We start from the raw sequence: 112,927 nt of genomic DNA, 5'->3' as shown, positions 1-112,927 counted from the left end.
GCATCAGGCACTTCAGCTGGGGTATCCGGTTGCGCAGCTCGCGGCACAACTCGACCCCGTTGCCGTCCGGCAACCGCACGTCGAGGATTGCCACGTCGGCGTCCGCTGGGACGGTGGCCAGCGCGTCGGCCACCGAACCCGCCTCCCCGACGATGTGCAGATCGGGATGGTCGGCGAACAGCTCCCTGATTCCTCGCCGCACGATCTCGTGATCGTCGACAAGAAACACCCGGGTCATGCCCACCTCCCGTGCGCGGTCCATTGCCACACAGGCGACGGTATGCCGCGCGGCTCGCCATGACCAGCCCGAAGGGCCCCGACCGGAAGGGCCTTTCGGACGTTGTCCGCACCGGGGCCGAGCCGACGGCATAGAAGGGTGGCCCGACGGGTGATCGCGCGACGCGCGGAAGCCGCCGCAGCCGGCGGGTAGGCTCGGCGGTGACCAGGGGGCGGGCGCAGGAGGCGGCAAGATGATCGAAGTCTTCGTGGTGGACGATCACGAGATCGCCCGGCTCGGCGTCGCGAGCCTGCTCGAGGAACAGCCGGACATGACGGTGACCGGGCAGGCCTCGACCGCCAGGCAGGCACTGGCCCGGATCCCGGCACTGCGGCCGGACGTCGCGGTGCTGGACGTGCGGCTGCCCGACGGGGACGGGGTCGAGCTGTGCCGTGAGCTGCGCGGCAAGCTGCCCGAGCTGAAATGCCTGATGCTGACCTCGTCCACGGACGAGCAGGCGATGCTGGAAGCGGTACTCGCCGGGGCCGCCGGGTACGTCGTCAAGGACATCCGCTCGGCACGGCTGGTGGAGGCGATCCGGCTGGTGGCCGCGGGACAGTCGCTGCTCGACGCGAGGGCGTCGGCCGTGCTGTTGCGCAGGCTGCGCGGGGACGATGCGGACGCCGGTCCGCTGAAGGACTTGTCCGACCGGGAACGTGAACTGCTCGAGCTGATCGGCGAGGGCCTGACCAACCGTCAGATCGCTGAACGCATGTACCTGGCCGAGAAGACGGTGAAAAACTACGTCTCGCGCCTGCTGGCCAAATTGGGCATGCGGGGACGTGCCCAGCTGGCGGCACTCGCGGTGCGGCAGCGCGGCGCCGCGGGCAAGCCGCCGCCCGGGCTCGGCTGACCCGGCGCGCGGCGACACCACGACATCAGACCCCATGATCACGGGCCGATCGGCCGGGCCCGAAGGCCCGGTGCCGGGTGCACACTTGCGGTGACGCACCCATCAACGCACGTCAGGACGGTGAACGATGACGCAGCTTGCGATCGCGGTGACCTTCGTGTGGCTGGGCATGGTGCTGGCGATCTCCTTCCTGGAGGCGCCGCTGAAGTTCCGGGCGCCGGGCATCACTGTGCCGCTGGGCCTGGGCATCGGCCGGATCGTCTTCCGCGCCTTGAACACGGTCGAGGTCGTGCTGGCCGTGGTGCTGGTGGTGGCTGCGATCGTGGCCGGGATCACCGGGCTCGAGCTGGCGCTCGGTGTCGTGGTGATCGCCATCCTGGCCGTCCAGCTGCTCGGCGTCCGTCCGCGCCTGACGCGCCGTTCCGACCAGGTCCTGTCGGGCAAGTCCGACGGCTCGCAGCGGTCCCGCACCCACTACGTGTACGTCGCGTTCGAGGTGGCCAAGGTCGCCGGGCTCATCGCGCTGGGCGCCGCCCTGCTGGCCTGAGCCGCTCCGCCAGCCCCGTCACGAAGCTTGCGCCGAGTCCGGCACCGAACGCAGCCGGTCACCTACGTGGCGTGTATCTCAAACCATCGTGGGACACCCGTGCTAGACCGAACAGCCCAGCCGACTGCTCTGAACGGGGTAGCGTGGCCACGCTACCCCGTTCGGCACGGCAAGGGAGTTCGGACTCCATGGCTTCGGCAGTCAGACAGCGCAAGCGGCCCGGGCGCGGCGAAGGGGTGATCGCCGATCTGCGCGACATCGCCCTGCGCAGCGCTCCCGCGCTTCTGCTGGTCATCCTCGGCGAGTTCGTGCTTCCCCGGCGGCAGCCGGTGTGGTCGAGCACGTTGATCCGGGCGCTGGGCGAATGCGGCGTGGAAGCGGTCGCGGCGCGCAAAGCCATCCAGCGCACGGCCGAGCGCGGCACCATCACCGACGTCCGGCACGGTCGCAAAGTGCGCTGGATGCTCACCGGCACCGGGACCACCATGATCACCAAGGGGGCCGAGCGGGTGCTCGGCTTCACCGGCGAGACCAGGGAATGGGACGGCACGTGGCTGATCGTGAACACCACCGTGCCCGAGTCCCATCGCAATCTCCGCTACCACCTGCGCACCAGGCTCACCTGGGCGGGCATGGGATCCCCGGCGCCAGGGACATGGATCAGCCCGCACGCCGCGCGGGCCGACGAGGTGGCCGGCATCATCACCGGCCTGGGACTGGCCGACTGGTCCATGTCCTACGTCGGCCGGTTCGGCCCGGTCGGGGACGAACGCCGCACCGTACAGCGCGCGTGGGACCTGGAGGATCTGCACCGCCACTACGCCGAGTTCCTGCAGCAGTTCCGGCTGGCCGCGGTCGACGACGAGGCGTCGGCCTTCCGGCAGCAGGTCGAACTCGTCCAGGCGTATCGGCGGTTCCCCTACCTCGATCCTGCCCTGCCCGCGGCGTTGACGTCCGGGGGATGGATCGGCGTGGAAGCGGCGAAGCTGTTCCACAGCAAACGCAGCGAGTGGTCGGAGCAGGCGCACCGCTACTGGGAGCGGTTGTGCGCGGAAACCGAAGGCGGCTAGCCCGCAGCCGGCGGGCGGGCGACGGGTGCGTCGGTCGCCCGCCGGTTCCGATAGCCTGCGGGCATGGCGGGTGCATCAGCCGAGCACACGAGCGGGCCGGCCGTTCTGGTGATCCAGCCCGACGACATCGTCGGCATTGCGCGGTTCGGACGGTGGCTGGCCGATGCCGGGGTGGAGTGCCGGATCGTCCGGCCCTATGCGGGCGAGCCGGTGCCCGACCGGATGGCCGAGCACGGCCTGCTGATCCTGGGCGGGCGCATGAGCGCCAACGACGACCACGACCATCCCTGGCTGTCCGACGTCCGGAAGCTGCTCCGGCACGCGGTGGAGTCGTCGACTCCGACACTGGGCATATGCCTGGGCGGGCAGCTGCTCGCGCGCGCCATGGGTGGCACGGTCGAACGCGGCGACCGCGGCATGGAAACCGGTGTGGTGCGGGTGCGGTGGCGGCCCGAGGCGGATGTCGACCCACTGGTCACCGGCTTGCCGTCGCCGCTGACCGCGGTGTCGTCACACCGCGACATGGTCGCCGTGCTCCCGCCGGGCGCCAGCTGGCTCGGCAGCAGCGAGATGTATCCGCACCAGGCGTTCCGGGTGGGCGCCCGGGCCTGGGGTGTGCAGTTCCACCCGGAGGCGTCGATCGACGACTACCGGCGCTGGCGGGCGGTCAGCACGGCCTCGGACCCGGAGACGCTGGAGCGGATGCGCGTCGGGGAGCGTGAGCTCGAGCGGCTGGACGCCCAAGTCGCGGCGCACTGCAGGCAGCTGGCGGCCCGGTTCGGCGAGCACGTTTGCGCGCGGTGGAGGCAACGAGACGCGGCGCAGGCGTGATCGCTGCGAGGTCACGGCCGGTGATGCCCAGGGGCCTGTAGGGGCGGTTGGCCGCGTCCGTCCCCGTCACGACATCGCGGGCGGTGTCAGGCCGGTCTCAAGGGCGGCGAGCCGCCCACGCCATCCGCTCGGCCCGGACGGCCAGGTCCGGTCGGTGGCACACGCAGCGCGGGCCGTCCTGATCGACCAGGTCGTCGAGTGCAGCAAGATCTTCGGCCGGCACGAGGCCGGTCACTGCTTGCCGCAGGCGCCGCAGGCTCACGAGCGCGTACGCGCCCACCGCGGGGCGGCCGGCTCCGCTGACCTCGATCGTCAGCGATGTGGTGTCCTCGATGCGGAATCCCGCCGCGGTGAGCTTGGCCGCCCAGTCGGCACCGATGTGGGGAAGCCGCTCCGCCTGCCGGTGCTGGTGCGCGGCGTGGCATCGCTGCTCGAGGCCCGGACGGAACTCCGGGCCGTCCGGCGGCAGGAAGCGGGCGAAGCGAGTCAGTTCGACGACCGCGAGCAGCCCGCCGGGGGGTGAGCATCCGGTACGCCTCGGCCAGGGCTCGGTCCGGATCCGCCAGGTGGTGCAGCGCGTTCGCCGCCCACACCAGGTCAGCCGGGCCGATGTCCGGCCACACCGCGTCGAGGTCGGCTTGCACCAGGCGGACCCGGGTAGCCACGCCACGGGCGTCGGCTGTGCGCTGCAGGTGGGAGAGGTGGTCCTCCGCGGAGTCCACGGCGATGACACGGGCATCGGGGAATTGAGCCAGCAGCGCGAATGTCCCGGCGCCGGTGCCGCAGCCGAGGTCGACGATCGTGCGCGGGGGAGTGGACACGGGTAGCCACGCGGTGATCTTCGCGGTGTGGTCGGCGAAGATCTCGGCTTGCAGGGCAAGCATCTCGGCCGAGGGGTCGGCATGGCCGGAGTGGTGGGCGTCGTGCGTGCCGTGCATGCGTTGCACGGTAGTCGCGGCAGTGCCTTGCGTACGTGGCGTCCGCGGCAAGCGAACTCAACGCGGCGTGATCCACCCCGGCGTGGTGGCTCGGCGATCGCGGCGGTCTCGCCCCGGCCCGGCCACAATAGTCATCCGTGGTCATCCGTGGGGATTCGCCGCGGTTGCTGACCTAGGGATGCTCCTTGAGCAAAGCGGCAGCTTCGTCGGTCGCCACCACGGAGCCGAAGTAGCGCATGATGTCCTCCAGTGAAGCCCGCTCGAGATGCTGCCGATCGGAGTTGGTCGCTTCGCGGGGAACCACCACGGCGAAGCCGTGCGCGAATCCGTCCTGGCAGGTGGCGCGGACGCACACGTTGGTCTCCACTCCGGCCACCACGATGCGCTCGATCCGCTGCTCGTGCAGGGTCAGTGCCAGGTCGGTGGCGAAGAAGCCCGAGTACCGCCGCTTCGGCACCACCAGCTCACCCGGCCGGTCGACGGGGTGAAACCCGGGGTGGAAATCGGCTTCGAACGATCCGGCCAGGCAGTGCACCGGAATCTTCGGCTGTTCGGCGTCCGGCACGTTCGGCCAGTGCCGTTCGACCGTGTGCACGACGACGGCGCCCGCGTCGCGGGCGGTCGCCAACAAGTGCGTGAGCGGCTCGACCGCCTCCCGCACACGCGGGTAGTAGTGCGGCCCTGCGGGGTCGAAGAAGGCGTTGATGACGTCGACGAGGATGAGAGCCGTCTTGCTCATGCCTGGGCGCCCTCCGCAGTCGGGTCGTGGCCTGCTTGTCCCTGCCGCGGCAGGCGTCGTTGCCCGTACGTCGGCACCTACCAGGTGTACCGCGTGAAAGGCCGCAGCCCAGCACCGGCCAGGTGATCAGCCGAGGGCAAGGGGCCCGTCCGCGGAAGATCAGTTCGGCGGGGAGCGGGTCGCGGAAGATCGTGCTACGCGCGCTGCATCGCCAGCCACGCGGAGACGCGGTCGACGATGTCGTCGACGGGAAGGTCGAAGCGAAGCGTGATCCCGGCTTCGTCGGCGGCCAGCGGCTCCAGCGTCGCTTGCTGGGAGTCCACCAGCTCCGCCGGCATGAAGTGGTTCGTACGCCGCCGCACCCGTTCCCGGGCGATCTCAATGTCGCCGACCAGGTGCACGAACACGGTGGTGGGCGACGAGTCGCGCAGAACGTCGCGGTAGGCGCGGCGAAGTGCCGAACAGGCGACGACCGCACCGGCCTCGTGGCGCGCCAGCCAGGCACCGATCCGGTGCAGCCACGGCATCCGGTCGCTGTCGGTGAGCGGGGTGCCACCGGCCATCCTCGCTTTGGCCTGCGGGCTGTGGAAATCGTCGCCGTCCGCGAACGGCACAGCCAACCGGTCGGCGAGCGCCCGGCCGACGGTCGACTTGCCGGAACCGGTAATGCCCATGATCACCACCACGGGTGCCGATCGGCTGGGCATTACTGGTTCTCCCTCCGTCGCGGACGGCTCGAGGCTATCCGACGACGGCGGGGTCCGGTCGTTCGCCCGCTGAGACGAAGGCCCTGCGACGAGGCCTGGTCAGCGGGCGAGAAGCGTCATGCCTCCGGGTGGTCGGCGTCCCCGGGCGCGGCCTGCGTGCCGAGCACGAAGCTGGCCTGGCCTTGCTCGTCGACGGTGGCGTCGAGCACCTTGTCGTCGAGCATCATCGCGGCCTGCGGGTCCAAGAAGACCCGGGCCCCCGAGCTGTCCACCAGCTGGTCGTCCGCCTCAGGCGCTGCCGCGATCTCGACGTGCAGCCCCGGAGCAGGCGCGTCCGGGTGCGACGAAATGCGCAGGCCTGCGCCTTCCTCGCCCACCGCGCTGGTGAGGTTGTTGACCACGGCGACGGCGGTCGGCGTGAGTACGAGCATGTGTTCCTCCTGCTTCGGTTTCGTGGAGTCCGCCAGGGTAGCCGGGGCCGGGCGGGTTCGCTCGTTCTGTGACGAGGCGGGTGTCATCCGGACACCTGCCCGGCGGTCTCCGACACCGGATGCCCAGGACGCGCACAGCTGAAACGTGGCGACGGCAGCCGTCGGGGCCGGACGTCGGGGTGATACTCGAAGTGCCACCACTCGTTGTCGTACATCCGGTACAGACCGTGTTTGCCGCCGTGCCGGTCCAGCCAGTGAGCTCCGGCCGGTGGCCGGACGTCGACGGCGATGCCGCGGACGTGCGCGGACTCGTCCGGCGGGAGGACGCGGGTGCGGGCGGCCCACGCCGAGCCGGTCCGGTGGACCTCGCGCCGGAACAGCAGGCGTTGCTGGTCCAGGTCCCGGTATCCGGAGGTCACGCCGATCAGGACGCCGTGCCGCCACAACGCCTCACTACGCGCCGCCTCCAGCGCCTGCCTGGTCCGCGGCGTCAGGCCGTGCAGGGACTCGGTGGGGAACCGCAGCGCCAGCGCCCAGTTCGCCGCCACCCGCAACGGGTGGCCGGGGCTGCGCAGCGCGGCGACCGGCACCAGGAGCACGGCCAGGGCGTAGGTGAGCACCGCGAACAGTCGTTGCCGGGCAATGGAGCGAGCGGCCAGAACGTGTGATTCGGTCATGGTGCCCACGCTCGGCCACCGATGTCCGGTCGCTGCGTCCGTCGAGTGATCACGCCGCATCGGATGTGTCATCATTCGGCACGTTGGCCCGACATTCCGCCCAAATCAGACGTATTGCCGTGAACGGCGAGGCGGTCGCGGCAGTGTCGTGCGGTGAGGAGTCGTGCGGTGAGGAGTCGTGCGGTGAGGACGCCTGCAGGAGCGGTTCCCGGCCGGTGCGCAGTTGTGACAAGACGATGACATTCCTCGCACCGAACACGGACATCGCGCAGCGAAGATCGAGATGTGCTGACCGAAACCGCAACTGCCGTGACCACACCGTTGAAGCAGCCGCTGTCCCGGCCGAGCTGGTGGGGTGTCATGTGCGGGGCGATCGGCTGCGCGGTGGGGGTGGCGCTGATCTGCGTGGCGTTCGTGCGCACTCCTCTGGGGCAACACGTGGACGACGCGCTGATGCCCGAAGCGGCGCGTGGCGGCTATTACGCGGGAACGTCGGATGCCTACCAGGCAGCCAGGAGTGTCCTTCGCCTGGTGGGCAATCCCGTGCACATCGCGATCTTCGTCGCCGTTCTGGTGGTCGCGGGCCTGCTGGCCCGCCGGGTCGTCGTGGCGGTGGCGGGAGTGGGAGTGCTGTTCGGGTCGATCGGGGCCGCGCGGGTGCTGAAGGCGGAGATCGTCCGGCCGGACTTCGACGTGATCGGCACGTCCGCTCACAACAGCTTCCCCAGCGGGCACGTGGCAGCCGCGGCGGGAATGGTGTTCGCGGTGGCGTTGCTGATCCGTGCGGGGCACCGTCGGTGGATGCTGCTGCCCGGGGTGATCGTGTGCGCGGTGGTCACCGCGGCGACGATGGTGGCGGGATGGCACCGGCTGTCCGACGGCCTCGGGGCCGTTCTGGTGGCGGGCACGCTGTACTTCGTGGCGGTTGCCGTCGATCGGGTGATCAACCAGGACCTGGCTGACCTGCGATAGTGGGGGCCATGTCGCGCGTACTGCTGATCGAGGACGACGAGGCCGTACGAGACGGGTTGACCCTGGCGCTGGAGCGGCAGGGTCACAGCGTGGACGCGTTCGACAACGGTGAGCAAGCGCTGGCCCGTCTTGGCGCGGTGCAGCCGGAAGTCGTCGTGCTCGACTTGATGCTGCCCGGCATGGATGGCTTCGAGGTGTGCCGCCGCATTCGCGCCGACGGCAACCTGCCGATCATCATGCTGACCGCCCGCAACGACGACATGGACGTCGTGGCGGGCCTGGAGGCGGGGGCGGACGACTACGTGGTCAAACCGGTCCAGCCACGCGTGCTGGAGGCCCGGATCAGGGCCGTGCTGCGCCGGGCGGTGAGCGAGCCGAAGCAGCCGCAGGGGGTGGAGGTGCACGGCGCGCTGACCATCGACCGGGTCGGCCTGGAGGTGAGCAAGAACGGCACGCCGATCGCGCTGGCGCCGACCGAGCTGCGGCTGCTGCTGGAGCTGTCCCGGGTCCCTCGGCGAGTGCTGAGCAGGCAGCAGCTGCTGGAATCCGTCTGGCAGCACGACTACCTGGGCGACTCCCGGCTGGTCGACGCGTGCGTGCAACGGCTGCGTGCCAAGATCGAGGACGACCCGGCCAAACCCGTCTACGTGCAGACCGTGCGTGGCTTCGGGTATCGCTTCGGACCTGTGTGACCACAGTGGATCGCGCACCCCAGCCGGATCCGGCCCGGCCACCGGGCCGGATGGGCCTGCGCACGCGTCTGTTGCTGGCGTTCGCCGCGTTGGCCGTTGTGACCACGACGATCACGGCCGGGGTGCTGTACTGGCGGGCCCGGTCGGCCGTCCTGCAGGCCACCCAGGACGCCGCAGCGACCGCGCTGACCGACCGGGTCAAGACGCTGCTGCCGCTGTCGTCGGTGCCGCCCCGCCGCGCCGACCTGGAGGAGCTGGTCGAGGGGCTGAGCGATCGCGGGTCCGGGGCGGTCGTGCTGTTCCGCGGCCAGCAGGCGTCGTCCGGAATGCACCCGCAGTCGCTGCCCGCCGAGCTGCGGTCGGCGGTGCGCTCCGGGCGCGTGGTGTGGCAGCGGGTGATGTGGGGGGACACCCCGACGCTGCTGGTCGGAACCGAGCTCCGGATCGGAACCGGGATGGGGGACAGCGTGCCGAGCGGGCTCGAGGTCTACCTGGCGCGGGATCTGCTGGCCGAACGGGATTCGATCGAGGAGCTCACCTGGTGGGCGGGGGCGGTCGGCGCCGGGTCGCTCGGGCTGGCAGCGGCACTGGCCTGGGTGGCGGCCAGGGGGGTGCTGCGCCCGGTGCGTGAGCTCAGGCACGCTGCCCGGCGTCTCGGCGAAGGCGACCTGAGTGCCCGCGTCACCGTGCGCGGCGCCGACGAACTGGCCGAGGTGGGACGCACCTTCAACGCCACCGCCCAGGTGCTGGAGCACCAGGTCAACGAGCTGCGCCGGATGGAGGCCGACGCCCGGCGGTTCGTCGCCGACGTCTCGCACGAGCTGCGGACCCCGCTGGCCGCGATGACCGCGGTGACCGACGTGCTGGACGAGGAAGCCGGCGACCTGCCCGGAGACGCCGGGCGGGCCGCCCGGCTGGTCAGCAGCGAAACGGCCAACCTCACCCGCCTGGTCAACGACCTGATCGAGGTGACTCGCTTCGATTCCGGGTCGGCGGCGTTGGCGCTGGACGATGTGGACGTCGCCGCCATCATCCGGGCGTGCTTGCGCTCGCGCGGGTGGCTGGACCAGGTCGAAGCCGACCTTCCCGAGGGCATCACCGCGCGGCTGGACCCTCGACGGCTGGATGTCATCGTGGCCAACCTGGTCGGGAATGCGCTGCGGCACGGCGAGCCTCCGGTGACGGTCCGGCTGACCGCCGACGAGGCGTGGGTGATGGTGGACGTCGAGGACAGCGGTCCCGGCATGGACGACGCCGTCCTGCCGCACGTGTTCGACCGGTTCTTCAAAGCCGACACCGCCCGCAGCCGATCCCAAGGCAGCGGGCTGGGCCTGGCGATCGCCTGGGAGAACGCCCGCCTGCACCGGAAAGGCGACCGGGTCGGCACGTTGACGGCGGCCAACCGGCCTGGCGGGGGCGCGGTGTTCACGCTGGCGCTGCCCCGCTACGGCGAGGGAACGGGGGAGAAGCGGTGAAGCGGGCCGTTGTCGGCTGCGTGCTGCTGTTGGTGACCGCGTGCGGGGTACGGCCCAGCGGGGTGATCGCCGGGGGTGCCGCGCCGGAGGGCCCGATCCTGGCGCCGGTGGTGTTCTTTCTGGTCGGCGACTCGCTGGCGCCCGCCGTCCGGCGCTCGGAGGGCGTCGATTCCCTGCTCGGTTGGCTCACGGCCGGGCCCACGATGCGGGAACGCCAGGAAGGGCTGCGCAGTGAAGTGCCGTCCGGTGTCACGCTGCGCGAGGAGGTGCGGGACGGCCGGCGGGTGATCACCGCATCGGTCGATCCGCGCACTCTGTCGCCGCTGGCGCTCGAGCAGATCGTGTGCACCGTGGCGTTCGCCGTCGACGGCGCCGGGCCGGTGATCATCGCCGGCGAGTCCGTCACCTTGCCGCCGCGCTGGTGCGGCGACCAGCGCTCCCGGCCCGCGGAGGAACTCCCCACGGGCCGGGTGGCGCCACGATGACGTCGGCCGGCGCGGTTGGTGCCGGCCGAGGACGGCTCATCGCCCGAAGACCTCGATCAGCGTCTGGACGTGCTGCGGCTCGACCGCCTTCAACATCGTCACGCCGAGGTCGCTGTAGGTGCGCAGCGGGCTGACGTAGTGCTTGCCGTCGACCTCGACGGTGACCACGCCGAGGCTCTTGGTGTAGAGGTTCTGCACGATCTGTGCCACCGCATCGCTCGCCTGCGGCGGCATGCCCTCCAGCTCGGCGCGGATCATCCGGCCGAGGTCGTCGGCGCACATGCCCTGCTGCCTGCCGTTCTGGATCACGGTGTAGCAGTCGCCGTCCTTGACCAGACCCACCTGCTGCGGGCCGCTGCCGGTCTGCACGGTGATCTCGAGTTTCCGCAGCGTCAGCCGGGTGCCGCCGGTGACCTCCTCTTCGTCGGTCTCCAGCGTGGTCACGTCGAACGGCAACGGAGCCTGCCCGGGCGGGCCCGCCTCCTCGACCAGCAGCTGGCCGACGTCGTGCAGCACCGCCATCTCGTCCGGCGGCAGGATCTCGATGACCTTCTGCACGTCCTTGGTGCGGATCGCGTCGATCAGCTTCATCAGGGCGGCGTTCGGCGAGTCGGCGCCGACGGCCGGAATGGGGTTGGCCGGCCACTCCTTGCCCGCGTCCTGCACCGCGTAGTAGGCAGCGGTGTAGAACAGGCTCGGGTACCACTTGCCGTCGACGTTGACCGTCGCGATGTAGAGCGGTTGGCTCCTCCGCTTGACCGCTTCGCCGATGTCGACCGTCTGGTCGATGTTTTCCTTGGCCAGCTCGGCCCGAGCGGCCGGGGTGATGACGGCGTCCTTGAACGACTTGGCCAGCGGGACATCGTCGAAGTTGCTGCTCACCCGCAGCGTGCCGTCGACCAGCGCGGCCATCGTCAGACGATCGTTGATCTTCTTGGCCCGGCTGTCGTCGAACACCAGCTCCTCGGTCTCCTCGATGGTGACGCCGGAGACGTCCTCCGGGTCGGCGCTGGAGTCGAGCACCTGGATCCGCTTCAGCTCGTTGACGTAGTCGGTGACCATGTCGGACAGCACCGCGGCCTCGGCGGGCGCGAGCGAGTCCATCATCCCGACGACGTCACCCTGCTGCATCGCGGCGAGCATGGTGTGGGCCGCCTCGCCCGGCGAATCCGCGCCGGAGTCGCCACCGCTGAGCGACAGGGCGATCCAGGTCGCCACGCCACCCAGCACGGCGACCAGCGCCACGACCAGCCCGATGATCAGGCCGCGCTTGCTCTTGCGCTGCTGCGGGCCCTGAGGTCCGCCCGGCTGCCCGCCGGGTGGCACCTGCTGGTACTGGCCCTGCCCCTGGTACTGCTGCTGGGGGAACTGTGCGGTGGGCTGGTACTGCCCGCCCTGCGGGGGCTGGCCGCCCGCCTGCCACTGCTGCTGGGGCTGCTGCCACTGCTGCTGAGGCTGCCAGTTCTGCCCTGGTGGTGTCGGCTGGCCCGGCCCTGACTGCTGCTGCCACTGGGGATTGTTGGCCGGGTCGTTCGGGTTCCCCTGTCCTGGATACGTCATCCGGAGGTCCTCTCCTCGAGCCGCGGGCTGCCCGGGGCTGGTAATGTGCTCGGGATCAAGCGATGCCGGACGGGCGGCCTCCCCGCCGTCCGAGCAGCGCTCCGACGGAGCCGGCGAGGGCGACCGCCGCACCGATGCAGGTGGTCAGCGGGCCGGTGCCGACGACGGCGACGGCACCGGAACCGCCTGACCCTAGGACGTATGTCGCCAGAGCGACGGTTCCCGCTAGCAGGGAGACGATTATCGCCGATGCGGCGGCCGACCGGAGCAAGCCGAGGGTGAACAGGCCGACGCAGATCACACAGACGAGTGGAATCGCCACCCAGCACGCGAACATCACGTCGAGTATCGGGTACGCCCGCGAGCCGAGTCGTTCCGCAATGCCCGCGATTTCGAAGCTGGAGCGCACCACCAGGCCCGAGCGCACCCACGGCAGGAAACCGCCGATACCGACCGCGAGCAGGCCCGCGATCGCGACGATCGCGCTGACCAGCGCTGCCGGCGGATATCTCGACGTCAACACGGCTGGTACTGACCTCCCATGAAGGCGACGGCGGACCCGGGACCCGCAACGACAGTAGCCGGACCGCGGCCCGCCGTACCGGGGCACGCCGTGCCTGCCGACGGTGCCCGTCGTGTCCCTGCCGATGACGTGCTGTGACGAATGTGCTCGGTCGTCCGCGCGTGACAAGTGGTGCCAATGGGCCGGATGTGGCACAGTCAGCCTACTGAGGCAGGCGGTACACGCGGGTGGAGGGCCGTGTACCGCCGACGGGAGGTGGAGACCGTGACCACGCAGTCGTCCACGCACGCTCGGGGGCGTAGGTGGCTCGCCGCACTGGCGGTGGGGGTCGTGCTGGCCGCCGGTCATCCGGCGGTGGGGCAGGCCGTGCCGCCACCTCCGCCGAATCCCAGCGACGAGGAGCTGAAGAGCAGCCGCTGGCAGGCGCGCAAACGGGCCGGTGAGGTCGGTGAGCTGACCAACCGGCTGGCGTGGGCGACGGCGCGACTGAACCGGCTGCGGGACGAGGTCGCGCGGAAGCAGGAACTGGCCAACAAGGCCAGGGTCGACGCGCAGCGGGCCAAGGAGAAGGCGGCGGAGGCCAAGCGGGAGGCGAAGAACGCGCGCAACGCGTCCCGTGCGGCGGCCAGGAAGCTCGCCATGGCCGAGCAGGCCAAGGACGAGTTCGTCGCGGGCAGCTACCGCCAGGGCAGCACCATCGGCGGGCTGTCGGCCTACCTCTCCTCGGACAATCCGGGGGAGGTGCTGGCGCGCGCCCAGGTGCTCTCTGCGGTCAGCGCCAGCCAGCTGGACGCCATCGAGAAGCTGAAGAAGGCCCGCATCGCCAAGGCGAATGCGGATGCCGCGGCGCGCAAGGCGCTGCAGGTGGCCGAGCAGCGGAAAGCCGAGGCCGAGGAAGCCGAACGTGCCGCGCAGGCGGCCTTCACCGAGGCCGTCGAGGCCCGCAAGTCGCAGTACTCCCGCACCGCCGAGCTGCAGGCGGAAAAGCAGCGGGTGGCCACATTGCTGTGGCGCGCCCAGCAGAAGGTCCGCGGGCTGGAGAACCAGCGGCAGCGCTACGAGGAGTGGCTGGCAGCCAAGCGCCGCGAGGAACAGTTGAAGGCGCGGCAGGCGGCGCTCAACGCTGCGGGCAATGGCGGCGGTGCGGCCCCGTCCGGCTCGTCGAAGTCGTCGAACGCCCTCATCGAGGAGGTCGTCGCCAGGGCGATGTCGCAAATCGGCGTGCCGTACGCATGGGGCGGTGGCAATGCCAACGGGCCGACCTACGGCATCCGCGACGGCGGCATCGCGGACGCCTACGGCGACTACAAGAAGATCGGGTTCGACTGCTCGGGCCTGATGATCTACGCGTTCGCCAAGGTGAAGCCGCTGCCGCACTACAGCGGCTACCAGTACCACGCGGGCAGGCAGGTGCCGCTGTCCCAGGCCCGGCGCGGCGACATGCTGTTCTGGGGCAGGAACGGCATCCACCACGTGGCGCTGTACCTGGGCAACGGGCAGATGATCGAAGCGCCGCAGTCGGGCATGCACGTCAGGGTCACTTCGGTGCGCTACGACGACATCCTCCCGTACGCGACGCGGTTGATCGAGTAGCCCGGCCCGGCGCGGCCGGCCGGGCACGGATACTGGGGGCATGGCTGACCGGCCGCTGCACGCGGTGATCCTGGCCGGTGGCGCAGCGAGGCGCATGTCCGGCACGGACAAGCTCATGCTGCAGGTGGGCGGTAGGACGTTGCTGGAACACGTCGTCGCGTCGGTGCGAGCGGCGGCGGAGATCGTGGTGGTCGGCCCTCAGCGCCCCGCTGTGCCGGACGTGCGCTGGACCAGCGAGGAACCCGCAGGCGGCGGTCCGGTCGCCGGGTTGGCCGCCGGGCTCGCCGCGCTTCCCCGGCTGGCGGGCGCGCACGTCGCCGTGCTGGCCGCTGACCTGCCCGGGCTCCGCGCCGACACGATCGAGCGGTTGCGGGCGGCGCTGGACGCGAACGAACACGCCGACGGAGCGGTATTGGTCGACGAGAGCGGCCGGCGGCAGTGGCTGACCGGCGTGTGGCACGGGTCCGCCCTGCTGGCGGCGGTGCCCGGCGACCCGGCCGGGCGCTCGGTGCGGGCCACGCTCGGGCCATTGCGGGTGGTGGACGTGGCGGCGCGGGCCGGCGAAGCGGCCGATGTCGACACGCCGGACGACCTGATCCGGCTCCGGCGCCGGTGATGTGCTTTCACAGCGGTCACACCGGTGATCGCGCACCCTGGACGATGCAGCGGTGGACAAGGAGGCAGTAGTGATCGATCCCGGCCAGTCGTCCGACGAGCGGCAGCCGACCCCCGCGCTGGACGCCGAGCAGCTCGAGCGCACGGTGTTCGAGGTCAAGCGGGTCATCGTCGGCCAGGACCGGCTGGTGGAACGCATGCTGGTCGGCCTGCTGGCCAAGGGGCACCTGCTGCTGGAGGGCGTGCCGGGCGTGGCCAAGACGCTGGCGGTGGAGACGTTCGCGCGGGTGGTCGGCGGCTCGTTCTCCCGCGTGCAGTTCACCCCGGACCTGGTACCCGCCGACATCCTGGGCACCCGCATCTACCGTCAGGGCGAGGAGAAGTTCGACGTCGAGCTCGGCCCGGTGGTGGCCAACTTCGTGCTGGCCGACGAGATCAACCGCGCGCCGGCCAAGGTGCAGTCGGCGCTGCTGGAAGTGATGGCGGAGCGGCACGTGTCGATCGGGGGCAAGACGTTTCCGATGCCGGACCCGTTCCTGGTGCTGGCCACGCAGAACCCGATCGAGAACGAAGGCGTCTACCCGTTGCCGGAAGCGCAGCGGGACCGGTTCCTGTTCAAGATCGTGGTGGACTACCCGACGGCGGAAGAGGAACGCGAGATCATCTACCGGATGGGGGTGGAGCCGCCCACTCCGGCGCAGGTGCTCACCCCGGCGGAGCTGGTGCGCCTGCAGGGCGTGGCCTCCCGGGTGTTCGTGCACCATGCGCTCGTCGACTACACCGTGCGGTTGGTGATGGCCACCAGGACGCCTGCCGAGCACGGGCTGTCCGACTTGGCGGGCTGGGTGTCCTACGGTGCGTCGCCCCGGGCGAGCCTGGGCATCATCGCCGCCGCGCGGGCGCTGGCCCTGGTGCGCGGGCGCGACTACGTGCTCCCGCAGGACGTGGTCGACGTGGCTCCGGACGTGCTGCGGCACCGGCTGGTGCTGTCCTACGACGCGTTGGCTGACGGCGTGCCGCTGGACCACATCATCACGCGCGTGCTGCAGACGGTTCCGCTTCCCCAGGTGTCCGCACGGCCGCACGGCAACGGCGGGGCGAATGGCCCCGGGCAGCCGTTGCCCAGTCCCGCGGGACGGTAACGCGTCGTGGCTCGGCGAGGAGAGCATCCGTGGGCCCCGCCGGTGCTGCAGGGCGACCGGCTGGAGGCGGGGCTGCGCATGCTCGAGCTGGAGGTCAGGCGGCGCCTCGACGGGCTGTTGCAGGGCAACCACCTCGGCCTGGTGCCCGGCCCTGGTTCGGAACCGGGGGAGGCGCGGCCGTATCAGCCGGGTGACGACGTGCGCCGGATGGACTGGGCGGTGACCGCGCGCACGACCGTTCCGCACATCAGGGACACGGTGGCCGACCGGGAGCTGGAGACGTGGGTGGTCGCCGACCTGTCGGCCAGCCTGGATTTCGGGTCCGCGGTCTGCGAGAAGCGGGACTTGGTGGTGTGCGCCGTCGCGGCCATCGCGCACCTGACCGGGGGCGGTGGCAACCGGATCGGGGCGCTCATCGCCAACGGGGAGACGACCAAGCGCATCCCGGCGCGCGGTGGTTCGGCGCACGCCCGCGGCCTGGTCAAGGCGGTGGCCCAGACCCCGCGCGCCCCGGAGGGCACCAGAGGGGATCTGGCGAAGGCGATCGACCAGCTGCGCAGGCCGCCCCGCAGGCGTGGGCTGGCCGTGGTGATCTCCGACTTCCTGGGGGATCTGAGCTGGCAACGTCCGCTGCGGGCGCTGTCGCAGCGGCACGACCTGATCGGTGTGGAGATCGTCGACCCGCGGGACGTGGATCTGCCGGAAGTGGGCACCGTCGTGCTGTCCGATCCGGAGACGGGCAAGCAGCGGGAGGTGCACGCGTCCGCCCTGTTGCGCCGGGAGTTCGCGGCGGCGGCGCAGGAGCACCGGGACAAGGTCGCCAGTGGCTTGCGGCGAGCGGGTGCGGCGCATCTGGTGCTGCGCACCGACTCGGATTGGATCGCCGACGTGGTGCGGTTCGTCGTGGCACGCAAGAGACGCTGGTCAGGAGCGGTCCGATGAGCTTGTCCGACTTTTCCTCGCCAGGCTGGTTCCTGCTGCTCGTGGTGGTGGCAGCGCTCGTCGTGGGCTATGTGCTGGTGCAACGCAGGCGTCGCAAGCGGACCTTGCGGTTCGCCAACCTGGAGCTGCTGGAGAAGGCGGGCGCGAAGTCGCAAGGGCCGATCCGGCATCTGCCCGCCGCGCTGCTCACCGTGTCGCTGATCCTGTTGATCACCGCGATGGCAGGGCCGACCGCCGATCAGAAGGTCCCGCGCAACCGGGCGACGGTCATGCTGGTGATCGACGTGTCGCTGTCCATGGAAGCCGACGACGTCAAACCGACCCGGCTGGCCGCCGCCCAGGAGTCGGCGATCTCGTTCGTGCGCAACATGACACCCGGCATCAACCTCGGCTTGATCTCGTTCGCCGGCACGCCGAGCCTGCTGGTTCCTCCCACCACGGACCGGGAGAGCGCGGTCCGGGCGATCAAGAACCTCAAGCTGGCCGAGTCCACCGCGACCGGGGAGGGCATCTTCGCCGCGCTGGACGCGATCGAGGGGTTCTCCGCGGTCACCGGCGGGGCGTCCGGGCCGCCTCCTGCCCGGATCGTGCTGATGGCCGACGGCAAGCAGACCGTGCCGACGACGGACATGGACGACCCGCGCGGCGCCTACACCGCGGCGCGGGAGGCGAAGAAGGCGAACGTGCCGATCTCCACCATCTCGTTCGGGACCGAGCACGGCACGGTCGACATCGGCGGCCGCACCTTCGACGTCGAGGTGGACGACGAGGCGATGCGGCGGATCGCGGAGATCTCCGGCGGTCAGTTCTACAAGGCGGCGACCGGGGAGGAGCTCAAACGGGTCTACGCGGACCTGGGCGAGCAGATCGGCTACGAGATCAAGAAGGCGGATGCCAGCAGGCCGTGGTTGATGCTCGGCACGCTGCTGTTGATCGGGGCCGCGGGCTCGTCGCTGCTGATCGGCCAGCGCCTGCCGTAGGTGCCCGGCGGGCGGGTGGCCGCTGCTGTTGGTGGCGGACGGCGCCGTTGCCACCGTCGTGCCGGATGCCCCTGATCGAGCGCACGGACTGCGTGCAGCAGCGTGCCGTCAGGCAGAGCGCTGAACGGTCTCGTGCTCCTCGATGCGTACGAGGCCGGCATCGGGCACGCGGTACCCGACCCCGCGCACGGTGTCGATCAACTCCAGGTCGTCGCCGAGCTTGCGGCGCAACCGCCGGACGTGCACGTCGATGGTGCGAGAGCGATACGGTGCGGAGAGCTTCCACACCGCTGCCATGAGCGCGTCCCGGTCGTGCACCCGGCCGGGATTGCGGCAGAGGAAGAGCAGCAGGTCGTATTCCAGCCGCGTCAGCGGCACCTCCTGGCCGTCTCGCAGAACCCGGCGCTCGGCGGCGATGATGCGCACGCGTGGCTCGAGCTTGAGCCGCGTGGGCGGAGCGAACGAGGCCTCGGCGCCACCGGTGCCCCGGTCGCGCACGGTCAGCCTGGCGTTGCCCAGGGCCGCCACAGAGCGAATGGCCTGGGCGATCTGAGCCCCGACCAGGTCCGCGCGATCGGCGTCGATCGTCACCTGGACGACGACGGTCAGCGTGGCATTTGTGCTGCTCACACTCTGACACTGGCAGTGATCACCACAAGTGGAAAGATTTTCCATAATATGGAAACAGCTGGCAGGGCAGCTGGCGTTTACGACGCGGCAAATGTGTCGCAGAGATACCAGCCGTGTTGCCGGCGTGGACCCGGAGCTCTTCCATGCAGTGGTCGATTCCGCTCGCACCTGCCGGAACTGTCGGCCCACGGGCCACGAACGGCAAACGATCCGGTCGCGCACGTCGACGTGAGCAGGCGGGGTAGAACACCCGCGGGTGATGCGACGGGCGTAGTCGGCGCGCGACGAACAACTCCGGTGGCGGCGCTGCCACCGCGCCTACCCGAGCCATTGGAACAGCTCGAGGAGGGGTGTCTCCGTTCGAACGGGGCTGCGGGCACGGTCGATGAGAACGGCCGCCCGACCACGCGGTGTCTCCGTTCGAACGGGGCGGCGGTACCCGCGTGAACCACTCCGGCGGGCGGGTGCGGCCCGTCCGCGGGCGCAGCTGTGCCAGGATTGACCCGTGCCTGATCAGCGCCATCGCACCGGAGCCCAAGCCATCGAGCGCGCCATAGGCGTGCTTCGCTGCTTCGAGACGGCGACCGACCTGGGCATCACCGAGATCGCCCGCAAGCTGGGGCTCAGTATCAGCACGGCCCACCGGGTGACCAAGGCCCTGACCGAGGGCGGCCTGCTGGCCCAGGATCCGAAGACCGAGCGGTACCAGCTGGGGCCGACCCTGGTGGTGCTGGGCGACAAGGCGGCGCGGGGCCTGGGATACGAAGCGGCGTTGCCGTCGCTGCGGGCGCTGTCCACGGACACCGGGGAGTCGGTGAACCTGGGGATCCGTGCGGGCACGGACGTGCACGTGGTGCTGGACGTCGCCTCGCCGCAGCCGCTGCGGTTCTCCCAGCAGCCGGGGACCAGGGTTCCGCTGCACACGTCGGCGATGGGCAAGTGCCTGCTGGCGTTCGCCGGGGACATCGAGGCGGAGATCGCCGGGCTGGGTGAGCTGGCGCCGGTCACCGAGAAGACGATCACGGACCCGGAAACGCTGGCGGAGGAGCTGCGCCGGGTGCGCGATCGCGGGTGGGCGCTCAACGACGAGGAGCGGCATGCCGGGGTGCGCACCGTGGCCGTTCCGGTCATGGGATCAGACGGCCGGGTGGTGGCCGCCATCGCGGTGCAGGGCCCGACGGTCCGGATCACCGAGGACAAGATCAGCGCACTGGCCGAGCGGTTGCAGAGCGCTGCCGAGGAAGTCGGTCCGCTGCTGGTCGCCGCGCGGTAGCGTCGTCCGCCACCGACACCTGGGCCCGGACGATTCCCGGGACGGACTCGGCCACGACACGGGCGATATGCCGGTCGATGGGATCGTCGAGCACGTCGGTGATGGTTGCGACCCCGTTGTGCACCGCCACCGTCCAGCGGCCACGGCCGCCGTAGCGCTCCAGCCGGCGGCGGATTTCCTGCCGTGCCGCGGTCTGGTCGACGTCGACGGTCCGGACGAGGTCGCGGCGGGTGATCACGCCGACCACCCGGGAGTTCTGTACGACCGGCAGGCACCGGACGCCGCGGTCGAGCATGGTGGTCACCAGATCGGCCAGATCGGTGTCCACCTCGGCGGCGACCGTGGCCGGGGACATCATGTCGGCGACCAGCCGGTCGTCCTGCCGAGCCGACTCGCTGGCCACAGCGGTCAGGCCGGCCACGGAGACCACGCCCACCAGCAGATCACCGCTGCCGACGACGGGCACCAGGGGAAACCCGGACTCGGCCGCGAGATGAGCGGCGGTACCGACCGGGGTGTCCCGGTGCACCGTCACTGCCGGGCTGGTCATGATGTCTCGTGCCCGCATGCCGCGCTCCCGAGTGCTGCCGACGCTGGACTCCGAAACGTGCTGCCGACGCTGGACTCCGAAACGACGATGCCGATCGGAGCTCGACAGCGCTGGGGTCTTTGGTCCTCGCCGACGCCGACGGTGGTCACCGGTGGGCGTGGTGCGTGATCGTGGCTACCGGTCGCGGTCGGTCATGTCCCGCGCGGCTTCCTTGATCTTGCTCGCCGCGTCCTTCACGGCGTCCTTCGCCTTGGCGACACCGTGCTGGGTGCGGCCCTCGTTCTTCAGGTCGTCGTCGGTGGCTTTGCCGACGCCTTCCTTGGCTTTGCCCGCGACCTTGTCGATCTTGTCTCCGGCGGCCATCGTTCGTCCTTTCGTTGGATGGCATCGGCTACCCGGGATCGGCACGGCCGACACTTGCCCACCCGTGCGGCAGCGGCGCGGACCCGGGCCCAGGTCGCTCACGGGATGGCCCGTCCCGCCGGTCAGAGCTCTTCCAACGTGATGATCCCGTCCTGGATGGCGCGCACGACCAGTGCGGCCTTGGTCGGTGCGGGACGGCCGACGTTGGCGTACTTCACCCGCACGCGATCCAGGTAGGTGCCCACGGTGTTGGGGGTGATGCCGATGCGCCGGGCGACCGCCTGCTTCGACTCGCACTGGAACCACTCGATGAGCACTTCCTGCTCCCGGGCGGACAGCTGGGGCCGGTGCGACTTGGTGTCCGCGGCGAACGCTCCGGCCAGGGCCGGCGCGATGTACGGCCGGTCGTGTGCGGCGGCGATGGTGGCGTCCACCAGGTGCTGCTGTCCTTCCGCCTTGGTCAGGAAGGTGAACGCGCCCAGCTCCAGGCAGGTGAGCGCCACCTGCTCGTCCTCGCGCATGGTGTAGACGATGACCCGCCGTCCGGCGTCGGCCAGCCTGCGCAGATCGCCGTAGCACTCCGGATGCTCCGGGGCCAGCAGCAGATCGAGCACCACGACGTCGGCGTCCCGCCCCGGCGGGAGCCAGGCGGTCTGTGCGGTGCTGCCGGACGCCACGACGCGGATCGGCGGATCACTGGCGGCGTACCAGGCCTGAATGCCTGCGGCCACGGCCGGATGGTCGTCGATCACGGCGACAGTGATCTCTCGGCCGATCTCCCGGCCGCGGTCTCGGTCCGGGCCGTTCGGCCCGGTGCCTCCGGTGTCTCCGGTGGGGCCGTGGTCGATGTCCGTGCCGGTGGTCGAGCCGGTGTCGGCGGCCATGTCGCCTGGACCCACAGGGCACCTCCTTCGGTGTCGGTGCTGATGTCGACGTCCGGGTGCGACGGCGGCGGGCCCGCGGTGTGCACCGCGTCGTCGCAGTAACTGCTCAACCGGACGTGCGTTCCGGTGCGCAACACGGTGATGCGCGCGGAGGTCCGTGCGGTGAGCACGCCGTTGAGCACAGCTTGGATCAAGGTTCTGCGCACGTCCCGTGGGATGGCCAGCGGCTTGCCGCGCACCGCCAGGTGCACGGTCAGGCCGCGTCGCTCCGCCACGTCGATCGCTGCGCGAAGTTCGTGGATCAACGTGTCGTCTGCCGCGTCCCGCTCGGCGAACAACACCCGCATGCGGGCCGCCTCGATCGCGCACCGGGTGCGCGTTTCCTCGGAGTTCGGATCCAGCGTGCCGTCGGCGAGCCCGGTCAGCAGCGGAACCGCCTCCCGGCTGAGCTCGGCGTAGCGGCGGGTGTGGTCGGCATGGGTGTGCGCGGCGACGGCGGCCTCGCGCCGCATCGCCTCGTCGCGTTCGGCCAGCTGCGCGGCCTCGGTGGCGGAGCGCCGGATCAGCACCAGCGCGGCGGCGACGGCGAACTGGAACCCGGTCACGCCGACCGGGACGAGCCCGACGGCGGCCAGATCCTGCGCGCTGCCACCGTGTACTGCGACCAGGGCCATCAGCCACCCGGCGTGCGCGGCGAGCACGACACCGATGACCGGCAGGGGGAGGTCGAGCAGCAGCACGATCACGAACCAGCCGACCAGCCCGACGTACCAGTGGGTGCCGAGCAGAACCGGATCGTCCGGCACCGCAGGCGTGATCACGACACTCGCCGCGCCGATGGCCACCAGCCCCAGCCGCCGCAGCGGCCCGGCGATCGGTCGGCCGGTGACCATCGACACCGACAACCCGGCACCGACGACGGCGAGCAACGCCCAGGCGGCGAACCCGCCCATCCCGCCGTCGGCGATCTGCTTGACACACGCCACGACGAGCTCGGTGAGCACCACGCACAGCAGACCGGCGCGATACCCGTCGAACATCCGCTCCTTGATGAACCTGGCCAGGTTGTTCGGTGGCCGCGCGGGAGCGTCCGACCCGGCGGCGTCGACCTCCCAGCGGATCGTCGTGCCTCGGCCGGGCGCCGACCGCACCGTGGCGGTCGCCCCGGCCATCGCGCAGCGGCCTTGAATCGAATCGGCGATCCCGCGATGCCGGGCGGGAAGCTGCGCGGGGTCGAACCCGCGGCCGTTGTCGACCAGCTCCACCCAGACGGTGTCACCCGTCCGGCCTGCGCGCAGCCGCGCGACATCGGTTCCGGCGTGCTGCGCGACGTTGACCACGGCTTCCCGCACCCCGTACAGGATGGCCGAGGCGGCGCGGGCGGAGGTGGGCAACGGGCCGGAGATGCCGGCCGCGAGCCGGACGCGATGGTCGAATTCCGCCTCGTGCAACATGTCCGCGAGATCGACCACGCCGGTGATCTCGGTGCGGCGGCGCAGCGCGTCCAGATCGCGTCGGGCGCGCGCAGGCAGCCACGAGGCGTCCGACTGGGCAGCGCCGGTCGAGACCATCATGAGCGTGGTGCACGCCGTGTCGTGCAGGGTGGCCAGCGCCTCGCGTTCGGCGAGGCGGCGCGCGGTGGCGACGGCGGCCTGCCGTTGCTGTTCGGCGATTCGCTCGTGCGCGTGGTCCACGGCTCGAGCGGTGGCCCGGAGCACCACGAACACCACGCGTGCCAGCGCCGTGTGGATGGTCAGCAGAGCGGTGAGGCCAAGCGCCTCCGGCAGCGGGCCCACGGCCACGGTTCCGGCGGCGTACCCGCCGATCGCGGCGAACGAGACCGCCCACGCGGCACGGGCGCTGCGAGGCCAGTCGTAGTGGGCGACGACGGCGCAGAGGAACGCCACACGCGCGCCCCAGCTGATCACGGTCGGTGGGCCGAGCCAGAAGGCACTGAGGCCGACCAGGGCGGCCAGCGCCACGTCGCCGCAGAGAGCGATCGCGTCCGGCAGGCCGCGCAAGCGGAGCAGCAGCCACACCACCAGGCTGGAGCCGATGACGGCGATGGCGGTACGAGCGCTGCCCGTCGTCGCCACCACGCCCAGCACCGTGCACAGACCGACGGTGACGAGCTTGGCCAGCAGCCCGAACCGGACCGCGACGGCGAACAGGCGGCTCTCGCTCGATCCCGGTGACCGGATGTCACCGACCAGCGCTCGCCACATCAGTCCCTCCGACCGCGGACCGCCCGATTCGGGCACAGTACCGCGCCCAGTGGCAGCCGCGCTGGTTCCGAGTCGGATCCGCCAGGCCATAGGGTGGTCTGGCCGCTGAGGTGAACCGCGTGCGCCGGAGCATGCGTGTCCCGGAGCGGCACCCGACCGACCGCGAGGAGTGATCGTGCCCGACAAGCTCACGGTGGACCTGCACCCGTTCTTCCGCAACGAACGGGACATCGACCGAGCGGTGCGTCAGCTGGTGTTCCGCGCCGCCCAGAGCAAGGTGCCGGTCGCCGAGATCATCGTCGGCAAGGGCAAGGGCCAGCTGCGGCATCGGGTGCTGCGGATGCTCGACGCCAAGCACATGCGCAACCTCTACCGTTCGGTGGAGGTCGACCCGAAGAACTCCGGGCGCATCCTGGTGCATTTCTGATCGGTGCCGGGCGCGCAGGTCGAGGCGACCGTGGCCGCTCATCGGCCCCTCCCGGTGCGGTGCCGCCGGGTACTCCCCGTGACCGCGACGTAGCGACCCCGGACGTCAGCCATGCTCCGCCGCCGTCGGGCTGCGCCAGAGGGGTGCCCAGGTTCGCGAGGCGCTGGCGCCGCGCTTCGGCGACGGAGCCTCGCACCGACGCCGACCAGGAGCAGGCCGTCCGCCCATGTGTGTCCCCCTCGAGCCGGGGGTAGTTCCGAACCAGACCGTGTCACGGTGCGACGCCGTGACCGGGGACGGACATGCCGGAACGCGACCGGCAGACCGGTCCAGGCCCGGTGGCCGACGACGGAGGTGGGCGAATGGTGGAAGTACGGCGGTTCATCGCGGCGGAACCCCAGAAGGTGTTCGACGTGCTGTCCGACGGCTGGCAGTACGCGAACTGGGTGGTCGGCGCGGCGCACATCCGCGCGGTCGACCGTGGCTGGCCGGCCGCAGGCTCGCGGATTCACCACAAGATCGGGGCGTGGCCGGTGCAAATGGCCGACGTGACTCGCGTGCTGAAGCTCGATGCGCCTGCGCTGCTGGAGCTCGAAGCCGAGGTTCGCCCGCTCGGTACCGCCTGGGTCAAGATGGAGCTGTCGCCGGTGGACGGCGGCACCGAGGTACGGATGACGGAGCGGATCGTGCACGGACCGATGGCGGCGATACCGATCGGGGTGCAGGCGTTGCTCCTCAAACCGCGTAACGCCGAGTCGTTGTCCCGCCTGGCCGATCTGGTGCAGGGCCGCATCGCCCTGGCCGACGCGGCGACCGCAGCTCCCGGACAGTCCGGAGTGTCATGACGGCAGCCGCCGACACCGCCGACGCAGTGGTCGTCGGCGCGGGCCCGAACGGGCTCGTGGCAGCGAACATCCTGGCCGACCGCGGGTGGGACGTGGTGGTGCTGGAAGCCACCCCGAATCCCGGCGGGTCGGTGCAGACCGCCGAACTGACCAGGCCCGGTTTCCGCAGCGACCTGTGCAGCGCGTTCTATCCGCTGGGAATTGCCTCTCCAGTGCTGAACGCACTGGACCTGCAGCGATACGGGCTGCGGTGGCGGCATGCCCCGGACGTGCTCGCGCACATCCTGCCCGACGACCGCTGTGCCCTGCTGTCCCGCGACATCGGCAGGACGGCGGAATCGCTCGACACGTTCGCGCCCGGTGACGGCGACGCGTGGCGTCGCTGCTACTCGGAATGGCAGCGCGTTCGCGACGACTTGCTGCATGCTGTCACCGGTCCGTTCCCTCCGGCGAAGGCGGCCGCTCGCCTCGTTCGTCGCCTGGGCGCCGCCGACATGCTGCGCTTGGCGCGCATGGTGACGTTGCCCGCCCGCCGGTTCGGGACGGAGAACTTCCGCGGCCTCGGCGCGCAGGCATTGGTGGCTGGTTGTGCCCTGCACACCGATCTCGGTCCGGACAGCGCGGCCAGCGGGGTGTTCGGCTGGTTGCTCGCCATGCTCGGGCAGGACGTCGGATTCCCGGCGCCCGAGGGGGGAGCGGGGTCGTTGACCAAGGCGCTCGTCGCACGGCTGATCGACCGCGGCGGGAGGGTGTATTGCTCGCGGCCGGTGTCCGAGGTGCTGATCGCGCGCAACCGCGCGGTCGGTGTGCGTGACGTCCACGGCGAGCTGGTGCGGGCACGCCGTGCCGTGCTGGCCGATGTCCCCGCGCCGACGCTGTACCGGGACTTGGTCGGGGAAGAGCGGCTGCCCGCACGGTTCGTCGGCGATCTGGAGCGGTTCCAGTGGGACGACGCCACCGTGAAGATCGACTGGGCGTTGTCCGGGCCGGTGCCGTGGCGGGCCCAGGAGGCCAGGACGGCCGGCGTGATCCACTTCGACGCGGACGTCGACGGGCTCGCGGATTTCGCCACCGACCTGGCCTGCGGCCGGATGCCGGAGCGTCCGTTCGTGCTTTTCGGGCAGATGACGACCACGGATCCGACCCGGTCACCCGCGGGTACCGAATCGGCGTGGGCCTACACCCACGTGCCGCACGGCACCACCGACCGCGACAGCGTGCGCAAGCAGGCCGACCGTGTCCAGGCGCTGATCGAGCAGCACGCACCGGGATTCGGTGGCCTGGTGCTCGACCGGGTGGTGTCCGGTCCCGACGACCTGCGGCGGCACAACCCGAGCCTGCTCGGCGGGTCGGTCAACGGCGGGACCGCCGCGATGCACCAGCAGCTGTTCTTCCGGCCGGTTCCCGGCCTGGGACGCGCGGACACTCCGGTGGACCGACTGTTCCTGGCCAGCGCGTCGGCTCATCCCGGAGGGGCCGTGCACGGTGCGCCGGGGGCCAATGCCGCCCGTGCCGCTCTGGCGCGTGCCGGTTTGCTCGGCGACGCCTACGGCTCGGCCATGCGATTGCTGCACGGCAAGCTGTACGAAACCGCGGCCGAGCGGCCATGACGGACCCCATCGGCTCGAGCGCGCCCGTCGGCCGGGAGGAAATACGAGTGTTCTTCAACACAAGCTTCGTCGCGGACACGGCGGCACGGCGTCCCGCCGGTGCGGTTGCAGCGCGCTGAAGAATCCTGGTCAGGGGGTTGTCCGCGGGTGATCGGGGGCCGGCCGACGGCGGGAACGACGATGAGAAGTCAGTCGCAACCACAGGCTCGCCGGTACCCCGGTGACTTACGTTTGTGGTCGTGCCCACGCCCGTGCAGTCGCTTGCCCAGGCGGATGGCGACCGGACGGATACACACCAGCACGCCGCCGACGCCGTGCCCGGTGTGGCGGGTTGGGCACGGTGTCCGCGGGAGCATGGGACGTGAGGAGTCATCGTTGACGACGACGTTGGACGACAGGCTGCTCGACGTATACCGCGAGGTGGTACGTCGCAATCCGAACGAAAGCGAATTCCACCAGGCCACGCACGAGGTGCTGGACAGCCTCGGCCGCGTGGTGGGCAAACACCCGGAATACGCCAGCGTCATCCAGCGGCTGTGCGAGCCGGAACGGCAGATCATCTTCCGGGTCCCGTGGGTGGACGACAACGGTACGGTGCAGATCAACCGGGGCTTCCGGGTCGAGTTCAACTCGGCACTCGGCCCGTACAAGGGCGGCCTGCGGTTCCATCCCAGCGTGAACCTGAGCATCATGAAGTTCCTCGGGTTCGAGCAGACGTTCAAGAACGCGCTCACCGGCCTGCCCATCGGCGGGGGCAAGGGCGGGGCCGACTTCGATCCGAAGGGCCGGTCCGACGGCGAGGTCATGCGGTTCTGCCAGTCGTTCATGACCGAGCTGTACCGGCACATCGGTGAGTACACCGACGTGCCTGCCGGCGATTCCGGTGTCGGCCAGCGGGAGATCGGCTACCTGTTCGGCCAGTACAAGCGCATCACCAACCGCTACGAGTCCGGGGTGATCACCGGCAAGGGGCTGTCCTGGGGCGGCTCGCAGGTGCGGCGGGAGGCCACCGGCTACGGTACGGTCTTCTTCGTCAACGAAATGCTCGCCACCCGCGGCGAGGACTTCGACGGCAAGCAGGTGGTCGTGTCGGGTTCGGGCAACGTCGCGCTGTACGCCATCGAGAAGGTCCACCAGCTGGGCGGCAAGGTGGTCGCGTGCTCGGACTCCACCGGGTACGTGGTGGACGACAAAGGCATCGACTTCGAGGTTCTTCGCCAGGTCAAGGAAGTCCGTCGCGCGCGCATCTCGGAATACGTCGACCAGCGTGCCGGTTCGGCCCGCTATGTCGAGGGGCGCACGGTGTGGGAAGTTCCTTGTGACATCGCCCTGCCGTGTGCCACCCAGAACGAACTCACCGGGGCGGACGCCGAGGTGCTGGTGCGCAACGGCTGCAAGGTGGTCGCCGAAGGGGCGAACATGCCGTGCACGCCCGACGCGGTCCGGCTGTTCGCCGAGGCAGGCACGGCATTCGCGCCGGGCAAAGCGGCCAACGCGGGCGGAGTGGCCACCAGTGCGCTGGAGATGCAGCAGAACGCTTCCCGCGATTCGTGGGACTTCGGCTACACCGAACAGCGGCTGGCCGCCATCATGAAGGGCATCCACGACCGCTGCCTGGAGACGGCGGAGGAGTACGGGGCGCCGGGCAACTACCTGGTCGGCGCCAACATCGCCGGGTTCACCCAGGTAGCGGACGCCATGCTGGCCCTCGGGGTCATCTGAGCCCGGCGGCGCACGGCGGCAAGCATCCACGATCGCATCGAACGGCCGGCGTGAGCGCTCCACCCCGCCACGGAGCGCCGTCGCCGGCCGTTCCGCGCGTCACGTCACCCGCAGAGTGACGATCACTGTGCGCACACCGTCTCGCGTCGGCTTCCTACGAACGGCTGTATTGATGTCGGAAATTTCCGAGTATCTTCCGGAACTTACTCGTCGTTAACCGGAAAAATCAGCCAGATCGCCCGCTCCACGGACACCATCGGGTGAGCGCGAGAAGGGGTGCCAGCATGACATCACGCAGATGGCGACCGACCGTCGTCGCCGCGGCCGCGGCGCTGACCGCCGCGGCGCTGTCCGTTCCCGCCACGGCGGCGGCCGCGCCGCAGGCCGCCGCCGCCGCGCCACCGCCGGTGAACGCGATCTCCACCGACTCGATCATCGTCAAGTTCAAGTCCTCGGCGACGGCCGGGCAGCGGTCGGCGGTGCAGAAGCTGGCCGGCGTGGTCGGCAAGGTCGCCAACATCGCGGGCACCGGAGCGATGACCTTGCGCGTCGCCGGTGACCCGCGGAAAGCGGTGGAGCGGCTGAACAAGTCGGCGGTGGTGGAGTACGCCGAGGTCAATGCGGTGCTGACCACCCAGGCGCTGCCGGACGATCCGAGCTTCGGCGAGCTGTACGGCTTGCACAACGCCGGCCAGACCGGCGGCACCGTGGATGCCGACATCGACGCACCGGAGGGTTGGGACAACGCCGGGCTGAGCGACTTCCCGTCCACCGGCGGCGTGAAGGTCGGCGTCGTCGACACCGGCATCCAGAAGTCGCACGAGGAGTTCCAGGGCAAGATCGCCGACTGCGGCGGGGTGACCAGCTTCGGCATCAGCCTGATCATCATCGTCATCGGTGCCGACCCGACCATTTCCGACGATCCGGCCAAGTGCGAGGACGATAACGGTCACGGCACCCACGTGGCGGGCACGATCGCCGCGCGGGCCAACAACGGCAAGGGCATCGCGGGCGTGGCGTTCAACTCCGAGCTGGCGATCTGCAAGGCGCTCAACTCCAGCGGCTCCGGCACGCTGGACATGGTCGCCAACTGCATCACGTGGCTGAACCAGAAGGGCGCGAAGATCATCTCGATGTCGCTGGGCGGCACCACCGGGTCGCAGACCCTGCAGGCGGCGGTGCGGAACGCGACCGACAACGGATCGCTGATCATCGCCGCGGCCGGCAACGGCGGCAACTCGACGCCGAACTATCCGGCCGCGTATCCGGAGGTCGTGTCGGTGGCGGCCACCGACCACAACGACCAGAGGGCCAGCTTCTCCACGTACAACTCCGACGTGGAAGTGGCCGCTCCGGGCGTGGACGTGCTGTCGACGTGGAACAACGGCGGGTACCGCAAGGCTTCGGGCACGTCGATGGCCACGCCGCACGCGTCCGGCGTCGCGGCGCTGATCGCGGCGCAGGGCGGCACGCCGGAGGACTGGCGCGCCAAGCTGACCGCGTCCGTGGACGACCTCGGTGAGCCAGGGCGTGACGTCTACTTCGGTTTCGGCCGGGTGAACCTGGCGAAGGCGACGTCCTGACGATCCCGCAGACGACGAACGCCCCGCAGGCAGAGCCTCCTGCGGGGCGTTCGTTCGTGTCCGGGCGGATCACTTCGCCGAGTGCTCGGCCCACCACTGCTTGCCCTCGGCGGGCAGCGTGCTGATCGGGTCGTAGTACTCGTAGCGGCGGGTCAGCGCGTCCAAGTCGTTGCGTTCGAGCGCGGTGCGGTAGTTCTTCGTCCAGTACGAGATGCCCAGCTTGCGGTCGTAGTCGGCGAGCTGGTGCACCCACCGCTTGCCCACGTACGGCACGTCGCAGATGATCCGCGGGGTGGCGTAGCCGGGCAGATAGCCCATGATGGCGTGCTGGAGCTCCTGGGCCTCCCACACCGCGAGCCGCCAGTGCTCGGAGTTGGGAATCATGTCGCACATGTAGAAGTAGTACGGGAGGATGTTGGCTTCGCCCTGCAGCGCGAAGCACAGGTCCAGCAATGCCTCCGCGGTGGCGTTGACTCCCCGCATCAGCACGCCCTGGTTGCGCACGTCGCGCACGCCGACCTCGAGCGCGGTCCTGGCCGCCTCCGCCACCAGCGGCGTCACCGACTGCACGTGGTTGATGTGCGTGTGGATGGCCAGGTTGACGCCGCGGCGGGCAGCGGTACGGGCGACCCGCTCGAGCCCTTCCACGACCTTCGGCTGCAGCCAGTGCTGGGGGAGGCCGGCCAGCGCCTTGGTGGCCAGCCGGATGTCCCGGACGGTCTCCACGTCCAGCAGCCGCATCAAGAACGACTCGAGCTGATGCCACGGCACGTTGGCGACGTCGCCGCCGGAGACCACCACGTCACGCACGCCCGGCGTACGGCGCAGGTAGTCGATCATCTGGTCCTGCCGGTCGGCCGGCTTGAGCTGCAGCTTGTGCTTGTCGATCAGCGGCGTGGAGTTGCCGACCAGGTCCATCCGCGTGCAGTGGCCGCAGTACTGCGGGCAGGTCGACACCAGCTCGGCGAGCACCTTGGTGGGATAACGGTGGGTCAGGCCTTCCACCACCCACATCTCGGCCTCGTGCAGCGAGTCGCGTTGGGCGTACGGGTGGGACGGCCAGTCGGGGTCCCGGTCGGACTTGACCGGGAGCATGTACCGGCGCACCGGGTCGGCCAGGAAAGCGTCGGTGAACTCCTTCGGCGTGGTCGGCGCGTTCGGCGCCATCGTGTTGAGGATCTGCGGCGTGATCAGCATCGACATGGTGGCCATCTGCTTCTGGTCGGCCTCCAGGTCGGCGTAGAAGCGGTCCTCGAGCAGATCGCCCATCACGGCACGGAGCTGGCGGATGTTCCGCACGCACTTGACGCGCTGCCACTGGGCATCCCGCCACTCGGCCTCGGTGACGTCCGCCCAGCCCGGGAAGCGTCGCCAGTCGGGCTCGACCAGCTCGGTGCGCCGGTAGACGTACGGCTGTTCGAGCTCGCTCGCCGGTTGGCTCGCCAGGTTCTCCGGCGGGTTGACTACGGCGGTCATCTGGTCTCCTCACGGCGTCGATCGAGTACAAGAAAACATCCTGCCACAGTGCAGCTGGCCCGTAAATCTTCCGACGAAACGGGCCTTTTGCCGGTGATACGCACAGCAGGCAGACTGCACACGTGGCATCAACCAAGGCAGCGACGACATTGCTCACCGGCGGCCGGATCTACAGCCCCGCCGCCCCGGACGCGACCGCCATGGCGATCACCGGCGACACGATCGTCTGGGTGGGGCAGGACGGGCCGGGGCGAGCCCTGCACCCGGATGCCGAAGAAGTCCCGCTGGACGGCGCGTTCGTGACACCCGGTTTCGTCGACGCCCACGTGCACGCCACGGCGTCAGGCCTGCACCAGGCCGGTGCCGACCTGACCGGCGCCCGCGGGGCGCAGGACGTCCTGGCGCTGCTGCGGAAGGCGGCCGAGCGGACCCCGCCGGAAGGAGTGCTCGTCGCGCACGGATGGGACGAATCGGCGTGGCCGGATGCCCGCCTGCCGAGCCGGGCCGAGATCGACGACGCCGTCGGTGGTCGTCCTGCCTACCTCACCCGCATCGACGTCCACTCCGCGTTGGTCTCCACCGCACTGGTGGAACTCGCTCCGCACGCGCGTGAGGCCGACGGCTGGTCAGCGGAGGGGCCGGTTCGCGCCGAGGCCCATCACGTGTTGCGGGCGGCTGTCCGTTCGGCCGTGACGCCGCAGCAACGCGATGCCGCCCAGCACGCCTTCCTGACCGCGGCCGCCGCCCGTGGCGTGGTCTGCGTGCACGAGTGCGCGGGCCCGGATCTGTCCGGTTGGGAGGACGTGGCGGCACTCTTGGACAAGGCCGGGCCGGGCACCCCGGAGGTGATCGCGTATTGGGGTGAACTGGCCGACGACGCGGTGATCGACCGCGCCAAACGTCTCGGGATCCGAGGTCTCGCCGGAGACCTGTTCGTGGACGGAGCCCTTGGCTCGCACACCGCGCGGCTGCGAGCGCCCTACCAGGACGAACCGGACCACAACGGCCGCTTGTACCTCGACGCCGACGACGTCGCCGAGCACGTGGTCGCGTGCACGCGAGCCGGTCTGCAAGCGGGGTTCCACGTCATCGGCGACGGGGCACTCGACGTGGTGATCGAAGGCTTCACCCGCGCCGAGGCCGAGGTCGGCGCTGCGGCCCTGGCCGCGGGCATGCACCGGCTCGAACACGTCGAGATGATCGGCAGGCCGGAAGCGGAAGCGCTGGCCAGGTGGAACGTCACCGCGTCCGTGCAGCCGCTGTTCGACGAGCTGTGGGGTGGGCCGGACGGCATGTACGCCCAGCGCTTGGGCAAGGAGCGAGCAGCAACGCTCAACCCGTTCAGCATGCTCGCCGCCACCGGAGTGCTGCTGGCCGGCGGGTCGGATTCCCCGGTCACCCCGGTGGATCCGTGGCGGTCGGTCCGGGCGGCCGTGCATCACCGCACCGAAGGATCGGGCATCTCACCGCGTGCGGCGTTCACCGCCCACACCAAGGCCGGCTACCGCGCAGCAGGCGTCGACGACGGCATCTCGGGGACCCTCGTGCCCGGCGCGCCGGCCACTTACGCGGTGTGGGAGGCCGGCGAGCTGGTCGTCGCGGCCCCGGACCCGCGGGTGCAGCGGTGGTCGACCGACCCGCGTTCCCGGGTGCCGGGCCTGCCGGTGCTCGAACCCGGCACGCCGTTGCCGTCCTGCCTGCGCACCGTCCGGCGCGGGGTCACGATCTACGCCGCCTGACGACACCTGACACCGGCTACACCGGGTGGAGTCATAGGCTTCGGGTTGTGACTGTGACCGCGTCAGAGGACGTCGACGTCGCGGGGCGCGTCCAGAGAAGCTGGCGCGGCGTGCTGACCGGGGTGCCGGGACGGATGGCGCTGGCCGTCGCGTCCGGCGTGGTGCTGCAGCTGAGTTTCCCGCCGCGGGAGCTGTGGTTTCTGGCACCCGTGGCGTTCGCCGGCCTCGGCGTCGTGCTGTACGGGCGGCGCTTCCGCGCCGGCTTCGGCTACGGCCTGCTGTTCGCGGTGACGTTCTTCCTCTGGCACCTGGTGTGGATCGAGGACTTCCTGGGTGCCGACTTCGGGTCCGCGCCGTGGCTGGCGTTGTCGTTCGTGGAAGGTCTCTACGTCGCCCTGGCTTGTGCGTGCGCCACGGTGGTGCAGCGACTGCCTGCCGCGCCGGTGTGGATGGCCGCGCTGTGGGTGGGACAGGAGACGCTCCGGTCGTCCTTCCCGCTCAACGGGTTCCCGTGGGGGCGGGTGGCGTTCGGCCATCCGTCGGGCCCCTTCACCTCGCTGGCCTCGATCGGCGGCGCACCGCTGGTCAGCTTCGCCGTGACGCTGTGCGGCTTCGGCCTGGCCCGGGTGCTGCTGCGCATCGGCCGCCGGGAAGTGCGCGTGATCCCGGCCGTGGCGTGTGCCGTGGTGCCGGTTCTTGCCGGGCTGGCGGTGTGGCCGACCGTCGGCGTCGAGCCGACCCGCGGCGAGGTCACCGTCGCGGTGGTGCAAGGCAACGCCCCCGACATCGGCCTCGGCCTGCTGGGTGCACGCGACCGGATCCGGGCGAACCACCTGGCCACCAGCGAGCGGCTGGCCGGCGAGATCGCCGCCGGCGGCATCCCCGAGCCCGACCTGGTGGTGTGGCCGGAGACGGCGACCGACCTGGGCAACCAGGATCCGGAGCTGGACCGCCTGGTCGACCGTTTCGATGCACCGACCCTGATCGGTGCGCTCTACACCCGCCCGGACGGGCTGAGCGAGAACTCGGTGTTCGTCTGGGAGCCCGGTCGCGGCGCAGGCTCGCACTACGTCAAGCAAGAACTCGTACCGTTCGCCGAGTACGTGCCGTGGCGGCCGGTCGCTGCGTGGTTCACGCCGTTCCTGGGCAGGACCAGGGACATGCGGTGGGGGACCGAGCCGGGCGTGCTCACCCCGGGCGGCATCCGGGTGGGCCTGCAGATCTGCTACGAGGTCGCCTACGACTACGTCGGGCGGCAAACCGTGGAGCGGGGCGCGCAGCTGCTGGTCGTGCCCACGAACAACGCCTGGTACGGGCCGGGGGAGATGACCTACCAGCAGCTGGCCATGTCCAGGCTGCGGGCGGTGGAGCACGGCCGGGCCACCGTGGTCGCCGCGACCAGCGGGGTGAGCGCGATCGTCCGGCCCGACGGGTCCGTCGTCCGCTCCTCCGGCCTGTTCACCTCCGAGATCCTCGTCGGAACGTTGCCGCTACGGGACACCACGACCGTGGCGAGTGTCGTCGGCCCGTGGCCGGAACGGGTGATCGTCGCCGCGGGAGTCGCCGCCCTGGCCATGGCAGCGGTTTCGGTAGGGTGGCGAATCCGTGACCGGAGGAGGGCCGCATGACTGATCACCGCGTGCTCGTGGTGATCCCGACCTACAACGAGCGGGAGAACGTCGAGCCGCTGCTGCGCCGGCTGCACCGGGCGCTGCCCGAGGTGCATGCGCTGGTGGTCGACGACGCCAGCCCGGACGGCACCGGTGAGCTCGCCGACCGGCTGGCCGCCGCCGACGAGCGCGTGCACGTGCTGCACCGCACGCACAAGGCGGGGCTGGGCCCCGCCTACATAGCGGGATTCCGCTGGGGGATGGACCGCGACTACGACGTCCTGGTGGAGATGGACGCCGACGGCTCACACGCGCCGGAAGACCTGCCGCGGCTGCTCGCGGCGCTGGACGAGCGGAGCGCGGACCTGGTGATCGGTTCGCGCTACGTGCCGGGCGGCAAGGTGGTCAACTGGCCCAAGCACCGGGAACTGCTGTCCCGGATGGCGGGCGTGTACTCGCGGACCGCCCTCGGCGTGCCGACCAGGGACATCACCGCCGGATTCCGGGCCTACCGGCGTTCGGTGCTGGAGAAGCTGGAACTCGACGACGTCGCGTCGCAGGGCTACTGCTTCCAGATCGACCTGACCTGGCGCACCATCCGCGGCGGCTTCACCGTGACCGAGGTACCGATCACGTTCACCGAGCGCGAGCACGGCAAGTCGAAGATGAGCGGCGCGATCGTGCTGGAGGCGGTCCTGCAAGTCGGCCGGTGGGGTCTGCGGCACCGCGTGGCGCAGCTGGTGGGCCTGCTGAAGAAGCTGACCGGCCGGGCAGGCCGCCAGGCCCGCTGACCCCGGCGACGGCAGTCGCGGCGGGAGCGAGCGCGCGGTAGCGGTCACGCATCTGCTCGGGGTGGCCGCTGGATGGCTTCCGCCGGGCCCGGCGGAAGCCATCCGGTGCCGGCCGATCGGCCGCACGCAGTGCGCGGCGGTCAGCACCGCCCAGGGGTGGATCAAGGTGCCACCGCAGAAGTGTCGGCCGCGACCGTTCTCGTCCTCGTACTGCAGGCTCATCACGAACGGGAACACGCCGTCCGGCACCGGCGTTTCGCCCACGATGTGCGGCTTCGCAGGACCGGGCGGCAGAGCGGCTGGCTCGCCTGTGCGGCCCCCGCGACGGCTGCACCTCCCACCACGACTGCCGCGGCCAGCAGGGCAATCTTGCTTCCGCAACGACAGCTTCGTGCAGTTCAAGTTGTGCCGATTCACCGTTCTTCCTCGACACGGTTCGGTGGTCGGCCTGAATCCACTGGCACCGCGTCGAACGGAACGACGAAGCCGTGCAGCGGCGATCAGCTCCCCGCCGGGCACCGGGACTGCCTGCGCGTCCAGCGCGCGCCTACCGAGGCAACGCGCAGCGCGCTTTGCGTCGTCGTGCTCATTTCGCTCGGCGCTTGCGGGCCGCCACGGCAATGGTCGGGCCGGCCACCAACAGCGCCACCGCTCTGACGCCCCCCGTCCACCACAGGGCGCGGTGCGTCGGCGTAGGGTCCTCCTCCGGAGGTATGCCCAGGTCGACGTCTTCCGGCGGTGCCGCTGTCGCCGGGTCACGGTCGGGCACGATGGTCACCGCCGCATACGGGTTCACCACGCCGTAGCCGAGGCTGTCGTGCGGCAGTGCCGTCGACGGGTGGTCGGCGGAGATCCGCAGCCGCCGGTCGACGTCCTCGGCGGGCAGCTCAGGGTGATGTGCCCGGACGAGCGCGGCCACTCCGGCGACGTAGCCGACGGCCAGCTGAGGCGAGGAGGCCACCCGATGTCCCTTGCCCTCCGGTCCCACCCCGATGAGGTTCACCGCGGGGGCGGCCAGCGTGGGTTCGGCGCCCAGGGCGGCGTTCGACGGCCCGTCTTCACCGATCGGTGCCACCGCCACCACGCCGGGCAGCCGCGCCGGGAAGGCGAGCTGACCCGGTTTCGGTGTCGCCGCTGACGCCACGACGAGCACGTCGTGGTCGTACGCGTAGTCCACCGCCGCCCGCAGCGCCGGAATGCCCACGGTGGCCACCAGGCCGACCGCGATGACCTTGGCACCTGCGTCCGTGGCTTCCTTGATGCCCACCGCGATGGCCTCGGCGAGCGCTGTGTGGTTCTGGATCTTGGGCGGGTCGTCGTCCACCCGTACCGGGAAGATCGTCGCTTCCGGGGCCAGGCCGGCGAACGGCACGTGTGGGTCCGGGTCGGGGCGCGCCGCGATCAGTGCCGCGATGAACGTCCCGCTGCCGAAGCAGTCACCGTCACCGGTCTTCACCGCGCTGCCGGGGAGCAGGCTGATGCCGGGCAACACCGCTCCGCGGAGGGTAGGGGCCTTGCCGCTGACGCCGGTGTCGACGACGCCCACGACGATCCCGCGGCCCTTGGTCAAATGCCACACACGCTCGGGCGCCATCCGTTGCTGCGCCCACGACTTCTGCTTGATCGGGATCACCGACGGCGGCGTGCACTGACCGACCACGCCGCCGTCCTGCGCGAACGCGGGCAATGGCGCCTGGGTCAGCGCCATCCCCAGTGCCGCCGCGGCCGCGCAGCCGCGCAGCCTTCTGCTCACGCCGGTTCCTCCGTCCATCCGATCTGCAGTCCGACTCCGCCCCGCCGGGTGACCAGCACGGCGCGGCCCGGCGGGAGCTGCTTGCCGCGCTGGCCGTTGAGCAGGGGCATCTCGTTGGGCGGCATGGACAGCGCCAGCTCCGGCGTGTTGGACTCCTGCAGCCGCCGGGTGACCGGTTCCATCGTGGTGCGGCTCGATCCGGCCGCGGCCCGCGCCATCACCATGTGGAAGCCGATGTCGCTCGCCTGCGGGATGAGCTCGATCATCGCCCCGAACGGCCCGCTGGCGTGACCGAGCAGCAGGTCGTAGTCGTCGATCACGACGAACATCTCCGGTCCGCTCCACCAGTCCCGTTTGCGCAGCCGGGCGGGGCTGATGTCGGAGCCGGGCACGCGGCGTCTGAGCTCGCCGGTCAGCTCCGCGACCTGATCCTCGGCGGCCGGGGCGGACACCGCGACACCGCGGCGGTACGCCTCGGGGACGACGTCGATCAACCCGCGCCGGGGGTCGACCAGCAGGATCTGCGCCTGCTCGGGCGAGCACGCCGCCACGATGGACCTGATGATCAGCCGCAGCGCCGCCGTCTTGCCGCTGCCGCTGTCGCCGACGATGGTCAGGTGCGGTTTGGTGCCGAAGTCGTGCCAGACCGGCTGCAGGTCGAGCTCGCCGAGGCCGAGCGGGATCCTCGGCCCCGGCATCGTGGGCGGCGGCAGCTGCTCGGCGGGCAGCACGGTGGGCAGCACGGTGGGCAGCATCCGCACTGCGGGAGCCCGGTCCGCACGCCAGGATTCCGCGACCGCCTCGGTCAGCTCGCGGGTCGCCTCGGCCAGGCCCTGATCGGTGCACCGTCCGTCGATGCGCGGCACACCGGACAGGAAATGCTTCAGGTCCGGCGTCATGCCCCGACCGGGGATCTGCGGGATCTCGCCCGCCTTGCGCATGTTGATCATCGAGTCGATCTTGTCGCCGAGCCGCAGTTCCAGCCGGGTGCCGAACTGGTCACGCAGTGCGCTGTGCACGTCGGACCACCGGTTGGTGGTCACCACCAGGTGCACGCCGAACGACAGGCTGCGGGCGGCCAGCTACCGCAACGACACGTCGAACTGCTCGAACTCGGAGCGCAGCGCGCCCCAGCCGTCCACCACCAGGAACACGTCGCCGTGCGGGTCGTCGGCGAACTCGCCCCCTGGCCCGCCGCTCCCGGTACTCGTTCATGCTCTGCACGTCGTGTTCGGCGAACCGGCGTTCCCGGTCGGCGAGCAGCGACTGCACTTCCGCGACGGTGCGGGCCACCCGCTCCTCCTGCATCCGGGTGGCGACCCCGCCGACGTGCGGAAGCTTCTCCAGCGGGCCGAGCGTCCCACCACCGAAGTCCAGGCAGTAGAACCGGACCTCCTTCGGCGTGTGGGTCAGCGCGATGGAGCAGATCAGGGTGCGCAGCAGGTTGCTCTTGCCGGACTGGGGCGCCCCGGCGATGCCGACGTGCCCGCCCGGCCCGGACAGGTCCACCACATACAGGTCGCGGCTCTGCTCGAACGGCTTGTCCACCACGCCCACCGGGACGCGCAACCTGCCGAGGCCCTGCCAGTCCATCGCCTGCAAGCCGGGTCCGGATCGCTGACCAGCGGGGGCAGAAGCTGGTCCAGCGTCGGCGGGTCGGCCAGCGGCGGCAACCAGACCTGATGCGCGGGCGGGCCGACGCCCACCAGTTTCTCCGCGGCCACGGTGAGCACCGACTCGCCGGTTTCCTCTCCCTCGTCCGGGGTGGCGGGTGCAGATGGTGCCGGCGCCTGGGGAAGGGCCACCCGCCCCACGTTGAACGGCACGACCTGTTGCCGCACCTCCTCCCGCCGCTGCTTACGAGTCCGCCTGCGGTAGGGCCCCGAGACGTCGGCGGCCTTGAACCTGATCAACGTCGCCACGTCGCTGCGCAGGTAGCCGTTGCCGGGCGCGTTGGGCAGCTGGTAGGCGTCCGGGACGCCGATCACCGACCGGGACTCCATGGCCGAGAACGTGCGCAGGCCGATGCGGTAGGACAGATGGCTCTCCAGTTTGTGCATCTTGCCGTCCTCGATGCGCTGGCTGGCCAGCAGCAGATGCACGCCGAGCGACCGGCCGAGCCTGCCGATCATCACGAACAGCTCGCTGAACTCCGGGTGCGACGTCAGCAGCTCACTGAACTCGTCGACGATGACGAACAGCGTGGGCATCGGGTCGAGCGGGGTGCCGGACAGCCGCGCCTTCTCGTACTCCAGCAACGAGCTGTAGCCGGTGGCGCGCAGGAACTCCTGGCGGCGCTGCAACTCGCCCTGCAGTGCGTCCTGCATGCGGGTGACCAGCGTGGCCTCCTCGGCGAGGTTGGTGATCACCGCCGAGACGTGCGGCAGATCCTCCAGGCCGAGGAAGGTCGCGCCACCTTTGAAGTCGACCAGGACGAAGTTGAGGATCTCCGACGAGTGCGTCATGGACAGCCCGAGCACCAGCGTGCGCAGCAGCTCGGACTTGCCGGATCCGGTGGCGCCGATGAGCAGCCCGTGCGGGCCCATGCCCCCCTGCGCGGACTCCTTGATGTCCAGTTCGATCGGTGTGCCGCTTTCGGTGATGCCGATCGGGATGCGGAACCGGTTCCTGGTCAGGCCCGCGCGGGCCTGCTGGGTCTGCGCCGGATCCCACGTCTCCAGATCGTCGATGCCGAGCAGCTGGGGCAGTTCGAAGTTGGCCACCATCGGTTCGGAGACGTCGGTCGTCCCGCCCAGCCGGTACGGCGCGATCGTGCGGGCCAGCGCGGTGGCCTTGGGAATGCTGAGCTGGTCCGGCACGCACATCGGGGTGCGGCTCTCCTGGCCGGTGCGGTCGGTGCGGACCATCTCGACCTTCTCCTCGGTGACGTCCAGCCGCAGGGTGGCGCGGCCAATCCCGGGCACCGAGTCGTCCAGGTCGAGCACCGCAGTGTTGCGGTACCCCGTGCCCGCCAGCCGGGACTCGGCCGACACCTCCACGCCGTCCAGCACGATCACCACGTAGGGCTCGTCCGCGCTGGGGGAGGCCGCTGCCTCGAACCGGCCGCGATCGCTCAGTTCTGCGTCCAGCAGCTCGGTGGGCGCGTCGACCCCGTCGGCCAGCAGCCGGACGGTGCCTGCACCGTCCTGCTCGACCGGGTGCTGGGAGTGCGGCAGCCACTTCACCCAGTCCCACAGCTCGGCCCTGTCCTGGCTGGCGCACACCGCGATGCGCAGGTCCTCCGGCGAGTGGAACGTCGCGAGCTGGGCCAGCATCGCCCTGGTCATGGCGCGGACGACGGAGATGTCACCGCTGAACTTCACGGTGGAGAAGCCGCGCAGAAACAGCGACGTCGGCAGGTTCGCCACCGTGCTGTGCGCGTTGATGAACCTCCGCAGCGCCCGCGCGGAGAGCGGTTCGAGGTCGGAGATCGGCTTGGAGCTGACCGGCGAGATCTGCAGGGCCAGCCGCTGGGTGCCGGTGCCGATGCGGACCTCGGCGAAGTCGCCGTGTGCCGCGCGCCGTTCCCACAGCCGCCCGGACATGGCCACCGACCACAGCCCGTTCGGGTCCGGGTGCCGCCAGGCAAGCGATTCCCGCTGCTTCTCGGCGCTCTTGCGGACCTGCACCCGGATCTGGCTCAGGTCGCCGGACACGACGACGAACTCCAACGTCGCCGGACACGAGCAACCGGTCAGCCATCATGATCGCTTGCTTTCGCGCTGCCGGATCCTCTTGCATGTGGTTCCCGGGCAGGGATGGCCTGCCAAAGTCCACCGCGGCAGGGACTTGCGGCCCTCGTCGTCGTCCTTGCGGCGGACGACCGTTGCAGTCATGGGCGAGGAGGCCAGCCACCGGCCTGCCCGGATGACCCAGTGGTTGCGGCTGCTCAGGTCCCGGAACGGGCTGGTGCGCACGGCGGACCGCATCGAGGCTGCCGTGGTGGGTTTCTGCGTGACGGCCGCGCTCGGCGCCTTGCCGGTCGTGGGCGTCATCGGTTCCACCGTGCACGCGGATCTGCTGGAGCAGGCGGATCGGCAACGGGCGGAGAGCCGACCGACGATCGCGACGCTGGTCAGCGACGCACCACCAGCCCATCCGGGGACGGTCGCCCCGGTGAGCGCCCCGGTGGAGTGGACCGCAGCCGGGGGCCGCCACACCGGAACCGCGCACGTGCCAGCGGGGTCGAAGGCGGGCGTCACAGTGACGGTGTGGGTGGACGGCCGGGGGGAACGGGTGCCGCAGCCACTCACGGACGAAGAAGCAGCACTGAATGCGGCGCTCAACGCGACGCGGATGTGGCTCGGCTTCGTCGCGCTGCTGGCGACCGTCTGTTGCCTGGGGCATTGGCTGCTCAACCGTCGGCGATATGCCGCGTGGGCAGCAGAATGGCATCGGGTGAGCCGGACGTGGGGCACGAACTGAGTCATCCACGTCCGCGGTCGGTGAGGACGATCAGCCGACAGTCAGCGCCGGAATGATCGCGAAGAGTCCTCTCGACGGCTCGGGCCGAAATCGAGCGACCGGTCAATCGTCACTGCCCGACAGAACCATGATTCCGGTGGTGTTGCCGCCGGAATCGGTGATCAGGACGCACTCGCCGACGCCGGGTTGTGATGTCGATGTGGGTTCCGCAACGATCTTCGCGCCGGTTCGGACGCCCCGCCGGGCGCTGGCTGCCACCCGAATCAATTCGCCGTCGACGGCACGAGCACGGTCGGCGCCGAAGACGAAATGCACGACGGCCTGAATCATGGCGTCGTCCTTCGACGATCACGACGTCCTGCCTGGCTGCTACCGCTGACGTTCGTGCGTATCGGTGATCGGGCTCACCGAAGCTCATTCATGACATCCGTGCCGAACACGACCACTACGACACGGCAGGTCTGGGCACGGCTTGCTACTGCCGAACGTGCCAATTTTCTGGAGCTTCCCGATCGTCCGGGGCCTGATGGCGGGAAAAGAGGTCTTCGACACCGATCCGTGACATGAGCGGCCGCGCCTGGCGGCGGCGCAACGCGCCCAAGAATCTGCGCAACCGAAAGCCGCTCTCGGAGGAAGAAGTGGCATTTTCGGATACCGCATGAGACCAGCTGCTGACAGAATGTCACCATGTCCAGGCTGAGATGGTGGGCCATCGCCACGGTGTGGGCAGTGGGGGTCGCTGCCGTGGCACACATGGTCACGGCGTTCGTGCTGTCCGGGTGGGAGACGGCCGCCATCGTCGCGGACATCATCGCCGCGATCGCGGCCGTGGTGGGGACCGTGCTCTCCGTCCACGTGCTGCTGACCAACAAGGACGGGGTCGTGCTGGCGCCGCCGAAGGCCGGCGATCCCGAACACTGGATGGTTCCGCGAGACGAGGTCGACCAGGTCGTGCACGCCGCGTGCGGGGAAGGGCGCCGCACGGTCGGGATCGTGGCCGGGCTGCACGGCGGTGGCGGTGAAGCCGAGCGGCGCCTTTCTGGCGGTCGCCTCGGCCAGCGACGTCCGTTTGCTTGACGCAGCAACCGGAGCCCTGCTGGACACGCTCCATGCCGGTAGCAGCGAAGTGAAGTCTCTGGCCTTCAGCCCGGACGGCAGTTGGCTGGCCGCCGGAGGGCACGACGGCGCCGTCCGCCTGTGGGACGCGACGACCGGGGAGTACCTGCGCAGGATCGACGGCGCGAGTGGCCCGGTGTGCTCAGTGACGCCCAGCCCGGATGCTGCTTGCATCGCTGCCTGCTACGCGAACGGATCAGTACGGCTGTGGGATGCGGCGACGGGGGCGCTCCAGCGGACCCTGCACAGCCCCGACAGCGTCGCAGAGGCGGTCGTGTTCAGCCCGGACGGCAGGCGTCTCGCCACGAGGGATGCCAGCGGATTCGTACGGTTGTGGGACGTCACGACCGGTTCGCAGTCGCGTACGCTCAGTGTGGGCACACACGCGGTGAAGTCGGTGACGTTCAGCCCGGACGGCAGCTGGCTGGCGGCCGTGACGAGGACCGGTGCCGTGGAGGTCCGGACCATGCCCACCCTGGCAGCGGCCGCCATGACACGGGTCGACGACGCGCTGGTGGGCGCGACATGGAGCCTTCGGTCGCAGACGATGTACGTGGTGGGATCCGCCGGGCTGCACAGCTTCGCCTTCGCGCCGCAGGAGGACGAGGCGGCCGACGCCGGGCCGCCCGCGGCACATGGCCGGGCAACGAGCGACGTGACCGGGTGATCAGGAGCCTGCGCACCAGCCTAGGCGTCCCAGGTGCCCTGCGTCCGCGTCCATGCCGGACGGTGCACGATCGTGCCGAGGGGTTTTCGTCCTGCCAGGACAAAGTGTGCAGCGCGGAAGAAGCGGACAATCGGCGACAGCGCATCACCCAAGGGAGGCGCCCGCCATGCCCAGCACACTCATGCGGATGTTCACCGACCGGCTCACACGCGTCGCCGACCACGTCGACGATCCGGAGCAGCTGCCGGCATCGGCGCAGACCATGCTCGCCGACATCATCGGCGACGAACGGCTTCTCGAGCGCAAGGAAATGGAGCCGGACCCCGACCACTACCGGCAGCACATCCTGCACGTGGACGAAAAGGGACGGTTCTCCGTCGTCGCTCTGGTGTGGCTGCCCGGCCAGGAGACACCGGTGCACGACCACGTCGCCTGGTGCATCACGGGCGTGCACGCCGGCCACGAGGTGGAGAAGCGCTTCGACGTCACCCGCGACACCACGGGCCGCCCGCGGTTGCGGCCCACCGGGGAGTTCCACAACGTCGCCGGAACGGTCACCGGGCTTCCACCGGTCGGCCGCGACATCCACCATGTGCGCTGCGCCGGCGACGAGATCGCCATCTCCCTGCACCTGTACGGGGCGGACATCGGCAGGCTCGGCAGCAGCATCAACGTGGTCTACGATCCCGCCGTGATCATGGAAATGTCGCGGCCGGGCGAACCGGCCGCGACAGCTTCCCGCCGACGGGGCTAGGCAGGCTGCGGCTCGCGCTTGGCCGCCAGCTCCCGGCGCACGATGCGAGCGCCGTCGGCCAGCGCCCTGAGCTTGCTCTGCGCGATCATCCTCGGCAGGTTGATCAGGCCGCAGTCGGTGGTCAGCCCGAGGCGCTCGGCCGGCACGTACTCCAGCACCTGCCGGATGCGGTCGGCCACCTCGTCGGCGGTCTCCGTCACCGTCGACTTGACGTCGATGACACCGGCCACGAACGGCTTGCTCCAGTTGTGTTCGGCCAGCGGCTTGAGGTCGTCCGGCCCGGTGCGGCCGACCTCGTAGTTCAGTGCGTCGATGTTGGCGTCCAGCACGTGCGGGAACAGGGCCCGGGCCCGCTCCGGGGCGGGGGCGTCGCTGGGCCGCTGGTCGAGCACCCACGCACCGAACTCGCGCGGGGCCTCGTCCGGGAAGTAGCCGGGCGTGCCGGAGTAGTTGCCCCAGCAGGTGTGCACCCAGAACTGGCAGTCCACACCTTCCACCGCCTTGTTGAGCGCCTCGATCTCCCAGTCGCCCATGCCGTACGGCCACACGAACTCGTCCAGCTGGATGATGTCGGCACCGTTGTCGGCCAGCTCCTTGAAGTCCTCGTTGAAGGCCTTCGCGATGGCCAGCGCCAGCTCCTTGGTCTCCTTGTAGTACTGGTTGTTGGTGGCCGCGGCGAGTACCTGGATGCCGGTGTAGGAGATCTTCACCGGCTTGTTGGTCGCCTTGCGCACCGCGCGCAGGTTGGCCAGGTGGAACGGATGCTCCCGGCGCACCTCACCGACGCAGGTCGGCGCGTACAGCGTCGAGTAGATCGGCAACCCGGGTAGGGAAGGCAAGCCCGCGCTCCTATGTCCCAGCGGGCCGAAGCGCCGGGTGACGTTGGTACCGGCAGGACACAGACGCCCCGGCTGCCGCCGCCTACGGTCGAAGGCACTACCAGCGGCGTCGTGCGGGAGGTCGGCAATCGTGGTGTGGGATTCGCCGGGGTTCTTGGACCTGCCTGCTCGCCCGGGCAAACCGCGCAGCGCAGGAGTCACCCATGTGCTCGACAGGGGCGTGCCGGTGCCGTATCTGGAGGCCGTGCTCACCCAGGCCGGTGACCTGGTCGACGTGCTCAAGATCGGTTGGGGCACCGCGTACGTCGACCCGGCAGCCAAGGACCGGGCGATGCTGTGCCGGTCGGCGGGCATCACTCTCTGCCTGGGGGGAACACTGCTGGAAATCTGCTACGCGCAGGACAAGGTCGACCAGCTCGTGGAGTGGGCGAACGGGATCGGCGTCGCCGCCGTCGAGGTCTCCGACGGGCTGTGCGCGATCGGCCGGGACCGCAAGGCCGAGCTGATCCGGCGACTGTCCACGGACTTCACCGTGCTCGCCGAGACCGGCGCCAAGGACAGCACGGTGCCGGTGGTCGCCGCCGACTGGGTGGACGAGATGGAATCCGACCTGGCCGCCGGAGCCCGCTGGGTGGTGGTGGAAGGCCGGGAGAGCGGCACCGTCGGGCTGTATCACCCCGACGGCAGCCTGCGCACCGAGCTGATCGAGGAGATCCAGACGCGCCTGCCGGTCGACCGGGTCATCTTCGAGGCACCGCGCAAGCCGCAGCAGGTGTGGCTGATCGACCACTTCGGACCGCAGGTGAACCTGGGCAACATTCCGCTGGAGGATGCGCTCGCGGTGGAAACCCTGCGGCTGGGCCTGCGAGCGGACACCGCAAGGGTGCACCGATGATCCCGCTGCCCGCGCCGAACACGATCACCCGCCCGTACCGCGGATTGTCGGTACAGGAGACGGACCTGGACCTGACCCCGGAAGCCGTGGAGGCGTGGCTGCTCGGCCGCGAGGTGTACCGCCGCACCGACTACCTGGCCCTGCGCAACGGGGACCGCGTCGCCCTGGTCGCGGTGCGCAGGGAGTCCGACGAGCCGCTGTTCTCCCCGGTCGTCGAGGCGCGCGTGCTGGCAGCGGGCCCGGAAGTCGTGTTCGTGCACTCGCCGGAGACGGACGTCGGCAACGCCACCGCCTTGGCCCGCGCCGCACAGGCGCACGCCCGGCCAGGTGCCAAGGCCTACCTGGTACAGGGCCGCCACGAGCACGTCAACTTCATCTGGCGGCCGCAGCCGGTGCGGATCGCCGTCACCGAGGTCGTGCCGCCCGAACCGCCGAAGCTTGTGGCGATGGCCGAGCAGGCGATCGCCTTCGACGAGCAGCTGCCGCCGATCGAGCTCGTGGCGGACGTGCTCGACCTGCGCACGCTGGCGGCCGAGCACCCGGCCGACACGTATCTCCTGCCCTGCCGTGGCGCGGGGACGCACATCGCCGGGCGACTGGAATTCCTCGACACCCGGCCCGCCGAACGCCTGGACTGGACGCTCGTCGGCTGTGAGCGTTCCGTGCAGTTCCATCGCCACTTCTACGGAAACGACGCGCCGCGGGTGGACATCTGTCCACGGAGCACGCACGACCTGGCCGCGACGGCGCAACCGACCCTGGCCAAGTGCTGCCTGCTGGAGCGCGGTGTGCAGCAGGTCGGCAGCTCCGTCGTCGTACCGTGGGGCTCGAATCTGGACGAGGTGCGCGGCGCGCTGCGCATGCTCGTCGGGCTCCACCCAGCGGAGCAACCGATCACGGCCGGGTGAGCGTCATGGGCGCCCACATCACCGACTCCGTGCTCTACCGGCACCTGTGGGGCACCGACGAGGTGCACGCACTGCTGGACGACGAGGCGAAGATCCAACGCTGGCTCGACGTGCTGGCTGCGCTGGCCACGGCGCAGGCGGAGGTGGGGTTGGTCCCGGCCGACGCCGCCACCGCGATCACCGAGCACGCCGACGTGGGGTTGCTCGACCTGGCGGAGGTGGCCGCCGAGACCAGGGCCTGCGGCCACTCGACACTCGGCCTGATCCGCTGCCTGCGGCGAGTGCTGCCCGAGCACGCCAGGGAGTGGGTCTACTACGGTGCGACCGTCCAGGACCTGACCGACACCTGGACGTCCCTGGTCATGCGGGACGTGACGGACCTGGTCGTCACCGAGCTCGCGCGGCTGGAGTCGGCCGCCGTCGCGCTGGCCCGTCGCCACCGGGACACGGTCATGCCGGGGCGGACGCACGGGCAGCCCGGCCTGCCGATCACGTTCGGCTTCAAGGCGGCGGTGTGGGCGGCCGAGCTGCGGCGCCATCGCAGCCGGCTGGCGGAGGGACGGTCCCGCTGGGAGATGGTCCAGCTCGGCGGGGGACTGGGCACGATGGAGTTCTGGGGCGAGCGTGCCCTGCCCCTGTTGGAGGCGTTTGCGCGGCGGCTCGGACTGGGTGTGCCGGACATACCGTGGATCACCGCACGCGACTCGGTGGCGGAGTTCGCCGGTGTGCTGGCGTTGATCACCGCCACGGTCGGCAAGATCGGGCAGGAGATCTACCAGCTGCAGCGCCCGGAGATCGGTGAGGTGTCCGAGCCGTTCACGCCCGGCCAGGTCGGCAGCATCACGATGCCGCACAAGCGCAATCCCGAGCTGTCCGAGCACCTGGTCACGCTGGCCCGGTTGGTGCGCGCGGACGCCGCCGTGGCCGTGGAGGGCATGGTCAGCGAGCACGAGCGCGACGGACGGGCATGGAAAGCCGAGTGGGCGATCGTGCCGGAGATCTGCCTGTACACGCACGCCGCGGTGAGGCTGGCCGTCCGGCTGCTGGAAGGCCTGCAGGTTCACGCCGACCGGATGCGTGCCAACGTCGACGCCGCGAGCGGCTACTTGCAGTCCGAGCGGGTCATGCACGCACTGGCCGCGCACGTCGGCAAGCACGCCGCGCACGAGGCCGTCTACCGCGCGGCGATGGCCGGGCGTGAGCGCGGCATCGACCTGCGCACCGCTCTGCTCACCGACGCCACCGACGCCACCGTCGCCACCTACCTGAGCGCCGAGGAGATCGACCGCTGCCTGGATCCGACGGCCGCGCTGGGAGCGACGGGTCAGCTGATCGACCGGGTGGTGGGGCAGTGAACGGACTGGACGCGCTGCCCCGGGTGCCCCTGGCGACATTGCCGACGCCACTGCACCCGGCGCCGCGGCTGTCCGCCGAGCTCGGCGTTGACGTCTGGTTCAAACGGGACGACTTGACCGGACTCGGGCTCGGCGGCAACAAGGCGCGCGGCCTGGAGTTCCTGGTCGCCGACGCGATGGAACGTGGCTGCGACTGCATCGTGACCGGAGCGGGGGAGCAGTCGAACTGGGCGGCGCTGGCCGCGCTCGCTGCACGCCGGTGCGGTCTCGAACCACACCTGGTCTTCTACGGCACCCCCGGCCGGCCGGTGGGCAACCTGCTGCTCGACCGGTGGGCGGGCGCGACGATCCACTACACCCGTGACGCCGAACGCTCTTCGGTCGACAGGACCATCGACGAGCTGTGTGCCCGGCTGCGGCGGGCGGGACGGCGGCCGTATGCGATTCCTCGCGGCGGCGCCACTGCACTCGGCGCGGTCGGATACCTCCTTGCCGGGCTGGAACTCGACAGCCAGCTGCACGAGGCCGGGCTGAAGCCGGCGACGCTGTGGCTGGCGACCGGCTCCTGCGGCACCCAGGCCGGCTTGGTGGCCGCAGCCCGGTGGCTGGGCAGTGCGTACCGGGTGGTGGGGGTCAGCGTCAGCCGCCCCGTCCGGGAGTGCCTGCAGCGGGTGGCGCACCTGTCCGACGGCGCAGCGGATCTGGTTGCGATGCGCGGCGAGGCGGACGACGTGCACGTGCTCGACGGCTACATCGGCCCCGGCTACGGCAAGCCGTCGGATGCCGGTGACGAAGCCACCGCCCTGGTGGCACGCACCGAGGGAATCCTGCTCGACCCGGTGTTCGGCGCCAAGGCGATGGCCGCGCTGATCGCGCACGCTCGCTCGGACCGGCTGGAGGGGCCGGTGGTGTTCCTGGTCACCGGGGGATCGGCAACGCTGTTCGCCAGGAAGGGGCCGGTATGACGACCACTCCGGACGGCTACCTCGGGGCCGACACCAGGATCGCCGCCGGGCCTGCTCCGGAACTGGTCGAGGCCGGGTATCAGGCGGAACTCGCCGACGCGCCGTTGCTGCATCGCGGGCTCGGCCTGGCGGACCTGGCGCACGTGCTCGAGCTGCACGACGTCGGGGTCATCCCCCCCATCGGACATGGCGGAACTGCTGCGGGTCCTGCTGGAGTTCGTCCGCACCCCGGCCGACGCATTCCCCTACGACGCCGTCTACGGCGACGCCTACAACAGCCGCGAACGTGAACTGGAACGACGGTTGGGCAAAGTCGCCGGCTGGCTGCACACCGGCCGAACCAGGCGGGAAGCGGGCCGGATCGCCTTCCGGATGGCCGTGCGCGAACGGCTGGTGACCCTGCACGAAGCGGTGTCGGGTTTCGTGGCCGCGCTGCGTCGGCGTGCCGAGGACGAAGCGGCCACCGTGTGGGCCGACACGACGTACCTGCAACCGGCTCAGCCGTCCACCTTCGGGCACTACCTCGCCGGTTTCGCCGTCGAGGCCGCCCGCCACCTGGACCGGGTGGAGGCCGCGTACCGCTGGTTCGACTTCTGTCCCGCCGGTGTCGGCGGGGTGGCGGGCAGCCGCGTGCCGCTGGACCGGGACCGCCTGTGCAGAGCGCTGGGCTTCGCCGCGCCCGGACCGCACACGCGCGACGTGATGTGGGCGGTGGACGGCCTGGCCGATGCCGCACTGGCGGCCACCCAGGCGGCGACCACCGCCGACCGGCTCGCCGAAGACCTGGAGATCTTCACCAGTCCCGGCTTCGGGTACGTCGAACTGGACGCCTCGCTGTGCCGGGCGTCCGTGCTGCTGCCCCAGAAACGCAATCCGTACGCGCTGGCGGTGATCCGCTCCGGGGCGAACACGCTCATCGGACGCACAACCGGGCTGCTGGTCAACCAGCGCACGCCGTCGGCCCGCACGGACAACTGGCTGCGCTCCTCCGGCGAGCTGGCAGCCGTCGTCGAACTGGCACAGCAACTGGTGTCCCTGGCAGCGAGGGTGGTGGACACGCTTCGGGTGCGGCGAGCTGCGCTGTTCGAGGCGGCGGGAAGCCACTTCACCGGGGCAGCGGATCTCGCCGAATGGCTGGTGTTGCACCACCGGCTCGACTACCGCACCGCATACCGGCTTGTCGGCCGCGCCGTGGCGGCGGCAGTCGAAGCGGGACAGGACGCGCTGCAGCCCGCAGGCCTGGAGCAGGCCGCACAGACGCTCGGGCTCACGCTCGACCTGACTGACCAGGAGGTAGCCGCAGCCATGGACCCCGCGGGGAACGCACTCGGCAGGCACGCGCTCGGCGGCAGTGCCCCCGACCAAGTGCGTGCCGTCGCCGAGCGGCTGGCCTCCCGGCTGGAGGCCGGCGAGGGTTGGCGCCGGGCCGTGCGGGAGCGGACCGGACGGGCCGAGGAGGAGCTGGTGCGGCGCGCTACAACGCTGTCCAGCCCCCATCGATGGTCAACGCGTGCCCGGTGAGATAGCGCAGCCGAGGATCGGCCACCAGGGCGACGGCTTCGGCGATCTCGTCCGGCTGTGCCACGCGCCCCAGCGGAATCGCGTTCTCCACCCGCTGGCGCAGTTCGGGGACGTCCAGGCGCCACTGCGTCATCGGGGTCTGTACGAACCCCGGGCACACCGCGTTGGAACGGATGCCCATTGATGCGTAGTCGACCGCGATCGACTTGGCGAACATCAGCGCGGCGCCTTTCGAGGCGGTGTAGGCACACCGCTGCGGGAACGCCACCTGCCCGGCCACCGACGCGATCGTCACGATGTGGCCGGAGCCGCGCTCGATCATCGACGGCAGCACTGCCTTGGTGCACAGGAACGGCCCGCGCACGTTGACCGCGATCACCCGGTCCCACTCGTCGACCGGGGTGGTGTGACAGATCGTGGCCTCGGCCGAGCCGGAGATGCCCGCGTTGTTGACCAGCAGATCGACGCGGCCGAACTCGCCGAGGACGCCGTCGATCGCAGCGGTGACGGATTCCGGGTCGGACACGTCCGCGTAGACGGCGATCCCGCGGCCGGGGGCGACCTGGTTCACGATCTTCTCGGCTGCGCCGGCGTCGACGTCGAGCGCGGCAACGGTGTAGTCGTCGGCGGCGAGCCGACGGCAGATCGCTGCGCCGATGCCCGACCCGCCGCCGGTGACCACGGCCACGTGCGCGGTCACAGGTTCTCCAGCCTCTTCCGGCCGGCGCGCAACCGGGACAGCTGGATGAAGTGCTCGGGGTTGAGGAACAGCTCGTTCATCCAGCCCAGCTCGTCGATGGTCAGGCCCTCCGGGCGATGAATGAGGTAGTCGAGGTACTGGAAGGCGTCCTTGGCCCCGTAGCCGACGTGGTGGGCGCCCAGTACCTTGCGGGAGGCGCCGTCGACCACGAGCTTCTGGAAACCGGACAGCTCCGGCTTGCGGAACGCATACAGCATCGTGCCCTCGGCGCACGGCAGCGGCAGGTTCACGGTGTCCAGCTCCGCCACGGTGGGAGGCATCTGGATGATGATGACGTCGTCGTAGCGTTCCCGCGCCTCGGCCTCGCTCAGCCCCACCCACGTGACCTCGTACGTGGTGTGCAGGAAGTCGGGGAACTCCGAGTAGTCGAATTCGCAGTGCTCGCCCATGATGGTGCGGGCCGCGGTCACGCCGGACTTGCGGGCCTTGAACATCTCCATCGGCCCGTCGATCATGTCTCCCACCGCGTAGACCCCCGGCACGCTGGTGCGCATGCTCCGGTCCACCACCACGCGACCGGTGTCGGAGACCTCGATGCCCAGGACGTCCCGGGCGTGATCGACGGTCGGCCGTTCGCCGGTGGCCAGGAAGACGAAGTCGGTCTCCAGCTCGACCTCGCGCCCGGAGGCCAGCCGCACGGTCACCCCGCTGACGTGGCCGTCGTTCGAGCGGACCGCGACGGGCTGCGCGCCTTCCAGGGTGGTGATGCCGCGCTTGCGCATGCCGTCGACGACGTAGCGCCGCAGGTCTTCGTCCACGTGATGCAGGTTCTTGGTGCGCATCAGCGGTGACCGTGACACGATGGTCGTCGGGCAGCCGGTGGCCTGGAAGAACGAGCCGTACTCCATCGCCACCTTGCTGCCGCCGATGACCACGCAGCTGGTCGGTTCGTAGTCGATGTCCTCCACGAACGTGGCGAAGTCGTAGACGCCGTGCGCATCCAGGCCGGGAATGTCGGGTTTCGTGGGGCGCGCACCCATGGCCAGCACCAGGTTGCGGGCGGTGAAGCGCCGCCCGGCCGCCTCCACCGTGGTGCGGTCGACGATCGTCGCGCGCGCGTTGAGGACGTACTCGACCTCGAGCTGTTCCTTGGTCTGCCAGTTCATGAAGGCATGCGCGCTGCTGCGGCCGGCGCGGAAGACCTTGACCATCTCCAGGATGCTCGCCCTGGCGGGATCGAACGGCGGGAAGAACATCTCCCCGGAGAACCAGCGCATCCGGTCGAGCTCCTCGGCGGCTTCGGAGAACAGATGGTGCGGTACGCAGGCCTGGTGCGGACACGACCCGCCAAGGAACGGCCAGGCGTCGACGATCAACGGCCGACCGCCCATGGCCTTCAGATAGGCCGCGCCGAAGCGCCCGGCCGCGCCACCGCCGACGAAGATGGCGTCGTACACCGGATCGGCGTCGCCGTCGATGTTGAGTATCGGCTCGGACTTCTCGTCCGCAAGGCTGGCCTCGATGAGTTCGTTCCACGCGGCCAGGTTCAGCTTCGTGTTCCTGATGTCCACCACTGCCACCGCCCGAGTCGGTCCTGAACGTGATCCCGACACTAGGGCCGCGCGCGGGCGTTGGCTCCGGCCCAGCGGGGCAAGGGTCCGGGCGTCGGTTGGCCGCTCAGGACATGGTGACCGTGGCCGGCGGCAGCACGTCCCACGCGGGCAAGCAAGCGCCGCGAGTTCGCCCCGGCAAGCCGAATCGCCCCGGCTCGAACTGCGTCAAGGTTGACCCATGACTTCACGCACCGACACAGTGACCGAGCTTGTGACGAGGGCGCGCCGGGCCCAGGAGGCGATCGCCGGCTACACCCAGGAACAGGTCGACGACTTGTGCGCGGCCGTGGCATGGGCGGTGGCACGGCCCGATCGCGCGGAAGCACTGGCGAAGCTGGCGGTGGACGAGGGTGGCTTCGGGAACTACGCGGACAAGGTCACCAAGATCAACCGCCGGGTGCTGGGGGTGCTGTCGGACATCCGCGACGTCCGCACGGTCGGGGTGATCGAGGAAGACCACGAACGCGGGCTGACGAAGATCGCCAAGCCGGTGGGTGTGGTCGCCGCGCTGATCCCGACGACCGGACCGGACGCCACGCCACCGGTGAAGACGCTGTTCGCGTTGAAGGGATGCAACGCCATCATCGTCGCGCCGCATCCGCGCACGGCCGAGACGACCGCGACCGTCGTCAAGTACATGCGGGAAGCGTGCGAGCAGGTCGGTGCGCCCGCGGACCTCGTACAGGTGGTGGCCGAGCCGTCGCTGGAGGCGACGCAGGAACTGATGCGGCAGGCCGACCTGGTCGTGGCGACCGGAGGCGCAGGCATGGTCCGGGCCGCGTACAGTTCCGGCACCCCGGCCTACGGGGTCGGTGTCGGCAACGCGGTCCACGTGGTCGACGAGACGGCCGACCTCGACGACGCAGCCGACGCCATCGTCGCGGCGAAGACGTTCGACTGGGCCACGAGCTGCCTGGCCGACAACGCGATCGTGCTGCACGACGACGTGTACCAGCCGGTCGTGGACCGGTTGCTGGCGCGTGGCGGCTACCTGTGCTCGGCGGAGGAGAAGTCGGCTCTGCAACAGGCGATGTGGAAAGAAGGCAGCTCGGTGCCCCGGCCGGACGTCGTCGCCAAGTCCGCCTCGGTCATCGCCGAAAAGGCGGGATTCTCCGTGCCGGACGGAACGACGTTTCTGATGGTGCCCGAGGAAGGGGCCGGACCGGAGTACCCGTTCTCCGGGGAGAAGCTGTCGGTGGTGCTCGCGGTGTACCGCTACCGCGGCGGGATCGACGAGTCGATCCGGTTGGTGAACGACATCACCGGGTACCAGGGCCTGGGGCACACCTGCGGCATCCACTCCACCTCGGAGGAGAACGTGCGGCTGCTGGCCGAGCGCACGAAGACCGCACGCGTGATGGTCAATCAGAATCTCAACGAAGGCGCAGGCTCCCCGCGCAACGGGCTGCCGTTCACCCTCAGCCTCAGCTGCGGAACCTGGGGCGGCAACATCACCACGGAAAACGTCAACGCCCGGCACTTCGTGAACGTGACCTGGGTTTCCCGGCCCATTCCGCCGCGCACGATCGACGAAGAGGAGCTGTTCGCACGTCACTGGGCCCGCTACGGGCGGTGAGGCTGCGCGGCCGGGAGGACTGGCTGGGGGAGACCGCGGCAGCGTCTCGATCCGCCGGCCCCCGGGCGCGTTCGTCCTGCGCGCCCGCAGCGGCCGCGGTGTCGGCCGGTCACGACCGCAGGGCTCGCAGCGTCCGCCAGGCGCGGGTGGCCAGCTGCAGGTTGAACTGCGTGTCCGGATCGGTCAGGTCCAGCCCCGAGATCTCCCGGATGCGTTGCAGCCGGTACTTCAACGTGCTCCGGTGCACGCACAACGCCGTGGCAGCCCGGTCGTACGCACCGCCGCATTCCAGGTACTGGCTCAGGGTCTCGACCAGTTCGGAGTGCCGCTTGGCGTCGTAGTCGATCAGCGCGCCCAGCCAGCGCCGTACCAGCCGTTCCACCACGGCGGGATCCTCGACCTCCCCGAGCAGCTGGTAGACCCCGAGATCGTCGTAGCTGACCGCCTGGTCCGGGCCGCGCGCGCTGCGCTGGATCTTCAGCGCGATGGTGGCCTCCCGGTACGAGCGGGGGAACTCGCTCGGCCGGTCGCACCGGCCCCCGATGCCGATCCGGCACCGGCCGCCGCCGAGCTCGGTCAGCACCGTCTCCCGGAACGCTTCCCAGTCCACCTCCCGGTCGGCCAGCACCACCACGGTGTCACCACGGGTGACCAGCATCGACCCCACCGCGGAAGCACGCATGGCGCGGCGCACCGCGTGGAAGAACATGTCGGCGTCCTGCGTTCTGCCCCGGCCTTCCAGCACCAGCACCCAGTGCGGCCGTTCCAGGTCGTAGGAGAGGGCACTGGCGCGCGCCAGCGCGCTTTCCTCGTCGGTGCCGGCCAGAAGTTCCTCGACCAGGTCGCGCCGCAGCCGCAGCTCCGTCTCGGCCAGGCTGCGCAACCGCACCAGCTCCATGGCCAGCACGGTGCCCGCGTACTCCAGCGCCAGCAGTTCCTGGTCCCCTGCGGTGGCGCTGGGGTCGATCAGTGCGACGACTCCGATCACGTCCGGCCGCGGGCTGGCCACCGCGAGCATCCTGCCGCCGTCACGGATCGGCCGTCCTTCCCGCAGCGCGCGCCGGAGCAGCTGTTCGCGCCGTGCGGGCGGGTCCTTGGGGTAGGGGATCGGCCGATGCGGCCCGGCCCAGGACTGCAGGTTCCCGTAGCGGTCCTCGATCGCCACCGGGTAGCCGGTCAGTTCGTGCAGCGCCGCCGCGATGCCGTCCCTGCCTTCGTCGGCCAGGGACACCTGGGTGAAGCGTTCGTGGATGCGGGTGGTGCGTTTCAGCGCTTGCACGGTCGCCCCTAGGCTCTCGTTCGCTGCGCGCAGCTCGGCGGCGGTGGCCCGCTCCTTGGCGTGCGTTCGCGCGTTGACGAGCGCGGAGGCGGTCTGCTGGGCGAGCGCGTGCAAGACGAACTTCTCGTCTTCGGTGGGTATGTCCACCTTTTCGTCCGCGCTGACCAGATGGTAACCGACGAAGCTTCCGACGCTGCCCAACGGCAGTGCCCACGACCAGGCACGGCCGGGAAGACGCACCGGCCCGCCGTTGCGGCCGAGTGCCGCCAACTGGGTGGTGACCGCCTCCCGGGCTACCGGATCCGACAGGGCGGCCTGGACGGCTTTCCAGGTGCCTTCGATGAGGTAGGCGCCTTCGGCCCGGCAGCGTGCGACCGACGGCACCGAGCTGGCCGCCAGGCGCAGGATCTGCTCCTCGTCGCAGCTTTCGGTCATCAGCATCGACAGAATGAGCAGGCCGCGCATGTTGGCCAGCTGATGCCGCAGCGCCAGGTCCGACTCCGCTCGCTGGGCCGGAACGACCGCCGAGCTCACCGCCGCCCCGCCAGGAACTCGTCCGGGTCGATGTAGTACGGGTTGCTCAGCAACATGCCCCCGAGGATGACCTTCGGATGGGTCTTCAGCACGTCCATGAGCACCTCGCCAGAGAACCGCTCCAGGTCGTACAGGCACAGGATCGCTTGCGGGTAGCGGGGGAGGAACCGGTTCAGCTCGGCCTCGTAGGCGATGAGCTCGTCCACCCCCGGCTGGCCGCTGAGTGACCACGTCATCTCGCCGACGGCACGCGTGAAGGCATACCCCTGGGCACAGGCTCCGCCGATGGCCTCGTCCCAGAACTCGAGCATCGCTTCGGTGGAGAACGCACCACCGCGCAGATAGGTGTCGGCCGACCGCCGCACGTCGAGGGTGCGATCGGCGACCGAAGTCGTGATGTCGATGTCGGACGCCAATGCGGCCAGCACGGCTTCCGGTTCGGTGGTGTCGACGACGCACAGGCACTTGTCGCCGTTGAGCAGCCCCTGGCGCAGGTAGGGGATCAGGATCTCGTCGCGTTCCGCCAGCCCGCGGTAGAAGACGCAGAGATGGTCACCAGCGGTGACGTGCACGCCGGGCCCGTCGAGCACGGCAGCGTTCGTGTCGAGGCCCGGCATCGTCACCACTTCCCTCCAGGGGGCCCAGCATACGGCGGAAATGTGACGCAGGATACGTCGGACTGGGTCGAGGAACCCGGAGAACGTCGTCCTGCCAGGACGAACCGAGGGCACCCGGTGGCCTCCGGATGGCGCATTCGCCAGGTGGGCATGGCCGCGGTCCGGCACAAGTTGTCCGACGCCGGTACGAGTCGGAAGAATCGGACCCCGCGTCGGGGGTTACACCGACGAGTGATTCCATGGCGTCCGACTCGTGGCGGCAGGTACGAGTCAGGCGCCGGACGTGGAGCGGAGTTGAGCAGATGCAGACCCTTGAGCGAGTGAGTGCGGTGGTCGGCCGGTGGTTCGCGCTCATCGTCGTCGTGGCGGGCGGAGTGGCGTTGCTGGCCCCGGAGACGTTCGCCGCGGGCGCTCCCGCCGTTCCCTGGCTGCTCGCTGTGATCATGCTCGGCATGGGCATGACGCTGCGGGCCGGCGATTTCGTGGTCGTCGCGAAGCGGCCGTGGGCCCTGTTGCTCGGTGTTGCCGCGCAATACGTGGTGATGCCGCTGATCGGCTACGGGCTCGCCGTGGTGCTCGGCCTGTCGCCCGAGCTGGCGGCGGGCATGGTGCTGGTCGGTTCGGCTCCGGGCGGCACCGCGTCGAACGTGATGGTGTACCTGTCGCGCGGCGACACGGCCCTGTCCGTGGCGATGACGACCGTCTCCACGCTGCTCGCGCCGCTGCTGACTCCGCTGCTCGTCCTGCTGTTGGCCGACGAGTTCCTGCCGGTCGACGCGGGCGGGCTGTTCGTGTCGATCGTGCAGATCGTGATCGTGCCGATCGTGATCGGGCTGCTGTTGCGGGCGCTCGTCCCGTCGTTCGTCGACCGGATGCTGCCTGCGCTCCCGCTCGTGTCGGTCACCGGGATCACGATCGTGGTGATGATCGTGGTCGGCGGAAGCTCGGCGACGTTGCTGTCGGTGGGCCTGCTGGTGATCCTCGCCGTCGTTCTGCACAACGGGCTGGGGCTGCTGCTCGGCTACGGGATCGCGGCCGCCTGCCGGGTCAGCGTGCCCTCCAGGCGCGCCATCAGCATCGAGGTCGGCATGCAGAACTCCGGCCTCGCCGCCGCGCTGGCCACTGCTCACTTCAGCCCGGTCGCCGCGCTGCCGTCGGCGATCTTCTCCGTCTGGCACAACGTCTCCGGTTCGATCCTCGCTTCCTACTGGTCGCGTCGCGGGGGAGTGCCTGCGACGTCCGACGAAGACCGCGAGAATCCCGTCGCCGAGCCGGAGAGCTGAACACCCCTCCGGGCGTACATGGCCGTCTCACCCGGGGCGTGCCTCGGGCAGCACCCACGGCAGGCGGCATTGTCAGTTGCCTGACAGGCGACGCTCTGCACGACATCGAGCAACGGCATGCCGTACGTGGCACCTGGGGACCGTCTCGTCTGAGACTCCGGAACACCGGAGGCTCGGCGAAACCGGCAAAGTTCTCGAAGGATGCGAGGGTAGCGGGCGGTCGCCCGGCGGACCCGATCATCCACGGACAGCGTCGCTCCAGGCTGCATTGTCCCGTGAGGTGAGTGGTCGTGTCCGGAGAAGGACATGCGTACTCGTCGCTCGGCCGTAGAGCGCTCGCGCGTCAACGGGACGAGGCGCGGCGTTCGTCGGTGGGAGACGCCTGACTCGCGGGCTTGCAGCGCCTCGCATGGACGATGCCTCCTCATCTGCGGCCCGCTCCGGAAACATCCTCGCGCCTTCGACTGTCATTGGCCGCGAACGAGTCTCCGGCCGGGGGAGCTGGTTCCGGCCGCTTTCACACTGACCGTCACGTCGTGTCGGCTCAGTTGCGGTCCGCTCCACCTTCGGCGGCAAGCCACGGACGTAAGGCACAGGCAGCATAGGCACCTTCACATCAGTCGGATCCGATCAGTTTAGTATTGCATCCAACTTAGGAAGACTGCATACTTCCGCCATGTTCACTGCTCCGCCTGACCGCCTGAGCCGCCCAGCCCTGACCGGATCGTTCGGAATGGCCGCGTCGACCAACTGGGTCGCTTCCGCCGTGGCGCAAAGCGTGCTGGAACGCGGCGGGAACGCGTTCGATGCCGTCGTTGCCGCAGGATTCGTGATGCACGTCGTGGAACCGCACCTGAACGGGCCTGGCGGAGACCTTGTCGCGCTGGTGACTCCAGCCGGCGGAGACACCATGGTGGTCAACGGGCAAGGTCCCGCGCCGCAGGGCGCCGACATCGCGCACTACCGGTCGCTCGGGCTGGAGTTCGTCCCCGGAGCCGGAGCGCTCGCCAGTGCCGTACCTGGCGCGGTGGAGGCCTGGCTGGTGATCTTGCGCGAACTCGGCACGTGGGAGCTGCGTGATGTTCTGTCGTACGTCCTGCACTACGCCGAGGTGGGGCATCCGCTGCTGCCGAACGCGGCCAGTACCATCGCGTCCGTCGCCGATCTCTTCCGCGACCACTGGCCGACGTCCGCCAAGCTGTGGCTGGTCGACGGTCAGGCGCCCGCTCCGGGGACACTGCACAAGAACCCGCAGTACGCCCGTACGTTGCGCCGCCTGCTTGCAGCCGCCGACACCGGCGCGACCCGGGAAGCTCGTATCGAGGCCGCGCTGCGCGAATGGAAGACCGGATTCGTCGCCTCCGCCGCCGCGAAAGCGGCCCAGACCCGGCACCGTCATGCTGACGGCAACGACTACGCGGGGGTGCTGTCGGTCGACGACTTCGCCGAGTTCACCGTGAAACTGGAGGAACCGGTACGGCTGACGTTCCGGGGCACCACGGTGGCCAAGGCGGGGTTCTGGTCACAAGGTCCGGTTCTGCTCCAGACGCTGGCCATCCTCGACCATTTCGACGATGCCGACCTCGATCCGTCGACCGAGCGCGGCGTGCACACCATCGCCGAGGCCCTCAAACTCGCGATGGCCGACCGCGATGCCTACTACGGGGACGCTCGCGACGACCACGGAGTCTTGCGGACCCTGCTTTCGCCGGAATACGCCAAACAGCGTGCCGCGCTGATCACGTCTCGCGCGTCGACGGAATGGCGGCCGGGAACAATTCCCGGCACCTCCCCGTACTTCCCGCCGCTGCGCACCAAAGCAGAGGTGGACGCCGCGGTGACCAATGCGTCCGCGATTGGCGAACCGACCGTCCGCCCGACCGGGGAAACCCGTGGTGACACCGTGCACATCGATGTGATCGACCGGCACGGCAATGTCGTGTCCGCGACCCCGTCGGGCGGTTGGCTGCAGTCCAATCCCACGATCGACGAACTCGGCTTCTGCCTGGGCACCCGCCTGCAGATGACCTGGCTCGACCCGGCGAGCCCGTCCGCGCTCCGTCCCGGCCGCCTGCCCAGGACGACGCTGAGTCCGACGATCCTGGAACGCGGCTCCGTCGCGGTGTCGGCGCTCGGCTCGCCCGGCGGAGACCAGCAGGACCAGTGGCAACTGCTGTATCTGCTGCGCACGTTGGTCGGCGGCTACAGCCCGCAGCAGGCGATCGAGTCGCCGATGTTCCACACCACCGCCGTCGCACAGTCGTTCTGGCCCCGGGAATGGACCCCGGGCGGACTGGTCGTGGAAGCGACTCTCGGCGCGGACGTCATCGAAGGCCTGCGCCGCCGGGGACACGCCGTCACCGTGTCCAATCCCGGCAACCTCGGCAGGTTGTCCGCCGTCGACCGGGACCCGGTCTCCGGCCAGATGCGCGCGGGTGCCAACCCGCGTGGTGCACAGGGATACGCGGTGGGGCGGTAGCCCCCGCCGTCCCGGTGCCGAAAGCCCCAGTTCGTACCGCACGTCTGACGAAGTTCACCGCTCACCCGGCACGAGGAGGCAGCACCATGAAACCGCACGGGAGCTTACGGCGCGTGCGCCGACGATTATCTGCGGCTCTTGCCGCGCTGACCGTCTTCGCCGGCTTGGCCGCCTGCGGGGTGTCCAGCGGCGCGGATTCCTCCGGTCGGCCCGATGAGCTGCATGTTCTGGTCGAGGCGATGCAGCCGGTGTTCGGCCAATGGCAGGGCGGGGTGTCCACGCAAGGCGTGCTCCTGCTGGTCAACGAACCCTTGATCCGCTACGACGGGGAAGGCTTCCAGCCGAACGTGGCCGAGTCGTTCGAACAGGTCACGCCCACCAAGTTCGTCTTCACCCTGCGCGACGGCGTGCGATTCAGCGACGGGAGCGAGCTGACCGCCGAGGACGTGAAGTTCACGTTCCAGCAGGCGATGCGCGACGACCACATGAGCACCACGCACATCGTCATGAAAACCATCAAGTCGGTCGCCGTCTCCGGCAACACCCTCACCGTCGAGCTCGCGAGGCCCCACTCGCTGTTTCTCTACACGGTCGCCCGGACCGGCATCGTCAGCAAAGCGTTCTACGACAAGCACGGGGACAAAGTGGGCACCCCGGACGTGGGGCAGCTGGGCACCGGTCCGTACCAGCTGATCAAGTTCGAGCCCAACAAGACGATGACGATCGGGCGCAACCCGCACTACTGGGGTGACGAGGCGGCGTTCTCGTCGATCACCTTCACCATCGTGTCGGACGATTCGGCACGGCTGCTGGCGCTGCACTCCGGAGAGGCCAACGCGATCTTCGAAATCCCCACCGGCCAGATCAAAGCGGTGCGGACCGTCGAGGACTTCACGTTCACCACGATCGACGGCACGTCACTGATCATGCTGATGATGGACGTGACGAAGCCGCCGTTCGACGATCCGGACGTGCGCGCCGCAGTCCGGCACGCCATCAACCGTCAAGGCCTGGTCGACTCCGCGCTGGCAGGCAACGGGCAGGTGGCCCGCACCCTGGTGTCGGTGTCCACGCTCGAACGCGTCGCGAGCAAGCAAGCGATCGAGAACACCCTTGGCAAGTTCGACAAGGCGAACGCGTTCGATCCCGACCTGGCGAAACGACTGCTGCGCAAGGCCGGGAAGCCGAATGGGTTCAGTGTGACGCTCCCTGTCGAGTCCGCCGACGCGGACGCCAGTCTTGTGGCGCAAGCGCTGGCGCAGGATCTCAAACGGGTAGGAATCGACGTCCGGCTCGAGCAGAAGGGTGACGACTACGTCGACGTCATCCTGCGCGGCAAGCACGAAGGCCTCCTGCTGTTCCAGTTCTCCAGCAACGCGCCCGACCCGGTCATGCCGATGGACTACTTCGTCCCGGCGAAGTCGCACCTCAACCTGACACGTCAGAACACCCCGGCCGCCGATGCGGCGGTGGCCCGCAGCCACGCCATCCCGGTCGGCGACCCGAAGCGTGGGGAAGCGCTCCTGTCCGGGCTGGCGGCTTACCACGCCGTGGGCGCGTCGCTGCCGCTGGCGATTCCCGACATGACGTTCGGCCTGAAGAAGCCAATGACGATCAACGGATTCACCAACTACTGGTGGATGCAGCGCTGGGATCTGCTGGTGGGGGTGAACCGATGACCACCGCCGAAGCCCCGGTAGCCGCCCGCAAACGCCCAGGCATCCCAGCAGGCTTGCTGCGCTACGTGCTGCTGCGGATCTCCGCATCGATCGTGGTCATGCTCGTGGTGAGTTTCGTGGTGTTCCTGTTCGTCCATGCCGCTCCGGGCGGACCGGAATACGCCATCGCCGGCAAGCTGGCGACCGAGGAACAACTGGCGAACATCCGGCAGATCTACGGCTTCGACCGGCCGCTGCTCGACCAGTACTGGACGTATCTCGGCCAGCTGTTGCAAGGCGAGCTCGGTGAGTCGGTGATCCAGCGCAGGCCCGTGGCCGCCCTGCTCGGCGAGGCGGCTGCAGTCACGGTGCCGCTGCTGGTGTTCACCTGGGTCATCGCGCTGGTGGCCGGTGTGGCGATCGGAGTCGTCACGGCCCACCGGGCGGGGTCCCGTGTCGACCGGTTCGCGCTGGGCATGACGACGCTCGCGGCAAGCACTCCGGCGTTCGTCCTCGGCACGGTGGTCGCGTGGTTCTTCGGTATCGAGCTCGGCTGGTTCCCGGCGCTGGGGATCGGCGACGGGGGCCTCGACACCGTCGCCCACCTCGTCCTGCCCGCGACCACCATGGCAATTGCCGTGCTGGCCATCACCACCAGGATCAGCCGGGTCCGGATCGGGCAGATTCTCGCCGAGGACCAGGCGCTGTTCGCCCGCGCCAGGGGCCTCGGACGCTGGTGGACGCTGCGCAACGTCGTGCTGCGGAACGCGGGTGTCCAGCTGATAACGCTGTCCGGCACCATCGTGGTCAGCCTGTTCACCGGGTTGATCCTGGTCGAGCGCGTGTTCAATCTGCCGGGCATCGGCAGCCTCATGGTGGAAGCCATCCACGACCAGGACATGCCCGTCATCCAAGGCGTGACGCTCTGCGCGGCGTCGCTCGTCGTGGTGGTCAATCTCGTCGTCGACCTGCTCTGCATGCTGGTCGATCCCCGTCTTCGCCTTCGATTGGAGTCCGCACGATGACCGCGGTGCCACACTCCACGCTCACGTCCAGCCGTTCTCGCGCGGCCCGCCTCCCGGTGCCGCGGATCCCGGTCCTGACCACGCTGGCCGGGCTCTTCCTGCTCGCCGTCGCGGCCTGCGCGATCTTCCCGGGCCTGGCTCCGGTGGACCCCGGCGCCATCGACGCCGCCGCCAGCCTGCAAGGGCCGAGCGGCGAGCACTTGCTCGGCACCGACCAGCTCGGCCGCGACATGTTCTCGCGGATCATCGCCGGAGCCCGGACGTCGCTGCTCGGCCCGCTCCTGCTGGCCGTCGGCGTCACCGTCGTCGGCACGCTGCTGGCCGTTGCGGCGGGCTATTTCGGTGGCCGCATCGACGCCGTGATCAGCCGAATGGTGGACCTGCTGTACTCGGTGCCCGCCCTGCTGGTGGCGATCGTGGTCGCCGGGGTCACCGGTGGAGGATTCGGCATCACGTTGGCGGTCCTGATCGTCTTCGGTCTTCCGCTGCACGTGCGCAACCTGCGCGCCGCCGTCATGGAGCGCGCGCATCTGCCGTACATGGAGGCCGCGGTCACGCTCGGCCTGCCCACATGGCGAGTCGTCCTGACGCACCTGGTACCGACCATCGTGCCGAACATGGTCGCCACGTTCTTCCTGGTCTTCACCTACGGCGTGGTGGAGTTCTCGTCGCTGTCGTTTCTCGGCCTCGGCTCCCCGCCCGGGGCGCCCGACTGGGGCCGGATGGTCTCGGACAACCGGGCGACGATCTTCACCAACGTGTGGCCCGCCGTCGTTCCCGCGGTGGCGATCGTCCTGCTCGCCGTCTCGACCAACCTGATCGGCGAATACCTGCAGCGCAAGCACGACCAGGCGAGGAGACAACGATGAACCCGACCATCGCCGCCGGCCGGCAGGCCGGTCTGGCCACGGACTCACTCAGCGTCTGGCTCGAGCAGGGCCGGGCCCGCAGGCCGATCGTGGAGTCGATCAGCCTGCGAGTCGCACCCGGGGAGTCGATTGCGATCGTCGGCGAGTCCGGTAGCGGCAAGTCCGTCACCGCCCGCGCGCTTCTTGGCCTGTTGCCGCCCGAGCTGACCAGCGAGGGCGACGTGAAGGTCGCCGGCACGTCGTTCTTGCGGCTCAGCGAGGCGGCGCGGCGACGGTTGCGGGGCAACGAGATCGCCTTCATCATGCAGGACCCGTTCACCATGCTGAATCCGGTGATGAAGGTCGGTGACCAGGTCACCGCGGCACTGCGGGGCGCAGACGGGCGCAAGCTGTCCAGGGCGGAGCGGCGAGCCGAGGCCGTGGCCAGGCTGAACGAGGTCGGCATCACCGATCCGGCCGTGGTCGACAAGTACCCGTTTCAGCTGTCCGGCGGGATGCGGCAGCGGGTGGGGATCGCCGCCGCGATCGCGGAGAACCCGCGGGTGCTGATCGCCGACGAGCCCACCACCGCCCTGGATGTCACCACACAGCAGGAAGTACTGAAGCTGCTCGACCGGCTGCGCAGGACCCACGAGCTGGGTCTGATCCTGATCACCCATGATCTCCGTGTCGCGTTTGCCACCTGCGACCGCGTCTACGTGATGTATGCGGGACAGATCGTGGAAGCGGGGCAGACGGACGCCATCCGCGCCCGGCCGCGACATCCGTACACGGCGGCGTTGCTGGCCGCCGAACCGCCGCTGGATCATCGGGTGCCGCGGCTGATGACGATTCCCGGCTCCGTCCCGTCGCCCGGCAGCCGGCCGGACGGGTGCCGTTTTGCCCCGCGCTGCCCCTACGCGGTAGCCGCCTGCACCAGTTCGCCGGTGTCACTGCGCACCACTGATGAGTCCGGGACCCATCGGGTTCGGTGCGATCGTGCCGATGAGATCACCCTGGTCACCGACGACATGACCGGCCGTCCCGCTGCCGGTGCGGAGACGGTCCAGCCGGGCGACCTCCTCGTCAAGATGCGTGGCGTCCGCAAGAATTTCCAGGACAAAGTCGCGGTCGACGGTGTCGACGTCGACGTGTACGCCGGGGAAAGCGTCGGGTTGGTAGGGGAGTCCGGCTCGGGCAAGACGACGCTGGCTCGCATGATGGTCGGGCTGACCCGGCCCAGTGCGGGAAGTGTCCGGGTGGGCGGCGTGGAGCTGGCCGCGAAGCGGGTGTCCAGGCAGCAATGGGCGATGGTGCGCGGGCTGGTCCAGATGGCGTTCCAGGACCCGATGTCGACGCTGAACCCCACCAGGACGATCGGATCCACGCTCCGTGAAGGCCTGCGCCTGGCCGGGGCGGACGATCTCGAGACGGCCACCTCCGAGCTGCTGGAACGGGTCGGACTGCCTGCCGGATATGCCCGCCGCTGGCCGGGGCAGTTGTCCGGTGGGGAGCGCCAGCGGGTGGCCATCGCTCGCGCACTGAGCCGCAACCCACGCATCGTGGTGTGCGACGAGGTCGTCTCCGCCCTCGACGTCTCCGTCCAGGCGCACATCCTGAACCTGCTTCGCGAGCTACAGGCCGACCTCGGGCTGACCTACGTGTTCATCACCCACGACCTCGCCGTCGTCCGGCAGATCACCGACCGAGTGTACGTGCTCAACCACGGCAAGGTGGTCGAGTCCGGCCCGACACCGGACGTCCTCGACCGGCCCCAGCACGACTACACCAAGCGGCTGATCGCCTCGATTCCGCGCGTCGAGCAGTAGCGCCTGGGCGGACACCGTGCCACGACCGGCAAGACGGCATCACTTCACCAATATGGGATGCAATACGTGATAAACTGGATTCATTCGTCCGGAAGGAGAAGGTCGACGCGATGAGCTTCAGCACCGTCAAGGTGGCGGAGACCGCAAACGGGCCGATCGCCTACCACGAGCTCGGCTCGGGCGAGGTCCTGCTGATGCATCACGGCGGGGAGTCCCATCGTGGCCAGTACGCCGGCTTGGCCCCGCTGCTCGGCGAGGGCATTCGCGCCATCTCGTACGACCAGCGGGACGTGGGCGACAGCTTCCGCTGCACCGAGCCCTACGAAATCGGCGACATCGCCGACGACAGCGTGGCCCTGCTGGACGCCCTTGGGATAGAGCGAGCCCACATCATGGGGTTCTCATTCGGTGGTGCGGTGTCGCTGCACGTCGCGATCCGCCACCCCGACCGCGTGCAGAGCCTGATCTGCGGAGCGGCCCCCGCGAGCTTCCGGAACGTCAACGAGTTCACCAAGGCCGCTCTGGCCCGTCCGCCCGAGGAGCGCTTCGACATCATGGTCCAGGCCATCCTCAGCCCCGCCGGCCAGTCCGACCCGGCGCAGCTGGAGCGGTTGCGCACGATGATGGCCGGGCAGGTCAGCGACCCCGATTCGTACCGGATCCAGTCGCTGCGGGCGCACGACCTGGACGAGGAGCTACGGACCATCAAGGCGCCGACGCTGCTCATCTACGGTGCCGACGACCCGCTGGTCAGGCCCGAGGACGGACGGTTCATCGCGGAACGAATCCCCAACGCCACCTTCGTCTGCCTGCCCGACGCGCGGCACGGCCTGAGTTCGGAGTTCAAGGAACCCGTCGCCCGGCTCGTCCGGGAACACGTGCTGGCGAATCGCACCGATTCGTGACCGCTGTTCACCTCACCACAGGATCGGATCACTCATGAAAGTTCTGGTAACCGGGGCCGGTGTGGCCGGCCTGTCCGCCACCATCACCCTGCAGCGCCGCGGCCACACGGTCACCTTGATCGAACAGGCACCTGCCGTCCGGACGACCGGCTCGCCGATCGACGTGCGCGGCGATGCCCTGGACATGGTCCGGGAAATGGGCATCTACCACGAGATCCGAGCTGCCGAGATCAGCATGACCGTCGGCACGGAGTACGTCGACGACGAAGGAAAACGCATTGCGGGCTTCTCCACCAGGTACGCCAACGACCGGCCAGACGACATCGAGATCCCCCGGCCGAAGTTGATGCCGATCCTGGCCGGAGCACTCGAGGAGAACACCGATGTGCGGTTCTCCACCACGGTCACCGAGCTGTCCGACAACGGCGACTCGGTCCACGTCGTGCTGAGTGACGGGACCGAGGACGACTACGACCTGGTCGTGGGCGCCGACGGCATTCACTCGCGGACCCGCGCGCTGGTGTTCGGCCCGGAAGAAGACTATGTCAACTTCCTCGGGGTCTACGTCGTCCTGGCGCCGGTCGGCCCACCCGCGCCTGCCGGCACGCCTGGGCAGATGCACTTGGCGCCCGGCCGGATGCTCAGCTTGCTGCAGACGCCGAGCGAGGAGATCGTGGCCGGGTACTTCCGGTCGCCGAAGCTCGACATCGACTACCGCGATCAGGCAGCTGTCCACGAAGTCCTGCGCAGCGTCTACCGGGACGACGTGTGGCGGATCCAGGAGCTCGTCGCGCGTATGGGCGAAAGCGATGGCCTGTACTTCGACGAATGCGGTCAGACCAAGATGCCGGCGTGGTCCAAGGGCCGGGTGGTACTGGTCGGTGACGCGGCCCACTGTGCCTCACCGCTGTCCGGGCGTGGCACATCGCTTGCCATCAGCGGCAGCTACTTCCTCGCCGAGGCACTGGAAAAGCACCCGAACGACCATGCGGCCGCTTTCGCCGAGTACGAGAAGCGCCAGCGCCCCTACGTGGACCGTGCGCAAGCCGGCGTCGAGGGGTCGATCGACCGCAACGTGCCCGCGACCGCCGAGGCCATCGCGGCGTACCTGCAGGAAGTGCGCGAACTCGAAGCCAGCAGGCTGTGACCAGACGACAAGGAGAAATCATGAACTCGACACCGCAGGGGTTTTCCACCGACCCGGGAAACGAACTGATCTTCGCCAACGAGCACGTGCGGGTGTGGGCGATGACGCTGCAGCCAGGTGAAGCGATCTTCTACCACTCGCACCAGTACGACCACCTGATCCTGTGGCCACAGCCGGGCCGCGCCGCGTCGATGGAGTTCGACGAGGAAGAAGAGTTCAGCCATGTCCAGAACGCCGAGGCGGGCTACGCGTTCTTCAAGACCGTCGGCCGGCATGGTGGCCTCAAACCGCACCGGCTGAAGAACCTCGAGGACCACCCGGTCACCCACTACATCATCGAACTGGTGCGGGAGTCGGCGACCGAGGAACCGGGCAAACCACAGTCCAACGGCCGCGGGCTGTCCGGTCGCGACCACGACATCATCGACCCGAACGACTTCGTCGAGCCCAAGGAGAAGCGCGTCACGTATGCCTGGGGCTGACCAGCTGCAGCGCAACGACGCCCGTCGCGCCGCGCAGGAACGTGTCCGGGACCGCCTGGCGGTGCTGCTGGCGGTGAACAGCGGAGCGACGGACGCCATCGGATTCCTGGCGCTCGGCGGAGCGTTCGCCAGCGTGATGACCGGGAACATGGTGATCACCGGCGTCGGCGCGGCGACGGCCGACGGGAGCCTGATCGTGCTGGCGGTCAGCGCGATCATCAGTTTCGTCGTCGGGTGCGCCCTCGGCGCACGGCTGGCGGGCTTGCCGCAATCCGGTGATCCGGTGTGGCCGGCCGCCGTCACCCGTGCGCTGGCGGTGCAGACCGTGCTGACCGTGATGCTCTCGGTCGTCTGGTGGGTCACCGGGCCCGAGCGTGGCGAAACAGTGCGCTTGATCCTGCTTGGCGGGCATGCTGTGGCGCTGGGCCTGCAGAGCAGCACCGTGCAGCGCTTCGGCGCCAGGGGCTTGTCGACGACCTACCTGACCGGCACGCTCACCGGACTCGTCGTCCGGCTGGCGACGGGAGGGGGTGTCCGCAGCGTCGGGCGCAACGCCGCGTTGTTGCTCGGGCTGATCGGCGGAGCCGCACTCGGCGCGGTGCTCACCGCGAAGGCATGGGCGCTGGCACCGCTGACGCAACTGGTGCCCCTGGTGCTGGTCCTCGCGCTGGGCGTGGTACTGCCGTCTGGCAGTAGACGTTTCGGGCGGACCACCCCAAGCTGATCACGCGAGTGGATGCATAATCCTCCCGTTACATACCAACAGCCGGGGTGAGGATTCCATCGCGAGGAGTGCGTATCCCATATGGACGACATCGAGGGTTCTGAGTCGATCAGCGACCGGGTGGCCGAGGAGCTGCAGCGCCGGATCCTCAACGGCGTCATTCCGGTCGGGTCGTGGTTGCGGCACAACTCGATCGCGGAGGAGTTCGGGGTGAGCCGAACCCCGGTCCGGGAAGCACTCCGAGTCCTGCACGCCCGGGGCATCGTCACGATCGTCAAGAACCGGGGTGCCCGGGTGAACGGGCACTCCGGCCGGGACGTGCGCGAGCTGGGAGAGGTCCGAGCGGCCATCGAAGGGCTGGCGGCCGAGCTGGCCGTGCACCGGATCAACGACGCCCAGGTGCTGCAGATGCAGCGCGCGCTCGACGATTTCGCCGACGCCATCGAGCGGTACACCGGCAGCCCCGAGCTGTCGGAGTCGGACGAGGCGAACGAGCGCTGGGCGAAGGCCAACAGCGACTTCCACGGCGCGATCGTGGCCGGGTCGGGCAACCGGCAGCTGATGCTCAGCCTGGAAGACATCGGCCGCAGGCTCCCGCTCAATTCGAGCTACCCGGCGTACAAGGGCAACACGCGGTTGCTGAAGCAGAACCTGCAGGAGCATCAACGAATCGCCGAAGCGATCCTGGCGCATGATGCCGAAGCGGCGCGGCGGGCGATGGTCGACCACATCAAGTCGGCCAGCGAGTCGCTGGCGCGCTACGTCGAGGAGCACGAGCGGCGGGCATGAACCGGGGCGTCCCGAACGTCCGTAACGGGCGGCATCTGTGGCTGGGACCGGCTCTCGGTATGGCCGTCCGGCGCGAGTGAGACGCTGAAGCCACGGCGAGCGGTCGCCCGCGAGGACTCTGACGCAATTCATCTTGACGCGCCGTCCATGCCGCCGCGGCAGATCGAACGGGCCGATCCAGCGCGCAACTGCTGCAAGATCTCGCCCCTGCTCAGCGCGTCTACCGGCTGGCAGTGGATCGGTGCGCTGACCATGAATTGGGTGGTAGGGGGCGGCGGCGTGGGCACGGTGTCCGCCGTTTCACCGACTTGGCAGGTCCGGCTCACCCGACGCCGGGACATCCGGTGTCCGCTGCCCAGCCCGCACGCTCGCCCGGTTCGGCTGCTGTGGCTGAGCACCCGCCAGCCGTCTGTATCCGGGCGGACGTTGTCCGGATGTGGTCGATGACTGGGTTGGCCAGCTGTTCTACCGCGCCGATGTCGATGCGACGGTTGCCGCTGTGGTCTGTTCGCAATCGACAGGCGGCACTCAAGTCGACTCATCGGCGCGGGAGCGAGCGGAGTGTACGCGGAGAGATGCCGAAAGGCGGCTACGAAGGCTGCAGGGACGCCATCGAAGTCGGGGGAGAGTCCGCCGCACTGGTCGAATCGATCAACGCCACCCGTGCCGAACGCGACGCAGCCAGGGCGGTCCTCAGCACGGCAGCAGTCAGCGACGCCATCGCAGAGGCTGAGATCTACGCCATGATCGACTCGCTGGGCGACGTCCGAAATGCCTTGAACACGGCAAGCCAGAGCGGCTTGCCGAAGCCTACTCGACGCTGGGCTTGAACGTCCTGCACGCGCCCGAGGACAAGATCGCGTCTGCAACCATGCAGCCCGCAGCGCGGGTGAACTAGCAACCGTGTCCGGAGGGGGACTTGAACCCCCACGCCCTTAACGGGCACTAGCACCTCAAGCTAGCGCGTCTGCCATTCCGCCACCCGGACTTTGCGGCGTCCAGGGTAGCGGATGCGGCAAGATCAATGCCACGGGGGGTCCCGTTGACGTTCACCACGGCGCGGCGCAGTCGGCCTCACCACGCGCAGCGGCGGGCAATGGTAGGAATCCCTATGTGTGCGCCCACCACGAAAGCCCGGCCGCTGCCGGCGGGATCGACGCCGCCGCAGCCGAGTCCGTCGTGCTGACCAGTGAACTCATCCAGATCGACTCGACCAACACCGGTGATCCGGCCACCGTCGTGGGGGAGCGGGAAGCGGCCGAGTACGTGGCCGCCAAGCTCCAGGAGGTCGGTTACGAAACCGAGATGGTCGAGTCCGGTGCCCCGAACCGGTGCAACGTGTTCGCCCGGCTGCCCGGGGCCGATCCCGGCCGCGACGCGTTGCTGATCCACGGTCACCTCGACGTGGTGCCCGCGGACCCCACCGAGTGGTCCGTGCACCCGTTCTCCGGTGCCATCCAGGACGGCTACGTCTGGGGCCGCGGCGCGGTCGACATGAAGGACATGCTGGGCATGACGCTGGCCATTGCCCGGTACTACAAGCGGGAAGGCATCGTGCCGCCGCGCGATATCATCTTCGCCTTCCTGGCCGACGAGGAGGCCGGCGGCACCTACGGCGCACAGTGGCACAGTGGCTGGTCGACAACCGCCCCGACCTGTTCGAGGGCGCCACGGAAGCCATTGGTGAGGTCGGCGGGTTCTCCATCACGCTCAACAACGACCAGCGCGCCTACCTGATCGAGACCGCGGAGAAGGGCATCCGGTGGATGACCCTGCGAGTGCGGGGGCGGGCCGGGCACGGGTCGATGATCAACCACGACAATGCCGTGACGAAGCTCGCCGAGGCGGTCGCCCGGCTCGGCAATCACCGCTTCCCGCTGGTGCTCACCGACTCCGTCCGCGAATTCCTCGCCGGCGTCTCGGAGATCACCGGCCTGGAGTTTCCCGAGGACGACCTCGACGCCGCAGTGGCCAAGCTCGGCAACGTCTCCCGTGTCATCGGTGCGACCCTGCGCGACATGGCCACGCCGACGATGCTCAAGGCCGGCTACAAGGCCAACGTCATCCCGTCGGTCGCCGAGGCCACGGTGGACTGCCGCATCCTCCCCGGCCGCATGGAGGCGTTCAACCGGGAACTGGACGAGATCCTGGGGCCGGACGTCGAGCGCGAGTGGCTGGAGCTGCCCCCGGTCGAGACGACCTTCGACGGCCCGCTGGTCGAGGCGATGAAGGCCGCGGTGCGGGCGGAGGACCCGGAGGCGCACACGCTGCCGTACATGCTCAGCGGGGGCACGGACGCCAAAGCACTCAGCAAGCTCGGCATCCGCTGCTTCGGGTTCGCCCCGCTCAAGCTGCCCGCCGACCTGGACTTCACCGCGCTGTTCCACGGGGTCGACGAGCGCGTCCCGGTCGACGCGCTGAAGTTCGGCACCCGCGTGCTCGACCGGTTCCTGCGGAGCTGCTGACGCGCTACGGTCGCGTCAGGTGATCAGCCCGGGCAGGCCCACGTTGGAAGGCTGCTGCTTGCGGCGCAGCCACACCCGGCGCGACCCGTCGGCGTACAGCCGCACGTTGGACAGCTCCCAACCGGAGAACTCCGCATGGATGGCCAGCTGCATGGCAGCCGTCGGTCGTGACACGCCAGGCGGAATGCGCAGCCGACGGTACTCCCACTTCCCGTCGACCACCGCCGTCTGGTTGTCCCCGTCGTCCACCGCCCCGGTAGTCACGGTCGAATCACCTGGTTCCCTTCGCCGGCGCCCGAAGCCACCAGCACGTCACCTGTGTGTGCATCGACCGTAACCGAATTCGGCTGCCGTACGGTAGGGAACCGATATCGTTCCTGCGGCTCGCCACCCGCGACGTCGAACCCGACGACCTCGTTCGTCTCGGTGACCGTCACCCAGGCGACGTTCCGCCGCGCGTCGTAGGCGATGCCGTAAGGCGACCCCGGCACGGGATAGCGCTGCCGCAGCAGCAGCGGCTCGAGGCTGAAAGCCAGCAGCGCCCCGCGCCGGGTGTCCACCACCAGCACCCGCCCGAACTCGTCGACAGTGCCGTTCGTGGCGCCTTGCCCCGCCCGCAACCCGAGCCGCACCTCGCCGGCTTCCACGTCCACCTGGAAGAGCGCGCTGCGCAGCCGGTCCAGCACCGCGGCATGCCCGTCGGCGACGAAAACCTGGTCCGCGCTCGCCAGGTCGTCGGTGATCATCTTCACGCGCTTGCCGCCACGCCGGACCTCGATGCCGTCCCTGCCGCGTGCGATCAGCGTCCATTCGCCGAGCCGAGCCGTGCGATGCGCCTGCTGAAGCGGCTCACCCGGCCGGACCGTGCCCGCAGGCTCGGTCGTGGTGGCGGGGGAGCGGGCCGGGGTGGCGGCGACCAGCTTGTCCGTGACCTGCAGGGGATCGTCCGGCATGCTGGTGCCGTCACCGCCGTCCGCGCACCCGGTCAGCGCCAGCACGGCTACCAGCAAGCTGGCCACCGCGCGCTCAGCCACGGCGTTGCTCCGGATATCCGAACTCGATGGCACTCACGTCGTCCAACGCCGCGGTGATCTCCGCAGGCAGCTCGAGCTCCTCCGCCGCCAGTGAAGCGGCCAGCTGGGCGGTGTCACGGGCGCCGACGATCGGTGCCGCGACAAGGTCCCGGTCGCGTACCCAGGCAAGGGCCACCGCCAGCGGTGACGTTCCCAACCCTTCCGCCGCGGTGGCTACCGCCTCCACGATGCGAGCTGCCCGGTCGTTGCGGTGATGATCGACATAGCCGGCATAGCCGGGATCCGCGCCGCGCGAGTTCGGCGGCGTCCCGCCGCGGTACTTGCCGGTCAGCACTCCGCGTCCGAGCGGCGCCCACGGCAACAAGCCCACGCCGAAATGCCGGGCAGCAGGCACAACCTCGCGCTCGATCCCGCGCTCCAGCAGCGAATACTCCGACTGCACCGACACGATCGGGTTCGGCCCGCCCTGCTGAGCGGCCGCCGCGGCGGCCAGCTGCCAGCCGGTGTAGTTGCTGACCCCGCAGTAGCGCACCTTGCCGGTGGCGACCGCGTGGTCCGCCGCCGCCAAGGTTTCCTCAAGCGGCACCTGGCCGTCCCAGACGTGGACCTGCCACAGGTCGACGTGGTCCACCCCGAGCCGCCGCAGCGACCCGTCCAACGCATTCAGCAGCGCACCGCGCGACGCCCCGGAACCGAACGGTCCGTCGTTGCGTTTCGCCGCCGCCTTGGTGGCGATGACGATGTGGTCACGCGGCACCACGTCGTCGAGCAACCCACCGAGGATGCGTTCGCTCTCGCCGTCGCAGTACACGTCGGCGGTGTCGACCAGGGTGCCGCCCGCCTCGACGAAGGCCGCCAGTTGGCTGGCCGCCTCGTCGGCGTCGGTGGCCTCCCCCCAGCTCATCGTGCCCAGGCCCAGGCGGGAGACCCGCAGACCCGAATTGCCCAGCCGCCGTTGCCGCATGCAGGCAGCCTATGTCAGCGATGATCGCTTCGCGCCACCCCCGTGCGGTGGCGAGTCGCACGAGCCATAGAGTCCGTGCCCGTGCGACTCGGACTGAACGTGGGGTACTGGTCGAGCACGGCCGCCAATCCGGCCCGCGCGCAAGCCTGGCTCGACGTGGCCGTCGAGGCCGAACGGTTGGGCTACTCCTGCGTGTGGGTCGCCGAGGCGTACGGCTCGGACGCTGCCACTGTGCTCGGCTACCTCGCCGCTCGCACCAGCACGATCGACCTGGGCGCTGCGGTGTTCCAGATCCCCGCACGCACGCCCGCCATGACCGCCATGACGGCCGCCACGCTGGACACCCTGACCGGCGGCCGGTTCCGTCTCGGCCTGGGGGTCTCCGGGCCGGTCGTCTCGGAAGGCTGGCATGGCGTCCGCTTCGACGCACCGCTGGAACGCACCCGCGAGTACGTCGAGATCGTGCGGCGCGCACTACGCCGGGAGAAGCTGCGCTATTCCGGCAGGCACTACACGCTGCCGCTGCCGGACGGCCCAGGCAAGCCACTGCACCTGCAGTTGCGGCCACCACGCGCCGAGCTGCCGGTGTATCTGGCCGCCATCGGCCCGCGCAACCTGGAACTGACCGGCGAGATCGCCGACGGCTGGCTGCCGGTCTTCTTCTCGCCCGAGCACGCCGGCGAGCAGGTGCGCCACCTGCGCGCCGGTGCCGACGCCGCCGGGCGGCCCCTCACCGGGCCGGGCGGCTTCGACATCGCTCCGTCGGTGCCGGTGGTGGGCCCGGACTGGCGCAAGTGCGCTGACGCCGTCCGCGGCTACGCCGCCCTCTACCTCGGCGGAATGGGCAGCCGGGAGAAGAACTTCTACAACGCGCACGCCCGCCGCATGGGCTTCGAGCGCGAGGCGGACGAGGTGCAGCGGCTCTACCTCGAGCGCAACTACCAGGCGGCGATGCAGGCGATCCCGGTGGAGTTCCTGGACGCCACGTCGCTGCTCGGTCCGGTCGACCGCATCGCCGACCGGCTGCAGGCGTACGCCGATGCCGGTGTCGGCACCCTCAATGTCCTGCCGTTTCCGGCAGGCGGTGGTTCAGGTTCGCTCGACGCGGTCGCGACGCTGCGCGCGGCCGCCGAGGCATGTGACAAGGCAGGAGTCTCGTAGTGGGGTGGTTGGAAGCGGCAATCTTGGGCATCGTGCAGGGACTGACCGAGTTCCTGCCGATCTCTTCGAGCGCACACCTGCGGATCACCGCGGCCCTGGCCGGCTGGGGTGACCCGGGTGCGGCGTTCACCGCCGTGACGCAGATCGGCACCGAGCTTGCCGTGGTGATCTACTTCGCGGGCAAGATCGGGCGGATCCTGCGTGCCTGGTTCTTCTCCCTGTACCGGCGTGACTACCGGCATCACCCGGACGCCCGGCTGGGCTGGTTGATCATCGTCGGCTCGATCCCCATCGTGGTGCTGGGCCTGCTGTTCCAGGAGCAGATCCACTCGGTGTTCCGCGACCTGCGGCTGACCGCGATGGTGCTGATCGTCTTCGCCGTCCTGTTGTGGCTGGCCGACCGTTACGGCAGGCAGGTCCGCGACCTCGACCACTTGACCGTCCCGCACGGCCTCGGCTTCGGGTTCGCCCAGGCCATGGCGCTCATCCCGGGGGTGTCCCGCTCCGGTGGCACGATCACCGCGGGTCGGCTGCTGGGCTACAAGCGGGCCGACGCCGCCGAGTACGCGTTCCTGCTGGCCGTCCCCGCGGTCCTGGGTTCGGGCATCTACGAGCTGCGCGAGATCGGCAACGGCGCCTCACCGGACTGGGGTCCGACGCTGCTGGCCACCGTCGTGGCGTTCGGCGTCGGCTACGCGGTGATCGCGTGGCTGATGGCCTACATCAAGCGGCACAGCTTCCTGCCGTTCGTGATCTACCGCATCGTACTCGGCGTGGTCCTGCTGGTGCTGGTGTTCACCGGGGTGCTGGATCCGCAGGCGGGTCCGGACATCTGATCCTTGCCGCCCGGGCCACGAGCCGGAATCTGCGGCTAACCTGAACCACGTGGGCACCGTGATCATGCTGCGGCACGCTCGCTCGACGGCCAACGGTGACGGCGTGCTGGCCGGGCGCCTGCCCGGTGTCGGGCTGGACGACCACGGCCGCGGGCAGGCCACCGACCTGATCGGGCGGCTGGCCCAGGTGCCGCTGGCCGCGGTGGTCCATTCGCCGCTGCAGCGGTGCGCGGAGACGGTGCTGCCGCTGACCAGGGAGCGCAACCTCGAACCGATCGTCGAGGAGCAGCTGTCCGAGGTCGACTACGGCGAGTGGTCCGGGCGCAAACTGTCCGACCTGGTGGAGGAGCCGCTGTGGCGGGTGGTGCAGCACAACCCGTCAGCGGCCGTCTTCCCGGGCGGGGAAGGGCTCGCCGACGTCCATGCGCGCGCCGTGGCCGCGGTGCGCAGGCTCGACGCGGCCATCACCCGCGAGCACGGCGAGCACGCGGTGTGGCTGTTGTGCTCGCACGGCGACGTGATCAAGGCCCTGCTCGCCGACGCGCTGGGCCAGCACCTGGACTCGTTCCAGCGCATCGTGATCGACCCGGCGTCCATCTCGGTGGTCCGCTACAGTCCGCTGCGCACGTTCGTGCTGCGGGTCAACGACTGTGGCGGCTCGCTGGAATCGATCGTCCCGAGGCCGGACGAGAAGAAGCCGGGGCAGGGGAGCGGTTCGCCCGCGGACGGATCCGACGCGGTCGTCGGCGGAACGACCGGAGCCTGACACGACGAACGGCCCGGCGGGCCGGAACGCCCTGCCGGGCCGTCGCACGCGCGAGGCGCTGGATCAGATCAGGCCGAGGTTGCGCACCGCGTCCCGCTCTTCGGCCAGTTCCTGCACGGAAGCGTCGATCCTGGCACGGGAGAACTCGTTCAGCTCCAGGCCCTGCACGATGGAGTACTCCCCGTTGGCGCAGGTGACCGGGAACGACGAGATCAGGCCCTCCGGCACGCCGTAGGAGCCGTCGGACGGCACGGCCATGGACACCCAGTCACCGTCCGGGGTGCCGTTGACCCAGTCGTGGATGTGGTCGATGGCCGCCGATGCCGCGGACGCGGCCGACGAGGCGCCGCGCACCTCGATGATCTCGGCGCCCCGCTTGGCCACCCGCGGGATGAACTCGTTCTCCAGCCACTGCTGGTCGTTGACCACCTCGGCGGCCGGCTTGCCGTTGACCTCCGCGTGGAACAGGTCCGGGTACTGGGTGGCCGAGTGGTTGCCCCAGATGGTCATCTTCGAGATGTCGGCCACCGACACGCCGAGCTTGGCCGCCAGCTGCGCTTTGGCGCGGTTGTGGTCCAGCCTGGTCATCGCGGTGAACCGCTCGGCGGGCACGTCCGGCGCGTTCTGCTGCGCAATGAGCGCGTTGGTGTTCGCCGGGTTGCCGACCACCAGCACCTTCACGTCGTCGGCGGCGCCCGCGTTGATCGCCTCGCCCTGTGGCTTGAAGATCCCGCCGTTGGCCTCCAGCAGGTCCCGGCGCTCCATGCCCTTGGTGCGCGGCCGGGCCCCCACCAGCAGCGCCACGTTGACGCCGTCGAACGCCTTGCGCGGGTCGTCGAAGATGTCCACCCCGGCCAGCAGCGGGAAGGCCGCGTCCTGCAGCTCCATCGCGGTGCCCTCGGCCGCCCGCATCGCCTGCGGGATCTCCAGCAGCCGCAACCGCACCGGCCTGTCCGCGCCGAGCAACTGGCCAGAAGCGATGCGGAACAGCAGGGCGTAGCCGATCTGGCCAGCCGCACCAGTGACGGTGACGTTGACAGGGGCGTTGGTCATGAGCACTCCTATGCGCGACGTCGAATCGTTGCGGATGCTATCCCACCCAGAGCGCCTGGGCACCGCCTCCGGGCGGCGGTGTAGCGTTCATCTCCGATATGGAACAGTCTCGACGCGAGGTGCGCGCAACATTCGTTGCCTCGCGCCTGCCGCTGCGCACGATCGCCGCCGGAACGGTCGGCAGCGTGCTGATGATGCTCGCCGCGCTCGGCGCGGGCGGGATCCTGATCTCCGACCCGGTCATCGGAGCGGGCCCGCTGTCGTGGATCCGCTACGGGCACGGCCGATGGCTGGCCACCTGGGTGCTGTACGCCGGGTTCGGGCTGACCGTGCTGGCGTGGATCCGGCTCGGCCGGTACGTGCTGCGGGGCAAGGCCGACGCGACCGCGGTGCTGGTCGCCGCGGCGTGCTGGATGGCCCCGCTGCTGATCTCGCCGCCGCTGTTCACCCGCGACGCGTTCGTCTATCTCGCCCAGGGCGCCCTGCTGTACGACCTCGACCCCTACACCAACGCGCCGAACATGGTCGAGGGCCTGCCGACCGTAGTGCAGAACGTCTACACGGCGTGGCAGAGCACCCCGTCGCCCTACGGTCCGCTCTTCCTGGCCATCGCCAAGGGCGTGGTCACGCTGACCGGCGACGACCCTATCCTCGGCGTCATCGTGCTGCGGCTGGCCCTGCTGCCCGGCCTGCTCGCCCTGGTCTGGGTGCTGACCAAGCTCGCCCCGCACCTCGGCGGACGGGCGGCGATCGCGCTGTGGCTGGCCGTGGCCAGCCCGATGATGGTGGTGCATCTGTGGGGTGGCCCGCACAACGAGCTGATCATGCTGGCCTTCCTGGCCGGTGGCGTACTGGCCGCGCTGCAGCGCAAGCACCTGCTCGCGGTGTTCCTCGGCACCCTCGCCATGCTGATCAAGCCGACCGGCGCGCTGGTCCTGCCGTTCATCGTGTGGATCTGGGCCAACCATCTGCCCGCCGAGCGCGGGCGGGTGCGCAACTTCGTCACCGCTTTCGTGCCCGCCGTCGGCCTGTTCGCCGTGGTCTACGCCGCAGGCACCTGGTTGTCGCTCGGCTCGATCAATTTCGGCTGGCTGGGCGCCCTGGACGGCCCGCAACTGATCAAGAACTGGCTGAACTTCCCGACCGGGATCGGCCAGCTGCTGCACTTCGTGGCCGACTTGTTCGTCGACGTCCCGCAATCGCCGTTCGTCACCGGGGCGCGCGGGGTGGCCTGGCTGGTGCTGGCCTGCTTCGCGACCTGGCAGTGGTGGCAAGCACGCAACGGCGGGGTCACGGCCGTCAAGCACCTGGCGATCACGCTGCTGGCGGTCGCCATGCTGGCACCGCCGACGCTGCCGTGGTACTTCTCCTGGGCCCTGGTGGTGGCGGCCGGCTTCACCTGGACGCCACGGGCCATGGCCGTGGTGGTCGGCGGCTCGGTCTTCCTCGTGCTGGCCTTCTACCCGACCGGGGAGCAGGCGCTCTACAACTGGTGGTACATGGCCATGGTGTTCGTGGCCATGTACCTGGCGGCGCGGGCCATGGTGCAGCCGGAACCGCTGGCGCTGCGGGAGCTGCTGGCGCGGGGGTGGCAGGAGATCCGCCCGCGCCGAGCAGCCCCCAGCGCCACCGCCGAGGCCGGCGAGCAGCCGCGACGCAGCCGAACGCCCGACCGCTAGCGCTCCAGCCGCAGCGTCGGCACACCGGCCGGCTCGAATCCGAACACCTGCCCGTAGAAGGACAGCTCGGACTCCAGCGCGGTGACGATCGACTCGGCGCGCCGGAACCCGTGCTGTTCGCCTTCGAACGCCACGTAGGCGTGCGGGATGCCGCGGCCCCGGATGGCGTCCACGAACGCTTGGGCCTGCTCCGGCGGGCACACTTCGTCCTCCAGGCCCTGCAACAGCAGCACCGGGCAGGCCAGCGAGTCGGTGTGGGTGATGGGGGAGCGGTCCACGTACTTCTGGCGGTCCTCCGGCAGCGTGCCGACGAGGCCGAACAGGTACTGGGATTCGAAGTCGTGGGTACCGCCCTCGACGAAGCCGAGCATGTCGATGACCGGGAACATGATCGTCGCGGCCGCATACGTCGTGCACGTCACCGCCGACAGCGCCGACGTGTAGCCACCGGCGCTGCCGCCCCGGATGCCGAGCCGCTTGCCGTCGGCCGTGCCCTCGGCCGCCAGTGCCTTGGCGACGGCTTCGCAGTCGGCGACGTCGACCACGCCCCAGTTGCCGCGGAGCCGGTTCCGGAAGGCCCGTCCGTAGCCGGTGGAGCCGCCGTAGTTGACCGCGACCACGCCGATGCCGCGGCTGGTGAGGTAGGCGATCTGCAGGTCGGCCGTGGGGCTGACCGCGCTGGTCGGCCCGCCGTGCACGTGAACCACGTACGGCGGCAGCTCGCCCTCCGGGGCGGCGAAGTCGGGATTCGTCGGCGGGTAGACGAACGCCGGGACGTCCCCGTCCGGTCCACTGAAGAAACGCTCCTGCGGTTCTGGCAGGTACTCGGCCGGGGGCAGCTCGGTGGTGGGATGGCTGAGCGTGGCCACGGCCGACCCGGCATCCAGGTCGACGGTCACCACCCGCCCGAGCTGCTTCGGGCCTGCGGCGACGCCGGCGATCCGGCCACCGCGCGCAGCCAGCGACGGTGCCCACGACGGGAGGTCGACGTCGACGTCGGTGAGGGTGCCCGCTGCGGGGTCGAGCACCGCGGGCCGCCCCTTGCGCAGCAGCACGTACTTGCCGGCGTGCTCGCCGCCCAGCGGTGCGAACCAACGGAGGCCGAGCGTCCACAGCGGCCCGCCGTGTTCCTCCTCCGCCGCGAACAGGCACTTGGTCGTCATCCCGTCGGCGGAGAGGGTGAGGCGGTGCAGGTTCCACCAGCCGTCGGGGTCCATGAGCGCCAGCAAGGAACCGTCGGCATCCCAGGCGACCTGACAGACCGAGACGTCCCGGCCACCGGCCACCACGCGGTGTGGTCCGAACGTGCCGTCCGCCTGCATCTCCGCCACAACCAGCTCCGTGGAGTCCCATGGCATGTTCGGGTGGTCCCAGCCGATCCACGCGGCCAGCCGACCGTCTGGCGACAGGTGCGGCGCGGTCATGAAATGGTGACTGGCGCCCAGCCTGCGCACCTCGCCGGTCAGCGTCACGGCCACCAGGTCGCGTACCACGTCCGTGGGATGCGGTCCGGTCACGGTCTCCCGCACCATCCATGCCTCGCCGGGCAGCCCGGGCTGCAGGTCGCTGTAGCGGTACCCGTGCGGGCGATCCGGCTCGGGTGTCAGCGGCCGCGGCTCCGCCTGCTCGTCCACGGAGACGGCGTAGACCCGCTGATCGTCCCAGTTGGTGAACACCAGCGTGCCGTCGACGGCTGTCCACGGCTGGCCGCCGTACTCGTGCACCCGATTGCGGGCGTTCCACGGAGCAGGCAGCAGCTCTTGCGGCCCGTCGGGTGTCTGCCGCACGACGGTGTAGCGGCCGCCCTCGGTGCTGCGCGGCTCGACCCACCACACCTCGTCACCGACGAATCCGGTCCACTGCAGCGGCCTGCCGACTTCCGCGGCCTGCTGTGCGGTGATAGGGGATGTCCAGCTTCCGTACGGGGCAATCGTCGTCACGGCAGCCACCTTGCCACGACCGCGCCTGCGCCGCTGCGCATTGCGCCCCGTGCCGACCAGCGCGTACGCCACGGGCGAACGCGCTGGTCGATCATGCCGGGCAGATTTGGGTAGCCTAGTCTCGAGCTGCCATGTCCAGGGTCATTCACGTATTCCGCCATCCTGACCGGTTCGTCTCCGGAACGGTCGGGCAGCCAGGTGACCGCACGTTCTACCTGCAGGCCAGCTCCGACAGCAGGCTGGTGAGCGTGCTGCTGGAGAAGCAGCAGCTGTCCGTGCTCGCCGAACGGCTGAGCACGCTGCTGGACGAGGTCGCCGCACGATTCGACGCCGACATCCCGGCGGAGGCGCCGGCCGACATGATCGACAACGACCCGCTCGAAGTGCCGGTGGAGGCCGAGTTCCGGGTCGGCACCATGGGGCTGGGCTGGGACGCCGAAACCGACTCGGTGGTGATCGAACTGCTGGCCGTCACCGACGAGGAAATCGACGAGACGGTGGTCCTCGACGACACCGAGGAAGGGCCGGACGCGGTCCGGGTGTTCCTGTCACCGGCCTACGCCAGGGCGTTCGCCGAGCGTGCCGGGCGGGTGATCGCCGCGGGACGCAAGCCGTGCCCGCTGTGCGCCGAGCCGCTGGACCCGGACGGCCACATCTGCCCGCGCCAGAACGGGTACCGGCGGGAACCCGGCCTGTTTGGCGGCGAGTGACCGTGACGCGGCAGCCGGAGCCGGACGACCTCACCCTGATCACCCACGGCACCCTCGAGCTGTCCGGCCGCCTGGTCGACGCCTCCAACGCCACCTTGTTCTGCACCGTCGAGCTGGACGGCCGCACCGCGCACGCGGTGTACAAGCCGATCGCCGGGGAGCGCCCGCTGTGGGACTTCCCGGACGGCACACTGGCCGGCCGCGAAGTGGCCACGTACACGATCGCCCGGCATAGCGGCCTCGGGCTGATTCCACCGACCGTGCTGCGGGACGGGCCGTTCGGGCCGGGGATGGTCCAGCTGTGGATCGACACCGCCGGCGAGGAGCTGGTCGACGTGCACCGGCCCGACGAGGTGCCGGACGGCTGGCGCCAGGTGCTCGTCGCCCGCGACCGATCCGGCGAACCGGTGGTGCTGGCGCACGCCGATCGCCCGGACGTGGCCGAACTCGCGGTGCTGGACGTCGTGGTGAACAACACCGACCGCAAAGGCGGCCATGTACTGCACGGGCCGGGCGACCGCGCCTACGGCGTCGACCACGGCATCTGCCTGCACGCCGAACCGAAGCTGCGCACGGTGTTGTGGGGCTGGGCGGGGGAGCCGTTGCCGGAAACCGCGCGCGAGAAGCTGGCCAAGCTGCGCGCCGCCATCGACGGTGAGCTCGGCGAGCACCTGGCCGAACACATCACGTCCGCGGAGATCCGGGCACTGGCCGATCGCACGGACAAGCTGCTGGCTGCCGGAGTGTTCCCCACACCGGCCGAGCAGGTACGGGCCATACCCTGGCCGCTGTTCTGACGCCGCGCCCCGACGCAAGCGCGTGACGGCGGGGCGTGAACGCCGCCACCACGGCGGAACCGGCGACGCGCGGGCGAGAACGGCGCTGCGGCGCCGCCCCGGCCGTTACCCTCTGCCGCGTGCGAGCTCATTCCTACGGCGACATCTTCTCCGGCAGGCGCCGGCGCCAGGTTCCCGAGGTTCCGGCCGATCCCGGTCTGGTGGTCGAGGATCCGGCGAGCGGGTTCTGCGGCGCTGTCGTCGGCGTGGAGCAGGACAGCGTGGTACTGGAGGACCGGCACGGCAACCACCGGGTGTTCCCCCTGGCCCCCGCCGCGTTCCTGCTCGAAGGCAAGCCGGTCACCCTGGTCAAACCGCGCTCGGGCAAGCAGCCGTCCAAGCGCCTGTCGGCATCGGGGTCGGTGCGCGTGGAGGGGCTGCGGGCCCGGACCGCCCGCGCGTCCAGGATCTGGGTGGAAGGCAAGCACGACGCCGAGCTGATCGAGCGCATCTGGGGCCACGACCTGCGCGTCGAAGGGGTCGTGGTCGAGCCGCTGGACGGCATCGACCTGCTGCCCGCCGCCGTCGCCGACTTCGGTCCCGCCCCGCACCGGCGGCTGGGTGTGCTGGTCGACCACCTGGTGCCCGGCAGCAAGGAGTCCCGCATCGTGCAGGCGATCGACGACGACGACGTGCTGGTGACCGGACACCCGTACGTCGACATCTGGCAGGCGATCAAACCCGCGTCGCTGGGTATCGGGGAGTGGCCGGCGGTGCCGCCGGGCCGGCCGTGGAAGGAAGGCGTGTGCGCTGCGCTGGGCTGGGGTGAACCCTACGAGGGCTGGCAGCACATCCTGTCGAAAGTCCGCAGCTATCGCGACGTGGAGACGCCGCTCATCGGCGCGGTGGAACGGCTGATCGATTTCGTCACCACGGGGACGTCCGGCTGACGGTGCATTCCGCACCAGGCTTGTCCTTCGTTCGGGTGATACCAGGGCGCCGAACCGGCCCCGGAACATCACGGCAAGATCACGCCAGCGCCTATCGTCACTGACACCTGGGCGATATCTGACACGATAGGCCGCATGGCAGCGTGGATCTGGCTCGGCGCGGGCATCGCCCTGATGGCCGCGGAGATGCTGTCGGGCGATTTCTGGCTGGTGCTGGTCGGTGTGGGCGCGCTCGCCGGTGCCGGCGCATCGGCGCTCACCGACAATCAGTGGATCGCGGTGGCGGTGTTCAGCATCGCCTCGCTGGGCCTGCTGATCTTCGCCCGGCCTGCGCTCAAGCGCCGCTTCCTGCACGGCATCGGCATGAAGACCAACACGGAGGCTTTGATCGGCGCCAAGGCCGTGGCGCTGTCCGAGATCGACAGCAACAGTGGCCTGGTGAAGCTGGCCGGCGGGGAATGGACGGCGCGCAACAACGTGCCCGGGCACGTCATCAAACCGGGCACCACGGTCACCGTCGTGGAGATCTCCGGCGCCACCGCCATCGTGTCCGCCGACCCGCTGATGGATTGACCACGCCGTGACCGCCGACCTCACGGAAGAGGAGAGTGACTTTTGTCCACTGGTGCATTGGTCGTCATAGCGATCATCATCCTGTTCGTCGTCGTCACCGTGGTGAAGGCGATCATGGTCGTGCCGCAGGCACAGGCCGCGGTGATCGAACGGCTGGGCAAGTTCAAGACCGTGGCGGCACCCGGCCTGAACTTCCTGGTCCCGTTCCTGGACAAGGTGCGCGCCCGCATCGACCTGCGTGAGCAGGTCGTGTCGTTCCCGCCGCAGCCGGTGATCACCGAGGACAACCTGACGGTGTCGATCGACACGGTCGTCTACTTCCAGGTCACCGACCCGCGCGCGGCGGTCTACGAGATCTCCAACTACATCGTCGGTGTCGAGCAGCTGACCATCACCACGCTGCGCAACCTGGTCGGTGGCATGAGCCTGGAGGAGACGCTGACCTCGCGTGACGCGATCAACCAGGCGCTGCGCGGCGTGCTGGACGAGGCCACCGGCCGGTGGGGCATCCGGGTGGCCAGGGTCGAGCTGAAGTCGATCGACCCGCCGCCGTCGATCCAGGACTCGATGGAAAAGCAGATGCGCGCCGACCGTGAGAAGCGCGCGATGATCCTCAACGCCGAGGGTGACCGGGAGTCGTCCATCAAGAAGGCCGAGGGGCAGAAGCAGTCGCAGATCCTGGCCGCGGAAGGTGCCAAGCAGGCGGCGATCCTGCACGCCGAGGCGGAGCGGCAGTCACGCATCCTGCGGGCCCAGGGTGAAAGGGCCGCCCGCTACCTGCAGGCACAGGGTCAGGCCAAGGCCATCGAGAAGGTGTTCGCGGCCATCAAGGCGGCCAAGCCGACCCCGGAAGTGCTGGCCTACCAGTACCTGCAGACGCTGCCGCAGATGGCGCAGGGTGACGCCAACAAGGTGTGGCTGGTGCCCAGCGACTACGGCAAGGCGCTGGAAGGCTTCGCCAAGATGCTCGGCGCGCCGGGCGACGACGGTGTGTTCCGCTACGAGCCACCGCAGGAGAGCGCTCCGCCGCCTGAGCTGGACGACGAGGACGTCAAGGACTGGTTCGACACCTCCACCGACCCGGAGGTCGCCGCTGCGGTGCGGGAGGCCGAGGAGGTCGCTCGCCGTCAGGTCGCCGGCCCGCTTGGCCAGGGCGGCTCGACCACGCCACCGTCGGCGTCCAGCGCGCTGAAGGGTGACCCGTCGAAGCTGCCGCAGTCGGCGCAGCAGGTCACCGAGTCGTCCGGCTCGTCGAGCTCGCCGGCACCCGCCGCCCCACCGGCACCTGCCACTCCGGCGGCACCGGCCACCCCGCCGACTCCGCCGCCACCTGCGCCTCCGGCGGCACCGCCGAGCACTCCGCCGACCGCGCCGCCGCCTGGGCCGGGGCAGACTCCGCCTCCGCCTGCCCCGCCGGCTGGTCCTCCGATGGGCGGTCCGCCTCCGCAAGTGTGAACCGGGATTCCGAATCCTGAGGAAGACGCCGCGGCTGCGTGCAGCCGCGGCGTCTTCTTGTCACAGGGCAGCTCGTGTGGGCGTGCGGCGCGGTCGGCCCACCGGCTGTCGTCACCCGCCGACGCGGGGGTCGTGTCATGTGCCAGTTCGGATTCGTGGGCACATGCGGTGCTGTGTCATGTACCGGTTCGGCTTCGCGGGCACATGCGGGGGTCGTGTCATGTGCCGGTTCGGATTCGTCGGCAGGACCGGATGGCTAGCAGCGAATCGGCCTGTGCCACACCAGGCACGTCGTGCTCAGGCAGGAGGCGGTCCGGCCCGTCGCGTGACGTCGTCGTAGGTCCGGGTGGGCCTGCGGGCGCTACAGCAGCGATGCATCGCAGGCCGGATAGCCGTATGTCCGCCCTCCCGTGTTCCCTGGACTGCCCAGTTCTTCTCCGGTTCTCCCGGCCACCACCGATGAGTTCACCGGGCTCAGCCGGTCATAGCAGGCGAGGGGCGGACGAAGTGAGGAGTGCATGCGCAACAAGGCGATGCAGAGATTCGACGTCCTGGTGGGCTCGTGGCGGGCAACGCTGAAGCATGCGTGGTTCCTGCCGGAAGGTACGGAAGTCTCCGGGGTCGCGACCGGGTCCTGGCATCGAAGATGCCTTCGTCGTGTTCCGGTGGCAGATCTCCGCCGACGTCGGCGGGACGCCGGGCGAGATGGTGCTGGCCATCGGCCGGAGCGGCGGGCGGGCACCTACGCGACGCTCTACCACGACGAACGCGGTGTCTGCCGGATCTTTCCGACCACGTTCGACGGCACGACGTGGGAGATGGTCCGCAAGGACCCAGACATGCACCAGCGCCTCGTCGCCTCCGTCGATTCCGACCGCATCGTCGGCCATGCCGACACCAGCGAGAACCGTGGCGGCTCGTGGCGCAAGGACTTCGACTTCGTCTTCGAGCGCACACCGGGCTTCCTCGGCGCGGCCCCTCAAGATCAACTCGACAGGGTAGGGGAGTAGATGGCACAGCTACGGGTACACAACTTCTCCATCTCGCTCGACGGCTTCGCCACCGGCGAGGGCAGGGCCAAAGGGGAGTTCTTCGGCCACGCCGGGGAGCGCCTGCACGAGTGGATGGTCGCCACGGACACCTGGCAGAGCGGCGGCAGCCGCGGCGTCGACAACGCCTTCGCCGCACAGTACTGGCACGGCTTCGGCGCCGAGATCATGGGCGCGGGCAAGTTCGGCTACCCGGGCTGGCACGACGACCCGGACTGGAAGGGCCCGTGGGGCGACAACCCGCCGTTCCACACCCCGGTGTTCGTGATGACCCGCAGGCCGCGGCCGTCGATCGAGATGGAGGGCGGGACGACCTTCCACTTCGTCGACGCGCCGCCGGAGAAGGTGCTGGAGATGGCCCGTGACGCCGCGGACGGCAAAGACGTACGCCTCGGCGGTGGCGCAACGGTCATCCAGCAGTTCCTCACCGCAGGCCTGGTGGACTACATGCACATCGTGGTCGTGCCGATCGTGCTGGGCCGCGGGGTCAACCTGTGGACCGGCCTGGAGGGTGTCGAGAAGGACTTCCACGTCGAGGCGATCTCGTCGCCCAGCGGGGTCACCCACGTGACGTTCACCAGGACCACGAACTGATCCAGAGCAACACGAACTGATCCGGAGCAAGCAGAGGGGCCGGGCGGCTGCCCGGCCCCTCGTGCGTTCCGCTGCGCGGTGTGTCACGACACGGGAAGCGGTGGCCGTTCGAGCACGCGGGGCTTGTACTCGACCAGCTGGAGTCCGCCTTCGAACGTCCGGTGCTCGGTCATCTCCAGCGCGACGTCCGGGTATCCGTCGTAGATACGCTCCTCGCCGGTGGCCCCGGTGATGACCGGGAACATTACCACGCGGAACCGATCGACCAGGCCCGCCTGCAGCAGGGACCGGCACAACGTGAGGCTGCCGATGGTGCTCAGAATCCCCGCCTCCTTCTCCTTGAGCTCGCGCACCGCCGCGACGGCGTCGCCGCGGATCAGCGTCGTGTTGGCCCACTGCAACGGTTCCTCGAGCGTGGAGGAGAACACGATCTTGCGCGCCCTGGTGAGCTGGTCGAAGGATTCTTCTTCCTCCGACCGGAACTCGTCCACCCCTTCGGGCACCTGGCCGCTGGCGAAGCCCGACATCAGCGGGTACGTGTTCGCCCCCGTGAGATAGGTGACCTTCGGCTGCTCACCCAGCCACGCCAGGTACTCGGGGCTCTCCAGGCCCCAGAACCCGGGCCAGCCTTTACCCGAGGCGTAACCGTCCAGCGACGTGATGAAGTCGACGAGAACTTCCGCGGCCATGATGGCCCCTCCATGGTCCGTGATGTCTTGCCCGACGTTGGTTGGACAGACCGGGGCGCGCTCAATCATCGGTTGGCAGCCACAGAGTGCCGTTCGACCGTCGTCACAGTGTCCGGCTCGGCACCAAACCAAGAAGACGCGGGCCAGGACGGCAGGGGAGAGCCGGCAGGCGCCTGCTGGCTTCGTCCAGCGATGGCCGGCCGGTAGGCGACGAGGTGCATAAAGTGGAGCGCGCGAACCTGATACTCCGGCAACTGGACGCGTCGAGTGTGCGCTGGTCGTTCGTCTCCCGGCGCCGTTCTGGGCCTGGTTCCGAGCCGATCGCTTTTGTGATGACGGGAGCGATGACGTCGCGGAAGCGATCGGAGAGTCCAACTTGCGCAGGATGCGGCATGACTTGATCTCGCTGAGCATGCCGAGAAGCCGTCGCCGTTCGCTTCATGCCACGAACCGCCCCGGCCGCGTGCGCGCGGAGCAGTCCCGGCTTGAACGGGCGAACCCTCGCCTGCATCCGACACGCCGCTCACCCGCGCGGGGTAGTGCAGATGGGGGTAGCAGCCAGCCTGCAGGGAAGTGGTCTCGCTCACCCCGCCGGGGTCAACTTGACATAATGTGCATTATCGGCTTTCGGTCGACGCCTGAGCGAGGAGCGAGCGCGGCCACCCGAGAGCTAGCGCAGCTGCTCGACGTCCTTCGCCGCGGTCGCCAACGCGTCGGCCAGGCTCCGAAGCTCCGCGGGCGTCGCACCGTCCGACACGGCCGTCACGACATCCTCGGCGGCACACCGCAGCTGGAACAGTTTGTCCTGCAAGGCAGCGATCTCGCTGCCGGAAAATACGACCGCGTCCTCGGGCAATCCGCCACGCTGAACGGCGATGCGCTGCTCGTACGCCCGCTGTCGGCAGGAGTGTCCGCAGTACCTCCGCCGTCTGCCGACCCGGTCCCGGTCGTCCAACCGCGCCCCACACCATCCGCAGTGGCGCACTTCCGCTTCCCGTCGCACGACCCTTAATTCGTCACGTGACGAATTACCCTTGGTCTTGACGATCATGAAAAAGACGGTAGTTCCTCGATGCAGCATTACCACCGCGGCGCGCCGAGCAGGCACACTAAGAGCGTGCATTCCGTCGAGCACACCAAGATCGTGCATCCGTATCTGTCGTTCCCGAATCCCCGAGCTTTCGCCCATCGCGGCTGGCATGTCGGCGACCTGGCCGGCATGGAGAACTCCATGTCGGCGTTTCGGCGTGCGGTCCAGGAGGGCTACAAGTACATCGAAACCGACGTGCACGCCACGTCCGATGGCGTCGTCGTGACGCATCACGACGAGACGCTGGACCGCACGACCGACGGCACCGGGCCCATCGCGTCGATGCCGTGGTCCCAGGTCAGGCGTGCCAAGGTCGGCGGCGTCGAGCCGATCAGCCGGCTCGAAGAAGTGTTCGAAGAGCTGCCGGACGCGCACTTCAACATCGACGTCAAGGCCGACTCGGCCGCGGAACCGGTGGTGCGAGCCATCCAGCGTGCCGGCGCGACCAACCGGGTCGCGCTCGCGTCGTTCTCCTCGCGGCGCCTTGCCCGGTTGCGCAAGCTCGCCGGAGCGAAGCTGGCCACGGCCATGGGACCGCGTCACATCGCGACGATGAAGTTCAGCGGCCGGCTGCCGTCGGCGCCGGTGCGCAAGTTCATCCGCGGCCTCATGGCGCAGGTCCCGCATCGCTTCGGGCGGTTCACCCTGGTCGACCGCGGTTTCGTGCGAGCAGCACACCGCCTTGGCGCCGAAGTGCACGTGTGGACGGTCAACGACCCCGCACAGATGCGCCACCTGCTCGACCTCGGCGTCGACGGCATCGTCACCGACCGTCCCGACTTGCTGCGCGACGTGCTCCGTGAGCGCGGCGCTTGGTACGCGCAGAACTGACAGAGGCCGCACCACTCCCCTCGCCCGGCGGTGCCGGGCGTGACGTCGGTGACGACGGAGCGGGCTCCGGCCACCAGCATCGCAGCCGATGGGCTGGCCGTCGGTGCCCAAGCTGCGGCACCGGCACAGCAGTCGCTGCAGCCGGGATGATGGCCTGAATACCCGCCGACGCCCGATGCCGCGGCCAGAGCCGCAGCGCGAAGGCAAGCACCAAGGCCGCGTGGTTGGCATGCGATTGCCGGGACAACCGTCGTGCCCGGCGGTCATGAGCTCCCGGAGCGCGTGCGGAACCGCTCGTCCTGGGCAGCCCTCGTGGCTCGCTCCGCTCACGGATGGTGAGTATTGGCGCGGCCTGGCCCGGTGCCGGTGTCCGCTGAGGCCGGGTATCGACGGCGTGTGGACGACCAGCCCAGCGCCGTGATTCCGAGCGTGCCGCATGAGACAGCTGCACAGCGTGTCCGATTCACGTGGAATTTCCTGTTGTACCCCTTGATTCGGGGCCCGGTTTGCCTTACGGTCCCACTTGACCGGTCAACCGATCAACCGGAGAAGTCAATGCTGGACCGTGGTGTCGAGGCCCCTCCGCTGTACGCCCAAGTGGCCCGCCTGCTGGCCGAGCAGATCAACCAGGGGAAGTACCAGCCCGGCGATCTGCTGCCCAGCGAGCCCGGGCTGGCCAAGGAGCTCGGAGTCTCGCGCGCCACCATCGTCAAAGCTTTCGACACCCTGCATCGGGAAGGCCTCATCCAGCGTCAACAGGGCCGCGGAACGTTCGTGGCACCCCGCCCGAAACGGCACAGTTTGTCCGAACTTACCAGCTTCACCGCGGTGACCCGGGCCGGCGACGGTGTGCCGTCCCACCGCCTGCTCGCCTACCTCGAGATCGGCAGCGGCGACGAGCGCGGCGAGCCGGAATCCGCTTTCCCCGCCGCGCAGGATCTGGTGGTCCTGGAGCGGGTCCGATACGTCGACGACGTGGCCGTCGGCTTTCACCGGACCGTGCTGCCCGCCCACCTGGTCCAGCGGGCGGGCTTGACCAAGGACGTGGTCGCGGCCGCCGACTTCTCGCTCTACCGGGCGTTGGAAGCCATCGGCCAGCACCCGTGGTCGGCCGAGGAATCGCTGCGCGCCGTCGGCTGCCCGGCCGAGCTGGCCGGCCACCTGGCGCTCGCCGAGGGAGCCCCGCTGATGCAGGTCCGGCGGCTGACCCGCAACCGCACCGGCGATCTGATCGAAGCGGTCGTCGCACACTACGTCGGCTCGCTGTACGAGTACCACACCGAGCTGTCCTCGCATCCGGCGAAATTCGAGAAAGAAGGTCCTGGCGATGAGAGCACCATGGATCGCGGCGGTGATGTCCGCGCTGTTGTTGCTGAGCGCGTGCGGCGTGGAGCCGGGCAACGGTGACGGCGGCTCCGCCAAGCAGCCCGACAAGAAGGCGGCATTGATCATCGCCCAGGGCGGCTTGGGCGACGAGGCCTACAACGACCTCGCCTACCAAGGCTTCAAGGAGGCCACCGAGAAGCACGGCGTGGCGGGCCGCCCGATCGAGTCCAAGGACATCGTGGCGGAAGGCGAGCAACTGGTCCGCACCGCGGCGGGCTCGGGCTACGGGCTGATCGCCGACCTGGAGTTCTCGCACGCGGACATGCTCGGCAAGGTGGCCAAGGACTTCCCCGACGTCCAGTTCGCCATCGTCAACGTCGAGGTCGACGGCCCGAACGTCACCAGCATCCTGTTCAAGGAGCACGAGGGCTCCTATCTGGCGGGGGTGCTGGCCGGGCTGGTCACCAAGGACACGGACAACCCGAAGATCAACGGCGCGAACAAGATCGGGTTCATCGGCGGCACGAAGAGCACCGGCATCGACAAGTTCCTGATCGGCTACATGCAAGGCGCGCGATCGGTGAACCCCGACGTGCAGTTCGACATCAAGTACGCGGACTCGTTCGGTGACGCAGCCAAGGGCCAGCAGATCGCCAAGCAGATGTACGCCGACGGCACCGACATCATCTACGCGGTCGCAGGCGGCACGGGCGCCGGAGTGATCCAGGCGGCGAAGGAGACCGGGCACTACGCCATCGGCGTGGACACCGACCAGGACGCCATTGCGAAAGGTCATGTGCTCACGTCCATGATCAAGCGCACCGACCTGGCGATGTCGAACCTGGTGCGGGACTACGCCGAGGGCAAGCTCTCCGGCGGCACCACGATCGCCTACGGCCTGAAGGAGGACGGTGTCGGCCTGTCGCCGATGAAGTACACCAAGCAGGACGTCCCCGGGGACGTGCTGGCCAAGGTCGAGCAGGCCAAGCAGGACATCGTCGAGGGGAAGGTCGAGGTCTGGGACGTCACCGAGCAGGGCTATCCGAGCTGGGCCAAGTGACACCATGGCCATGGCAACGACCACCGCACGGATCGGTGCCGAGCGCATCTCCCGGCGGTTCGGCGCGGTCCAGGCACTGTCCGACGTCACGTTCTCCGTCACCGAGCGCACGATTCATGCGCTGCTCGGCGAGAACGGCGCGGGCAAGACCACGCTGATCCGGGCGCTGTCCGGCCTCGATCAACCGGACGACGGCTGGGTGATCAGCCGCGGCGAGCGGGTCCGGTTCTCCGGACCGCGGGAAGCGTTCACCTCCGGCATCGCCGTGGTGCAGCAGGAACTGGCCCTCAGCCCGAACCTGACGCTGCTGGAGAACCTGGTGCTCGGCACCGAGCCGGCGCGTGCGGGAGTCATCGACTGGCGGACGGCGCGCGTGCGCGCGGAGGAGATCGCCGAGTCGATCGGCGCTCGGATTCCGTGGGACCGGCGCGCGGGAGACGTGGAGATCGGCACCCAGCAGCAGCTGGAGATCATCCGCTGCCTGTACCGCGGTGCGGACACGCTCATTCTGGACGAGCCGTCGGCGGTACTGGCGCCCGCGCAGATCGACCGGTTACTGCGCCTGCTGACCGAACTGCGCGAACAGGGCAACACGATCATCCTCATCACGCACAAGCTGGACGAAGCACTCCGTGTCGCCGACGAAGTGACCGTGCTGCGCGGCGGCCGCGTGGTGACGACCCAGGCGGCGGACGAGCTCGACCGGCCGACCCTGTCCGAACTGATCGTCGGCGAGGACCTGCAGCAGGTGCGGGCTCCGCGGACGGCTCCACCCGGCGAGGTCGTGCTCGAGGTCGACCAGGTCCAGCTGGCGGGACGGCAGCGCCCGGTGGGCCCGGTCAGCTTCCAGGTCAGCGAGGGGGAGATCTTCGGCGTCGCGGGTGTCGCGGGCAACGGCCAGGAGGACCTCGTGGAGGCGCTGATCGGGTTGCGACCGTGCCGCGGCGGCGCCATCCGGTTCGACGGACGCGACATCACCACCGCATCCGTCGGCGCCCGGCGCGCAGCAGGCGTCGGTTACATCTCCGGCGACCGGCGCCACGAGGGGCTGTCGATCACCGAACCGCTGGTGGACAACGTGGCCATCGGATCGCACCACTCCCCTCCCCTTGCCCGGCGCGGGTGGTTCTCCCCCGGTGCCGCGCGCCGGCATGCGGCGGACATCCTTCGCCGCTTCCGGGTACGCCACGGGCGGGTGACCGACCCGGCGTCCATGCTGTCCGGCGGCAACCAGCAGAAGCTCGTCTTCGGTCGGGAAATCAGCAAACGCCCGAGGCTGCTGGTGGCGGCCCAGCCCACCCGCGGCGTCGATCTTCGCGGCATCTCGGAACTGCAGCAGGAGCTGGTCCAGGCCAGGGACAACGGCACCGCGATCGTGTTGGTCAGCCAGGAGCTGGACGAACTGCTCGCGTTGAGCGATCGCGTGCTAGTGATGTTCCACGGCAAGCCCGCGGGCATCTTCGACCCGGCCGAACCCGACGCCCGCGCGCGGATCGGCCGGGCCATGCTCGGTCAGCGCTCCGGAACGGAGGTGTCGTCGTGAGCACACCGACGGCGACCGCCACCACTCCCCTGGAGCCCGCCGCCCCACCGCCCGAGGCCGGCACCCGCAAGGTCCGCTCCATCGCCCTCACCGTCCTGCGGACGCTCGCGCCGGTCCTCGTCGCGCTCGTCGTCGGCGGGCTGGTGTTGCAGGCCAGCGGCATCAACCCGCTGGCGGTCTACGAGCTGATGCTCACCCACGCGTTCGGCACCCGGGAAGGCCTGGCCGGGACGCTCACGTCGGCCACCCCGGTCCTGTTCACCGGCGTCGCCACGGCCGTGTCGTTCCGCGCGGGCGTGTTCAGCCTCGGTGCCGAAGCCGGCTTCGTGCTCGGCGGGCTGACCGCGGCGTGGCTGGCGGTCGCGGTGAGCGGGCCGGTGCCGGTGGTCACCGTGCTGGCCATGGCCGGCGCGGTGCTGGCCGGCGCCTTGTTCTCCGTGGTCCCCGCCGCGCTGAAGACGCAACTCGGCGTGGACGAAGTCGTGTCCACGCTGATGTTCACGTTCGTGGCGACCGGCCTGGTCGGCTGGCTCGTCAACGGCTACCTGCTCGCCCCCGGCCAGGCGAATTCGTCGACCGAAACCGTGCCGTTCTCGTTGCCGCGGCTGCTTCCGCCGTCCTCGCTGAACATCGGTTTCGTCATCGCCGTGGTGCTGGTCGCCGCGTACTGGATCTTCCTGCGCCGCACCAGCGCAGGGGCGGACCTGCACCACGTCGGCGTCAACGCACGATTCGCCGCCGCGCAGGGCATCCCGGTCAACCGGGTCGTGTTCCTTGCCATGGTGGCGACCGGGGCCATCGCCGCGCTCGGCGGCGCAGTGCATGCGCTCGGCGTGGTCGGCAAGTTCGTGGTCGGCGGGTTCTCCGCACAGTACGGGTTCACCGGGATCGCGGTGGCGCTCCTGGCCAGGCGAAGCGCGTGGGGCCTCATCCCGGCCGCGGTCATGTTCGGCGCGTTCGCCAACGCCGGGACCACCATCCAGCTGTTCGACAACATCCCGCTGGACATCGTCGACGTGCTGCAGGGCACGGTCATGGTGTTCGCCGTCGCCAGCTTCGCGCAGCTGTTCAGGCGCAGGAGGTCGGTGGCATGAGTACCGTGGTGAGCTCCGCGCTGCTGCTCGTGGTGCCGTTGCTGTTCGCCGCCGTCGGCGGGCTGGTGCACCGGGCGTCCGGGGTGGTCAACATCGGCCTTGAGGGGCAGATGCTGGCCGGGGCGTTCGTCGGCGTGCTGGTCAGCGCGCAGACCGGCAGCTGGTTCGCCGGCGTCCTCGGCGCCGTGGTCGCCGGTACTGTCACCGGCCTGCTCATGACGCTGGTGATCACCCGCCTGCAGGCGAACCAGATCATCGTCGGGCTCGGCGTCAACATCCTGCTGGCCGGTGTCATCGGCTTCGTGCTCAAGTGGGAGCTCGGGGTCTCCGGCACGCTGCGCATCGACGGCCTGGACCGGGTGCCCCGCTGGACCATCCCCGCCCTGGCGGACGTCCCGGTGCTCGACGAGCTGCTCAACGACAAGGACGTGCTGTTCTTCCTCGCGCTCGCCCTGGTGCCAGCGACTGCGTGGATGCTGCGCAACACCTCCTTCGGCCTCCGCCTGCGCGCGTGCGGGGACGCCGAGACAGCGGCCGCCAGCCTCGGCGTTGCGGTCAACCGCATGCGCGAGTACTCGGGCATGATCGCGGGTGCGCTGGCCGGGCTCGGTGGCGCCTACCTGTCGCTGGCCCATGTGGGGCTGTTCAACGACCAGATGATCGCCGGCCGCGGGTTCATCGCGCTCGCGGCGTTCTACTTCGGCCGCAACCGGCCGGTGCCCACCGCGATCGCCTGCCTCATCTTCGCCTTCTTCGACGCCTGGCAGCACAGCCTGCAGACCGGAACCGCGATCGGCCAGCTGTTCACCGCGCTGCCGTATGTCGTGGTGGTTGCCGCGCTGGCCCTGTCGGCGGCCCAGCAACGGGCCCGAGCACGAAGGATGCCCACCGCATGAGCAAGACCGCACTGCTTCTGGTCGACGTCATCAACGACTTCTTCGATCCGGACGGACCGAACTACTACCCGCGCGTGCGCGATACGGTCGAGCCGCTCACCGAGCTGCTGACCACCGCACGCGCTGCCGGGGCGGTCGTGGTCCACGCGGTCGAACGACATCGACGGAACGTGCCGGATGCCGAGCAGCCGAAGCTGCCGGTGCACTGCCTGGACGGGTCGTTCGAAGCGGACTTCTTTCCCGGTTTCCAACCTGCCGAGCGGCCGGGGGAACTCGTGGTGCCCAAGCGGCGCTACTCCGGCTTCTTCGCCACCGACCTCGCGTTGACCCTGCACGAGCAGCGCGTGGAGCGGATCGTCGTCGCCGGGGTGAAGACCAATGTGTGCATCCGCGCCACCTGTCAGGACGGCTTCGCGCACGGGTTCGCGGTGGTGGTGCCGCGCGAAGCCACCAACTCCAACCGGCAACACCTCGAGGAGGCGTCCCTGGAGGACATTCAGCGCTACTTCGGCTCCGTCGTCCCCACCGCCGAGGCGGTCGCGATGTTGAAGGAGCATCCGTGAGCCCGGTGCGGTGCGTGGTGATCGGCTACGCCAGCCTCGACTTCAAGTACGCCACCGAGCCGTTCGAAGGGCCCGGCAGGACCACGCTGATCCGGCGTCCGCTGCACCGCCCCGGCGGCGACCCGGGAGCCGTCGCGTACTTCGCGCGAGGCCTGGTGCGCAACGGCATCCCCACAGACGTCGTCACCTGGGTCGGCTCGGACGAGCACGGTGACGTGTTCCGCGAACACCACCGTCTGTCGGGCGTCGGTGTCGACGGCATCGTGGCGTCCGGTTCACGCTCGCCGACGACCCGGATCTTCTGGCCGGGCGGAGGCGAACCAGTGATGTTCTTCGATCCCGGTGAACTCGACCAGTCCCTGACCGCTGCCCAGCGGGCGCTGCTGGGCGACGCGCGCGCGGTGATCGTCGCCGTCGGGCCCACCGAGGCCACGGCCGAGGCCCTGTCGGTCGTCGCCGCGGATGCGAAGGTCATGTGGGTGGTCAAGGCCGACCCGCGTTCGGTCACACCCGAGCTGAGCGCCCGGCTCGCCGACCGCGCCGACGTCATCTGCCACAGCGGATCCGAAACCGAGTTCCTGCACCGCACCTGCGGTCTCGATGTCAGCAAGCTGGTGGCAGGCGGCCGGCTCGTGGTCGAGACCCGCGGGGCGCAAGGCGCGGTGCTGCGCAAGCCCGACGGCGACATCGTGCTGCGGCCGCCCGAACCCGTGTCCGCGGAGGACACCACGGGAGCGGGCGACACGTTCGCCGCCGGGCTGATGGCGCGCCTGCTGCACGACATCGAAGTCACCGAGGCGGTCCAGGGAGGATGCGCCGACGCGTGCGCCTTGCTCCGCTCCCGCACCAACAGGGGGGACGATGCCTGAGAACTACTCCGAGCGAGCCTGGTACCTGCAGTGCTCGGCCGACGACGTCGCGGAACGGGCCGTGCTGGTCGGCGACCGCGGCCGGGTGCTGCTGGCCGCCGATCTGCTGGCGGACGCGCGCATCCTCAACGAAGACCGCGGGCTGACCACCGCCACCGGCACGTGGAACGGCACCCCGATCACGGTGAGCGCATTCGGGATGGGCGCGGCGATCGCCGCGGTCGTTCTGCACGAACTGGCCGCGCTCGGGGTGCGGTCGGTCGTCCGGCTCGGCACGGTGCTCGCCGTCGGTGCGGCCGAGCTGGGCGACTTCGTGGTCGCCGACAGCGCGTTGCGGGGCGAGAGCGCCTCCGGCACCTACGTTCCCGACGGCTATCCGGCCGCTCCCGACCTGGATCTGACCATCGCGTTGCGCGACGCCGCGCACCGGACCGATCGGCGGACCGTCGTCGGCATGATCGCCAGCTACGACGGCTTCTACACCGAGTTGTTCGCCCATCCCACGATGCCGTCCTCGCGGACGGTCGACATCGACCAGCTGGTCGAGCACGGCGTGGTCGGGATGGACATGGAAAGCAGCGCCGTACTGGCCGTCGGCCGCGCGCTCGGCGTACGCAGCGGCGTGCTGTGCCTGGCCAGCGTCGACGGCCGTAACCACCGGAAACTCCCCGAGGGCGAGCGGGCAGCAGCCGAACGGGATCTGCTGGTCACCGGGTTCGACGCACTGTGCGCGGCCGGGGCGGATCGCCTGACCGCGACGAAAGGAGCGACATCATGAGCGTCAGCAGGTCGTATCTGGACACCATGATCGAGCGGCTGCAGCGGATGCGCGACACGCAGCTGGACGCCATCACGGAAGCAGCGCGGGTGTGTGCCGACACCATCCTCGGCGACAACCTGGTGTTCACCTTCGGCACCGGGCACGGCGGCTTCGCGGCGCTGGAGATGTTCCCGCGCACCGGGACGATCACCGGGTTCCGCCCGATCGTCGACACGCCCATCGCGCTCATGCACCACGTGTGGGGCGACATGGGCACCTTCCAGTACCGCTTCCTGCACACCCGCCCCGGCTACGGCCCGGTGATCCTCAAGGCCAACCGGGCCCGCGACGGTGACGCGCTGATGCTGTTCTCCCACTCCGGGATCAACAACGTCATTCTCGACATGGCGTTGGAGTTCAAGCAGGCGGGCCGCCCGGTCATCGCCATCACCAGCGTCCCGCATTCCTCGGCGGTGCCCAGCAGGCACTCGTCCGGCAAGCGCTTGTACGAGGTCGCCGACGTCGTCGTGGACACCGGGGTGCCGAAGCTGGACGCCGCACAGTACATCGACGGCCTGGAGCATCCGGTCGGCCCGACGTCGACGTCGATCGCCATCGCGGCCGGGCACGCCATCGTGTCGGCCACGACGGAGGAGATCGTCCGGCGCGGCAAGAAGCCGTACGTCATGGTCAACACCAACACCGCAAGCGTCGAGGAAGCCCATCGCAAGAACGAGGAGAACTACGAGGAACTGTGGCGGTTGCTGTGCAAGCGGTGAACGATCGCGGACTGATCTTCGGCGGCGAGGTGATCCATCGCGGAGACCTGCGGGAAGTCCGCAGCCCGGCGGACGGATCGCTGGTGGCGCACTATGTCCCGGCCACGGCGGCCGACGTCGACCGCGCCGTGGCGGAGGCCCGTCAGCAGGGACGAACGTGGATGCGGCTGCACCCGGACGAACGGGCCCGCGTTCTGCGGGCAGCAGCGGAGGCGATCCGCGCCCATGTCGACGACATCGCCGAGGTGCTCACCCGCGAACAGGGCAAACCGGTTGCGGACAGCGTGAAGGAGATCCTCTTCGGCGCCTCGGTCTTCGACTACTACGCCGAGGAAGGCCGCCGGGTGCACGGCTCACTGCGACCGAACACCGACCCGGACACGGTCAGCATGGTCAGCTACCACCCGGTCGGTGTGGTCGCGGGCATCGTCCCGTGGAACTACCCGGTCGACCTCTACGCGTGGAAGGTCGCGCCCGCGTTGGCGGCCGGATGCCCGGTCGTCGTCAAACCGCCCGAGGAGGCGCCGCTGGCCATCGGCATGGTCTCGCAGCTGTTGACCGATGCGGGACTTCCGCCCGGCACGCTGTTCGACCTGCCCGGCGGCGCCGAGACCGGCCAGCGGCTGGTGTCGCGGCCCGAGGTCGCGATGGTCACCGCCACCTGCTCGACGGCCACCGGGAAAGCCATCATGCGTGCGGCCGCCGACAACATGACCCGGGTCAGCCTCGAACTCGGCGGACAGTGCCCGCTGATCGTGCTGCCGGATGCCGACATCGAGGTGACCGCCACGGCCGCCGCGCGCCGGGCGTTCTCCAACATGGGCCAGATCTGCATCGCGGTGAACCGGATCATCGTGCTGGACGCGATCGCGGACGCGTTCGTCGACGCGCTCAGGGCCGAGGTGGACTCCTACGTTCTCGGCGATCCGCTCCAGCCCGGCGTCGGCTACGGGCCGTGCACCACCGCGCAGGTGGTCGAGCGGGCGCAGGCGCATGTGGCGGACGCCCTGGCGCGCGGGGCGAAGCTGGTGACCGGCGGCAAGCGGCCGGAAGGCGCACAGTTCGCGGCCGGCCACTACTACTTGCCGACGGTGCTCGACGATGTGCCGCGTGATGCGCGGGTCATGACCGAGGAAACCTTCGGCCCGGTGGTCGCGGTGCACCGTGTCCGCTCGATCACCGAAGCGATCGAGGTCGCCAACGACACCGACTACGGCCTGGCCGCCTACGTCTACGGCGAGGACCTCGGGCAGGCACTGGCGGTGGCCGAACGCATCGAAGCGGGCGGCGTCGGGGTCAACGTCAACGACGTCTCGGAGCTGCAAGCGCCGTTCGGCGGCTGGAAGCAGTCCGGTCTCGGGCGGGAACTCGGCCCGGAGGGATTGCACGCCTATCTGGAGGTGCGGCACACCAAGGTGCGCCGCCCGGCCCTGGAGGTGGAACGTTGAGCGCACGACGATCCGGCACCCGGATCACCGTGATCACCGAAGACGGCTACTCGCCCCGCCTGGAGGGCACATGACCCGACCGGCACCGCTGGACGGCGTGCTGGTGGCCGACTTCAGCCGCATCCTCGCCGGCCCGCTGACCACCGTGATGCCGGCCGACCTCGGTGCCGAGGTGATCAAGGTCGAACGTCCGGGAACCGGTGACGAGACGCGCGCGTGGGGTCCGCCGTGGACCGAGGAGACGAGCACGTACTTCGAGTGCGCCAACCGGTCGAAGAAGTCAATCACCCTCGATCTGCAGGACCCGCACGACCTCGCCGCCGCGCGCGAGCTCGCCGCTCGCAGCGGACATGCTGGTGGAGAGCTTCAAACCCGGGACCATGGCCCGGTTCGGACCCGACGGTGCGGCGCACCAACCCGGGCGTGGTGTACTGCTCGATCTCGGACTTCGGCTCCGGCCCGGGAGCCGACCTGCCCGGGTACAACGTCCTCGTGCAGGCCGTCGGGGGTCTGATGAGCATCACCGGGCAGGCTGGTGGGCCGCCCACCAAGGTCGGCGTCGCCCTGGTCGACGTGCTGACCTCCAAGGACCCGGTGATCGAAGTGCTCGCGGCACTCGCGGCGCGTGAGCGGGACGGCCACGGTCAGCACATCGAGGTCAACCTGCTGTCCAACCTGCTGGCCGCCCTGGTCAACCAGGCTTCGGCCGATCTGTGGACCGGACGTGCGCCGGTCAGGCTCGGCAACCAGCACCCCTCGATCGCGCCGTACGAGACGCTGAGGTGCCGTGACGGGCTCATCGCCATCTGCTGCGGCAACGACGGCCAGTTCCGCCGTTGCGTCACCGTGCTGGGCAAACCCGGACTGGCCGACGATCCGCGCTTCACCACCAATGCCGATCGCGTCGCGCACCGCAGCGATGTGATCGCCGAGCTCGAATCACCTGCTGGCCGTCGGCACCGCCGACTCCTGGATCGAACGGCTCACCGAAGCCGGGTGCCCGCGGGCAAGGTCGGAGACCTCGCCGACGCCTTCGCCCTCGCCGAGCGGCTCGGCTTGGCCCCCACCGTGCCGGTCGGCCCGATCATGTTCCGCAGGTCCGGCATCCGATCCGCTACTCCGGCACCGCCGTCTCCGGCTACCGTCCTCCTCCCGGCCTGGGGTGAACACACCGAGGAGATCCGCCGATGGTTCGCCACCGGAAGGACCTCACGGCTTCCCCATCCGGCCCGCACGGCCTCGCGTGCGTAGCCTGGCCGACGGGGTCGTGCGTAGCCGCGTCGACACGGTCCGCCTGAGCACATCCCACAGGCCATGTCTGCTCATCGTGCAAGAGCAGGACCATCTCGGCGCCGGCCGGCCATCACGCTGACGGCGGCCTGGGGCTGCTTTCGCCGCGACCGCGGACGATGATCGCCATCCTCATGCGGCTGCACGGTCTGCGCGACGGCGTTGCGGTAGCCACTCGTGCGGCGACCGAGCAGACGACTTTCCTTCATCGCCGCGTCGCCGATCCTGCCGTCGCATGCGCTGGGCGCAGGCGCACAACCTGTCAGTTGAGCAATGTCAGCGTGGTGGCTTGCCTTTCCAGGCCGCGCGCCATGTCTTCGGTCCCAGGCGCCCGGAGTCCTTGATGCCGTTGGCTCGCTGCAGGTCCAGCACCGCACGCTTGGTTTCGTCGTAGTAGCACCCGGTGCCCTGGAAGTCGTAGCCGAACTTGTTCATCCGCAGCTGGAACTTCCGCAGATGCGGCGAACAATCACCGAAGGCGTAGACCACCCCCGGCCATTTCGGCATGGTCGCCGGCCCGGTACCCGGCCGGGACGGCTTCGGCCTGCTCGGCTTCACGCTCGAGCCCCCGATGTAGGCGGCTTCGGCATACGTCGGTTTGATCTTGCTTCGCGCCGAGCGGTCCTCCTTGAGGTTCAAGAAGTTCGGGCGGGCGCATTCCCACGGTTGCCAGCCGCGCATCCGGTACAGGTACAGCGCGCGGTAGTCCTGTTCCCGCGGGCTGGCCTGATGCGGGTAGCCCTTGCCGCCGACGCTGCGCCACGTGGGCAGATCGAACTGGTACGCACCGTAGTAGCCGGTGCCGGTGTTGATCGTGTAGCGGTTGCTCGACTCGCACATGCGCAGCTTCGCCCAGTCCGCACGCGGCGGGTCGGCTGCTGCCGGGGGCGCCGTCCCGGTCACCGCAGGCACGGCCGTCCAGCTGGCCACGGCACAGGCCACCACCGCCACCCTGGCGACCCAACGCTGTACCGTAACCCTCTCAAGCCACATGAAAAGCACCGTAAACAACGGGCGCACCATTCACAAGCGCACCAGAAAACACAACAGAATCACATGACCCTTCCGGGTTAGGCGGTAGCGACACGCGGTTGCAGCCGATTTGTCACCTGTTCCGGTGGTGAGGCCAGTAGCCTCCGGCATGATCAGCCGGGTCGTCGCCCAGTGCCGGGTGCGTGGCGGCGCGACTGCGCCGGCGGAACAGCCGGCGAACACACAACGACAGACAGCGAAACAGATCGAGGTGGTATGACGACCGATCAGCTCGGCCCCGTCCCGGCGCCGGACGCCGCGGCCCGTCGCCGCGAACGGCGTGGCTGGTACTTCTACGACTGGGCCAATTCGACGTTCTACACCTCGGTGATCACCGTGTTCGGTGCGGCCTACGTCGGCTCGGTGGCCGCCGAGGCGGCTCGCACCGATCCGGCCAACGGGCCGAACGCCTGCGGTGGTCCCGAACTGGTCGCCAAGCTCGTCGACTGCGACATCTCGTTGCTCGGGCTCCGCTTCCCGGCGGGCGCCCTGTGGGGCTACCTGATCGGCGTCGCCACTGTCGTGCAGGTCTTCATCATGCCCATCGCCGGGGCGATCGCGGACCGCAGCCAGTCCAAGCGGCCGTTGCTGGCCACGGCCGCCTTCACCGGCGCAGGCGCCACTTGCCTGCTCGTTTTCGTGGCCGGAACCAACTGGCAGCTCGCCGTGCCGCTGTACATCGTTGCGCAGATCGGCTACGGCGTGTCGATCGTCGTCTACTACGCATTCCTAGCGGAGATCGCCGCCCCCGACGAGCGTGACGAGGTGTCGGCCCGCGGCTGGGCCTTCGGCTTCCTCGGCGGCGGCGTCGCACTGGCCGTGCAACTGGGCATCTACCTCGGCCACGAGGCGCTCGGGCTCACCGAGGGCCAGGCGGTGCGCGCCTGCTTCCTGTTGTCCGGCCTGTGGTGGGCGGGATTCACCGTCATCCCGCTGCGCCGGTTGCGGGACCGGCGGCGGCCACGTCCCGTCGAGCCTGGCGTCGGCGTGATCCGAGCCGGGTTCCGTGAGCTGGCAGACACCTTGCGCGAGGCCCGCGCCTTCCCGTTGACGCTCGGTTTCCTGGGCGCCTACCTGGTCTTCAACGACGGTGTGCAGACCGTCGTGACCACTTCGGCCCAGTACGGCAAGGAGGAGTTGCAGTTTTCCCAGGACACCCTGATCGCCACCATCCTGATGGTGCAGTTCGTCGCGTTCGTCGGCGGCTGGCTGCACGGCGTGGTGGCGCGCAGGCTCGGCGCCAAGCGCACCATCATGGGCAGCCTGGCGCTGTGGATCGGCGTCATCGTCGCCGCCTATTTCCTCGAGCCGCGCCAGGAGGTCCCGTTCTACCTGGTCGGTGCGGGCATCGGGCTCGTGCTCGGCGGCACCGTGGCGCTGGCGCGTTCGCTGTACAGCCAGATGATCCCGGCGGGCAAGGAAGCCCAGTACTTCTCGCTGTACGAGATCAGCGAGCGCGGCACCGCATGGCTGGGTCCGGTGCTGTTCTCCGCGATCGGGTCGGCGACCGGGTCGTTCCGGCCCGCCATCCTGGCGCTGATCGTGTTCTTCGTGGCCGGCATCGGTTTGGTGGCACTGGTGCCCGCGCGGCGGGCGATCGTCGCGGCGGGCAACACCCCGCCCAGCAAGCTGTGACGGGACGACCATCCGGGTGAACGCCGACGATGAACGCTGCGCAACCGCGCCCACACGTTACGCAGCGTGATGTTCGTCATGCACGATCGCGTACGCCGTGGCGACCGCACGCACCAAGTAACACCGTGAGGCGCACCGGCGATGCGAAGAATGCACCGTTCGAGGGAAATCCCCACGTCGGCGGGCTCCTTGCGTCACGTCACGCCACCATCCGACTCGCACTGGAGCAAGCTGTCCAGCAGTACGGGTCGCAAAGAACGTGGAATAACGACGGGCCGATCCGGGAATCCTGACGACCCGCCGTTCGTTGCATAGTGTGAGCAAGATCCGGGGTACGGAGTGGGGGCCGGCCCCGTTGCGCAGCAGAGAGGGAATGCACCATGGCCGATCGGGTTCTCCGTGGCAGCAGGCTGGTATCGGTGAGTTACGAGACCGACCGCAACCACGACCTGGCGCCTCGACGCAGCGTCCGGTACGCGTGCCCGAAGAACCACGAGTTCGAGGTGCCGTTCGCGGACGAGGCCGAGATTCCGGCGACGTGGGAGTGCCGCCTGCACGGCACCGAGTCGGAACTCGTCAACGGTGGGCAGCGGGAGCAGAAGAAGACCAAGCCGGCGCGCACGCACTGGGACATGCTGCTGGAGCGCCGGACCATCCCCGAGCTGGAGGAGCTGCTCAACGAGCGGCTGGAAGAGCTGCGCAAGCGTCGTTCTTCGTCGCGGTCGGCGTGACCGGCCTGCGGTAGACGACGTCACGGACCGAAAGCCCCGCGGCGGCCTCCCCCGACCGCGGGGCTTTCCGTGTGCCCGGACGCACCGCCCGCACAGCCGGGCGCGTCTGCCACGCTGATCGTGATGAAGCTTCCCCGCGTTTGCTTGGCAGCCCCGGCCACCGGCCAGGGAAAGACCACGTTGGCCGTCGGCCTGATGGCCGCCCTGTCTCGGCAGGGACTCGTCGTCTCCGGGCACAAGGTCGGACCCGACTACATCGACCCCGGCTATCACGCGCTGGCCACCGGGCGCCCGGGACGCAACCTGGATCCGTTCCTGGTCGGTGAATCGTCGATCGGGCCGCTGCTCGCGCACGGGGCCCGGGGTGCGGACATCGCCGTCGTCGAGGGCGTCATGGGGCTGTTCGACGGCCAGGTGGGCGGTGCGGGATTCGCGTCCACGGCCCACGTGGCGGCACTGACCCGCACACCGATCGTTCTCGTCGTGGACATCTCCACCGCCTCCCGCAGCATCGGCGCTGTGGTGCACGGCATGCGTACCTTCCAGCCGGATCTGATGGTGGCGGGCGTGGTACTCAACAAGGCGGGCTCTCCCCGGCACGCCGCCGAGACGGCCGCGGCGGTGGAATCCACCGGTGTTCCCGTGCTGGGGGTGCTGTATCAGGACGAGAAGCTGCGGGTCCCGTCTCGGCACCTGGGCCTGGTTCCGGCCGCCGAACGCGCACAGGCCGCCGCGGCGCTGGACGCCCTTGCCGAGCAGATCGCCGAGCACGTCGACTTGCAGGCAGTACGTGATCTCGCCCAGAGCGCCCCTGATCTGGACGTCGCGGCATGGGACCCGGCTGACCACGTCCGAGCTGCTGGTGACGGCGCCCCTGTCGTCGCGGTGGCGGCGGGTCGGGCCTTCACCTTCCGCTATGCCGAGACGACCGAACTGCTGGAAGCCGCTGGGTGCACGGTCTCCACGTTCGATCCGTCCCGTGACCGGCACTTGCCCTCGGGGACGTGTGGCTTGTACCTGGGCGGCGGCTTTCCCGAAGTTCATGCTGCGGCGCTCGCCGAGAACGCGAGCTTGCGTGCCGAACTGCGCCAGGCGGTGCTGGACGGTGTTCCGACCGTGGCCGAGTGCGCCGGCCTGCTGTATCTGTGCCGAAGCCTGGACGGGAAGCCGATGGTCGGTGCCCTCGAGGCGGACGCCGTCATGACAGGAGGGTTGACCCTGGCCTACCACCGGGCGGAATTCGGGTCGGATCATCTGCTCGGCACCGCGGGCACACCCGCGACTGCGCACGAGTTCCACAGCACCGTGATCACACCCGCGCACGGTGATCAGCCGATGTGGCGTGTCGGCGGGCGTCCTGCCGGTTTCGCCCGGCCGACGCTGGCAGCCTCCTACCTGCACGTCCACTGGGCGGGACATCCGGACCAGGCGCAGCACTTCGCCGATGCGGTCCACGCCGCGCACAGCACTCACGCCGCATCGCCCGCTCCCCCGGTCGCATCGCCCGCTCCCCCACTGTCTGCCTCGTCGGCCTCCGCCGGTGTGGACGCGCTGCGTCACCATGGTGACGCCGAGATCGCGAACGGCATGGCCGACTTCGCGGTCAATGTCAGCCATCTGCCCCGCCCCGGCTGGCTCGAGCAGGCGCTGCGCGCCGGCGTAGCGGAATCGACCAGCTACCCCGATGCCCATCGGGCACGCGCGGCCGTTGCCCGGCGGCATGGCCGCGAAATCGCCGAGGTCCTGCTGACGGCGGGCGCGGCCGAAGCCTTCTGGCTGGTTGCCCGAGCCCGGTCCTGGAAATGCCCGGTCGTGGTGCACCCGCAGTTCACCGAACCGGACGTCGCCCTGCGCGCCGCCGGCCACCGTGTCCTGCACGTCATGTGCCGTCCGGACGACGAATTCCGGCTTGATCCGGCGGCGGTCCCGGACGAAGCCGATCTTGTCGTCGTCGGCAATCCGACCAACCCCACGGGGCGCCTGCACGCACGGGACACGCTGCTGTCGCTGATCCGCCCCGGACGGGTGCTGGTCGTGGACGAAGCATTCATGGATTTCGTCCCGCACGAACGAGAAACACTTGTTTCCCACCGGCTTCCCGGAGTCCTGGTGATCCGAAGCCTCACCAAGATGTGGTCGATGCCGGGGATCCGTGCCGGATACCTCGCCGGGGACCCGGACGTGCTGTCCGACCTGAGGGACCACCAGCCGCCGTGGCCGGTGAGCAGCCCGGCTCTGGCCGCGATCGTCGCCACGAGCACGTCCCGGGCTCGCGGCGAGCAAGAGCGGCGGGTGCAGCAGATCGTGCGTGATCGCCGCGTCCTGACCGACGGACTGGCCGATCTCGGCATCACGACCGTCGAATCGGCCGCGCCGTTCGTGCTCGCCAAGGTCGGCGCCGGGATGCACGCACGTCTGCGGACCGCCGGGTTCGCCGTGCGACGGGCCGACACGTTCCCGGGCTTGGACGACACCTGGGTACGGATCGCCGTGCGCGGCCGCGACATGACCGAGCGCTTGCTGGACGCTGTGGCCGAAGGGGGTGGGGAGTGATCGGGCGCCGGCGGCAGAAGCGTGCGGCGACAGCCATGGGGCTGGCGCTCGGGTTCGTCCTCGACCGGCTGCTCGGCGACCCGGCCTGCTACCACCCGGTCGCCGGGTTCGGCCGATACGCGCGTGCCGTGGAGTCCCGGATGTACCGGGACGACCGAGCCGCAGGTGCGCTCTACGTCGGCGCCGTCGTCGCTCCCGTCGTCGGCGCCGCCGTGATCGCTCACCGAGCTACGCGCACACCCCTGTCACAGGCCCTGCTCACCGCCGCGACGACCTGGACCGTGTTGGGGGGCCGGTCGCTGGTGCGTGAAGGGGAGATCATTGCCGGTCACCTGCAGGCCGGTGACCTGGCCGCCGCCCGTGCGCGGGTGACACACCTTGTCGGACGCGACCCGCATCGGCTCGACGAGCGGGGCGTCAGCCGTGCCGTCGTCGAGTCGCTGGCGGAGAACACCTCGGACGCCGTGGTCGCCCCGCTGCTGTGGGGAGCAGTGCTCGGTGTTCCCGGCCTGGTCGGCTATCGCTCGATCAACACGCTCGACGCCATGGTCGGTTACCGCAGCGCCCGCTACCGGCGTTTCGGCTGGGCGAGCGCGCGGGCCGACGACATCGCCAATCTCGTCCCCTCCCGGGTGGCTGCTGCGCTCGCTGCACTGCTGGCCCCGCTGGTCGGCGGTCGAGGCACGGAGGCGTGGCACGCGTGGCGTCGCGACGGCCGGAGGCACCCAAGCCCGAATGCCGGCGTCGTCGAGGCGGCTTTTGCGGGCGCGCTCGGCGTCACGCTCGGCGGGACCAACCACTATCAGGGACGCGCGGAGCACCGCGCCACGCTGGGAAACGGACCCGTCCCGCGGACCGACGACATCCGCCGGGCAACCCGGCTTGCCACGATGGTCGCCTGGGCAGCAGCCGGAGTCAGCGTGGCGCTCGCAGGCTTCGCCCGCGCGGCTCGCGTCAGCTCTCGCCGAGGAAGTTGTCCGGCAGCTTCTTGCTCGACGGTCCGGCCTCGGCCGCCGGCTTGACCGGCCATCGCAGTACGACCTGGCTCCGCAGCTCGGCGCCCCGGCCGGCGGTCACGGCGTGCCAGACGAACGCGAGAGCGACCATGGCCAGCGACACGGCGAGAGTGGTCTGCGCATGCGGCACGAACCGGCCGAACGTCTCCGAACCCGCTCCGATGGCATCCCACGTCACCAGCTGATCCGTGCCGAGAAGATACAACCCGCTCGCGAACATCGAGCCGATTCCGGCGACAAACGCCAAGCACTGGGCGAGGAAGATCGGCTGCCGCTCGGAGTACTTCAGCAGCAGCCCGGCGGGTGGCCGCGCGGCCGCCGGGTTCTCCAAGGCGTGCCAGAGCATCCGCTTCTCCTCGCGCTGCAAGGTGGCATCGACCAGATACCCGATCGCCATGGCGGCCACGCCCAGCGTCATGGCGGCCCAGACGATCCAGATGAGGACGTCCAGTCCGGCTTCGACGGCGTCGATGTGCTGCACCCTGGTCTCACTCGTCGCGGTCCGCGCTCCCGGGTGAGCGACGAACTCCCACAGATGCAACAGCGCGTAGGCGAGAGCGAACAAGATGATCCCGGCGAGCTCCCAGCGCCCAGCCCTGCGCTTCCTCTCCGCCAGTTCCGGCGGATATCCGCGACCATCACCGTCGTCCGCGGGGACCGGAACGGCGCGTTGCGCGGCGGCGTCCCTGACGCGCTCCGTCCAGTGCGCCCTCATCACCCGCTGCCGGTCGAAGTAGCCCGGCAGCCAGGTCATGGCGATCACCATCGGCAGCGCGGCAATCCCCGCGAACGCGTAGATGGGCCAGATCTCGTCCAGGTCGTAACCGGAGAACGTCATCCCGAGGGCGATCAGCAGCCACAGGCCGCCGAAGACGCCGGACGAGACACGAGCGGATCGAAACGGGCGTTCGTCGTCCACGAGTTCTGCCTGGCTCGGGTGGGGCACAGCAATCATGGACGCGCCGTCGACGATGGCCCGCGCCAGGGCGCGTGACGTCAGCAGCTGTTGCAGGCCGGACAAGAAGCCGGCCACGACCCAGACGACCAGGACGAGCCCGACCCCCGGCACTGCCGACGCCAAGGCCAGCTTGGTGACGTCGTCACCGAGATCACCGAGCAGGCCTTCGTCGGCGAGCAACCCGAGCGCGATCAGCAACAGCAACGATCCCCAGATGCCGGCCCGGAACGGCTTGACCGCGTGCAACGCGGCATTGACCAGCTCCCCGAACACACTCACCGGGTACACACGCCAGTGCGGTTCTGCGGTGTTGCCGAAGCGGCCGAACTCAGCGAACGACGATCCTTGTGCGGTTGACATCGCGCGTCAGGCTATCCGGCCGGGTGCAGTTCGTCGGGCCGATCGCCGGCATGTCACCCGACTCGGCCATCGAACCTACCCGCCGGCCCTCAGCCGGCCTTGAGCTGCTCCACCGCAGCACCCAGCAAGTCCTCACCCAGGTCGCACTGTTTCTCACCGGTGCCGAAGTCGCGCACCTGAAGTTCGAGATAGGCCTTCGGCCCGGCCTCCACGTACACGTTGCACGTCTCGGTGTTCGGGAACCAGGCCGTCACCGACGGGTACCCGCCGAGCGTGCCCGATTCCGACGACCGGTACTTCGAGTCGCTGGCCACGTCGGCCGACTCCAGGCTTTCGTCGACCAGGCTCAGCGCGAGGATCCCGTCCTCCCGCCATTCACAGCCGTCGATGCCACCCATGAACGTGAGCGGTTCTCCCGGGTCGGTGAACCCGGCCGCAGACAGCTTCTCCTTCGGCAACAGGTCGCATACCTTGTCGCCCCGGTACGCGCTGACGTCCAGCGGCGACCGTTCGCTCGCCTGGCCGTCCCCGCTCTGGCCTTCCGGACCGTCGTCGCACCCGGCGAGCAGCGCGAGCCCGGCGAGCGTGATCGCGACCTTTGCCAGGTGACCGTACCTCACGTAGTGCTCCTTTCCCGCTGAGGGCGCGCCCGTGTCACCCCACCGCGAGCGCGCTGTATGGGCCGGCTAGCCGTTGGCCAACTTCTCGACGACGGCTTCGGACAGGTCCTCGGCCACGTCGCAGGGATCCTTCTGCCCGTCCGAATCGGTGACGGCCACGGTGAAGGACGCCGTGTCCGACACGCCCACGAACACGCTGCACGCGGCCGTGGGTGACTTCTGCGGCGTGGTGGTCACACTCGGGTAGCCGGCGATCTCGCCGGGTTCGAACGCGTCGAACCTGCCATCCGCCCGCATCTGGTAGACCGCGTCCAGACCCTTGTTCTCGTGCAAGGTCAGCGACACCGTGCCGGTGTCCCACATGCAGACGCCGAAGTCGTTCTCGGTGCCGGCGTCGGTGATACCGAGCTCGGCCAGCGCCTCCTCGGGCATCAGCGAACACTTGCTGCGTGCGGCCTGGGCGATGTCGAGCGGCTTGTCCACCTTGGGCGCCTGCCCGGGTTGCTGCGCAGGCGCCTGCGGACCGGCCGACGGCTGTGCGCCGGACGCCTGGTCGTCGTTCTGCGGCGGGTCCTCGTCGCTGCACCCGGCGAGCAGGCCGAGACAGGCGACTGCGGCGATCGCGACGGTGATCGGGGAACGCCAGGACAATTCGACTCCCTACCTTCTTCGCTGGGATCGGTTACCGAGCAGTGGCGGTCAGCGCAGGAAGTTGAACTGCTCGAAGTCGTCGTCGTCCCAGTCGTCCGGCCTGGGCCGCCGTGGCACGCTGCCGCCGGTGCCGCCGTAGGGGGATCGAGGAGCCCCGCCGTACGGTCCGTGTTCCTCGTCCTGCTGCTGAGCAGCGGCTTCCGCTTCCTGCGCCTCGGCCTTGTTCAGCTCGGCCTTGATCTTCTCGCGCTGCTCGGGGGTCAGCGGCGGGACGTCGGACAGCGAGTCGAACGCGGCCTTGACGTCGGGATCCATCGTGCCCGCGAAGTAGCTGGTGATCACATGCCGCCACGAGAAGTCGCCCTTGGCGATGCGCTCCATGACGACCTGCCACTCCGGCGTGCGCTCGCGCGCCAGAATGCCCGCCTTCATCGCTTCGATCTGCTTGTCGGTCAACCGCTCCGCGTCGCGCGCACGCTTCTCGCGCAGTTCCGCCGTGGAGTGCTCGACCTGCTGGATCCGCCGGTAGGCGGATTCGATCGTCTCGTCGAGCCTGCGCCGCAGCGCGTCCAGGTCGGGCAAGTTGACCCTGCCGTAATACGTCATTCCACCACTCCGACCGTGTTGGGTGAGGGGACTGCGCCCAGCCGGCGACCACGGGCGCC

At 69.8% G+C, this 112,927-nt stretch carries 108 protein-coding genes, 1 tRNA gene and 2 pseudogenes (1 of these 111 cut by a window edge); 73 read left to right on the top strand and 38 right to left on the bottom strand.

Going from position 1 to position 112,927, the window contains the following annotated elements; translation table 11 throughout:
• On the bottom strand, nucleotides 1-262 hold the start of the coding sequence (locus YWY_RS0100540; protein ID WP_281168961.1) for a response regulator transcription factor. It extends 404 nt beyond the left edge of the window; the window shows 262 of its 666 coding nt (coding positions 1-262); its start codon is at nucleotides 260-262; the stop codon falls past the left edge of the window.
• A 208-nt stretch (nucleotides 263-470) separates the two neighbouring features.
• Here YWY_RS0100540 and YWY_RS0100535 point away from each other — a divergent pair, with 208 nt between their 5' ends.
• The 4 genes from YWY_RS0100535 to YWY_RS19460 all read left to right on the top strand — a co-directional run bounded on the left by YWY_RS0100535 (nucleotide 471) and on the right by YWY_RS19460 (nucleotide 3,578).
• Nucleotides 471-1,130, top strand: coding sequence for a response regulator (locus tag YWY_RS0100535; RefSeq protein ID WP_028846022.1), 660 nt, complete (start codon nucleotides 471-473; stop codon nucleotides 1,128-1,130).
• Nucleotides 1,131-1,257: 127 nt separating this feature from the next.
• Nucleotides 1,258-1,677 carry a hypothetical protein gene (locus YWY_RS0100530; protein ID WP_028846021.1) on the top strand — a complete coding sequence of 140 codons (420 nt, stop codon included), beginning with the start codon at nucleotides 1,258-1,260 and terminating at the stop codon, nucleotides 1,675-1,677.
• A 188-nt stretch (nucleotides 1,678-1,865) separates the two neighbouring features.
• On the top strand, nucleotides 1,866-2,747 hold the full coding sequence (locus YWY_RS19465; protein WP_038044209.1) for a PaaX family transcriptional regulator: 882 nt from the start codon (nucleotides 1,866-1,868) through the stop codon (nucleotides 2,745-2,747).
• Nucleotides 2,748-2,810: 63 nt separating this feature from the next.
• Nucleotides 2,811-3,578, top strand: coding sequence for a type 1 glutamine amidotransferase (locus YWY_RS19460; protein ID WP_051309414.1), 768 nt, complete (start codon nucleotides 2,811-2,813; stop codon nucleotides 3,576-3,578).
• Nucleotides 3,579-3,664: 86 nt separating this feature from the next.
• On the opposite strand, the gene YWY_RS19455 is transcribed toward YWY_RS19460, so the two are convergent.
• The 5 genes from YWY_RS19455 to YWY_RS19450 form a co-directional block, all read right to left on the bottom strand.
• Nucleotides 3,665-4,462: a class I SAM-dependent methyltransferase gene (locus tag YWY_RS19455; protein WP_425426098.1), complete on the bottom strand. Its 798-nt coding sequence runs from the start codon at nucleotides 4,460-4,462 to the stop codon at nucleotides 3,665-3,667.
• A 226-nt stretch (nucleotides 4,463-4,688) separates the two neighbouring features.
• Nucleotides 4,689-5,255 (bottom strand): cysteine hydrolase family protein, encoded by a 567-nt coding sequence (locus YWY_RS0100510; RefSeq protein WP_028846020.1) that lies wholly within the window; start codon nucleotides 5,253-5,255, stop codon nucleotides 4,689-4,691.
• A 194-nt stretch (nucleotides 5,256-5,449) separates the two neighbouring features.
• Complete coding sequence (locus tag YWY_RS0100505) at nucleotides 5,450-5,962, bottom strand: gluconokinase (RefSeq protein WP_028846019.1); 513 nt, start codon at nucleotides 5,960-5,962, stop codon at nucleotides 5,450-5,452.
• Between the two features lie 116 nt (nucleotides 5,963-6,078).
• Nucleotides 6,079-6,393, bottom strand: coding sequence for a hypothetical protein (locus YWY_RS0100500; RefSeq protein ID WP_028846018.1), 315 nt, complete (start codon nucleotides 6,391-6,393; stop codon nucleotides 6,079-6,081).
• An 83-nt stretch (nucleotides 6,394-6,476) separates the two neighbouring features.
• Nucleotides 6,477-7,070, bottom strand: coding sequence for a D-alanyl-D-alanine carboxypeptidase family protein (locus YWY_RS19450; protein WP_051309511.1), 594 nt, complete (start codon nucleotides 7,068-7,070; stop codon nucleotides 6,477-6,479).
• Between the two features lie 309 nt (nucleotides 7,071-7,379).
• Between YWY_RS19450 and YWY_RS0100490 the strand changes: the two genes are divergently transcribed.
• The 4 genes from YWY_RS0100490 to YWY_RS19445 are packed head-to-tail and all read left to right on the top strand — an operon-like array spanning nucleotide 7,380 to nucleotide 10,694.
• Nucleotides 7,380-8,042: a phosphatase PAP2 family protein gene (locus YWY_RS0100490; RefSeq protein ID WP_156899034.1), complete on the top strand. Its 663-nt coding sequence runs from the start codon at nucleotides 7,380-7,382 to the stop codon at nucleotides 8,040-8,042.
• 8 nt (nucleotides 8,043-8,050) lie between these two features.
• The gene (locus tag YWY_RS0100485; RefSeq protein ID WP_028846016.1) at nucleotides 8,051-8,734 is read left to right on the top strand and encodes a response regulator transcription factor; all 684 of its coding nucleotides are present in this window, start codon (nucleotides 8,051-8,053) and stop codon (nucleotides 8,732-8,734) included.
• A gap of 50 nt (nucleotides 8,735-8,784) precedes the next feature.
• Nucleotides 8,785-10,209 (top strand): sensor histidine kinase, encoded by a 1,425-nt coding sequence (locus YWY_RS0100480; protein ID WP_028846015.1) that lies wholly within the window; start codon nucleotides 8,785-8,787, stop codon nucleotides 10,207-10,209.
• Nucleotides 10,206-10,694, top strand: a complete 489-nt coding sequence (locus YWY_RS19445) for a GerMN domain-containing protein (RefSeq protein WP_051309413.1) — start codon at nucleotides 10,206-10,208, stop codon at nucleotides 10,692-10,694. The genes YWY_RS0100480 and YWY_RS19445 overlap by 4 nt, the downstream gene beginning before the upstream one ends.
• Nucleotides 10,695-10,730: 36 nt before the next feature.
• Here the strand turns inward: YWY_RS19445 and YWY_RS19440 are convergent, their stop codons facing one another.
• On the bottom strand, nucleotides 10,731-12,254 hold the full coding sequence (locus YWY_RS19440; RefSeq protein ID WP_051309410.1) for a hypothetical protein: 1,524 nt from the start codon (nucleotides 12,252-12,254) through the stop codon (nucleotides 10,731-10,733).
• 55 nt (nucleotides 12,255-12,309) lie between these two features.
• A complete protein-coding gene (locus tag YWY_RS0100465) occupies nucleotides 12,310-12,777 on the bottom strand; it encodes a hypothetical protein (protein ID WP_051309408.1) in 468 nt (155 codons plus the stop codon).
• A 255-nt stretch (nucleotides 12,778-13,032) separates the two neighbouring features.
• On the opposite strand from YWY_RS0100465, the gene YWY_RS0100460 reads away from it, so the two are divergent.
• Genes YWY_RS0100460 through YWY_RS0100440 form a run of 5 tightly spaced genes read left to right on the top strand, consistent with a single transcriptional unit; the run spans nucleotide 13,033 to nucleotide 18,049 of the window.
• Nucleotides 13,033-14,370: an NlpC/P60 family protein gene (locus YWY_RS0100460; protein WP_425426097.1), complete on the top strand. Its 1,338-nt coding sequence runs from the start codon at nucleotides 13,033-13,035 to the stop codon at nucleotides 14,368-14,370.
• A 40-nt stretch (nucleotides 14,371-14,410) separates the two neighbouring features.
• Nucleotides 14,411-14,986: a molybdenum cofactor guanylyltransferase gene (gene mobA / locus YWY_RS0100455; protein WP_028846012.1), complete on the top strand. Its 576-nt coding sequence runs from the start codon at nucleotides 14,411-14,413 to the stop codon at nucleotides 14,984-14,986.
• A 52-nt stretch (nucleotides 14,987-15,038) separates the two neighbouring features.
• Nucleotides 15,039-16,127, top strand: a complete 1,089-nt coding sequence (locus YWY_RS0100450) for an AAA family ATPase (RefSeq protein ID WP_425426095.1) — start codon at nucleotides 15,039-15,041, stop codon at nucleotides 16,125-16,127.
• A 6-nt stretch (nucleotides 16,128-16,133) separates the two neighbouring features.
• On the top strand, nucleotides 16,134-17,069 hold the full coding sequence (locus YWY_RS0100445; protein WP_028846010.1) for a DUF58 domain-containing protein: 936 nt from the start codon (nucleotides 16,134-16,136) through the stop codon (nucleotides 17,067-17,069).
• Nucleotides 17,066-18,049: a VWA domain-containing protein gene (locus tag YWY_RS0100440; protein WP_028846009.1), complete on the top strand. Its 984-nt coding sequence runs from the start codon at nucleotides 17,066-17,068 to the stop codon at nucleotides 18,047-18,049. Before YWY_RS0100445 ends, YWY_RS0100440 begins: the two co-directional genes overlap by 4 nt.
• 108 nt (nucleotides 18,050-18,157) lie before the next feature.
• Here the strand turns inward: YWY_RS0100440 and YWY_RS19435 are convergent, their stop codons facing one another.
• The gene (locus tag YWY_RS19435; RefSeq protein WP_245566506.1) at nucleotides 18,158-18,679 is read right to left on the bottom strand and encodes a winged helix-turn-helix domain-containing protein; all 522 of its coding nucleotides are present in this window, start codon (nucleotides 18,677-18,679) and stop codon (nucleotides 18,158-18,160) included.
• Nucleotides 18,680-19,184: 505 nt separating this feature from the next.
• On the opposite strand from YWY_RS19435, the gene YWY_RS19430 reads away from it, so the two are divergent.
• Nucleotides 19,185-19,952 carry an IclR family transcriptional regulator gene (locus YWY_RS19430; RefSeq protein ID WP_028846008.1) on the top strand — a complete coding sequence of 256 codons (768 nt, stop codon included), beginning with the start codon at nucleotides 19,185-19,187 and terminating at the stop codon, nucleotides 19,950-19,952.
• Here YWY_RS19430 and YWY_RS19425 read toward each other — a convergent pair.
• The 4 genes from YWY_RS19425 to YWY_RS24480 all read right to left on the bottom strand — a co-directional run bounded on the left by YWY_RS19425 (nucleotide 19,882) and on the right by YWY_RS24480 (nucleotide 23,974).
• Nucleotides 19,882-20,520, bottom strand: coding sequence for a CBS domain-containing protein (locus YWY_RS19425; protein ID WP_051309402.1), 639 nt, complete (start codon nucleotides 20,518-20,520; stop codon nucleotides 19,882-19,884). The two genes, YWY_RS19430 and YWY_RS19425, sit on opposite strands and share 71 nt — an antisense overlap.
• A gap of 156 nt (nucleotides 20,521-20,676) precedes the next feature.
• The gene (locus YWY_RS0100420) at nucleotides 20,677-20,865 is read right to left on the bottom strand and encodes a CsbD family protein (protein ID WP_028846007.1); all 189 of its coding nucleotides are present in this window, start codon (nucleotides 20,863-20,865) and stop codon (nucleotides 20,677-20,679) included.
• Between the two features lie 122 nt (nucleotides 20,866-20,987).
• Nucleotides 20,988-21,596 carry a LuxR C-terminal-related transcriptional regulator gene (locus tag YWY_RS0100415; RefSeq protein WP_245566505.1) on the bottom strand — a complete coding sequence of 203 codons (609 nt, stop codon included), beginning with the start codon at nucleotides 21,594-21,596 and terminating at the stop codon, nucleotides 20,988-20,990.
• Between the two features lie 17 nt (nucleotides 21,597-21,613).
• Nucleotides 21,614-23,974 carry a sensor histidine kinase gene (locus tag YWY_RS24480; RefSeq protein ID WP_028846005.1) on the bottom strand — a complete coding sequence of 787 codons (2,361 nt, stop codon included), beginning with the start codon at nucleotides 23,972-23,974 and terminating at the stop codon, nucleotides 21,614-21,616.
• A gap of 175 nt (nucleotides 23,975-24,149) precedes the next feature.
• Here YWY_RS24480 and YWY_RS0100405 point away from each other — a divergent pair, with 175 nt between their 5' ends.
• The 5 genes from YWY_RS0100405 (at nucleotide 24,150) to YWY_RS19420 (ending at nucleotide 30,161) form a co-directional block, all read left to right on the top strand.
• Nucleotides 24,150-24,401: a Smr/MutS family protein gene (locus YWY_RS0100405; protein ID WP_028846004.1), complete on the top strand. Its 252-nt coding sequence runs from the start codon at nucleotides 24,150-24,152 to the stop codon at nucleotides 24,399-24,401.
• Between the two features lie 362 nt (nucleotides 24,402-24,763).
• Nucleotides 24,764-25,246 (top strand): SRPBCC family protein, encoded by a 483-nt coding sequence (locus YWY_RS0100400; RefSeq protein WP_028846003.1) that lies wholly within the window; start codon nucleotides 24,764-24,766, stop codon nucleotides 25,244-25,246.
• A complete protein-coding gene (locus YWY_RS0100395; protein ID WP_028846002.1) occupies nucleotides 25,243-26,856 on the top strand; it encodes a phytoene desaturase family protein in 1,614 nt (537 codons plus the stop codon). The genes YWY_RS0100400 and YWY_RS0100395 overlap by 4 nt, the downstream gene beginning before the upstream one ends.
• 375 nt (nucleotides 26,857-27,231) lie before the next feature.
• Complete coding sequence (gene gdhA, locus YWY_RS0100390; protein WP_245566504.1) at nucleotides 27,232-28,578, top strand: NADP-specific glutamate dehydrogenase; 1,347 nt, start codon at nucleotides 27,232-27,234, stop codon at nucleotides 28,576-28,578.
• Nucleotides 28,579-28,862: 284 nt separating this feature from the next.
• Nucleotides 28,863-30,161, top strand: a complete 1,299-nt coding sequence (locus YWY_RS19420; RefSeq protein ID WP_051309400.1) for a S8 family peptidase — start codon at nucleotides 28,863-28,865, stop codon at nucleotides 30,159-30,161.
• 69 nt (nucleotides 30,162-30,230) lie between these two features.
• Here the strand turns inward: YWY_RS19420 and YWY_RS0100380 are convergent, their stop codons facing one another.
• Nucleotides 30,231-31,637 (bottom strand): KamA family radical SAM protein, encoded by a 1,407-nt coding sequence (locus tag YWY_RS0100380; protein WP_028846000.1) that lies wholly within the window; start codon nucleotides 31,635-31,637, stop codon nucleotides 30,231-30,233.
• A gap of 122 nt (nucleotides 31,638-31,759) precedes the next feature.
• On the opposite strand from YWY_RS0100380, the gene YWY_RS0100375 reads away from it, so the two are divergent.
• Genes YWY_RS0100375 through YWY_RS0100365 form a run of 3 tightly spaced genes read left to right on the top strand, consistent with a single transcriptional unit; the run spans nucleotide 31,760 to nucleotide 35,777 of the window.
• A complete protein-coding gene (locus tag YWY_RS0100375) occupies nucleotides 31,760-33,376 on the top strand; it encodes an amidohydrolase (protein ID WP_028845999.1) in 1,617 nt (538 codons plus the stop codon).
• A gap of 53 nt (nucleotides 33,377-33,429) precedes the next feature.
• Entirely contained in the window at nucleotides 33,430-35,004 is a 1,575-nt protein-coding gene (gene lnt / locus YWY_RS0100370; RefSeq protein WP_028845998.1) for an apolipoprotein N-acyltransferase, read from the top strand.
• On the top strand, nucleotides 35,001-35,777 hold the full coding sequence (locus YWY_RS0100365) for a polyprenol monophosphomannose synthase (RefSeq protein WP_028845997.1): 777 nt from the start codon (nucleotides 35,001-35,003) through the stop codon (nucleotides 35,775-35,777). Before lnt ends, YWY_RS0100365 begins: the two co-directional genes overlap by 4 nt.
• Nucleotides 35,778-35,906: 129 nt before the next feature.
• On the opposite strand, the pseudogene YWY_RS24960 reads toward YWY_RS0100365, so the two are convergent.
• From YWY_RS24960 to eccCa, 5 genes and pseudogenes are all read right to left on the bottom strand, one after another.
• Nucleotides 35,907-36,041, bottom strand: a pseudogene (locus YWY_RS24960) (trypsin-like serine protease); the annotation flags it as partial.
• Nucleotides 36,042-36,363: 322 nt separating this feature from the next.
• Nucleotides 36,364-37,530 (bottom strand): S8 family serine peptidase, encoded by a 1,167-nt coding sequence (locus tag YWY_RS19415; RefSeq protein WP_169725197.1) that lies wholly within the window; start codon nucleotides 37,528-37,530, stop codon nucleotides 36,364-36,366.
• Nucleotides 37,527-38,585 (bottom strand): type VII secretion protein EccCb, encoded by a 1,059-nt coding sequence (eccCb, locus tag YWY_RS24335; protein WP_051309395.1) that lies wholly within the window; start codon nucleotides 38,583-38,585, stop codon nucleotides 37,527-37,529. The genes YWY_RS19415 and eccCb overlap by 4 nt, the downstream gene beginning before the upstream one ends.
• Entirely contained in the window at nucleotides 38,530-39,039 is a 510-nt protein-coding gene (locus YWY_RS24750) for an FtsK/SpoIIIE domain-containing protein (protein ID WP_281168966.1), read from the bottom strand. Before YWY_RS24750 ends, eccCb begins: the two co-directional genes overlap by 56 nt.
• Complete coding sequence (gene eccCa / locus YWY_RS24330; protein ID WP_211227451.1) at nucleotides 38,958-41,186, bottom strand: type VII secretion protein EccCa; 2,229 nt, start codon at nucleotides 41,184-41,186, stop codon at nucleotides 38,958-38,960. Before eccCa ends, YWY_RS24750 begins: the two co-directional genes overlap by 82 nt.
• A 178-nt stretch (nucleotides 41,187-41,364) precedes the next feature.
• Here eccCa and YWY_RS0100350 point away from each other — a divergent pair, with 178 nt between their 5' ends.
• The gene (locus YWY_RS0100350) at nucleotides 41,365-41,955 is read left to right on the top strand and encodes an Rv1733c family protein (protein ID WP_028845996.1); all 591 of its coding nucleotides are present in this window, start codon (nucleotides 41,365-41,367) and stop codon (nucleotides 41,953-41,955) included.
• A gap of 102 nt (nucleotides 41,956-42,057) precedes the next feature.
• On the opposite strand, the gene YWY_RS0100345 is transcribed toward YWY_RS0100350, so the two are convergent.
• Nucleotides 42,058-42,285, bottom strand: coding sequence for a hypothetical protein (locus YWY_RS0100345; RefSeq protein WP_028845995.1), 228 nt, complete (start codon nucleotides 42,283-42,285; stop codon nucleotides 42,058-42,060).
• Nucleotides 42,286-42,642: 357 nt separating this feature from the next.
• On the opposite strand from YWY_RS0100345, the gene YWY_RS23890 reads away from it, so the two are divergent.
• The 3 genes from YWY_RS23890 (at nucleotide 42,643) to YWY_RS19405 (ending at nucleotide 44,492) form a co-directional block, all read left to right on the top strand.
• Nucleotides 42,643-43,032 carry a hypothetical protein gene (locus YWY_RS23890; protein ID WP_028845994.1) on the top strand — a complete coding sequence of 130 codons (390 nt, stop codon included), beginning with the start codon at nucleotides 42,643-42,645 and terminating at the stop codon, nucleotides 43,030-43,032.
• Nucleotides 42,968-43,738, top strand: a complete 771-nt coding sequence (locus tag YWY_RS0100335) for a WD40 repeat domain-containing protein (protein WP_342665080.1) — start codon at nucleotides 42,968-42,970, stop codon at nucleotides 43,736-43,738. Before YWY_RS23890 ends, YWY_RS0100335 begins: the two co-directional genes overlap by 65 nt.
• A 166-nt stretch (nucleotides 43,739-43,904) precedes the next feature.
• Nucleotides 43,905-44,492: a cysteine dioxygenase family protein gene (locus YWY_RS19405; RefSeq protein WP_051309390.1), complete on the top strand. Its 588-nt coding sequence runs from the start codon at nucleotides 43,905-43,907 to the stop codon at nucleotides 44,490-44,492.
• Here the strand turns inward: YWY_RS19405 and YWY_RS19400 are convergent.
• The gene (locus YWY_RS19400) at nucleotides 44,489-45,331 is read right to left on the bottom strand and encodes a cobalamin-independent methionine synthase II family protein (protein WP_211227450.1); all 843 of its coding nucleotides are present in this window, start codon (nucleotides 45,329-45,331) and stop codon (nucleotides 44,489-44,491) included. The genes YWY_RS19405 and YWY_RS19400 overlap by 4 nt on opposite strands.
• A 130-nt stretch (nucleotides 45,332-45,461) precedes the next feature.
• Here YWY_RS19400 and YWY_RS0100320 point away from each other — a divergent pair, with 130 nt between their 5' ends.
• From YWY_RS0100320 to YWY_RS19395, 5 genes are all read left to right on the top strand, one after another.
• Nucleotides 45,462-46,226: a phosphosulfolactate synthase gene (locus tag YWY_RS0100320; protein WP_245566503.1), complete on the top strand. Its 765-nt coding sequence runs from the start codon at nucleotides 45,462-45,464 to the stop codon at nucleotides 46,224-46,226.
• Complete coding sequence (locus tag YWY_RS0100315) at nucleotides 46,223-47,134, top strand: XcbA family protein (RefSeq protein ID WP_028845992.1); 912 nt, start codon at nucleotides 46,223-46,225, stop codon at nucleotides 47,132-47,134. Before YWY_RS0100320 ends, YWY_RS0100315 begins: the two co-directional genes overlap by 4 nt.
• A 5-nt stretch (nucleotides 47,135-47,139) precedes the next feature.
• On the top strand, nucleotides 47,140-48,489 hold the full coding sequence (gene xcbD / locus YWY_RS0100310; RefSeq protein WP_028845991.1) for a 3-sulfopropionylcysteine synthase XcbD: 1,350 nt from the start codon (nucleotides 47,140-47,142) through the stop codon (nucleotides 48,487-48,489).
• Nucleotides 48,486-49,454, top strand: a complete 969-nt coding sequence (locus YWY_RS0100305; protein WP_028845990.1) for a 1-aminocyclopropane-1-carboxylate deaminase/D-cysteine desulfhydrase — start codon at nucleotides 48,486-48,488, stop codon at nucleotides 49,452-49,454. Before xcbD ends, YWY_RS0100305 begins: the two co-directional genes overlap by 4 nt.
• A gap of 186 nt (nucleotides 49,455-49,640) precedes the next feature.
• Nucleotides 49,641-50,975: a lyase family protein gene (locus YWY_RS19395; protein WP_211227449.1), complete on the top strand. Its 1,335-nt coding sequence runs from the start codon at nucleotides 49,641-49,643 to the stop codon at nucleotides 50,973-50,975.
• On the opposite strand, the gene YWY_RS0100295 is transcribed toward YWY_RS19395, so the two are convergent.
• Both YWY_RS0100295 and YWY_RS0100290 read right to left on the bottom strand, forming a co-directional pair.
• A complete protein-coding gene (locus YWY_RS0100295; protein WP_028845989.1) occupies nucleotides 50,929-51,675 on the bottom strand; it encodes an SDR family NAD(P)-dependent oxidoreductase in 747 nt (248 codons plus the stop codon). The genes YWY_RS19395 and YWY_RS0100295 overlap by 47 nt on opposite strands.
• Nucleotides 51,672-53,246 (bottom strand): FAD-dependent oxidoreductase, encoded by a 1,575-nt coding sequence (locus YWY_RS0100290; RefSeq protein WP_028845988.1) that lies wholly within the window; start codon nucleotides 53,244-53,246, stop codon nucleotides 51,672-51,674. The genes YWY_RS0100295 and YWY_RS0100290 overlap by 4 nt, the downstream gene beginning before the upstream one ends.
• Before the next feature lie 220 nt (nucleotides 53,247-53,466).
• Between YWY_RS0100290 and YWY_RS0100285 the strand changes: the two genes are divergently transcribed.
• Nucleotides 53,467-54,864 carry an aldehyde dehydrogenase family protein gene (locus YWY_RS0100285; protein ID WP_028845987.1) on the top strand — a complete coding sequence of 466 codons (1,398 nt, stop codon included), beginning with the start codon at nucleotides 53,467-53,469 and terminating at the stop codon, nucleotides 54,862-54,864.
• Nucleotides 54,865-54,973: 109 nt separating this feature from the next.
• On the opposite strand, the gene YWY_RS0100280 is transcribed toward YWY_RS0100285, so the two are convergent.
• Entirely contained in the window at nucleotides 54,974-56,677 is a 1,704-nt protein-coding gene (locus tag YWY_RS0100280) for a PucR family transcriptional regulator (RefSeq protein ID WP_028845986.1), read from the bottom strand.
• Nucleotides 56,674-57,294 (bottom strand): MEDS domain-containing protein, encoded by a 621-nt coding sequence (locus YWY_RS0100275; protein ID WP_028845985.1) that lies wholly within the window; start codon nucleotides 57,292-57,294, stop codon nucleotides 56,674-56,676. Before YWY_RS0100275 ends, YWY_RS0100280 begins: the two co-directional genes overlap by 4 nt.
• Nucleotides 57,295-57,614: 320 nt before the next feature.
• On the opposite strand from YWY_RS0100275, the gene YWY_RS0100270 reads away from it, so the two are divergent.
• The 12 genes from YWY_RS0100270 (at nucleotide 57,615) to YWY_RS0100215 (ending at nucleotide 71,293) form a co-directional block, all read left to right on the top strand.
• A complete protein-coding gene (locus YWY_RS0100270; protein ID WP_342665079.1) occupies nucleotides 57,615-58,577 on the top strand; it encodes a bile acid:sodium symporter family protein in 963 nt (320 codons plus the stop codon).
• A 676-nt stretch (nucleotides 58,578-59,253) separates the two neighbouring features.
• A complete protein-coding gene (locus YWY_RS0100265; protein WP_028845983.1) occupies nucleotides 59,254-61,056 on the top strand; it encodes a gamma-glutamyltransferase family protein in 1,803 nt (600 codons plus the stop codon).
• Between the two features lie 86 nt (nucleotides 61,057-61,142).
• Complete coding sequence (locus YWY_RS0100260; protein WP_084608737.1) at nucleotides 61,143-62,735, top strand: ABC transporter substrate-binding protein; 1,593 nt, start codon at nucleotides 61,143-61,145, stop codon at nucleotides 62,733-62,735.
• A complete protein-coding gene (locus YWY_RS0100255) occupies nucleotides 62,732-63,739 on the top strand; it encodes an ABC transporter permease (protein WP_028845981.1) in 1,008 nt (335 codons plus the stop codon). Before YWY_RS0100260 ends, YWY_RS0100255 begins: the two co-directional genes overlap by 4 nt.
• On the top strand, nucleotides 63,736-64,608 hold the full coding sequence (locus tag YWY_RS0100250; protein WP_051309386.1) for an ABC transporter permease: 873 nt from the start codon (nucleotides 63,736-63,738) through the stop codon (nucleotides 64,606-64,608). Before YWY_RS0100255 ends, YWY_RS0100250 begins: the two co-directional genes overlap by 4 nt.
• Nucleotides 64,605-66,416 (top strand): dipeptide ABC transporter ATP-binding protein, encoded by a 1,812-nt coding sequence (locus YWY_RS0100245; RefSeq protein ID WP_028845979.1) that lies wholly within the window; start codon nucleotides 64,605-64,607, stop codon nucleotides 66,414-66,416. Before YWY_RS0100250 ends, YWY_RS0100245 begins: the two co-directional genes overlap by 4 nt.
• 110 nt (nucleotides 66,417-66,526) lie before the next feature.
• The gene (locus YWY_RS0100240) at nucleotides 66,527-67,321 is read left to right on the top strand and encodes an alpha/beta fold hydrolase (RefSeq protein WP_051309383.1); all 795 of its coding nucleotides are present in this window, start codon (nucleotides 66,527-66,529) and stop codon (nucleotides 67,319-67,321) included.
• Between the two features lie 34 nt (nucleotides 67,322-67,355).
• Nucleotides 67,356-68,468 (top strand): FAD-dependent monooxygenase, encoded by a 1,113-nt coding sequence (locus YWY_RS0100235; protein WP_028845977.1) that lies wholly within the window; start codon nucleotides 67,356-67,358, stop codon nucleotides 68,466-68,468.
• Nucleotides 68,469-68,488: 20 nt separating this feature from the next.
• Nucleotides 68,489-68,950 (top strand): hypothetical protein, encoded by a 462-nt coding sequence (locus tag YWY_RS19390; RefSeq protein ID WP_051309379.1) that lies wholly within the window; start codon nucleotides 68,489-68,491, stop codon nucleotides 68,948-68,950.
• Nucleotides 68,937-69,674 carry a DUF1275 family protein gene (locus YWY_RS19385; protein ID WP_051309377.1) on the top strand — a complete coding sequence of 246 codons (738 nt, stop codon included), beginning with the start codon at nucleotides 68,937-68,939 and terminating at the stop codon, nucleotides 69,672-69,674. The genes YWY_RS19390 and YWY_RS19385 overlap by 14 nt, the downstream gene beginning before the upstream one ends.
• A gap of 81 nt (nucleotides 69,675-69,755) precedes the next feature.
• Nucleotides 69,756-70,463, top strand: a complete 708-nt coding sequence (locus tag YWY_RS0100220) for a GntR family transcriptional regulator (protein WP_028845976.1) — start codon at nucleotides 69,756-69,758, stop codon at nucleotides 70,461-70,463.
• 575 nt (nucleotides 70,464-71,038) lie between these two features.
• A complete protein-coding gene (locus tag YWY_RS0100215) occupies nucleotides 71,039-71,293 on the top strand; it encodes a hypothetical protein (protein ID WP_028845975.1) in 255 nt (84 codons plus the stop codon).
• 74 nt (nucleotides 71,294-71,367) lie between these two features.
• Here YWY_RS0100215 and YWY_RS0100210 read toward each other — a convergent pair.
• Nucleotides 71,368-71,451 (bottom strand) — tRNA-Leu (locus YWY_RS0100210).
• 164 nt (nucleotides 71,452-71,615) lie between these two features.
• Here YWY_RS0100210 and YWY_RS19380 point away from each other — a divergent pair.
• Nucleotides 71,616-72,928: pseudogene (locus YWY_RS19380) on the top strand (M20/M25/M40 family metallo-hydrolase).
• A gap of 15 nt (nucleotides 72,929-72,943) precedes the next feature.
• Here YWY_RS19380 and YWY_RS0100200 read toward each other — a convergent pair.
• From YWY_RS0100200 to YWY_RS0100190, 3 genes are read right to left on the bottom strand one after another with little or no spacing between them, the layout of a single operon-like run.
• Nucleotides 72,944-73,192 carry a DUF5703 family protein gene (locus YWY_RS0100200; protein ID WP_245566502.1) on the bottom strand — a complete coding sequence of 83 codons (249 nt, stop codon included), beginning with the start codon at nucleotides 73,190-73,192 and terminating at the stop codon, nucleotides 72,944-72,946.
• On the bottom strand, nucleotides 73,189-73,962 hold the full coding sequence (locus YWY_RS0100195; RefSeq protein WP_051309375.1) for a YncE family protein: 774 nt from the start codon (nucleotides 73,960-73,962) through the stop codon (nucleotides 73,189-73,191). The genes YWY_RS0100200 and YWY_RS0100195 overlap by 4 nt, the downstream gene beginning before the upstream one ends.
• Nucleotides 73,955-74,926 carry an aldo/keto reductase gene (locus YWY_RS0100190; protein WP_028845972.1) on the bottom strand — a complete coding sequence of 324 codons (972 nt, stop codon included), beginning with the start codon at nucleotides 74,924-74,926 and terminating at the stop codon, nucleotides 73,955-73,957. Before YWY_RS0100190 ends, YWY_RS0100195 begins: the two co-directional genes overlap by 8 nt.
• An 81-nt stretch (nucleotides 74,927-75,007) precedes the next feature.
• On the opposite strand from YWY_RS0100190, the gene YWY_RS0100185 reads away from it, so the two are divergent.
• Genes YWY_RS0100185 through YWY_RS0100175 form a run of 3 tightly spaced genes read left to right on the top strand, consistent with a single transcriptional unit; the run spans nucleotide 75,008 to nucleotide 77,689 of the window.
• Nucleotides 75,008-76,087, top strand: coding sequence for an LLM class F420-dependent oxidoreductase (locus YWY_RS0100185; protein WP_028845971.1), 1,080 nt, complete (start codon nucleotides 75,008-75,010; stop codon nucleotides 76,085-76,087).
• Nucleotides 76,087-76,923, top strand: coding sequence for an undecaprenyl-diphosphate phosphatase (locus YWY_RS0100180; RefSeq protein WP_028845970.1), 837 nt, complete (start codon nucleotides 76,087-76,089; stop codon nucleotides 76,921-76,923). The genes YWY_RS0100185 and YWY_RS0100180 overlap by 1 nt, the downstream gene beginning before the upstream one ends.
• 49 nt (nucleotides 76,924-76,972) lie before the next feature.
• The gene (locus YWY_RS0100175; protein ID WP_028845969.1) at nucleotides 76,973-77,689 is read left to right on the top strand and encodes a histidine phosphatase family protein; all 717 of its coding nucleotides are present in this window, start codon (nucleotides 76,973-76,975) and stop codon (nucleotides 77,687-77,689) included.
• 63 nt (nucleotides 77,690-77,752) lie between these two features.
• Here YWY_RS0100175 and YWY_RS0100170 read toward each other — a convergent pair whose 3' ends face one another.
• On the bottom strand, nucleotides 77,753-78,742 hold the full coding sequence (locus tag YWY_RS0100170) for a malate dehydrogenase (protein WP_028845968.1): 990 nt from the start codon (nucleotides 78,740-78,742) through the stop codon (nucleotides 77,753-77,755).
• Nucleotides 78,743-78,861: 119 nt separating this feature from the next.
• On the opposite strand from YWY_RS0100170, the gene mptB reads away from it, so the two are divergent.
• Nucleotides 78,862-80,421, top strand: coding sequence for a polyprenol phosphomannose-dependent alpha 1,6 mannosyltransferase MptB (gene mptB, locus YWY_RS19375; RefSeq protein ID WP_245566501.1), 1,560 nt, complete (start codon nucleotides 78,862-78,864; stop codon nucleotides 80,419-80,421).
• Here mptB and YWY_RS0100160 read toward each other — a convergent pair.
• On the bottom strand, nucleotides 80,418-82,361 hold the full coding sequence (locus YWY_RS0100160) for a prolyl oligopeptidase family serine peptidase (RefSeq protein WP_028845967.1): 1,944 nt from the start codon (nucleotides 82,359-82,361) through the stop codon (nucleotides 80,418-80,420). The two genes, mptB and YWY_RS0100160, sit on opposite strands and share 4 nt — an antisense overlap.
• Before the next feature lie 131 nt (nucleotides 82,362-82,492).
• Between YWY_RS0100160 and YWY_RS0100155 the strand changes: the two genes are divergently transcribed.
• The 7 genes from YWY_RS0100155 (at nucleotide 82,493) to YWY_RS0100125 (ending at nucleotide 88,468) form a co-directional block, all read left to right on the top strand.
• Nucleotides 82,493-83,071, top strand: coding sequence for a DUF3090 domain-containing protein (locus YWY_RS0100155; protein WP_028845966.1), 579 nt, complete (start codon nucleotides 82,493-82,495; stop codon nucleotides 83,069-83,071).
• Nucleotides 83,072-83,073: 2 nt separating this feature from the next.
• Nucleotides 83,074-83,868 (top strand): SCO1664 family protein, encoded by a 795-nt coding sequence (locus YWY_RS0100150; RefSeq protein WP_028845965.1) that lies wholly within the window; start codon nucleotides 83,074-83,076, stop codon nucleotides 83,866-83,868.
• A gap of 119 nt (nucleotides 83,869-83,987) precedes the next feature.
• A complete protein-coding gene (locus tag YWY_RS0100145; protein WP_028845964.1) occupies nucleotides 83,988-84,797 on the top strand; it encodes a DUF3097 domain-containing protein in 810 nt (269 codons plus the stop codon).
• A 135-nt stretch (nucleotides 84,798-84,932) separates the two neighbouring features.
• Complete coding sequence (locus YWY_RS0100140; RefSeq protein WP_038044206.1) at nucleotides 84,933-85,370, top strand: NfeD family protein; 438 nt, start codon at nucleotides 84,933-84,935, stop codon at nucleotides 85,368-85,370.
• A gap of 42 nt (nucleotides 85,371-85,412) precedes the next feature.
• Nucleotides 85,413-86,825, top strand: a complete 1,413-nt coding sequence (locus YWY_RS0100135; RefSeq protein ID WP_028845962.1) for an SPFH domain-containing protein — start codon at nucleotides 85,413-85,415, stop codon at nucleotides 86,823-86,825.
• A 518-nt stretch (nucleotides 86,826-87,343) separates the two neighbouring features.
• Nucleotides 87,344-87,835 carry a hypothetical protein gene (locus YWY_RS22955; protein WP_051309372.1) on the top strand — a complete coding sequence of 164 codons (492 nt, stop codon included), beginning with the start codon at nucleotides 87,344-87,346 and terminating at the stop codon, nucleotides 87,833-87,835.
• A complete protein-coding gene (locus tag YWY_RS0100125; protein WP_028845961.1) occupies nucleotides 87,836-88,468 on the top strand; it encodes a dihydrofolate reductase family protein in 633 nt (210 codons plus the stop codon). It abuts the gene before it with no gap.
• An 83-nt stretch (nucleotides 88,469-88,551) separates the two neighbouring features.
• Here YWY_RS0100125 and YWY_RS0100120 read toward each other — a convergent pair whose 3' ends face one another.
• Both YWY_RS0100120 and YWY_RS0100115 read right to left on the bottom strand, forming a co-directional pair.
• Nucleotides 88,552-89,157 (bottom strand): dihydrofolate reductase family protein, encoded by a 606-nt coding sequence (locus YWY_RS0100120; protein WP_038044204.1) that lies wholly within the window; start codon nucleotides 89,155-89,157, stop codon nucleotides 88,552-88,554.
• A 670-nt stretch (nucleotides 89,158-89,827) separates the two neighbouring features.
• Entirely contained in the window at nucleotides 89,828-90,208 is a 381-nt protein-coding gene (locus YWY_RS0100115; RefSeq protein ID WP_051309370.1) for a hypothetical protein, read from the bottom strand.
• A gap of 21 nt (nucleotides 90,209-90,229) precedes the next feature.
• Here YWY_RS0100115 and YWY_RS0100110 point away from each other — a divergent pair, with 21 nt between their 5' ends.
• The 13 genes from YWY_RS0100110 to YWY_RS19360 all read left to right on the top strand — a co-directional run bounded on the left by YWY_RS0100110 (nucleotide 90,230) and on the right by YWY_RS19360 (nucleotide 102,667).
• Nucleotides 90,230-91,078, top strand: a complete 849-nt coding sequence (locus YWY_RS0100110) for a glycerophosphodiester phosphodiesterase family protein (protein WP_084608733.1) — start codon at nucleotides 90,230-90,232, stop codon at nucleotides 91,076-91,078.
• Between the two features lie 396 nt (nucleotides 91,079-91,474).
• The gene (locus tag YWY_RS0100100) at nucleotides 91,475-92,485 is read left to right on the top strand and encodes a GntR family transcriptional regulator (RefSeq protein WP_156899032.1); all 1,011 of its coding nucleotides are present in this window, start codon (nucleotides 91,475-91,477) and stop codon (nucleotides 92,483-92,485) included.
• Nucleotides 92,406-93,464 carry a BMP family lipoprotein gene (locus YWY_RS0100095; protein ID WP_051309366.1) on the top strand — a complete coding sequence of 353 codons (1,059 nt, stop codon included), beginning with the start codon at nucleotides 92,406-92,408 and terminating at the stop codon, nucleotides 93,462-93,464. Before YWY_RS0100100 ends, YWY_RS0100095 begins: the two co-directional genes overlap by 80 nt.
• A 10-nt stretch (nucleotides 93,465-93,474) precedes the next feature.
• Nucleotides 93,475-95,007, top strand: a complete 1,533-nt coding sequence (locus YWY_RS0100090) for an ABC transporter ATP-binding protein (protein WP_028845955.1) — start codon at nucleotides 93,475-93,477, stop codon at nucleotides 95,005-95,007.
• Entirely contained in the window at nucleotides 95,004-96,101 is a 1,098-nt protein-coding gene (locus YWY_RS0100085; RefSeq protein ID WP_051309364.1) for an ABC transporter permease, read from the top strand. Before YWY_RS0100090 ends, YWY_RS0100085 begins: the two co-directional genes overlap by 4 nt.
• On the top strand, nucleotides 96,098-96,997 hold the full coding sequence (locus tag YWY_RS0100080; RefSeq protein WP_028845953.1) for an ABC transporter permease: 900 nt from the start codon (nucleotides 96,098-96,100) through the stop codon (nucleotides 96,995-96,997). The genes YWY_RS0100085 and YWY_RS0100080 overlap by 4 nt, the downstream gene beginning before the upstream one ends.
• Nucleotides 96,994-97,560, top strand: coding sequence for a cysteine hydrolase family protein (locus tag YWY_RS0100075; protein ID WP_028845952.1), 567 nt, complete (start codon nucleotides 96,994-96,996; stop codon nucleotides 97,558-97,560). Before YWY_RS0100080 ends, YWY_RS0100075 begins: the two co-directional genes overlap by 4 nt.
• Nucleotides 97,557-98,429, top strand: a complete 873-nt coding sequence (locus YWY_RS0100070) for a carbohydrate kinase family protein (protein ID WP_028845951.1) — start codon at nucleotides 97,557-97,559, stop codon at nucleotides 98,427-98,429. Before YWY_RS0100075 ends, YWY_RS0100070 begins: the two co-directional genes overlap by 4 nt.
• Nucleotides 98,422-99,207 (top strand): phosphorylase family protein, encoded by a 786-nt coding sequence (locus tag YWY_RS19365; protein ID WP_051309362.1) that lies wholly within the window; start codon nucleotides 98,422-98,424, stop codon nucleotides 99,205-99,207. Before YWY_RS0100070 ends, YWY_RS19365 begins: the two co-directional genes overlap by 8 nt.
• On the top strand, nucleotides 99,204-99,968 hold the full coding sequence (locus YWY_RS0100060) for a sugar isomerase domain-containing protein (RefSeq protein WP_028845950.1): 765 nt from the start codon (nucleotides 99,204-99,206) through the stop codon (nucleotides 99,966-99,968). The genes YWY_RS19365 and YWY_RS0100060 overlap by 4 nt, the downstream gene beginning before the upstream one ends.
• Entirely contained in the window at nucleotides 99,965-101,416 is a 1,452-nt protein-coding gene (locus tag YWY_RS0100055) for an aldehyde dehydrogenase family protein (RefSeq protein WP_038044243.1), read from the top strand. The genes YWY_RS0100060 and YWY_RS0100055 overlap by 4 nt, the downstream gene beginning before the upstream one ends.
• A gap of 70 nt (nucleotides 101,417-101,486) precedes the next feature.
• Complete coding sequence (locus YWY_RS24835) at nucleotides 101,487-101,930, top strand: CoA transferase (RefSeq protein ID WP_342665078.1); 444 nt, start codon at nucleotides 101,487-101,489, stop codon at nucleotides 101,928-101,930.
• The gene (locus tag YWY_RS19360) at nucleotides 101,819-102,667 is read left to right on the top strand and encodes a CaiB/BaiF CoA transferase family protein (RefSeq protein WP_342665077.1); all 849 of its coding nucleotides are present in this window, start codon (nucleotides 101,819-101,821) and stop codon (nucleotides 102,665-102,667) included. The genes YWY_RS24835 and YWY_RS19360 overlap by 112 nt, the downstream gene beginning before the upstream one ends.
• A 315-nt stretch (nucleotides 102,668-102,982) precedes the next feature.
• On the opposite strand, the gene YWY_RS0100045 is transcribed toward YWY_RS19360, so the two are convergent.
• Nucleotides 102,983-103,699: a transglycosylase family protein gene (locus YWY_RS0100045; RefSeq protein WP_028845948.1), complete on the bottom strand. Its 717-nt coding sequence runs from the start codon at nucleotides 103,697-103,699 to the stop codon at nucleotides 102,983-102,985.
• A 255-nt stretch (nucleotides 103,700-103,954) separates the two neighbouring features.
• Between YWY_RS0100045 and YWY_RS0100040 the strand changes: the two genes are divergently transcribed.
• The 4 genes from YWY_RS0100040 to YWY_RS0100025 all read left to right on the top strand — a co-directional run bounded on the left by YWY_RS0100040 (nucleotide 103,955) and on the right by YWY_RS0100025 (nucleotide 109,679).
• Nucleotides 103,955-105,373: an MFS transporter gene (locus YWY_RS0100040; protein ID WP_028845947.1), complete on the top strand. Its 1,419-nt coding sequence runs from the start codon at nucleotides 103,955-103,957 to the stop codon at nucleotides 105,371-105,373.
• Between the two features lie 380 nt (nucleotides 105,374-105,753).
• The gene (locus tag YWY_RS0100035) at nucleotides 105,754-106,104 is read left to right on the top strand and encodes an RNA polymerase-binding protein RbpA (RefSeq protein WP_028845946.1); all 351 of its coding nucleotides are present in this window, start codon (nucleotides 105,754-105,756) and stop codon (nucleotides 106,102-106,104) included.
• Between the two features lie 123 nt (nucleotides 106,105-106,227).
• Entirely contained in the window at nucleotides 106,228-108,657 is a 2,430-nt protein-coding gene (cobBC, locus tag YWY_RS0100030; RefSeq protein ID WP_028845945.1) for a bifunctional hydrogenobyrinic acid a,c-diamide synthase/histidinol phosphate aminotransferase CobBC, read from the top strand.
• Nucleotides 108,654-109,679 (top strand): cobalamin biosynthesis protein, encoded by a 1,026-nt coding sequence (locus YWY_RS0100025; protein ID WP_028845944.1) that lies wholly within the window; start codon nucleotides 108,654-108,656, stop codon nucleotides 109,677-109,679. Before cobBC ends, YWY_RS0100025 begins: the two co-directional genes overlap by 4 nt.
• Here the strand turns inward: YWY_RS0100025 and YWY_RS0100020 are convergent.
• The 4 genes from YWY_RS0100020 to YWY_RS0100005 all read right to left on the bottom strand — a co-directional run bounded on the left by YWY_RS0100020 (nucleotide 109,612) and on the right by YWY_RS0100005 (nucleotide 112,868).
• Nucleotides 109,612-110,991 carry a hypothetical protein gene (locus tag YWY_RS0100020; protein WP_028845943.1) on the bottom strand — a complete coding sequence of 460 codons (1,380 nt, stop codon included), beginning with the start codon at nucleotides 110,989-110,991 and terminating at the stop codon, nucleotides 109,612-109,614. The genes YWY_RS0100025 and YWY_RS0100020 overlap by 68 nt on opposite strands.
• An 89-nt stretch (nucleotides 110,992-111,080) precedes the next feature.
• Nucleotides 111,081-111,611 carry a DUF3558 family protein gene (locus tag YWY_RS0100015; protein ID WP_028845942.1) on the bottom strand — a complete coding sequence of 177 codons (531 nt, stop codon included), beginning with the start codon at nucleotides 111,609-111,611 and terminating at the stop codon, nucleotides 111,081-111,083.
• A 66-nt stretch (nucleotides 111,612-111,677) separates the two neighbouring features.
• Complete coding sequence (locus YWY_RS0100010; RefSeq protein WP_028845941.1) at nucleotides 111,678-112,262, bottom strand: DUF3558 domain-containing protein; 585 nt, start codon at nucleotides 112,260-112,262, stop codon at nucleotides 111,678-111,680.
• Nucleotides 112,263-112,310: 48 nt separating this feature from the next.
• Nucleotides 112,311-112,868 (bottom strand): hypothetical protein, encoded by a 558-nt coding sequence (locus YWY_RS0100005; RefSeq protein ID WP_028845940.1) that lies wholly within the window; start codon nucleotides 112,866-112,868, stop codon nucleotides 112,311-112,313.
• Nucleotides 112,869-112,927: the final 59 nt, after the last annotated feature.

It is taken from the genome of Thermocrispum agreste DSM 44070 (genome assembly GCF_000427905.1).
GTDB classification, from domain to species: Bacteria; Actinomycetota; Actinomycetes; order Mycobacteriales; family Pseudonocardiaceae; genus Thermocrispum; species Thermocrispum agreste.
This window is presented reverse-complemented; position numbering and strand designations above follow the sequence as displayed.

What these genes read in the sequence shown, in the direction of transcription:
- YWY_RS0100530 (WP_028846021.1), top strand. Translation starts at nt 1,258, where the DNA reads ATGACGCAGCTTGCGATCGCGGTGACCTTCGTGTGGCTGGGCATGGTG.
- YWY_RS19420 (WP_051309400.1), top strand. Translation starts at nt 28,863, where the DNA reads ATGACATCACGCAGATGGCGACCGACCGTCGTCGCCGCGGCCGCGGCG.
- YWY_RS19395 (WP_211227449.1), top strand. Translation starts at nt 49,641, where the DNA reads ATGGCGGAACTGCTGCGGGTCCTGCTGGAGTTCGTCCGCACCCCGGCC.
- YWY_RS0100255 (WP_028845981.1), top strand. Translation starts at nt 62,732, where the DNA reads ATGACCACCGCCGAAGCCCCGGTAGCCGCCCGCAAACGCCCAGGCATC.
- YWY_RS0100040 (WP_028845947.1), top strand. Translation starts at nt 103,955, where the DNA reads ATGACGACCGATCAGCTCGGCCCCGTCCCGGCGCCGGACGCCGCGGCC.
- YWY_RS0100235 (WP_028845977.1), top strand. Translation starts at nt 67,356, where the DNA reads ATGAAAGTTCTGGTAACCGGGGCCGGTGTGGCCGGCCTGTCCGCCACC.
- YWY_RS0100395 (WP_028846002.1), top strand. Translation starts at nt 25,243, where the DNA reads ATGACGGCAGCCGCCGACACCGCCGACGCAGTGGTCGTCGGCGCGGGC.
- YWY_RS0100020 (WP_028845943.1), bottom strand. Translation starts at nt 110,991, where the DNA reads ATGTCAACCGCACAAGGATCGTCGTTCGCTGAGTTCGGCCGCTTCGGC.
- YWY_RS0100060 (WP_028845950.1), top strand. Translation starts at nt 99,204, where the DNA reads ATGAGCGTCAGCAGGTCGTATCTGGACACCATGATCGAGCGGCTGCAG.
- YWY_RS0100345 (WP_028845995.1), bottom strand. Translation starts at nt 42,285, where the DNA reads ATGATTCAGGCCGTCGTGCATTTCGTCTTCGGCGCCGACCGTGCTCGT.
- YWY_RS19425 (WP_051309402.1), bottom strand. Translation starts at nt 20,520, where the DNA reads ATGCGGGCACGAGACATCATGACCAGCCCGGCAGTGACGGTGCACCGG.
- YWY_RS0100115 (WP_051309370.1), bottom strand. Translation starts at nt 90,208, where the DNA reads ATGATCGTCAAGACCAAGGGTAATTCGTCACGTGACGAATTAAGGGTC.
- YWY_RS0100075 (WP_028845952.1), top strand. Translation starts at nt 96,994, where the DNA reads ATGAGCAAGACCGCACTGCTTCTGGTCGACGTCATCAACGACTTCTTC.
- mobA (WP_028846012.1), top strand. Translation starts at nt 14,411, where the DNA reads ATGGCTGACCGGCCGCTGCACGCGGTGATCCTGGCCGGTGGCGCAGCG.
- YWY_RS0100315 (WP_028845992.1), top strand. Translation starts at nt 46,223, where the DNA reads ATGATCCCGCTGCCCGCGCCGAACACGATCACCCGCCCGTACCGCGGA.
- YWY_RS0100120 (WP_038044204.1), bottom strand. Translation starts at nt 89,157, where the DNA reads ATGGCCGCGGAAGTTCTCGTCGACTTCATCACGTCGCTGGACGGTTAC.
- YWY_RS0100080 (WP_028845953.1), top strand. Translation starts at nt 96,098, where the DNA reads ATGAGTACCGTGGTGAGCTCCGCGCTGCTGCTCGTGGTGCCGTTGCTG.
- YWY_RS0100250 (WP_051309386.1), top strand. Translation starts at nt 63,736, where the DNA reads ATGACCGCGGTGCCACACTCCACGCTCACGTCCAGCCGTTCTCGCGCG.
- YWY_RS19405 (WP_051309390.1), top strand. Translation starts at nt 43,905, where the DNA reads ATGCCCAGCACACTCATGCGGATGTTCACCGACCGGCTCACACGCGTC.
- YWY_RS0100090 (WP_028845955.1), top strand. Translation starts at nt 93,475, where the DNA reads ATGGCAACGACCACCGCACGGATCGGTGCCGAGCGCATCTCCCGGCGG.
- YWY_RS0100125 (WP_028845961.1), top strand. Translation starts at nt 87,836, where the DNA reads ATGGCACAGCTACGGGTACACAACTTCTCCATCTCGCTCGACGGCTTC.
- YWY_RS19465 (WP_038044209.1), top strand. Translation starts at nt 1,866, where the DNA reads ATGGCTTCGGCAGTCAGACAGCGCAAGCGGCCCGGGCGCGGCGAAGGG.
- YWY_RS0100190 (WP_028845972.1), bottom strand. Translation starts at nt 74,926, where the DNA reads ATGCGGCAACGGCGGCTGGGCAATTCGGGTCTGCGGGTCTCCCGCCTG.
- YWY_RS0100485 (WP_028846016.1), top strand. Translation starts at nt 8,051, where the DNA reads ATGTCGCGCGTACTGCTGATCGAGGACGACGAGGCCGTACGAGACGGG.
- YWY_RS19450 (WP_051309511.1), bottom strand. Translation starts at nt 7,070, where the DNA reads ATGACCGAATCACACGTTCTGGCCGCTCGCTCCATTGCCCGGCAACGA.
- YWY_RS0100215 (WP_028845975.1), top strand. Translation starts at nt 71,039, where the DNA reads ATGCCGAAAGGCGGCTACGAAGGCTGCAGGGACGCCATCGAAGTCGGG.
- YWY_RS24835 (WP_342665078.1), top strand. Translation starts at nt 101,487, where the DNA reads ATGACCCGACCGGCACCGCTGGACGGCGTGCTGGTGGCCGACTTCAGC.
- YWY_RS0100095 (WP_051309366.1), top strand. Translation starts at nt 92,406, where the DNA reads ATGAGAGCACCATGGATCGCGGCGGTGATGTCCGCGCTGTTGTTGCTG.
- YWY_RS0100440 (WP_028846009.1), top strand. Translation starts at nt 17,066, where the DNA reads ATGAGCTTGTCCGACTTTTCCTCGCCAGGCTGGTTCCTGCTGCTCGTG.
- YWY_RS19365 (WP_051309362.1), top strand. Translation starts at nt 98,422, where the DNA reads ATGCCTGAGAACTACTCCGAGCGAGCCTGGTACCTGCAGTGCTCGGCC.
- YWY_RS19390 (WP_051309379.1), top strand. Translation starts at nt 68,489, where the DNA reads ATGAACTCGACACCGCAGGGGTTTTCCACCGACCCGGGAAACGAACTG.
- YWY_RS0100005 (WP_028845940.1), bottom strand. Translation starts at nt 112,868, where the DNA reads ATGACGTATTACGGCAGGGTCAACTTGCCCGACCTGGACGCGCTGCGG.
- YWY_RS0100350 (WP_028845996.1), top strand. Translation starts at nt 41,365, where the DNA reads ATGGGCGAGGAGGCCAGCCACCGGCCTGCCCGGATGACCCAGTGGTTG.
- YWY_RS0100380 (WP_028846000.1), bottom strand. Translation starts at nt 31,637, where the DNA reads ATGACCGCCGTAGTCAACCCGCCGGAGAACCTGGCGAGCCAACCGGCG.
- YWY_RS19460 (WP_051309414.1), top strand. Translation starts at nt 2,811, where the DNA reads ATGGCGGGTGCATCAGCCGAGCACACGAGCGGGCCGGCCGTTCTGGTG.
- YWY_RS0100265 (WP_028845983.1), top strand. Translation starts at nt 59,254, where the DNA reads ATGTTCACTGCTCCGCCTGACCGCCTGAGCCGCCCAGCCCTGACCGGA.
- YWY_RS0100500 (WP_028846018.1), bottom strand. Translation starts at nt 6,393, where the DNA reads ATGCTCGTACTCACGCCGACCGCCGTCGCCGTGGTCAACAACCTCACC.
- YWY_RS0100035 (WP_028845946.1), top strand. Translation starts at nt 105,754, where the DNA reads ATGGCCGATCGGGTTCTCCGTGGCAGCAGGCTGGTATCGGTGAGTTAC.
- YWY_RS0100045 (WP_028845948.1), bottom strand. Translation starts at nt 103,699, where the DNA reads ATGTGGCTTGAGAGGGTTACGGTACAGCGTTGGGTCGCCAGGGTGGCG.
- YWY_RS0100170 (WP_028845968.1), bottom strand. Translation starts at nt 78,742, where the DNA reads ATGACCAACGCCCCTGTCAACGTCACCGTCACTGGTGCGGCTGGCCAG.
- YWY_RS0100240 (WP_051309383.1), top strand. Translation starts at nt 66,527, where the DNA reads ATGAGCTTCAGCACCGTCAAGGTGGCGGAGACCGCAAACGGGCCGATC.
- xcbD (WP_028845991.1), top strand. Translation starts at nt 47,140, where the DNA reads ATGGGCGCCCACATCACCGACTCCGTGCTCTACCGGCACCTGTGGGGC.
- YWY_RS0100140 (WP_038044206.1), top strand. Translation starts at nt 84,933, where the DNA reads ATGGCAGCGTGGATCTGGCTCGGCGCGGGCATCGCCCTGATGGCCGCG.
- YWY_RS19385 (WP_051309377.1), top strand. Translation starts at nt 68,937, where the DNA reads ATGCCTGGGGCTGACCAGCTGCAGCGCAACGACGCCCGTCGCGCCGCG.
- YWY_RS24480 (WP_028846005.1), bottom strand. Translation starts at nt 23,974, where the DNA reads ATGTGGCGAGCGCTGGTCGGTGACATCCGGTCACCGGGATCGAGCGAG.
- YWY_RS0100245 (WP_028845979.1), top strand. Translation starts at nt 64,605, where the DNA reads ATGAACCCGACCATCGCCGCCGGCCGGCAGGCCGGTCTGGCCACGGAC.
- YWY_RS19455 (WP_425426098.1), bottom strand. Translation starts at nt 4,462, where the DNA reads ATGCTTGCCCTGCAAGCCGAGATCTTCGCCGACCACACCGCGAAGATC.
- YWY_RS0100220 (WP_028845976.1), top strand. Translation starts at nt 69,756, where the DNA reads ATGGACGACATCGAGGGTTCTGAGTCGATCAGCGACCGGGTGGCCGAG.
- YWY_RS0100535 (WP_028846022.1), top strand. Translation starts at nt 471, where the DNA reads ATGATCGAAGTCTTCGTGGTGGACGATCACGAGATCGCCCGGCTCGGC.
- YWY_RS0100285 (WP_028845987.1), top strand. Translation starts at nt 53,467, where the DNA reads ATGACTTCACGCACCGACACAGTGACCGAGCTTGTGACGAGGGCGCGC.
- YWY_RS0100275 (WP_028845985.1), bottom strand. Translation starts at nt 57,294, where the DNA reads ATGCCGGGCCTCGACACGAACGCTGCCGTGCTCGACGGGCCCGGCGTG.
- YWY_RS0100260 (WP_084608737.1), top strand. Translation starts at nt 61,143, where the DNA reads ATGAAACCGCACGGGAGCTTACGGCGCGTGCGCCGACGATTATCTGCG.
- YWY_RS19440 (WP_051309410.1), bottom strand. Translation starts at nt 12,254, where the DNA reads ATGACGTATCCAGGACAGGGGAACCCGAACGACCCGGCCAACAATCCC.
- YWY_RS0100505 (WP_028846019.1), bottom strand. Translation starts at nt 5,962, where the DNA reads ATGCCCAGCCGATCGGCACCCGTGGTGGTGATCATGGGCATTACCGGT.
- YWY_RS22955 (WP_051309372.1), top strand. Translation starts at nt 87,344, where the DNA reads ATGCGCAACAAGGCGATGCAGAGATTCGACGTCCTGGTGGGCTCGTGG.
- YWY_RS0100365 (WP_028845997.1), top strand. Translation starts at nt 35,001, where the DNA reads ATGACTGATCACCGCGTGCTCGTGGTGATCCCGACCTACAACGAGCGG.
- YWY_RS0100155 (WP_028845966.1), top strand. Translation starts at nt 82,493, where the DNA reads ATGTCCAGGGTCATTCACGTATTCCGCCATCCTGACCGGTTCGTCTCC.
- YWY_RS0100400 (WP_028846003.1), top strand. Translation starts at nt 24,764, where the DNA reads ATGGTGGAAGTACGGCGGTTCATCGCGGCGGAACCCCAGAAGGTGTTC.
- YWY_RS23890 (WP_028845994.1), top strand. Translation starts at nt 42,643, where the DNA reads ATGTCCAGGCTGAGATGGTGGGCCATCGCCACGGTGTGGGCAGTGGGG.
- YWY_RS0100110 (WP_084608733.1), top strand. Translation starts at nt 90,230, where the DNA reads ATGCAGCATTACCACCGCGGCGCGCCGAGCAGGCACACTAAGAGCGTG.
- cobBC (WP_028845945.1), top strand. Translation starts at nt 106,228, where the DNA reads ATGAAGCTTCCCCGCGTTTGCTTGGCAGCCCCGGCCACCGGCCAGGGA.
- YWY_RS0100510 (WP_028846020.1), bottom strand. Translation starts at nt 5,255, where the DNA reads ATGAGCAAGACGGCTCTCATCCTCGTCGACGTCATCAACGCCTTCTTC.
- YWY_RS0100420 (WP_028846007.1), bottom strand. Translation starts at nt 20,865, where the DNA reads ATGGCCGCCGGAGACAAGATCGACAAGGTCGCGGGCAAAGCCAAGGAA.
- YWY_RS0100480 (WP_028846015.1), top strand. Translation starts at nt 8,785, where the DNA reads ATGGGCCTGCGCACGCGTCTGTTGCTGGCGTTCGCCGCGTTGGCCGTT.